86 protein-coding genes and 2 pseudogenes are annotated in these 100,023 nt (G+C 65.1%); 44 read left to right on the forward strand and 44 right to left on the reverse strand.

Annotated features, from left to right (window positions below):
* A partial coding sequence (locus A39O_RS0107870) for an IS3 family transposase (RefSeq protein ID WP_020504134.1) occupies positions 1-202 on the reverse strand: 202 nt, incomplete at its 3' end.
* A 638-nt stretch (positions 203-840) separates the two neighbouring features.
* On the opposite strand from A39O_RS0107870, the gene A39O_RS0107875 reads away from it, so the two are divergent.
* Both A39O_RS0107875 and A39O_RS0107880 read left to right on the forward strand, forming a co-directional pair.
* Positions 841-1,305 carry a hypothetical protein gene (locus A39O_RS0107875; RefSeq protein ID WP_020504135.1) on the forward strand — a complete coding sequence of 155 codons (465 nt, stop codon included), beginning with the start codon at positions 841-843 and terminating at the stop codon, positions 1,303-1,305.
* A 246-nt stretch (positions 1,306-1,551) separates the two neighbouring features.
* Entirely contained in the window at positions 1,552-2,388 is an 837-nt protein-coding gene (locus A39O_RS0107880; RefSeq protein ID WP_157639840.1) for a hypothetical protein, read from the forward strand.
* A gap of 418 nt (positions 2,389-2,806) precedes the next feature.
* On the opposite strand, the gene dnaB is transcribed toward A39O_RS0107880, so the two are convergent.
* The 5 genes from dnaB to rpsF all read right to left on the reverse strand — a co-directional run bounded on the left by dnaB (position 2,807) and on the right by rpsF (position 8,367).
* The gene (dnaB, locus tag A39O_RS0107885; protein ID WP_020504136.1) at positions 2,807-5,914 is read right to left on the reverse strand and encodes a replicative DNA helicase; all 3,108 of its coding nucleotides are present in this window, start codon (positions 5,912-5,914) and stop codon (positions 2,807-2,809) included.
* A gap of 285 nt (positions 5,915-6,199) precedes the next feature.
* The gene (gene rplI, locus A39O_RS0107890; protein ID WP_020504137.1) at positions 6,200-6,649 is read right to left on the reverse strand and encodes a 50S ribosomal protein L9; all 450 of its coding nucleotides are present in this window, start codon (positions 6,647-6,649) and stop codon (positions 6,200-6,202) included.
* 60 nt (positions 6,650-6,709) lie between these two features.
* Positions 6,710-7,621: a YybS family protein gene (locus tag A39O_RS0107895; RefSeq protein WP_020504138.1), complete on the reverse strand. Its 912-nt coding sequence runs from the start codon at positions 7,619-7,621 to the stop codon at positions 6,710-6,712.
* Between the two features lie 109 nt (positions 7,622-7,730).
* Entirely contained in the window at positions 7,731-7,964 is a 234-nt protein-coding gene (gene rpsR / locus A39O_RS0107900; protein WP_020504139.1) for a 30S ribosomal protein S18, read from the reverse strand.
* Positions 7,965-7,995: 31 nt separating this feature from the next.
* Positions 7,996-8,367 carry a 30S ribosomal protein S6 gene (gene rpsF / locus A39O_RS0107905; protein ID WP_020504140.1) on the reverse strand — a complete coding sequence of 124 codons (372 nt, stop codon included), beginning with the start codon at positions 8,365-8,367 and terminating at the stop codon, positions 7,996-7,998.
* Positions 8,368-8,555: 188 nt separating this feature from the next.
* On the opposite strand from rpsF, the gene A39O_RS0107910 reads away from it, so the two are divergent.
* Positions 8,556-9,518 carry a BatD family protein gene (locus tag A39O_RS0107910; RefSeq protein ID WP_026199236.1) on the forward strand — a complete coding sequence of 321 codons (963 nt, stop codon included), beginning with the start codon at positions 8,556-8,558 and terminating at the stop codon, positions 9,516-9,518.
* 4 nt (positions 9,519-9,522) lie between these two features.
* Here the strand turns inward: A39O_RS0107910 and A39O_RS0107915 are convergent, their stop codons facing one another.
* The 3 genes from A39O_RS0107915 to A39O_RS0107925 all read right to left on the reverse strand — a co-directional run bounded on the left by A39O_RS0107915 (position 9,523) and on the right by A39O_RS0107925 (position 12,048).
* Positions 9,523-10,095 (reverse strand): hypothetical protein, encoded by a 573-nt coding sequence (locus tag A39O_RS0107915; RefSeq protein WP_157639842.1) that lies wholly within the window; start codon positions 10,093-10,095, stop codon positions 9,523-9,525.
* 13 nt (positions 10,096-10,108) lie between these two features.
* Positions 10,109-11,470 (reverse strand): TrpB-like pyridoxal phosphate-dependent enzyme, encoded by a 1,362-nt coding sequence (locus tag A39O_RS0107920; protein ID WP_020504142.1) that lies wholly within the window; start codon positions 11,468-11,470, stop codon positions 10,109-10,111.
* A 215-nt stretch (positions 11,471-11,685) separates the two neighbouring features.
* Positions 11,686-12,048 (reverse strand): thrombospondin type 3 repeat-containing protein, encoded by a 363-nt coding sequence (locus tag A39O_RS0107925; RefSeq protein WP_026199237.1) that lies wholly within the window; start codon positions 12,046-12,048, stop codon positions 11,686-11,688.
* Positions 12,049-12,095: 47 nt separating this feature from the next.
* Here A39O_RS0107925 and A39O_RS32570 point away from each other — a divergent pair.
* The 5 genes and pseudogenes from A39O_RS32570 to A39O_RS36375 form a co-directional block, all read left to right on the forward strand.
* Positions 12,096-12,515, forward strand: a pseudogene (locus A39O_RS32570) (Rpn family recombination-promoting nuclease/putative transposase); the annotation flags it as partial.
* Positions 12,516-12,853: 338 nt separating this feature from the next.
* Positions 12,854-14,089 carry a hypothetical protein gene (locus tag A39O_RS0107935; RefSeq protein WP_020504144.1) on the forward strand — a complete coding sequence of 412 codons (1,236 nt, stop codon included), beginning with the start codon at positions 12,854-12,856 and terminating at the stop codon, positions 14,087-14,089.
* A complete protein-coding gene (locus tag A39O_RS0107940; protein WP_020504145.1) occupies positions 14,086-15,018 on the forward strand; it encodes a DUF6384 family protein in 933 nt (310 codons plus the stop codon). The genes A39O_RS0107935 and A39O_RS0107940 overlap by 4 nt, the downstream gene beginning before the upstream one ends.
* Before the next feature lie 159 nt (positions 15,019-15,177).
* Positions 15,178-16,653: a cell envelope integrity protein TolA gene (locus A39O_RS0107945; protein ID WP_020504146.1), complete on the forward strand. Its 1,476-nt coding sequence runs from the start codon at positions 15,178-15,180 to the stop codon at positions 16,651-16,653.
* A gap of 223 nt (positions 16,654-16,876) precedes the next feature.
* Positions 16,877-19,876, forward strand: coding sequence for a caspase family protein (locus A39O_RS36375; protein ID WP_157639844.1), 3,000 nt, complete (start codon positions 16,877-16,879; stop codon positions 19,874-19,876).
* 83 nt (positions 19,877-19,959) lie between these two features.
* On the opposite strand, the gene A39O_RS0107955 is transcribed toward A39O_RS36375, so the two are convergent.
* Positions 19,960-20,424 carry a cyanophycin metabolism-associated DUF1854 family protein gene (locus tag A39O_RS0107955; protein ID WP_020504148.1) on the reverse strand — a complete coding sequence of 155 codons (465 nt, stop codon included), beginning with the start codon at positions 20,422-20,424 and terminating at the stop codon, positions 19,960-19,962.
* 40 nt (positions 20,425-20,464) lie between these two features.
* Positions 20,465-22,753: a cyanophycin metabolism-associated ABC transporter gene (locus A39O_RS0107960; protein ID WP_020504149.1), complete on the reverse strand. Its 2,289-nt coding sequence runs from the start codon at positions 22,751-22,753 to the stop codon at positions 20,465-20,467.
* 430 nt (positions 22,754-23,183) lie between these two features.
* Here A39O_RS0107960 and A39O_RS0107965 point away from each other — a divergent pair, with 430 nt between their 5' ends.
* The gene (locus A39O_RS0107965; RefSeq protein ID WP_245561825.1) at positions 23,184-25,487 is read left to right on the forward strand and encodes a glutamate ligase domain-containing protein; all 2,304 of its coding nucleotides are present in this window, start codon (positions 23,184-23,186) and stop codon (positions 25,485-25,487) included.
* Between the two features lie 67 nt (positions 25,488-25,554).
* On the forward strand, positions 25,555-27,735 hold the full coding sequence (gene cphA, locus A39O_RS32580) for a cyanophycin synthetase (RefSeq protein WP_020504151.1): 2,181 nt from the start codon (positions 25,555-25,557) through the stop codon (positions 27,733-27,735).
* A 22-nt stretch (positions 27,736-27,757) separates the two neighbouring features.
* Here the strand turns inward: cphA and A39O_RS0107975 are convergent, their stop codons facing one another.
* From A39O_RS0107975 to A39O_RS0107985, 3 genes are read right to left on the reverse strand one after another with little or no spacing between them, the layout of a single operon-like run.
* A complete protein-coding gene (locus A39O_RS0107975; RefSeq protein WP_026199239.1) occupies positions 27,758-28,408 on the reverse strand; it encodes a thiol:disulfide interchange protein DsbA/DsbL in 651 nt (216 codons plus the stop codon).
* A 34-nt stretch (positions 28,409-28,442) separates the two neighbouring features.
* On the reverse strand, positions 28,443-28,958 hold the full coding sequence (locus tag A39O_RS0107980; RefSeq protein WP_020504153.1) for a disulfide bond formation protein B: 516 nt from the start codon (positions 28,956-28,958) through the stop codon (positions 28,443-28,445).
* Positions 28,959-28,976: 18 nt separating this feature from the next.
* Positions 28,977-29,522, reverse strand: a complete 546-nt coding sequence (locus tag A39O_RS0107985) for a Uma2 family endonuclease (RefSeq protein ID WP_020504154.1) — start codon at positions 29,520-29,522, stop codon at positions 28,977-28,979.
* Positions 29,523-29,775: 253 nt separating this feature from the next.
* Between A39O_RS0107985 and A39O_RS0107990 the strand changes: the two genes are divergently transcribed.
* From A39O_RS0107990 to A39O_RS0108035, 10 genes are all read left to right on the forward strand, one after another.
* Positions 29,776-31,215, forward strand: a complete 1,440-nt coding sequence (locus tag A39O_RS0107990) for an MATE family efflux transporter (RefSeq protein ID WP_020504155.1) — start codon at positions 29,776-29,778, stop codon at positions 31,213-31,215.
* 302 nt (positions 31,216-31,517) lie between these two features.
* Positions 31,518-32,012 (forward strand): bidirectional hydrogenase complex protein HoxE, encoded by a 495-nt coding sequence (gene hoxE / locus A39O_RS0107995; RefSeq protein ID WP_020504156.1) that lies wholly within the window; start codon positions 31,518-31,520, stop codon positions 32,010-32,012.
* Positions 32,009-33,616 carry a NuoF family protein gene (locus A39O_RS0108000; RefSeq protein ID WP_020504157.1) on the forward strand — a complete coding sequence of 536 codons (1,608 nt, stop codon included), beginning with the start codon at positions 32,009-32,011 and terminating at the stop codon, positions 33,614-33,616. The genes hoxE and A39O_RS0108000 overlap by 4 nt, the downstream gene beginning before the upstream one ends.
* On the forward strand, positions 33,616-33,753 hold the full coding sequence (locus tag A39O_RS40600; protein WP_020504158.1) for a hypothetical protein: 138 nt from the start codon (positions 33,616-33,618) through the stop codon (positions 33,751-33,753). The genes A39O_RS0108000 and A39O_RS40600 overlap by 1 nt, the downstream gene beginning before the upstream one ends.
* Before the next feature lie 91 nt (positions 33,754-33,844).
* On the forward strand, positions 33,845-34,576 hold the full coding sequence (gene hoxU / locus A39O_RS0108010; protein WP_020504159.1) for a bidirectional hydrogenase complex protein HoxU: 732 nt from the start codon (positions 33,845-33,847) through the stop codon (positions 34,574-34,576).
* Entirely contained in the window at positions 34,573-35,121 is a 549-nt protein-coding gene (locus A39O_RS0108015; RefSeq protein WP_020504160.1) for an NADH-quinone oxidoreductase subunit B family protein, read from the forward strand. Before hoxU ends, A39O_RS0108015 begins: the two co-directional genes overlap by 4 nt.
* 20 nt (positions 35,122-35,141) lie before the next feature.
* A complete protein-coding gene (locus A39O_RS0108020; RefSeq protein ID WP_020504161.1) occupies positions 35,142-35,435 on the forward strand; it encodes a hypothetical protein in 294 nt (97 codons plus the stop codon).
* Between the two features lie 54 nt (positions 35,436-35,489).
* A complete protein-coding gene (locus A39O_RS0108025) occupies positions 35,490-36,917 on the forward strand; it encodes a Ni/Fe hydrogenase subunit alpha (RefSeq protein WP_020504162.1) in 1,428 nt (475 codons plus the stop codon).
* A 205-nt stretch (positions 36,918-37,122) separates the two neighbouring features.
* The gene (locus A39O_RS0108030) at positions 37,123-37,578 is read left to right on the forward strand and encodes a hydrogenase maturation protease (protein WP_020504163.1); all 456 of its coding nucleotides are present in this window, start codon (positions 37,123-37,125) and stop codon (positions 37,576-37,578) included.
* Positions 37,579-37,844: 266 nt separating this feature from the next.
* On the forward strand, positions 37,845-38,726 hold the full coding sequence (locus A39O_RS0108035; protein WP_026199240.1) for a phosphoribulokinase: 882 nt from the start codon (positions 37,845-37,847) through the stop codon (positions 38,724-38,726).
* 133 nt (positions 38,727-38,859) lie between these two features.
* On the opposite strand, the gene A39O_RS0108040 is transcribed toward A39O_RS0108035, so the two are convergent.
* Both A39O_RS0108040 and parE read right to left on the reverse strand, forming a co-directional pair.
* Entirely contained in the window at positions 38,860-39,978 is a 1,119-nt protein-coding gene (locus A39O_RS0108040; RefSeq protein WP_020504165.1) for an FIST signal transduction protein, read from the reverse strand.
* 57 nt (positions 39,979-40,035) lie between these two features.
* On the reverse strand, positions 40,036-41,922 hold the full coding sequence (parE, locus tag A39O_RS0108045) for a DNA topoisomerase IV subunit B (RefSeq protein WP_020504166.1): 1,887 nt from the start codon (positions 41,920-41,922) through the stop codon (positions 40,036-40,038).
* A gap of 150 nt (positions 41,923-42,072) precedes the next feature.
* Between parE and A39O_RS0108050 the strand changes: the two genes are divergently transcribed.
* Both A39O_RS0108050 and ispA read left to right on the forward strand, forming a co-directional pair.
* Complete coding sequence (locus A39O_RS0108050; RefSeq protein WP_020504167.1) at positions 42,073-42,339, forward strand: exodeoxyribonuclease VII small subunit; 267 nt, start codon at positions 42,073-42,075, stop codon at positions 42,337-42,339.
* Complete coding sequence (gene ispA / locus A39O_RS0108055; protein WP_020504168.1) at positions 42,332-43,225, forward strand: (2E,6E)-farnesyl diphosphate synthase; 894 nt, start codon at positions 42,332-42,334, stop codon at positions 43,223-43,225. The genes A39O_RS0108050 and ispA overlap by 8 nt, the downstream gene beginning before the upstream one ends.
* 421 nt (positions 43,226-43,646) lie before the next feature.
* On the opposite strand, the gene A39O_RS0108060 is transcribed toward ispA, so the two are convergent.
* Positions 43,647-45,191 carry an ATP-binding protein gene (locus A39O_RS0108060; RefSeq protein ID WP_020504169.1) on the reverse strand — a complete coding sequence of 515 codons (1,545 nt, stop codon included), beginning with the start codon at positions 45,189-45,191 and terminating at the stop codon, positions 43,647-43,649.
* 314 nt (positions 45,192-45,505) lie between these two features.
* Here A39O_RS0108060 and A39O_RS0108065 point away from each other — a divergent pair, with 314 nt between their 5' ends.
* Together A39O_RS0108065 and A39O_RS0108070 are read left to right on the forward strand one after the other, a co-directional pair.
* Positions 45,506-46,717: a D-alanyl-D-alanine carboxypeptidase/D-alanyl-D-alanine-endopeptidase gene (locus tag A39O_RS0108065; RefSeq protein WP_020504170.1), complete on the forward strand. Its 1,212-nt coding sequence runs from the start codon at positions 45,506-45,508 to the stop codon at positions 46,715-46,717.
* Between the two features lie 487 nt (positions 46,718-47,204).
* Positions 47,205-48,116: a trypsin-like peptidase domain-containing protein gene (locus A39O_RS0108070; protein WP_245561827.1), complete on the forward strand. Its 912-nt coding sequence runs from the start codon at positions 47,205-47,207 to the stop codon at positions 48,114-48,116.
* Positions 48,117-48,198: 82 nt separating this feature from the next.
* On the opposite strand, the gene A39O_RS0108075 is transcribed toward A39O_RS0108070, so the two are convergent.
* The 4 genes from A39O_RS0108075 to hemB form a co-directional block, all read right to left on the reverse strand.
* On the reverse strand, positions 48,199-48,912 hold the full coding sequence (locus tag A39O_RS0108075) for a hypothetical protein (protein WP_020504172.1): 714 nt from the start codon (positions 48,910-48,912) through the stop codon (positions 48,199-48,201).
* A 9-nt stretch (positions 48,913-48,921) separates the two neighbouring features.
* A complete protein-coding gene (locus A39O_RS0108080; RefSeq protein WP_020504173.1) occupies positions 48,922-49,794 on the reverse strand; it encodes an NAD(P)-dependent oxidoreductase in 873 nt (290 codons plus the stop codon).
* A gap of 129 nt (positions 49,795-49,923) precedes the next feature.
* Entirely contained in the window at positions 49,924-50,769 is an 846-nt protein-coding gene (gene aroE, locus A39O_RS0108085) for a shikimate dehydrogenase (protein WP_020504174.1), read from the reverse strand.
* 13 nt (positions 50,770-50,782) lie between these two features.
* A complete protein-coding gene (gene hemB / locus A39O_RS0108090) occupies positions 50,783-51,796 on the reverse strand; it encodes a porphobilinogen synthase (RefSeq protein ID WP_020504175.1) in 1,014 nt (337 codons plus the stop codon).
* Positions 51,797-52,048: 252 nt separating this feature from the next.
* On the opposite strand from hemB, the gene A39O_RS0108095 reads away from it, so the two are divergent.
* The gene (locus A39O_RS0108095; protein ID WP_020504176.1) at positions 52,049-52,438 is read left to right on the forward strand and encodes a thioredoxin family protein; all 390 of its coding nucleotides are present in this window, start codon (positions 52,049-52,051) and stop codon (positions 52,436-52,438) included.
* Between the two features lie 50 nt (positions 52,439-52,488).
* Positions 52,489-53,046, forward strand: a complete 558-nt coding sequence (locus tag A39O_RS32585) for a cyclic nucleotide-binding domain-containing protein (RefSeq protein WP_020504177.1) — start codon at positions 52,489-52,491, stop codon at positions 53,044-53,046.
* A gap of 204 nt (positions 53,047-53,250) precedes the next feature.
* Here the strand turns inward: A39O_RS32585 and A39O_RS0108105 are convergent, their stop codons facing one another.
* The 3 genes from A39O_RS0108105 to cls form a co-directional block, all read right to left on the reverse strand.
* Entirely contained in the window at positions 53,251-54,066 is an 816-nt protein-coding gene (locus A39O_RS0108105) for a TerC family protein (RefSeq protein ID WP_020504178.1), read from the reverse strand.
* A 161-nt stretch (positions 54,067-54,227) separates the two neighbouring features.
* On the reverse strand, positions 54,228-54,422 hold the full coding sequence (locus tag A39O_RS42625) for a PH domain-containing protein (RefSeq protein WP_245561829.1): 195 nt from the start codon (positions 54,420-54,422) through the stop codon (positions 54,228-54,230).
* A gap of 35 nt (positions 54,423-54,457) precedes the next feature.
* Entirely contained in the window at positions 54,458-55,912 is a 1,455-nt protein-coding gene (gene cls / locus A39O_RS0108115; protein ID WP_245561831.1) for a cardiolipin synthase, read from the reverse strand.
* Between the two features lie 59 nt (positions 55,913-55,971).
* Here cls and A39O_RS32595 point away from each other — a divergent pair, with 59 nt between their 5' ends.
* The 6 genes from A39O_RS32595 to A39O_RS32600 all read left to right on the forward strand — a co-directional run bounded on the left by A39O_RS32595 (position 55,972) and on the right by A39O_RS32600 (position 62,909).
* The gene (locus A39O_RS32595) at positions 55,972-56,772 is read left to right on the forward strand and encodes a DedA family protein (RefSeq protein WP_020504181.1); all 801 of its coding nucleotides are present in this window, start codon (positions 55,972-55,974) and stop codon (positions 56,770-56,772) included.
* A gap of 296 nt (positions 56,773-57,068) precedes the next feature.
* Positions 57,069-58,352 (forward strand): FAD-dependent oxidoreductase, encoded by a 1,284-nt coding sequence (locus A39O_RS0108125; protein WP_020504182.1) that lies wholly within the window; start codon positions 57,069-57,071, stop codon positions 58,350-58,352.
* 3 nt (positions 58,353-58,355) lie between these two features.
* Entirely contained in the window at positions 58,356-60,641 is a 2,286-nt protein-coding gene (locus tag A39O_RS0108130; RefSeq protein WP_020504183.1) for a hydrogenase iron-sulfur subunit, read from the forward strand.
* Positions 60,642-60,691: 50 nt separating this feature from the next.
* The gene (locus A39O_RS0108135; RefSeq protein ID WP_020504184.1) at positions 60,692-61,330 is read left to right on the forward strand and encodes a 4Fe-4S dicluster domain-containing protein; all 639 of its coding nucleotides are present in this window, start codon (positions 60,692-60,694) and stop codon (positions 61,328-61,330) included.
* Positions 61,331-61,345: 15 nt separating this feature from the next.
* Positions 61,346-62,245, forward strand: coding sequence for a CoB--CoM heterodisulfide reductase iron-sulfur subunit B family protein (locus tag A39O_RS0108140; protein ID WP_020504185.1), 900 nt, complete (start codon positions 61,346-61,348; stop codon positions 62,243-62,245).
* A 163-nt stretch (positions 62,246-62,408) separates the two neighbouring features.
* Positions 62,409-62,909 carry a DUF29 domain-containing protein gene (locus tag A39O_RS32600; protein ID WP_020504186.1) on the forward strand — a complete coding sequence of 167 codons (501 nt, stop codon included), beginning with the start codon at positions 62,409-62,411 and terminating at the stop codon, positions 62,907-62,909.
* Here the strand turns inward: A39O_RS32600 and A39O_RS0108150 are convergent, their stop codons facing one another.
* Both A39O_RS0108150 and A39O_RS0108155 read right to left on the reverse strand, forming a co-directional pair.
* Positions 62,910-63,860, reverse strand: coding sequence for a 2OG-Fe(II) oxygenase (locus A39O_RS0108150; RefSeq protein WP_020504187.1), 951 nt, complete (start codon positions 63,858-63,860; stop codon positions 62,910-62,912). It lies immediately after the preceding gene.
* 96 nt (positions 63,861-63,956) lie between these two features.
* On the reverse strand, positions 63,957-64,163 hold the full coding sequence (locus A39O_RS0108155) for a hypothetical protein (protein WP_020504188.1): 207 nt from the start codon (positions 64,161-64,163) through the stop codon (positions 63,957-63,959).
* A gap of 229 nt (positions 64,164-64,392) precedes the next feature.
* Here A39O_RS0108155 and A39O_RS0108160 point away from each other — a divergent pair, with 229 nt between their 5' ends.
* The 3 genes and pseudogenes from A39O_RS0108160 to A39O_RS0108165 all read left to right on the forward strand — a co-directional run bounded on the left by A39O_RS0108160 (position 64,393) and on the right by A39O_RS0108165 (position 68,139).
* Positions 64,393-64,587: a hypothetical protein gene (locus A39O_RS0108160; protein ID WP_020504189.1), complete on the forward strand. Its 195-nt coding sequence runs from the start codon at positions 64,393-64,395 to the stop codon at positions 64,585-64,587.
* Positions 64,588-64,693: 106 nt separating this feature from the next.
* Positions 64,694-64,783, forward strand: a pseudogene (locus A39O_RS43495) (uroporphyrinogen decarboxylase family protein); the annotation flags it as partial.
* 20 nt (positions 64,784-64,803) lie between these two features.
* Complete coding sequence (locus tag A39O_RS0108165) at positions 64,804-68,139, forward strand: EAL domain-containing protein (RefSeq protein ID WP_020504190.1); 3,336 nt, start codon at positions 64,804-64,806, stop codon at positions 68,137-68,139.
* Positions 68,140-68,193: 54 nt separating this feature from the next.
* Here A39O_RS0108165 and A39O_RS0108170 read toward each other — a convergent pair whose 3' ends face one another.
* Positions 68,194-69,429, reverse strand: coding sequence for an AMP-binding protein (locus tag A39O_RS0108170; protein WP_040527483.1), 1,236 nt, complete (start codon positions 69,427-69,429; stop codon positions 68,194-68,196).
* A 272-nt stretch (positions 69,430-69,701) separates the two neighbouring features.
* The gene (locus A39O_RS0108175; protein WP_040527485.1) at positions 69,702-70,241 is read right to left on the reverse strand and encodes a hypothetical protein; all 540 of its coding nucleotides are present in this window, start codon (positions 70,239-70,241) and stop codon (positions 69,702-69,704) included.
* Positions 70,242-70,680: 439 nt separating this feature from the next.
* Here A39O_RS0108175 and A39O_RS32605 point away from each other — a divergent pair, with 439 nt between their 5' ends.
* Positions 70,681-71,568, forward strand: a complete 888-nt coding sequence (locus tag A39O_RS32605; protein WP_020504193.1) for an SIR2 family protein — start codon at positions 70,681-70,683, stop codon at positions 71,566-71,568.
* Between the two features lie 85 nt (positions 71,569-71,653).
* Positions 71,654-72,082 carry a bacteriohemerythrin gene (locus A39O_RS0108185; protein WP_020504194.1) on the forward strand — a complete coding sequence of 143 codons (429 nt, stop codon included), beginning with the start codon at positions 71,654-71,656 and terminating at the stop codon, positions 72,080-72,082.
* Positions 72,083-72,103: 21 nt separating this feature from the next.
* On the opposite strand, the gene draG is transcribed toward A39O_RS0108185, so the two are convergent.
* The 15 genes from draG to A39O_RS0108260 all read right to left on the reverse strand — a co-directional run bounded on the left by draG (position 72,104) and on the right by A39O_RS0108260 (position 88,231).
* The gene (gene draG / locus A39O_RS0108190) at positions 72,104-73,045 is read right to left on the reverse strand and encodes an ADP-ribosyl-[dinitrogen reductase] hydrolase (RefSeq protein WP_020504195.1); all 942 of its coding nucleotides are present in this window, start codon (positions 73,043-73,045) and stop codon (positions 72,104-72,106) included.
* 61 nt (positions 73,046-73,106) lie between these two features.
* On the reverse strand, positions 73,107-73,457 hold the full coding sequence (locus tag A39O_RS0108195) for a 2Fe-2S iron-sulfur cluster-binding protein (RefSeq protein WP_020504196.1): 351 nt from the start codon (positions 73,455-73,457) through the stop codon (positions 73,107-73,109).
* 45 nt (positions 73,458-73,502) lie between these two features.
* On the reverse strand, positions 73,503-73,787 hold the full coding sequence (locus A39O_RS0108200) for a 2Fe-2S iron-sulfur cluster-binding protein (RefSeq protein ID WP_020504197.1): 285 nt from the start codon (positions 73,785-73,787) through the stop codon (positions 73,503-73,505).
* Positions 73,788-73,877: 90 nt separating this feature from the next.
* On the reverse strand, positions 73,878-75,167 hold the full coding sequence (locus A39O_RS0108205; protein ID WP_026199242.1) for an FprA family A-type flavoprotein: 1,290 nt from the start codon (positions 75,165-75,167) through the stop codon (positions 73,878-73,880).
* 5 nt (positions 75,168-75,172) lie between these two features.
* Positions 75,173-75,670, reverse strand: a complete 498-nt coding sequence (locus A39O_RS0108210; RefSeq protein WP_020504199.1) for an ArsC/Spx/MgsR family protein — start codon at positions 75,668-75,670, stop codon at positions 75,173-75,175.
* Between the two features lie 17 nt (positions 75,671-75,687).
* Entirely contained in the window at positions 75,688-75,966 is a 279-nt protein-coding gene (locus tag A39O_RS0108215) for a 4Fe-4S dicluster domain-containing protein (RefSeq protein WP_020504200.1), read from the reverse strand.
* Positions 75,967-75,990: 24 nt separating this feature from the next.
* The gene (gene nifB, locus A39O_RS0108220; protein WP_020504201.1) at positions 75,991-77,499 is read right to left on the reverse strand and encodes a nitrogenase cofactor biosynthesis protein NifB; all 1,509 of its coding nucleotides are present in this window, start codon (positions 77,497-77,499) and stop codon (positions 75,991-75,993) included.
* 374 nt (positions 77,500-77,873) lie between these two features.
* Positions 77,874-78,947 carry a DUF2333 family protein gene (locus A39O_RS0108225; RefSeq protein ID WP_020504202.1) on the reverse strand — a complete coding sequence of 358 codons (1,074 nt, stop codon included), beginning with the start codon at positions 78,945-78,947 and terminating at the stop codon, positions 77,874-77,876.
* 94 nt (positions 78,948-79,041) lie between these two features.
* Complete coding sequence (locus A39O_RS36380; protein WP_020504203.1) at positions 79,042-80,268, reverse strand: hypothetical protein; 1,227 nt, start codon at positions 80,266-80,268, stop codon at positions 79,042-79,044.
* Positions 80,258-81,574: a homoserine dehydrogenase gene (locus A39O_RS0108235; RefSeq protein ID WP_020504204.1), complete on the reverse strand. Its 1,317-nt coding sequence runs from the start codon at positions 81,572-81,574 to the stop codon at positions 80,258-80,260. The genes A39O_RS36380 and A39O_RS0108235 overlap by 11 nt, the downstream gene beginning before the upstream one ends.
* Before the next feature lie 35 nt (positions 81,575-81,609).
* A complete protein-coding gene (alaC, locus tag A39O_RS0108240; protein WP_020504205.1) occupies positions 81,610-82,848 on the reverse strand; it encodes an alanine transaminase in 1,239 nt (412 codons plus the stop codon).
* Between the two features lie 74 nt (positions 82,849-82,922).
* On the reverse strand, positions 82,923-85,223 hold the full coding sequence (topA, locus tag A39O_RS0108245) for a type I DNA topoisomerase (RefSeq protein WP_020504206.1): 2,301 nt from the start codon (positions 85,221-85,223) through the stop codon (positions 82,923-82,925).
* A 1-nt stretch (position 85,224) separates the two neighbouring features.
* Entirely contained in the window at positions 85,225-85,701 is a 477-nt protein-coding gene (locus A39O_RS0108250; protein WP_020504207.1) for a DUF494 family protein, read from the reverse strand.
* A gap of 196 nt (positions 85,702-85,897) precedes the next feature.
* The gene (gene dprA / locus A39O_RS0108255) at positions 85,898-87,019 is read right to left on the reverse strand and encodes a DNA-processing protein DprA (RefSeq protein ID WP_020504208.1); all 1,122 of its coding nucleotides are present in this window, start codon (positions 87,017-87,019) and stop codon (positions 85,898-85,900) included.
* Between the two features lie 6 nt (positions 87,020-87,025).
* Positions 87,026-88,231 (reverse strand): LysM peptidoglycan-binding domain-containing protein, encoded by a 1,206-nt coding sequence (locus A39O_RS0108260; RefSeq protein WP_020504209.1) that lies wholly within the window; start codon positions 88,229-88,231, stop codon positions 87,026-87,028.
* A 248-nt stretch (positions 88,232-88,479) separates the two neighbouring features.
* On the opposite strand from A39O_RS0108260, the gene def reads away from it, so the two are divergent.
* The 7 genes from def to A39O_RS32620 are packed head-to-tail and all read left to right on the forward strand — an operon-like array spanning position 88,480 to position 96,129.
* A complete protein-coding gene (gene def, locus A39O_RS0108265) occupies positions 88,480-89,013 on the forward strand; it encodes a peptide deformylase (RefSeq protein WP_020504210.1) in 534 nt (177 codons plus the stop codon).
* Positions 89,014-89,967, forward strand: a complete 954-nt coding sequence (gene fmt, locus A39O_RS0108270) for a methionyl-tRNA formyltransferase (RefSeq protein WP_020504211.1) — start codon at positions 89,014-89,016, stop codon at positions 89,965-89,967.
* Complete coding sequence (gene rsmB, locus A39O_RS32615; RefSeq protein WP_245561834.1) at positions 89,933-91,579, forward strand: 16S rRNA (cytosine(967)-C(5))-methyltransferase RsmB; 1,647 nt, start codon at positions 89,933-89,935, stop codon at positions 91,577-91,579. Before fmt ends, rsmB begins: the two co-directional genes overlap by 35 nt.
* Positions 91,576-92,181: a DUF4390 domain-containing protein gene (locus A39O_RS0108280; protein WP_020504213.1), complete on the forward strand. Its 606-nt coding sequence runs from the start codon at positions 91,576-91,578 to the stop codon at positions 92,179-92,181. Before rsmB ends, A39O_RS0108280 begins: the two co-directional genes overlap by 4 nt.
* A gap of 33 nt (positions 92,182-92,214) precedes the next feature.
* The gene (locus A39O_RS0108285; protein ID WP_020504214.1) at positions 92,215-94,410 is read left to right on the forward strand and encodes a sensor histidine kinase; all 2,196 of its coding nucleotides are present in this window, start codon (positions 92,215-92,217) and stop codon (positions 94,408-94,410) included.
* Positions 94,411-94,434: 24 nt separating this feature from the next.
* The gene (locus A39O_RS0108290; protein ID WP_020504215.1) at positions 94,435-95,802 is read left to right on the forward strand and encodes a sigma-54-dependent transcriptional regulator; all 1,368 of its coding nucleotides are present in this window, start codon (positions 94,435-94,437) and stop codon (positions 95,800-95,802) included.
* Positions 95,803-95,805: 3 nt separating this feature from the next.
* Positions 95,806-96,129 carry a tetratricopeptide repeat protein gene (locus A39O_RS32620; RefSeq protein ID WP_020504216.1) on the forward strand — a complete coding sequence of 108 codons (324 nt, stop codon included), beginning with the start codon at positions 95,806-95,808 and terminating at the stop codon, positions 96,127-96,129.
* A gap of 365 nt (positions 96,130-96,494) precedes the next feature.
* On the opposite strand, the gene A39O_RS0108300 is transcribed toward A39O_RS32620, so the two are convergent.
* A complete protein-coding gene (locus tag A39O_RS0108300) occupies positions 96,495-96,983 on the reverse strand; it encodes a response regulator (RefSeq protein ID WP_040527466.1) in 489 nt (162 codons plus the stop codon).
* Between the last annotated feature and the right edge of the window lie 3,040 nt (positions 96,984-100,023).

A 100,023-nucleotide genomic window follows, 5' to 3' on the forward strand; every position in this document is an offset into this window, starting at 1 on the left:
CGTCCACTTTCTGACGTCCACGCTTGGTTTCAAACAGCGTCCCGGCCTGCTCCAGGATCTCCTTTTTCCACTGCCCCACCTGGACCGGATGGACTCCATGCTCCTGTCCGATCTCGTTCGTCGTTTTGACCCCGCGGATCGCCTCCAGGCCGACTTTGGCCTTGAAGGATGCCGTGTACGTCTTGCGCTTCGCTTCGCCCATTATGATATGCCCCTTTTGGTTCGACGCGAGCTTAAATTACTGTCCGGTTTTCAGGGTCCACTATAATGCGTAATTTTCATTTTGTGTTCGGCCTTGGGGATTTCACCAACCTCGGTGGAGACGCGGGTTAAAATTGATGCTCTTCAAAACTTTAAACCGCGCCAACTCCATCAATCGTCGAGTCTGCCGGGGCCGAGCCAATCCAAAAACATCGCATACCGCGCTGGGCGCGGTTTAGTGCGCACCACCACGACTCCGCGCAGTCGTCGGGGGGTCGATCCGGAGCCTCGGGTTCGGCGCGCCGGTCGTTGGCCCAAGCGCCACTTGCACCTCGACTCCCTTCCAGCGCTGGCTGCCAAATCGTACCGTCGGTCCGGTGTTCGCTCCTCCGCGCAACCTGCCGCAGGCTATTGGCCGTTAGGCGCTGTGGGTCCTCACAATGATAGGTGCAGTCCGCTCATTGCTTGTCCGTATTCGCGCTTACAGAGTGGTCGGTCGATACGCGCACAGTCCTGCCGGTGTCCGTTGCGTACGATTGCCGCACGGACTCGACCGGCCGACAGGCGGAATCGAGGGGCTGCGCAAGGGTCAAGACCAGGATCCGCGCGATACGTAACGTTGCACGTACCGACGGTGGAATGTGCACGACGGACATTTCGAAAGATCACCAGTTTACGGAAACCCGCCGCCCGGTCCATCAGCAGATTCACTCCGAGTTCCGCTTTCGCAAGCAAACGCGCATCGTGAGCTGCGCACTGCCGGGGGATACGATCAAGCATATGTCGGAGATCGTGAAAAACCCACAATTACGCGCAGCCTTGGGCGCCGGCGGAGGGCGCTGGGATACCATCCTGCTGAGTGCCGGCGGCAATGACCTCATCGACACGACCGATGAGATCCTGCTGCCAAAGGCGCGGCGTACCGCGAATCCTCAAAGTCCGCGGGACTACTGCGACGGTCTACGGCTCGACAACCTGATCAAAGAGATTCAGGACGGCTACCGCCGAATCGCCGACGCCCGCGATGCCCCGGGGGCCACGGCCCGTGGCGTTCCCATGCTGACCCATACCTATGACATAGAACCGATTCTGGACGGGTTATAGCCATTTGGAACTGCTGCCGCCGCTGCCGGTCCCTTGCCGACTGCCCCCACCTTGACTAAGCTTATGTTTATAAATTGCCGCTGCGAGCGGAGTGTCTGTCGCATCAGGGTGCCTCTCCAAATGATGATTCATTGCCTCGCTGCCCGGCCCGTTCTCTGGTTATCCGCCCTACTCGCCGTCGCCTGTGCCGGGCCTGCCGGCGCCGAGGACAATACGGTCGCGTTTTACCAAGAGCAGGGTTTCGTCGTGATCGGCGAGACCGCGGTTGAAACGACTGACGGCTACGATATTGTTCTGTTCGAGGGCTGCGAGACCGATAAGGAGATTCCCCTCGCCAACGGTCAGACCTTCGTCTGCGAGGACAACGGTTGGATTCCGGGGGAATTCTGGGCGGAGGCGGTCATCCTTAAGCACCCGACCACCGACGAGATCAAGGTCGTCATCGCCAACCACACTTTCAAAGGAACGTTGCGAGGAGAGGCTGACCCGGCATCGCTCGTCGCGGCGTTGCCCGCCGCAACCCCCCCGGTCGCTCAGCCTACGCAACCGCACGCCGAACCAATGCCCGTTGCGTCGCCGCCCGTCCCCACACCTGGCGCGCAGTTCCCCGTAGTTGCTGACTTGAGGCCAGTGCCGGCGGCAGTTCCCCCGCCCGGTCCAAAACCATTGCCGCCGGCCTTCTCCACCCCGGCACCGTCGCCGGATGTCGGCTCGCCGTCGCCCCCGCCATTGGCGGCAACATTGATCGCATCGGTCGTCGGGACCTGGCAAACCAGCCTAATGTTGGGTGGCGCGCGGGTCGAGGGCATCGCGATCCTCGACGCCAGCGGGAACTTCAACCGGTTCGAGCGCTGGGACTTTGGTTTGACTGTGCAGGTGTGGGGCACCTACACCGTCTCGCCCATCTCGCCGACCCTATTCCAACTGAGCCAGAAGCCGACTGGATGGGAACCCAAGGAATGGTGTGTCCGTGGCAGCCTGTGCACGGAACTGAAGTATCCCGCCGCCGCGACCCAGTTCACCTTCCTCGACGCCGACACCCTCCGCGACGAGCAGACGAAGGCGATCTACCAGAGGCAGTAACGCAATGAACGTCCGTCATCAGTTGGGCGCATTGTTGTCGCTGGCTTGGGTCGGAAACCCGGCCGGCGCGCTCTCCGCGGCGCCGTTCGGGTGAAGTCCGAAACTCCATACACGCACAACACACCGGAGGCCGAGGCGTCAGCCGGACGCGGGCGCCGCCCGCTAAAGCGTCGGCCTCCGGTTTGAGTCGCCCCCGTCACCGGAGGTCGAGCCCGCGTGGTACGAAGATCTTCGTAAATCGGCTTCTCGTAGCGTCCTCGATTCGACCCGATCACGGATTCCTGGAACGACAATCAGGGCAGTGGCGGCCAAGGCTGAAGCCTTGGACTCCTACGCGCGGCCGTGCGAAGCCGCGGCGCGTCCGGCTGCGGCGAGTTGGACACGATGGCCGGACTCTGGACGTGGCTACGCAAACGGCTCAGTGCATCTCCTCGCCGTAATAGTTGTCGGTGTAGTTCTCGAACTTGGTGTACTTGCCCAGGAACGCGAGCCGCAGGGTGCCGATGGGGCCGTTGCGCTGCTTGCCGATGATGATCTCGGCGACGCCTTTGTCTTTGCTCTCGACGTTGTAGACCTCGTCGCGGTAGATGAAGACGATCAGGTCGGCGTCCTGCTCGATGGCGCCAGAGTTGTGACTGACGATACCGTCCGCGAGCCAGCTTTCCGGCCCCGGCACCGTCAAGTCGTAGACGTCTTCCTCACCGGCGGGTTCGATTGCCGACACCTGATCCCAAACCAGATCGCTCGGCCCTTGCTCGATCACCCCATGGTTGGATAGCGGTTCGACTGCGGCGCTCGCGCGATCCACCAAGGGCATCCCCGGTTCCGGCAGACACCGCGCCAACGCCAGCCGATCACCCGCGGCCAACTGGCCAACGGTCGTCCACCCGCCGTCGGCGAACAGGCGATGCTCGGCCGTGGCGCGAATACAGCGACCGCCGGCTAGCCGCACCCGCTGCACGGAGCGCCGACCGACCGCCCAGATACGGTCCGATAACGCCCGCACCAGCTTGCCTTGCGCGTCGACCGCAATGACCTCGGCGGTGCTGCCCACCAGATCCTGGATCGGCACCCGCCGTCCGTCCGCCAGGACGACCAGGGTGTCGCCGGTCACGCACTCGCGCAAATCCGACATCACCGGCCGCTTATTGGGCCGCTGCTCCAGACTGCGGTTGAGCTGCGAGAGCGCCACTACCGGCACCGACAGCTCCTTGGCCAGCGCTTTGAGCGAGCGGGAGATGGCTGAGATTTCGGTGGTGCGGTTCTCGTTGGAGCCCGGCGCCTGCATGAGCTGGAGATAGTCGATCACCACCAGCCCCAGCCCGCCTTGCTCACGCTTGAGCCGCCGGGCGCGGGCGCGCAACTCGGTGGGCGACAGGGCCGGGGTGTCGTCGATAAAGAGCGAGGCGCCGGCGAGGATGTTGACCGCGGAGGTGAGGCGCGGCCACTCGTCGTCCTCCAGCTTGCCGGTGCGCACCCGGTGCGAGTCGATCCGCCCCAGCGACGCCATCATGCGCATGGCGAGCGCATCCCCCGGCATTTCCATGCTGAACACCGCGACCGGATAGCGGCCCTGGATGGCGGCGTGCTCCGCCAGGTTCATCGCGAAGCTGGTGTTGTGGACGCAGATGTCGTTGGCGATGAAGTTGTGTGTGTCGGGGATGGTCAGGTCATAGACCTGGCGCAAGCCGATCGGCTCGATGGCGACGATCTCGTCCCAGTAGAGGTCGCTCGCGGCCAGATCCTGGAGCCGCCGATCGCCCAAGGCCCCGGCGAGTTGCGCCAGGCGCGTGCGGGACAGGGCACGGCGGCCAACATGAATGTTGCTCGCGCCGTCAATCCCCGCGCGTTCGGCGAGACAGCGCCAGGGTTCGTCACCCTTGGCGGCGGCGATGGCATCCCAGAAAGCCGGCGGGATCAGGTCGCGATTGGTCTGCTCGCGCCGACCCTCCAACGCCTGGCGAACGCGTTCCAGCGCGGTCTCCTTGGAGAAGATGCCGATTTCAGCCAGGAAGGTCTTGATGGACTTGGAGTCGGTGATGTCCAACTGCCAACAGCGTGCCGGCCCACTGGGACCCTTGACTTGCCGCAGCCGCCGCTTGGCGATGATTCCGAAGCGCAACAGCAGGTGCTGAACCTGGCGGCCGAGCCGGTCGCTGACCGTGGCATAGCCGAGTTGCGACTGGCCGGTGGCGAGCACCGTCGCCCAACCGTCGGTAGCGAACAACCGATTGAGGAACAGCGCCACCTGATCCTTGGGCAGACGAAAAACCCCCTCCGGGACGAACTTGCCATGGGCGTCCCGGCCCCGCAACCCCAGCCCGTCGAGCCAGCGGGTGAGCGCATTGGGGGCGTTCTTCGCGGCGCTGTCGCGCCCCTGCGGCACCCAGGCCGTGACCGCGTCCACAAAATCGGCCTGGATGCGCGGGTCCGCGTTGGTCAGCTTGGGCGAGGCGGCGGTCAGACTGCCGTCGCCCAGCAGATAGCCGAGGAGACGAACCTCGCAGTCGCGCATGGGTGTATCGCCGAAGACCGGCAGACACCGGGGTACGGCGACGGCCTCTCCAGGGGCCAGTTCCATTAGCGGACGCCATCCGGTGGCGGTTAGATAGGGGTGACTGGCGGTGGTCTCGATCTCACGGCCCAGACGGGTGGTGACCCGAAACACCGGCTTCATGCCGTCATCGACGTACGCGCAGGGTTCGGTCTGATGCAGACGCCAGTCATCGCCCAGGGTCAGCAGACCCACCTGGCGACGCCGCACGACTGTCTCGATGGTTTGCAGGCTGCCGTCCGCCAACAGCACCTCGGTGCCGGCCTCCACACATTTGCCCATTGACGGCCGCCCCGCCACGATGATCAGGTCCGAGGGCTGGAGCCCGGAGGTCATCATGTCGAAGTCGGTGAAGCCTGTGGAGAGTCCGGTGATGGGCTCGTCGCGCCGGTAGAGGTCGTCGATGCGTTCGACCGCGCGGGTCAGCAGGGTCTTGATCGGCTGGAAGCCGACGCCGCCGCGGCTCTCCTGTTCGGCGATTTCGAACACCCGCCGCTCCGCCGCGTCCAGCAGTTCGGAGGCCTCCCGGCCGCCGGGGTTGTAACCGCTGTCGGCAATGTCGGTGCCCGCGGAGATCATCTGGCGCAGGACCGAGGTCTCGCGCACGATCTTGGCATAGGCCTTGATGTTGGCCGCGCTGGGCGTCTCGTTGACCAGGGTGCCGAGGTAGGAGAGGCCGCCGGCCGGCTCCAGTTGCCCGGTGCGCTCCAGGGTCTCGGCCAGGGTGACCACGTCGAATGGCTGATCCGCCTCCGCCAGCTTCGCAATCGCGCGAAACACCAGACGATGCTCGCGCCGATAGAGGTCGCGCTCCACCACCATGTCGGCGATCCGGTCCCAGGTGCTGTTGTCCAGCATGAGGCCGCCGAGCAGCGACTGTTCGGCATGGATGTTGTGAGGCGGAGTCCGCAGACTGTCGGTTGCGGAGTCGGGATATGGGACCAGGAGTTCCTGGTCGGTCGGTTCGAGCATAGTCCCCCCGGCACGCGCGCCGGGAACGCACCGGCGCGATGCCGGTCGTCGCGCGGCGACCTGATGAATGGCAAAGCCCGCCCCGGTGCCGCGCGTCAGCCGCTCGGCACTGCATCAAGCAGGGGTGGGATGGTTCGGCAGGGATCTTGGCCCTGACCGCGGGCGCGGGCAAGAGGGCGATCGATCATCCGGCAGTTGCGCACGCCGGACACCCGGCTCGGCAGCAGCCGGGTCGGGTGTTTGGACGATGCTCGGCCGACACCCGCCACCGGGCGGGCGCCACGGTCAAGCCTCGGGGACGATGTCCACCGTGATGGTCGCGTCCACGTCGGTATAGAGGTGCAGCGTCACCTCGAACTCACCGATGGCGCGGAACGGACCACCCGGCAGGCGCACCTCCGCCTTGGCGACCTGGACACCGGCGGCGGTCAGGGCCGCGGCGATATCGCCGGTGCCGACGGAGCCGAACAAGCGACCCTGATCACCGGCCTTGCGGGCGATGGTCACACGGGTCCCCGCAAGCGAGGCCTGGCGCGTCTGCGCACTCGCCAGATTATCGGCCGCGGCGCGCTCCAACTCGGCGCGGCGCGCCTCGAAGGCTTCCAGGTTCTTGGCCGTGGCGGTCACCGCGAAACCACCGGGCACCAGGTAATTGCGGCCATATCCGGGGCGGACCTTGACTTTGTCGCCAAGTGCGCCGAGCCGACCGACATTCTTCAGCAGGATGACTTCCACTTCTCTTTTCCTCAGTCTCTTGGGGGACCGCCCCGGATGCGGCCGCCGCGCGCGCCGCCCTCAGCCGGGGCTGGGGGGGCGCCGTCCGCGACGGGCACGCAGATCGGCCCAGATATCCACCAGGCCCAGACACGCCACTAAGATTTCGGCGTGGGGCATGAACACGACCAACAGCACGTAGAGACCCACCAACCAGCCGCGATGCAGGCCATAGGCCGCTTGCAGGGTGTGAATCACCGCCAGTCCCTGTAACAACCACAGGGGGGACAGCACGATCAACAAATCCGCGACCAGGCCGGGGCCCCGCGTGAAACCGATCAGGGCCACCAGCACGACACCAATGGCACCAAAGGCCGGATGCAGACGCAAGGTCCGGAATTCCGCTCCAAAGCCGCCGGGATTATAGAGCAGGGCCTGCCACCAGCGCCCGATGAACAGACCCAGGAGGACCTGGATCATCAGGCCGGCGGCAAAGGTCCCGGTCATCCAGCGCGCCAGTTGGGCGAACAGCGCCTGCGCACTCGCCGCATCGACGAGGCCGTCCCTGACCACGGCCTGGCTCAGCGGCTCCAGAAAACCAGCCCAGTACGCCTCCGGGTTGGCCGTCAGCGCGTAAAACAGCAGGACCAGAACCACCCCGACCAGACCCGCCATCTGAATCGCGAACGCCGGCGAACGGGAGAACCGCAAGGCGATCCCGAGCGCCCAGACGGGCAACCACAGCACCATGACGACGACCAGGGCCGGCCAGGGCGATCCGAAAACGAAGACGCACGCAAGCGTGCAGACAACGGCGGCCAGGGCCCCGACCAGAGCTCCGGCCCTGGCCCCGCCGCGCAGGGTGACCAAAGCCATGGATGCGCTGCTGAACAATCCGATCAGCGGAAAAAAAAGCGCGAACAGACCGGTCGCGCCAGTGACCAGGGCCGCCTGGAGCGGCCCCCGCATGATCAGTGCCGCCAGGGCTTTCATGGATCGCAACCGCGGTCTGAAGCGGGCTCTGCACCGGCAGCCGCACGGCGACCGCCGGCCACGCGCTCACCCACACGGCGCGCCGCGCGGGTGCCGCAGCGAAGCCCCATCAGTGCCCGTCGGTATAGGGCAGCAGCGCCAGGAAGCGGGCGCGCTTGACGGCTTGGGCCAGTTGCCGCTGGTACTTGGCCGAGGTCCCGGTGATGCGGCTCGGCACGATCTTGCCGGACTCGCTCACGTAGGCCTTGAGCAGGTTGAGGTCTTTGTAGTCGATCTCGGCGATACCCTCGGCGGTAAACCGGCAGTAACGCTTGCGACGAAAGAAACGGGAGCTGTTTTCCATGATAGGTTGTCCTCAGGTGTGGTTGCTGCGCCTAATCGTTGTCTGCATCGCCGCCGCCCAGCGGCTCCGGGCGCTCGCGCTCTTCGCCGGTCTTCACCAACGCGGACGGCTCGGTGACCGCAGCGTCACGCCGGATGATCAGGTTACGCAGCACCGCATCGTTGAAACGGAAGGCGCTCTCCAGCTCGTCGATCGCCTCCTGGTCGCACTCCACATTCATCAGGATGTAATGCGCCTTGTGCACCTTGTTGATCGGGTAGGCAAGCGGGCGCCGCCCCCAGTCCTCGAACCGGTGCACTAAACCGCCGCGCTTCTCCAGATTGCCGCGGTAGCGCTCGACCATGGCCGCCACCTGTTCGCTCTGGCTCGGGTGAACCAGAAACACCACTTCATAATGTCGCATCAACTGCTCCTCACGGATTGACAGCCTCCCGCCCGAAGTCTTGGAATAGTGTGGCGGTGAGGCAAGGAGTTTCCCGGATCGCGGGAAACCGCGCATTATACGGAGAAGCAGCGCCGCGTCAAAGCCTTCGCGCGGTCTTTGGCGAACATCCGGGAATCCCCTCCAACCTTCGGCGAACGATCGTAACCATGACGCTCCTACCTGACGCCCCCTCGCCTGCCCATCCGCGCCGCCTGACCATTGCGCCGCCGGGACTGCCGTTGGGCCTGCTGTTGGCAGCATTCGCGGCCGGCGCACCGGCGGCGGATGCGGTTCAGGCCCAGTTGTCGGCGCGGGAACTGGCCTTTGGACAGCCGGTGGAACTGACCCTGACGGCACAGGGCGAGGCCCCCGCGGGGCCGGACCTCGCGGTCCTGGAGCAGGACTTTCGCATTCTGGATCAACGCGTCGAACGGCGACTCGCGATCAACAACGGTCACCGCAGCGCTCAGTTGCGGCTCACCCTCCTGCTGCTACCGCTGCGGGACGGAGCCCTGCAGGTGCCGGCGATCACGATGGGTGACCTGCACACCGCGCCCCTGACGCTGACGGTGCGGCCGGACACCGGCCAACCCACCGAGCCGCGCGCCTTCGCACCCCCGCCGTTCGCGCCGCCGCTGCCGTCCGCGCTGCCCGGCCCGCCGCCGACCCCGCGGATCGATCCCTGGAATACCCCCTGGACGGACCGGACACCCCCGTCCGCGCCCAAGGCCGCGCCGGGCGGTTCCAACACCTGGTTCTGGGTCAGCCTGGGTCTCGCGACCGTGCTGGCCGCGGTCCTCTTCACCCGGCGCGGTCCGCCGATCGCCCGGCCGCCGGCGGCCGCCCCGTCACCACCCGCGCCCATCGATCCTGTCGACCAGGCCCGTGAGCACATTCACGCCGCCTACCAGGCCGGCGATGCCGTCGCCGCCCGGTCGGCGCTGCTGAAATGGGCCGCCTTGCGCTGGCCCGAGGCCCCGCCCGGCAACCTGGCCCAACTCGCCCAGCGCTGCCCGCCGCCCCTGCGCACCTCGATCAACCGTCTGGAGATGGCCTTCTTCAGCCCTGCGCCGATTGCCTGGGCACAAGAACCGGTGGCCGCGGGGCTGGATGCGCTGGAGCGGTTGTGAGGGTTCACGGAATCACCAGGGTCGCCCCCGGCGTGAGCGGGTCGGGGTCGGACCGCAGGTCCAGACCATCGCCGCGCCGGGCCTGGGCCTCTCCTTCCCTGCTCAAGCGGCATCGCTGTTCATCCACGACGACGCGCCACTCGGCCGCGCGGCTGTGTTGCTCCTGCGCGTGCGTGAGACGCTCCTCCAGGGCGGCCTGGGCCTCACGCAACAGGCCGATCTGCGCGTTCAACCGGGCGATCTCCTGCAGGTTTTCGGCCAGCCGCCGTTCCGCCTCCATGCGCGCCTGATCGGCCGTCCGGCGCGCCGCGGCCGACTCCTTGAGCTTACCCTCCATGCCGTGGATGTGCTCCGTGAGTCGCTCGACCTGGGTCGAAAGATCGTCCTCGACGGCCACGGCCGGTACGGCGACCGGCAGCTCCGCCGCCGATACACCGACCGCAACCAGGGCCGCTTGAATGCCCAGTAGCAGCAGCGCCGGCACGGCCCGACACAACGCCCGGCGCAGACCCCGGCGCACCGGGAAACCGCCCGGCGACGCCGGGACCCGACACCCGTTCGGTTGGAGTCCGGTCACGCGCGGCCGCGCCTCAACCAACCGACGGCAGGCCCGCCAGCGCCATGGCGACCTCGGACTCGGCATAGACCAGGTCTTTGAGCTTGCCGCCCAGATAGTCCGTGTAAGCCTGCATATCGAAGTGACCATGTCCGCACAGATTGAACAGGATGGTCTTGGCTTCACCCGACTCACGACACTTCTCAGCCTCGTGGATGGCCGCGCGCACCGCGTGGTTGGCCTCGGGCGCGGGAATAATGCCCTCCGCCTTGGCGAACTGGAGCCCCGCGGCGAAGCACTCCAACTGATTATAGGAACGCGGGGCGATGTAGCCCAGCTTCGCCAGATGGCTGATCTGGGGCGCCATGCCGTGGTAGCGCAGCCCGCCCGCGTGAAAGCCCGGCGGCACGAAGCTGGAACCGAGCGTAAACATTTTGCATAAGGGGGTCAGGTGGGCGGTGTCGCCGTAATCGTAGGCGAACAATCCCTTGGTGAGGGTCGGACAGGCCGAGGGTTCGACCGCGATGAACTCGATATTGCCGCCCTCGCGCAGTTGCTTGCCCAGGAAGGGAAAGGCCAGACCGGCGAAGTTACTGCCGCCGCCGGTGCAGCCGATGACCAGGTCCGGGTAGTCGCCCGCCATCGCCAACTGCTGCATCGACTCGATCCCGGTGACGGTCTGATGCAAGAGGACGTGGTTCAGCACGCTGCCCAGGGCATATTTGGTATCGTCGCGCTGGGCGGCGACCTCGACCGCCTCGCTGATGGCGATCCCCAGACTGCCGGTGCTGTCCGGATGCTCGGCCAGGATGGCGCGGCCCGACGCGGTGGTCTCGGAGGGGCTCGCGATGCACTGAGCGCCGAACGCTTCCATGAAAGCGCGCCGATAGGGCTTCTGCTGGAAACTGACCTTGACCATGAAGACCACGATCTCCAGCCCGAAGAAGGAGCCGGCGAGCGCCAGCGAAGAACCCCACTGACCGGCACCGGTCTCGGTGGCGATCCGCTTGACGCCCTCGATCTTGTTGTAAAAAGCTTGCGGAATCGCGGTGTTGGGCTTATGGCTGCCGGCCGGGCTCACGCCCTCGTACTTGTAGTAGATCTTGGCCGGGGTCTTGAGTGCCTGTTCGAGGCGGCGGGCGCGAAACAACGGCGAGGGACGCCACTGCCGATAGACCGCGCGCACCGGCTCGGGAATCTCGATCTCACGCTCGGTGCTCATCTCCTGCTCGATCACCGCCCGCGGAAAGATCACCGCCAACTCATCCGCGGTGATCGGCTGCTGGGTCCCGGGGTGCAGGACCGGGTCCAACGGGACCGGCAGGTCCGCGTTGATGTTATACCAGTGCTTGGGCAGGTGTTCTTCGTCGAGCAGGTACTTGACCGTGTCGCTCATAATACTTTCGCAGGCCTCATCAGTGGGAGCATGACGCCGGGGACGGGTGTCCCCGGCTCGTCTTGCTAAGTGTGCCAGTTTCCGGCGCGCGCTTGTACCTGTGTGTGCGCGCGTGACCGCGTGTCCGCCGCTCCGGTGGCCGTAAATGAGGGCGGAGCGCCGTAGGTTGGGGTGACGAAGGAACCCCAACGGCCAACACGACCAGGCTGCACCGATCACTTGAGGATCGACCGCCAACCGGCGCGGCTGGGCAGGCACTCCCAACAGAACGGCCGATAGTCCGGATCGCAGGCGTTGCCGATGCCGTCTTGGTCCGCGTCGGCTTGATCGCGATTGGCCGCGAGCGGGCAATTATCCGCGTCGTCGGCGACCGCATCCCCGTCGTCGTCGGTGTCGGCCGTGTTGCCAATGCCATCTCGGTCGGTGTCCACGGATTCCGTGGCGTCCAGCGGGGAGGCGTCGTTCGCATCGGGGACGCTGTCGTTATCGTCGTCGGGGTCGCAGGCGTCGCCGAGTGTATCGGTGTCGTGGTTGGCTTGGTCGGGGTTGGTGACTTGCGGGCAGTTGTCGGTAACCATCGTCGATGTCAAAGCACGCGACGCGCAGGGCCGGTTCTTTCAGGCTTGAACGGTGGCTCAAGTTCTTCACCGAGGGCGAGGGCCTCGACGCCGACGCCCTGCCCGAGTGGATGCAGACCGAGGAGATGCAACAAGCCATGAGTACCTTGAAGGGTTTCTCCGAGAAGGAGCGCGAGTACCACGCCTACCAGGCGCGCCAGAACTACCTGCGCCAGCAGTCCAGTATCCAGCGCCGTCTCGAAGCGTTGGAGGCCGCGGCGATCCGCGCGCAAGCGATGCAGGAGCAGGCGCAGGCGCAGGCTGCGGAAGAGCAAGCGCGGGCCGCGGAAGAACAGGCGCGGGCTGGGGAAGAACAGGCGCGGGCGAGAGAAACAGCCGCGTTGCAACGTGAAGCCGCCGCCCAGGCGGAAGTCGAGCGGCTCAGACGTCTACTGAAGGGTGCGCCGGGCGCCGACGACGGAGGATAGACGCGGCAGGTTTTGTCTCGCCGGGTACCAGCCGCTCATCCTGCCCCGCCGCCTACCAACGCCCGGACAACGGCACATCCCCGCTCGCACCTCGGTGGAGACACGGTTTGAAATTTTTCTTTCTTAAAGCTGCAAACCGCGCCGGCTCCAGCAATCGTCGAGGCTGCCAAGGCCGATGTCATCCAAAAACATCGCATACCGCACTGGGCACGGTTTAGAAAGCAACAGTTCGGCGCTACATTGGGGCAGCGAGAATGCCGAACCCCGATCGGCATCATGCGCGCCGAATCCCTAACGACCGGAAGACCAGCCCCGTAACCCCTGTCCCAGGAGGCATCATGAGCACCACCGAGACCGCGACCGCCGCCGCGACCGCCAACGCCGCCGCCGTCGCTGCCACCGCGACCCCCATGCAATACCTGGATAAGGCCATGAATGGCCTGCACGACCTGGGACTGGTCCCTACCGACGGCGGCAAGCAGGTGGAGCCCATCATCGCGCTGCTGAACCAGATCTCGGTGTTGGACGAGGGACGGATCACCGCCATCGCCCGCACCCTGAATCAGGCGTCGCTCTTCAACGACGTGGTGCGCAAACAGGTCGAGGCGATGGAGATCGGCAGCCGCTACGAGGAGATCACCAATGCGTTCAACAGCATTCGTGACGATGCCAAGTCGATGGTCGATCAGATCGAGGACGGCAAGCTGGATACCTTCGAGCGGATGGGCAATGTCTGGATGAAGGTCACGCGCGGCGATATCGCCACCCGCTTCGATAAGATCAAGGGCACCTACCTCGAGGTCACCGCCTCGACCAACGATCAAATCCAGCGCGAGCAAAAAATTCTTAATGCTTACATGGATTTCCGCGGTGCACTCAAGCAGTCCGAGGTGCTGGCCCTGGAAGTGTTGAAGACCGCCCAGGGCAAACTGGACGCGGCCAAGGCGGAACTCGCCGCGGCGATGCAGGCGGTGGAAGCCAACACCTCCCAGGAACCGGCCGACCGTGCCCGCCTGGAGATGGCGCGTGACGAGAAGGTGCGTGCCCTGCAACTGGAGGAGAAGCGTTACCAGATCGCCAAGGACCTGTCCGACAACCTGACGATCTCCTACAACACCTCCGAGGTGGTCATGGCGCGCCTGCTCCAGACCACCAACGCCAAGGAGCGGGTCTACTCCCAGGCGGTCAGCTTCTTCAGCACCAACGAGGTGGTCCTGACCGCGCTCAGCGCCTCCTTCACCGGGATGTTCGGCCTGCACGAGGGCACGCAGACGGTCGAGGCGATGAAAGAGGGGGTGAGCAAATCGCTGGAAGTCCTGGCCGACATCGGCGGCAAGGTCCAGGAGGCGGCGGTGCGGGCCGGCTACGGACCGACGGTCCGCGCCGACGCGGTCAAGAAGCTGGTGGACTCCGTGGTCAACTGGCAAACCCGCTCGCATGAGATCATCGAGGACATGCGTAAGCAAAGCACCCAGAACGCCAATGAAATTCGCGACGCGGTCGAGGACGGCAAGCGCAAGCTGGCGCGCCTGGCCGAGCAGGGCCAGGGTCTGGTGAGTCAGGCCGCCCGATGAACGCGGCGGCGGCGGTCAAGACAGCGGCCCCCGCACCGGCGACCGGCGGCCAGCAGCCGCTGGACGAGGTGATGCTCGCCATGGACGTGGTCGACACGCTGCGGCGACGCGAGCGTATCGTCAAGAACGAATTGGACGACCTGGGCCGGGAGGAGGATCTGAAGGAGCGCCTGCGCAAGATCTACGCGGCTCAGGGCATCGAAGTCCCGGACCATGTGATCGAGCAGGGCGTGGCGGCGCTCAAGGAGGAGCGCTTCACCTACAAGCCGCCGCCCCACTCCATCGGCACCCGGCTGGCGCGGATCTATATCAATCGCGGGCGCTGGGGCAAGTGGATCGGCGGTTTGATCGGGGCCGCAGTGCTGGTCGCCGTCATCAACCATGTCGTCTTCGTCGCTCCCAACGCCGCCTTACCGGCTGATTTGGCCCGCGTCCATACCGAGGCGCTCGCCCTGGCCCAGACCGATCAGGCACGCCAGACGCTGGAGCGCTATTACAACGCCGGCCAGGCGGCGCTGCGCGACCAGGACAAGGACGGTGCCAAGCTCGCGATTGCAGAGTTGGAGGCCGCGCGCATCGCCTTGGGTCAGGAATACCGGCTGCGGATCATCAACCGGGCCGACGAGCAAAGCGGCGTTTGGCGCATTCCGGATCTGAACACCAAGGCCCGCAACTACTACATCATCGTGGAAGCGGTGGACCCCGCGGGACGGGTGCTGACGGTGCCGGTCGAGAACGAGGAGACTAAGCGGATTGAGCGCGTGAAGGTCTGGGGGCTGCGGGTCGACCAGGGCACCTTCGAATCCGTCGCCCGCGACAAGCGCGATGACGGCATCATCGAGCGCGACCGGTTCGGCTACAAGGCACGCGGCACCCTGGTACCCGAGTACGAGATGAAGACCACCGGCGGCGCGATCACGACGTGGTAAAGCATTCGGACGTGATAACCGGACGTAGGGGCGGGTTTCAAACCCGCCCCTACACCAAGGGTCTGTCTGGATATCCGGTCGGAAGGCTATAGGGCGATTGGGCGATGATCATCGTTCCGGCACAGCGACCATCCGGAATGATCCACAGAGGACAAGCACATGGTTTCCGGTAGACAGACTCTGGCCACGATCGATCAGGCATTGACGCAGGCGCAGACCAAGGTCGCCGCGGTCGAGGCGCAGATCGCGTCGGTCAATCAGCGGCTCGACGCGCAGCGCCAGGCTCAGACCCAGGACTACAGGGAACTGGCGCGGGTCCGGCTGGGCCAACTTGCCGACGCGTCCATGGTGAAACACCTGGATCAGGCCGAGCAGCAGATCATGGCGCTGCTCGCCCGGCGTGAGGCCGCGGTCGCGCAACTCGAGCAGCAGAGCCGGGAAGCCGCCGCCGCCCGCCAGGCCCTGGAAGCCGAGCGCGCGGCCCAGGCCGGTCAGGTGGACAGCGCCGCCGAGGTGCTGGACGCGGCCGAGGCGCGGACTCAGGCCCGGCTGGAAACCGACCCGGCCTATCAGGCGCAGCGCGAGCACGCCCGCGAGGCCGAGCGCATGGCCATGCACGCCGCTGAGAAAGCGCAACGCAGCGCGGATGAACGCGAGCAAAAGGGCGCCTCCTACCGGGCCGATCCGCTCTTCATGTACCTGTGGGAACGCAAGTTCGGCCTCCCCGACTACCGCAAGCGCGGCCTGATCGCGCTGCTCGACGGCAAAGTTGCCCACCTCATCGGTTACGCGGACGCCCGCGCCAACTACGCCCGCCTGAACGAGATCCCGGAGCGGCTGCACGACCATGCGGCAGGCCTCAAGGCCCAGGCCGAAGCCGCGTTCGCGGCGCTCAAAACATTGGACGAGGCCGCGCGGGCGGCCGACGGCATCCCCGCGCTCGCGGCCCAACTCGCTGCCGAGCAGGCCGCACTCGAGGCCGTCGACCAGCACATCGCGCAGTTCCAGACGGACCAGCAGGCGGTCGTCGTGCGCAAGGCGCTCTTCGCCGCCGGTGAAGACGAGTACACCAAACAGGCCGTCAGCCTCCTGGCGGCCGAGGTGCAGCGCGATGATCTCATGGAGTTGCGGCGCGAGGCCCTGGCCACCCCGCTGCCGGACGACGATCTGATCGTCGCCCGCCTGCTGCAGCGCGACGACGAACGGCGCCGGGACGAGGCCTCCCTCCAAGGCTTGCGCGAGGCACTGGGACAGCATCAACAACGCCTGAGCGAGGTCGAATCCTTACGCACCGATTTCAAAAGCAACCGTTACGACCGCCCCGGCTCCACCTTCAGCGACGACGCGATGATTACGATGATGCTGGGACAGTTCATCAACGGCGTGCTCGATCGCCGGAACCTCTGGCGCATCCTCCAGGAGCAGCAGCGCTACCGGCCGCAGCAGGCGGACCCCGACTTCGGTTCCGGCGGCTTCGGCCGCGGGACCGTCTGGGGCGGCGGCACCGGCAGCCTGGATGACATCGTCGGCCGGATCAGCCGCGGCAGCAGGGGCGGTGGCGGGAGCTGGGGCGGCGGCAGCAGTGGCGGAGGCAGTGGCGGAGGCGGCGGCTTCCGCACCGGCGGCGGCTTCTGACACCGAACGATAGCGGCGGCTGATCCTGATCATCCTGCGCGGGGTCTTTCTGGAAGGTGCCGGGTTCGATCTGTTGCGCCACCAGATGTAGCCGCTGGCCTTGATCGCCGCTGCCACCATCGGTGCGGCGGCCTGGCTGTTTCGGCATCGAATGTGATGACCGGCTGGCGCCTGTTGCCGTCGCGTGAGTGGTTTGGGTCAGGACAACAATGAGGAATTGGAGATGAATCGATTCGGCATTGCCGTCGCTATCCTGATCTTGACCGGGTTGTCCGACCAGGTGCTCGCGGCAGCGGACGCCCCGGCCGATGAGCCGATCCTGGAGGTGGACGCGGGCGGCCATCGGGCTTTTATCATGGGTCTGTTGGTGACAGCCGACGGGCGCGAGTTGGTCTCGGCCTCCTGGGACGGGACCATCCGCATCTGGGACCTCGCGAACCGCCGTGAGGTGCGGCGTATCCTCGGCGAAATCAGCCCCGGCTATGGGGAGGTCAACGCCATCGCCCTGAGCCCGGACGGACGCTGGCTGGCCGTCGGCGGCAATTTCGCGCGTGACCCGCAGGCCATGGGCGCGCTCCGGATCTACGACTTCGCCAGTGGCCGACTGGCCCAGGTACTGAGATCCCACACCGACGAGGTCAGCGATCTCGACTTCTCGCCGGACGGCCGCCGGCTGGTTTCCGCCTCCATTGACCGGACCCTGAAAGTCTGGGACCTGGGAAGCGATGTTCGTCTGGAGCGGACACTCACGGGCCACACCGCGGACGTCTATGCGGCCCGCTTCCTGCCCGACGGGCGCATCGTCTCCGCGGGCTACGATAACCAGATCCTGCTGTGGGACGGCGACCGGGTCGTGGCCCGTTATCGCCACGACGAACAGCTCAAGAGGCTCGCGGTGGCCCCCGGCTACATTGCCGCTGTTCCTGATTCCGGCAACAAACTCCTGGTTTTCGACGACGACCTCAAGCTCCAGCACACGCTCAAGAACCCCGGTGGACTCGACGCCTTGGCCGTCTCGCGCGACGGCCGCTGGCTGGCGGTCGGCGCGGCGGACCACCCGATGACCTGCTCCCTCTACAACGCCCAACAGGGGTTCAAGCGACAGACCGACTTCACCAAACACGACAATGTCGTCACGGCCATCGCCTTCCTCCCCGACGGGACCCTGGCCTCCGGCGGCGGCAACAATAAGGACATCTATTTTTGGGACCAACAGGGACGGGAACTGGGCCACACGGCGGGCCAGGGCCGAGCGGTGTGGGCCGTGGGTCTGGACGACACGGGGCTGCGGTGGGGGCATCGGCTGGAGTCGGATATCTACAACAACACTAACCCGCTCGATCAACGACTGGACCTCGACACCTGGGTCCGCGAATCGGTGAGTGCAGATAAGGCGACCAAGAAGGCGACCAAGAAGGCGAAAGGCACCGGGGCTGGGGCGGCGGGTGGTCGACCGACCCGGATCGCAACCCAATGGTCCGGCGACGGACACCGATGGGCCCTCAAGCACGTACCAGGCGGCAACTATGGTAACCAGGACGCGACCCTGATCCTGAGTCGCGACGGCAAGGAATCCGCCCGCATCACCCGCGGCCGCGACGACGGCTACGGGCATCTGAGCTATGGCTTCACGGCGGACGGCACCATCGTCTCGTCGGGGCAAGGCGGCTACCTGATCGCCTACGCCCGCGACGGCAAGGAACTGGCCCGCTTCATCGGTCACGATGGGGAAACCTGGTCACTCGCCACCCGCGATCACTGGCTCCTATCGGGCGGCGACGACCAGACCCTGAAGCTCTGGAACCTGGACGTACTCAAGACCGGCTCCAAGGAGATCCAGCCCGCCCTGTCCGTCTTCCCCGCCGCCGATGGCGAATGGGTCGCCTGGACACCCAAGGGCTATTACCGGGCCTCGGCCAACGGCGACCGCTATGTGGGTTTCCATGTGAATCACGGCCCAGTCCAGGCCGCAGAGTATTTCCCCGCCGCGCGCTTTCGCGACAGCCTCAACCGCCCGGACATCCTGCAACTCGCCTGGGAAACCGGCAGCGAGACCGACGCGATCACCCGCGCCAGCCAGACCCGCCGCACCGAATCGGTCGCCACCACGCAACTCCTGCCCCCGCGCATTGTGCTCAGCGACCCCGTCGGCGGTCGCATCGAGAGCGCGGCCGAGTCAGTCAAGATCGCCTTCTGCGTCGAGTCCCAGACCAGCGAGCCCATCGGCGGCATCGAAGTCCTGCTCAACGGCCGCCCGCTCGCCGCGGCCCGCGGCCTGGGGCGCACCGCCGAGACGCCCGCGCCGACGGCGGCACCCGGTGATACCGCCCTGCGCCAGTGCCGACAGCAGGACATCGCCTTGGCCCCGGACCTGCCCGAGCAGACCATCACCGTCCTCGCCCGCAACCGCTATGCCAGCGCCAACCCCGCGGTGGTCGAGGTGCGCCGCCAGTCCGTTGCTCCGGCGAACAACAGCTTCAAGCCCGACCTCTATGTCCTCGCCGTCGGGGTCAGCCACTACGCCCGCAAAGACCTCGACCTCGGGCTGGCGGCCGACGATGCCCAGTCCTTGGCCGGCGCATTCGAGGGCCAGAAGGCACTGTTCAACCGGGTGCAGGTGCGCCGTCTGAGTGATGCCGATGCCAGCAAGGATGCCGTGCTCGACGGCCTGGAATGGATCGATAAAGAGTCCACCCAACGCGACCTGGCAGTGATCTTTCTGGCCGGGCATGGGGTCAACGACGACCAGGGCCAGTATTTCTTTCTACCCCACGATGCCGACCCCGAACACCTGCGTCGCTCGGCGGTGCGCTGGGAGGAGATCAAGGATGTCGTGACCCACCTGCCCGGCAAAGTCCTGCTGCTGGCCGATACCTGCCACTCCGGTAACATCATGGGCGGCCAGCGCCGGGCGGCCGGGGCGGATCTCACCGCCGCCATCCAATCCATCACCAGCGCCGGCACCGGTCAGGTGATCATGACCGCCGCCACCGGCTCCAGCGCCAGCCTGGAGGACCCCGCCTGGGGCCACGGCGCCTTCACCAAGGCCCTGCTCGACGGGATTGCCGGCCAGGCGGACTTCAATCACGACGGCAATGTCAGCGTCAAGGAACTTGATCTCTACGTGACCCAGCGCGTGAAGGAACTGACCGACGGGCGCCAGAAGCCCACCACCATCCTGCCGGAGTCTCTCCCGGACTTTGCGCTGTCGGTGCCCCGATGACCGCTGCCGTTCAGCCCCCGTCAGGGTGTGCTTGACAACGGCGATGTCCACGGAACCGCCTGCGCCCGGCAACTTGTTCAGAATCAAAGATACCGATCGACCGCCCGCCGCCCGTAAGCGTCCAGGTCGCGGGTGTCGGCAACCAGATAGCGGATGCCTTGGGAATCGAGCAGCAGGGCGCTGTAGGGACCGAGCCGCCGGACATCGTCCTCGGTCTTGAGAACGAAGCTGGTCCGACCGCGGTCGGTCTCGACTTCCCATTGGGCAGGCTCGAGGTAACTGGAAACCTGAATCACCCGCCGAATCTGCGGCACGAACTCACGGCGCGCCAGTTCGTCCTCCAGGGCCGTGCGAACCGCGTCCGGCAGGGCGGTAAGATCCTCGATACAACGCAACTCCCGCCCCTGCGCATCGCAGATGATCACCCAATGGTGAGGGTCCGTGATCGGAAACGCCCGCACGGGCACCGCATCGGCATGTTCGCCGCCCGTCTCGTCGCGATAGACAAGCCGCCCCCAGGAGTCGATCCGCAACTGAAATTCAGGCATCTGATTTCATACTTCATACTTCATAATTCATACTTCCGATTCACAGCGTCATATGCTGCTTCGCCTGCTCCAACTGCGCATGATAGAGCCTGGCATAGGTGCCCTTCTGGTCCAGCAGGGCCTTGTGGGTTCCGACCTCGCTGATCCGCCCGTGTTCCAGGACGACCAGCCGGTCCGCACGGCGCAGGGTGCTCAGGCGGTGCGCAATGGCGATGGTGGTGCGGCCCTGGGTAAGGTTGTCGATCGCCCCCTGAATCTCGCGCTCGGTCTCGGTGTCCACCGAGGAGGTCGCCTCGTCGAGGATCAGGATTTGCGGGTTGGTTAGCAGCGCGCGGGCAATGCTGATGCGCTGGCGCTCACCGCCGGAGAGCGACTGGCCGCGCTCCCCCACCAGTGAATCGTAACCGTCGGGCAGGCGCAGGATGAACTCATGCGCGCTGGCGGCGCGGGCGGCGGCGATGACCTCGGTGCGGGTGGCCCGCGGGCGGCCGTAGGCAATGTTCTCGGCGATGGTGCCGAAAAACAGGAAGGGCTCCTGCAGGACGATGCCGATGTTGCGCCGGTAGGCCTCGACCGGGAAGGAACGGATGTCATGACCATCCACCAGAATCCGGCCCTGGGCCACGTCGAAGAAGCGGCAAATGAGGTTGACGAGCGTGGTCTTGCCGGCGCCCGTGTGGCCCACCAGCCCCACCATCTCGCCGGGATCAATCGTCAGGTTGAGGTCGTGCAGGACGCGCCGCGGCCCGTAGTTGAACGAGACCCCCTGGAACTCGATCGCGCCGCGTACCCGCCCCGGCAGCACCGGCTGGTTCGGTTCCGGGACGCTCGGCACCCGGTCGAGGATTTCAAACACCCGATGGGTGGAAGCGGCCGCCCGTTGAACGGCGCCCACCAACCGGGACAGCGCTTCCAGTCGGGCATAGAAGCGCCCGATGTAGGCGACGAAAGCGGTCAGCACGCCCACCGTCACGGTGTCCTGGCCGGCCTGCCAGACCCCGAAGATCCAGACCACCAGCAGACCCAGATCCGTCAGCAGCGTCACTGTCGGCCCGAAGAAGGACCAGACGGTGTTGACCCTGGTGTTGGCGGTCACCACTCCCTCGTTGGCCTGACCGAACCGTTCGATCTCGCGCTGCTCCTGGGTGAAGGCCTTGACCACCCGAATGCCGGGGATGGTGTCCGCCAGCACGCTGATCATGTCCGCCCAGGCGCGGCTGCCGCGCTCGAATCCATGGCGCAGCCGGGCGCGCACCCGCTGCACCAGCCAGGCGATGAGCGGAAAGGGTGCGAGCGTGACCAATGCCAGCAGGGGATCGATGGAGATCAGGATCACCGCGACCATGAGGATGCTCAGCAGGTCGTTGACCAGATCAAGCAGACTCACCGAGAGGAAATTGCAGATCCGATCGGTGTCGCTGCCGATGCGCGCCATCAGATCGCCGGTACGCTTGCCGCCGAAAAACTCCAGTGAGAGCGCTTGCAGGTGGGTGTAGGTCTGACCACGCAGGTCGGCCGCGATCCGCTCGCTGACCACGGACATGACGAAGGTCCGTCCCCATCCCAACAGCCAGGCGAGCAGGGCCGCACCGCCGAGGCCGGCCAGATACAGGGTGGCCAGGTGGTAGTCGAGCGGGGCGCCGGTGCTTTGATGCGGGATCAGCACCTCGTCCAGCAAGGGCATGGTGAGATAGGGCGGCACCAGGCTCGCCGCGGTACCGCCCAGCATCAGCGCGAATCCCAGCAAGATCAGCCGGGCGCGCGGACGGGCGAAGCGCACCAGACGCCACAGTGAACGCCCGGGCGGTGGCAACGGCGGAGCGGAACAGAAGGCGCACTCGGTCTGCGCGGGCGCAATGACGGCACCGCAGCTCGGACAGATGGTCCCCTGCTCGACGCCCGCGTCGGGCAGGTCGCCATGGTGTCGGCCGATGGCGGCAGTACAGCGCGCGGCGAACTGTTGTGCCGCCGCATGGCGAGCGGCCGTATAGCGCCATGAACTGATCCGTTCTCCGGTCCCCAGGATCTCGAGAATGCCGGCACCGCCGCGATGACCGGCGCGCACGCGCGCCAGGTCGGCGAGCGACCAGGCATCCCAGGGCGTACCGGGCGCGGCCGCCGAATCCAGGGCCAACAGGCGACGATCGGTCAGGCAGACCAGGCCGGCGACATAGTGGAGTTGCTGATCCAGGTCCGGCTCGAACCAACCGAGCGGACGTTCGTCGGGTCCCAGTTGACCCGCGAGTTCGGCCGCGCGCGGGTGGCGGGGGTCGTCCGGGGTGGCCGGCGCCGGGGCGCCAGGTTCAAGGTGAGACGTTGCGTTGGCCACGAGACTGCATAGTGATCAGGCGAGCGGATGGTCGTCAACCGACCGGTTGGCGCCAATGGTCGCACTTGCATCGGGACTTGACCAGAACGCGCCGGGTTTTTCATACCCTACGTGTTCTGTTCGCGCTCCGATCGCCTGACGCTCGATCGGTTGTCGAATGCATGACGCGCGTCCGGCCCCGTGGATCTCGACATTCAGCGACGCCCGTCATAGTATCCGCATCCGTCCTCCCTACTCCCGCCTCGAGCCCGTGCACGCTCGTCGCTGTTGCGGACCATGGAGGGTTGAGCGCGGGTCTCGCGGCGGGCGCGAAATCAGCGACGTTTTTTGATGCCCTGGAACCGCAAGGCGTTGACCGATGCCCGGTCGGCGACCCGATGCGCGACCGGAAGCCCTCGCCCGTACGATCAAGTCAGTTTCGGATCAAACCGTGGAAATCCGCAGAGTGCGCGCGTTGCTCGGCCCCAACCTCTGGGCCGACGTACCGATGGCCGAGATCTGGTGCGACCTGTCCGATCATTCGCCCGACGACCTCGCGGCGGCCAGTCAGCGTCTGCGCGCGCGGCTGACCGATCTGTTGCCTGGCCTGGACCTCCCCCGCCGACCATCCGCGGATCAGGGACACCTCAAGCACGAGCAATGGCTGGCGCGGGCGCTGCTGGCGACCATCCTCGAACTGGCCGCCCGCATCAGCGAGCGGCCCGGTGAGCGGCCGGGATTCAGCCAGATTCGCCGGACGTCGGAGCGCGGGCTCTATCGGCTGGCCTTTGAGCTTCGAGACGGACTGCCGCCGCAGGAATGCGCCGCGGTCGCCGTCGGGCTCGCCCGGTCGGTACTCACCGATACCCTCTACGACCTCCCGGCCAGCCTGGATCGATTACGCACACTGGCCCAGGAAGCACGGCCGTCGGCGACCTGCGCGGCCTTGATGAACGCGGCGCAGTCACGCGGCATTCCCGCCCGTCGGCTCGCTCACAACCTACTCCAGTTCGGCCATGGGGCGCGGCAGCGGCGGCTCCAAGGCGGCACGATCCAGCGGGACGCCGCCGCCGTGCAACCGACGGCAACCGAGCGCGATCTGCTGCGAACCCTGCTCGCTTGCGTCGGCGTCACCGGCACGGAGGAACCCGTCGTCGGCCAGCACTACCGGATGCTTGTCGCCGGCCGCCGCGTCTTGGCCGCGCTCGCCTGGCAGCCGGGCCGCGACGACAACGGCGGGGGCCCCACGGTCACCGATGTCAGCAATTTGATCCATCCGGAAGTCTGCGCCCGGGCGGTGGACTGCGCGCGCGTCCTTGGCCTTGAGCGCGCGGAAGTCCGGCTGGTCGCCGCCGACCTCACCCAGCCGCTGGCAGGCCAAGGTGGTCAGGTCAGCGAGGTGATCGCGAACCCGCCGCTGGATCTTTACCTGGAAGCGGTGCACACGCGCCCCATCGCCGAGGTCTTACTCGATACGCTTTACCGCCCTGGGGAGAACGGTCGCATTCCGATCGTCGCCGTCTCCGGCACCAACGGCAAGACCACGGTCACCCGACTGGTCGCCCATGGTCTGAGCGTCTCCGGACGCTTCGTCGGCATGACCTGCACCGACGGCATCTATCTTGCCGATCGGCGCATCGACACGGACGACTGCAGCGGTCCCCAGAGCGCCCGGCTGGTGCTCCTGAATCCCGAGGTGGATGCGGCGGTGCTGGAGACCGCGCGCGGCGGCATCCTGCGCGAGGGCCTGGGCTTCGACCTCTGCGACGTGGCCGTGGTCACCAATATCGGCGAAGGTGATCACCTGGGACTCAGCTCGATCGATACGGTCGAGGACTTGGCCGAGGTCAAGCAGACGGTGGTTCGCGGCGTCGCCCCCTGGGGCACGGCCGTGCTCAACGCGGCCGATCCGCTGGTGGTCCGCATGGCGGATCACTGCAAAGGCAAGATCCTGTTCTTCGCCCGCGACGGCGCGCATCCCGTGCTCCTCCACCACCGCCGTCACGGCGGGCGGGTTGCCTGCATCCAGGGATCGGACCTGGTCCTCGCCGAGGGCGAAGCGGAGCGGCTGGTGCTCCCGCTCGATCGCATCCCGCTGACCCACGGCGGCCGCATCGGATTCCAGGTGGAGAATGCGCTGTCCGGCGCTGCCGCCCTGTGGGCGCTGGGACTGCCCATGGAGGCACTCTGTGCCGCGCTGGAGACCTTCGGCACCGACCTGGACAAGAGTCCGGGTCGTTTCAATGTGCTGACCATCAACGGCGCCACCGCGGTGTTCGACTATGGTCACAACCCCTCGGCCCTGCTGGCGATGATCGATGCCCTGAAAGTCTTTCCCCACCGGCGGCGCATCGCCGTCTATTCCGCGGCGGGCGATCGGCGCGACGCCGATCTGATCCGGCAGGGCCAACTCCTGGGCCAGGCCTTCGACCGGGTCATCCTCTACGAAGACCAGTACGTCCGCGGACGCCTGCCGGGTGAAATCATGTCGCTGTTTCGCAAGGGACTGGCCGCCGGCGACCGGGTCCAGGAAGTCGACACGATCCAGGGCTGGCAGGACGCGGTCGAAGCGGCACTCTGGCTTGCCCAACCCGGCGATCTGTTGCTGGTGCAGGCCGACTCGATCGATGAAACCGTCGCCTATGTCCGCACCCGTCTGGCCGAGGACCTGAGCCGCCGTGACCCCCTGTTGCATCAGCAAGGATTCGCCGGCGCCGCGGGCACGGAGAACCCGGCCGTGCTGGTGCCGGCGTAGGGTCCGCTGCGCGGACCGACGACCTCACCACCATCCACTCACCGCCAGTCCCCCGCCATTTCACAAAATGCTCGAAATCCGCCGCCTCTGGGTCCTGCGTGGACCGAACATCTGGGCTCAGTTCCCGGTCATCGAGCTGGAACTGGACCTGGGCGAGATCAAGGACACCTCCTCCGAGGAGATTCCCGGATTCAACGACCGCATCAAGTCCTGGCTGCCGTCGATGATCGAACACCGGTGCAGCGTGGGCGAGCGCGGTGGCTTCTTCCAGCGGCTGGACCGGGGCACCTACATGGCCCACTGCCTGGAACATGTGACCCTGGAACTCCAGACGCTGGCCGGCACCCCGGTGGGTTTCGGCCGGGCCCGCGAGACGCAGGAGGACGGAGTCTATAAGGTCGCCATCCGGTATCAGGAGGAAGCACTGGGCCGCGCCGCGGTAGAGAGCGCGCGCGACCTGCTGCTCGCCGCCATCCATGATCTGCCGTTCCCCGTGGCTGAGACCCACGAACGGTTGCTCACCCTATGCCGGGAAGTCCGCCTGGGGCCGAGCACCGCCGCCATCGCCGCGGCCGCCCGCGCACGCGGCATCCCGGTCCGCCGGCTCGGCACCGAGAACCTGCTGCAACTCGGCTGGGGCGCCCGGCAGCGGCGCGTCTGGACCGCCGAGACCGACCGCACCAGCGCCATCGCCGAGTCGATTGCCCAGGATAAGGATCTGACGCGGATGCTGTTGGACTGCGCCGGAGTCCCGGTCCCGGCCGGCCGCACGGTGGCGGACGCCGACGCCGCCTGGGCCTTCGCCGAGGAACTGGGCGCACCGGTCGTGGTCAAGCCCCGTTACGGCAACCACGGCCGCGGTGTGACCGCCAATCTGAGTACACGTGCGCAGGTCGCGCAGGCCTTCGCCGCCGCCCGCGAGGAAGGCTCCACCATTCTGTGCGAACGCTTCATCCCCGGCGCCGATCACCGCCTGCTGGTGATCGGCGAGCGTCTGGTGGCGGCCGCCCGCCGTGAGCCGGCGCAGGTGACCGGCGACGGCCGTTCCAGCATTCGGGCACTGGTGGACGCGGTCAACCAGGACCCACGCCGCGGCGCCGGTCACGCGACCATGCTCAGCCGCATCGAACTGGATGGAATCGCACTGACCGTGCTGGCCGAACAGGGCCTGACACCCGACTCGGTACCGGCCGCCGGGCAGCGCATCCTGCTGCGCCGCAACGCCAATCTCAGCACCGGCGGGACCGCCGTCGATGTGACCGATCAGGTCCACCCGGAGGTCGCGGCCCGCGCCGTGGAAGCCGCCCAAGTGGTCGGACTCGACATCGCCGGGATCGACTGCCTTGCCGAAGACATCAGCCGCCCCCTGGAGGACCAGGGCGGCGCCTTCATCGAGGTCAACGCCGGACCGGGACTGCGCATGCATCTGGAGCCCTCGGCCGGGTCACCGCGCCCGGTCGGCGAGGCCATCCTCGACGCGCTCTTCCCGCCCGGCGCAGACGGCCGGATCCCCGTGGTCGCCGTCACCGGCGTAGAGGGCAAGACCACCACCACCCGGCTCATTGCCCACCTCCTGGACGGCACCGGCGTGCTGGTAGCTGCGGCCGCCGCCGACGGCCTGCACATCGGCGCGCGCTGCATCGACCCGCGCGACGCCACCGGGCCGCGCAGCGCCCGCGCCGCGCTCCAACATCCACGCGTCGAAGCGGCGGTGCTGGCGACCGCGCGCACCGGCATCCTGCAGGAGGGCTTGGGCTTCGACCGCTGCCAGGTCGGCGTGGTGACCACGATCGGTGCGGACGCGCCCTTGGGGCCGCGCGGCATCGCGACACTGGAGGACCTGGTCCGGGTCAAACGCTGCGTGGTGGAAGCGGTCCTACCCGCGGGCAGCGCGGTACTCGATGCCGAAGATCCCCTGGTCGCTGAAATGGCCGAGCGTTGCCGGGGCGCCGTTCTGTGGTTTTCCCGCGACCCGGCGCATCCGCTGATCGCCGCCCAGCGCGCGACGGGCGGCCGGGCGGTGGTGGAACGGACGGGGATGATCCGGTTGCTCGAGGGTGCGGCTGAAACGCCGCTGCTGGAGCTGATGCTGGTTCCCATGACCGGGGACGGATGCGACGATCGCGGGGTGCGCAACCTGCTGGCCGCTACCGCCGCGGCCTGGGCGCTCGGACTGTCGGCGGATCAAATCCGCGCTGGTCTGACCAGCTTCCGACTTCCTCCAAGGCATTGTTCTAACGCAAGCTGATCGCTTTTTCAGTTCAACCGCCCTAGCCCGCGGCGCCGGCCCGCACCTTGGCGATCAATCCGTCGGCGATGCCGAACAAGTCTTCATACCCCTTGGCCGCGGCGCCCATCACCACATAGCGCCCGCCGACCACGATCATCGGCACCGCATCGACCTTATAGCGCTCGGCCAGCGCATTGGCGCGGATGAACCGCGTCTCGACGGTGAAACCCGCGAAGGCGGCCTTGAATTGCTCCGCATCCATACCCTGATCGGCGACCCAGTCGACGATCGCCTGCTCGGTGAACAGGTTGCGGCGCTCCTTGCTGATCGCATCGAACACTGACTGGTCCAGGCGCGCCAGATCTCCGGTCTGGTCCAGCGCGAAATAGAGCCGAGCGACGTTCGCCCAAGCCGCGCGGCCGAAGGTCACGGGTACCCGCTCGAACGTCACATCGGCCGGCAAACCCGCGGCCCAGGTCTTGATCAGCGGATTGAGCTGACCGCAATGCGGACAGCCGTAGGAGAAAAACTCCAGCACCTCGATCCGGCCGGGGTCCTTGACCGGTTGCGGCGGCATCAGGGCGCGCCAGTCACGGCCTTCGATGAGCTCGGCAGCGCGCGCCGGGGGGATCAGGGCAGCACCGAGCACACCGAGCAGGATGCGCTGAAAACGGCGGCGGGTGATGGACATCATCAGTCTCCTCGAGTTCGATCGTCGATTGAAATCATAGTACCGGCGGGGCCGGCGGGCGCACGCCGCGGCGCAGCGCCCACCAGGCCGCGGCCAGGGTCAGCACAAAGCACAGCAGCGCCCAGTTGGCGAGCGACAGCCCCAGAATCAGCAGTTCCTTCTCCTCGCAGAACCCGGTCGCGAGGAACAGCGCCGGAACTTGCTGGCCAAGCCATTCCACCAGCCGTTCGATCAGCCCCGGTTGGCCGCCGATGCAGGAGATCGAATCCGGCGGCTGTTCCTGCAGCCAGCTCTGGTAGGCCGCGCTCGCGGCGCCGGCCGCCGCCGCGAGGGCGATCAGCCCCCCCGCGAGGCGCTGGACCAGGCCGTGGGTCAGCGCGGCCAGGAGTCCCAACCCGGCGACCAGCATGAAGAGCAGCCGCTGGAAGATACACAGGTGACAGGGGTCGAGGGCCAGCCAGGCGGTCAAGACCAGGCTCGCCAGCACCACCGCCGCGGCGGCGGCGGCCGTTGCGAGCCAGACGGCGCGGGGCGGGACGGTTGTTCTCATGCAGGCTCCGATGCGGACTCAGTCGCCGAGGATGTAAGCCAAGTCCAGTTCGATCTCATCGAACGGCGGGATGCGCGCCCGGATCGGCTCGGCGAGCGTGGCGACGATCCGGTAATGATCGCCGTCGAGTTGGTAGGCGATCAGGGTCCGGTCCTCGGGCCAGATCAGCCAATAAAAGGGCACGCGGCGGCGCTGCAAGAGCAGAAACAGCGTGAATGTGTCCTTGCGCTCGTGACCGGGCGAGACGATTTCGCACACCCAATCCGGCGTCAGATCGATGACGCCTTGCGGGCGCTGCGGCATCCGCTCCTTGCGCCAACCGGCCAGATCGTGGCAGGGGCACTGATGCAAGTCGTAAGCGACGCTGACCTCGGTGATGATCCACCAGCCGCCGGGGCCGGACTTGCGGCTGAACGGGCTGAGTTCTTCGCGTGCATTGCCTTGCACCACACCGTGCTCGGCGCGCGCCATAGGCCGACGAACGATCTCACCGTTGATCAGTTCGACCCGCTCCTCGGGGCTGACCAGCAGGTCCGCAATGGTATTGAGTTTGTGCGCTTCCATCCGCTGCGTCCTCCGGTTCGATGGGCGAATACCGCCATGCTAGGTCGCCGCGATCGGGTTGTCGAGCCAACCGCTGGGCCTTGATTATACCCGTCGTTGTTGGCTTTTCGTTTCTCGTTTTTCGTAACCCAATGTTTGATAGTTCTTCACTGAAAACGAAAAACCGAAAACTCAAGACCGTTCCGGATATCACGCGCCGGTTGACTCCACCGACCGCGTCAGGCAGGGTCGCGGCTTTGCCGTCGCCGATTCCATGCACTCCAGCCTCCCCGATCGCCCGCTGCTGCCTCGTGCCCTGCCCGCCCTGCGCTTGGATCACGCGGGCCGACGACGGGTGGATCTGGGTGCGGTGGTGGCGCTGGCGGCGCCACTGTTCCTGAACAGCGGCATTCAGGCGGTGCTGAATCTGACCGACACCTGGTTCCTCGGCCGCATTTCCGCCGCGGCGACCGCGGCGGTCGGCGGGGTCTTCTGGTTCACCATCGTGATCCTGCTGCTGGTGGGCGGGGCGGCCATGGCGGTGCAGACCTTGGTCGCCCAGGCCTATGGCGCGGGAGACCGCACACGGGCTGCTTCAGCGGTCTGGGGCGGGCTCTGGGTGGTACTGCTGATGAGCCCGCTGTTCGTGGCCGCGGGGCTGGCGGGAGGCTGGTTTCTCGCGCCGGCGCGGCTCCCGCCAGAGATCGAAGCCCTGGCACTGGACTACTGGTTCCCGCGTGTCGCCGGATCGGTCGCCGGCGTGGCACTCTGGTGTCTCACCAGCTTCTATAACGGCATCGGCCGCACCGAGGTCACGCTGGCCCTGATGACCGTCGTGGGCGTGGCGAACGTCGTCTTGAATCAGCTTCTGGGGTTCGGCTTCGAGCTCGGCGTGGCGGGGATCGCTTGGGCCACGACGGCCGCGCAGGCGCTCGGTTTCCTGTTGGGACTGTGGATTTTTCTGCGTCCCAGGACGCGCCGGGAGTTCGCCAGTCACCGCCACTGGCGGCCGCGATCCGACACCATGGTTCGGGCCTTGGCCCTGGGTCTGCCGATGGGCCTGCTGCCGGCCGCGGACCTGATCGGCACCGGACTCTTTCAGCTCATGCAGGTGGACCTGAGCACGGTCGCCGGGGCGGCCACCCAGGTCACCATGATGATGACCTCCATTGCCTACATGCCGGCGATCGGCATCGCCAGCGCGGGCACCACCTTGGTCGGCCAGTCCATCGGGGCGGGCGACCGGGACTGGGCACGGCGGGTGGGCAACACGGCCATCGCGCTCACCGTCGCCTATATGGGCCTGGTAAGCCTGGTTCTTGCCGCGGCTGGGCCCTGGTCGATGCCGCTCTTCGTCAATCCGGCCGACCCGCATGCCCGGGCCGTGGTGGAGACCGCCGCGCTGTTGATCTGGCTCGGCGCCGCCTATCAGATCTTCGACGGGCTCAATCTGGGCTGCGGGTTTGCGCTGCGCGGGGCCGGGGATGTGCGGCTGCCGGCGCTCATGACCCTCCTCCTGTCCTGGCTGGGCTTTCTGCCGCTGGCGCACATGCTGACCTTCGCCCCCGGCGAGGGCTGGGTGGACTGGCTGCCGCAGTTCGGATTCGGCGCCTTGGGGGGCTGGGCCGCCCTGCTCGTCTACGTGGCCGCCCTGGGGACCATGATGGCGTTGCGCTGGCGCTCGGGCGCCTGGCAGCGGATCGCCCTCGATTAGCTGTAGGGGCGGGTTTCAAACCCGCCTCTACGTCCGGCTATCACTTCGACGGATCTGGATCCACGAGCGCCCCTCAGGGCGCCGCGGAGCGTCGAAGAGTGCATGTTAATACGATAATATTCAAATATATTGTATCGAAAAACCAAAAACTTACTATGGACCAAACGGCGTTCCCGCGTTAGTCTTTACCCTGCCGCGCGTGTCGTAACTCCGCAATGAGTCCCGGACCTGTCGCCGGGTATCGGGAGCACGATCCGCACGGCCACACCCACCCCTTACGACGGCCCCGATTAGGAGGGGACATGAGCTTGCTGCAAACCAGGCCCGCCCTACCCAGCGACGACAAGCGCTGGAAGTTGGTCAATGCCGCGATGCGTCGCAACGGCTATGCCGGGCACGCCTTGATCGAGACCCTGCACAGCGTGCAGGAGTCCTTCGGTTATCTGGACGAGCCCGCGATGCGTTTCGTCGCCGGGTCGCTTGACCTGCCCCTGTCCAAAGTCTACGGGGTGGCGACCTTCTACCACCTCTTCATGCTCAAGCCCAAAGGCCGCCACGCCTGCGTGGTGTGCACCGGCACCGCCTGTTACATCAAAGGGGCGGGGGCGCTGGTGGATGCGGTCGAAGCGCGCTTCGGCGTCAGACCGGGCGAGACCACCGAGGACGATCGGCTCTCAGTGCTCGCCGCCCGCTGCGTCGGGGCCTGCAGCCTGGCTCCGGCCGTGGTCGTCAATGGCGACCTCGCCGGCAAACAGACCGCGGACCGTCTGGTGGCCAAACTGGAGGAGCTCGCATGAATCTGGACGATCTGGCCGAGAAGGCCGAGGAATACCGCGCCCGCGACGCCGGTATCACCCACGAGGTCCGCGTCTGTGTGGCCGCGGCCTGCCAGTCCGGCGGCTCACTGCCGGTGTTGGAGGCGCTCAAGGCGGAGTGCAGCGACGGCGGGACCTGTAAGGTCAAAGGGGTCGGCTGCATGGGCCTGTGCTCGGCCGGCCCCATGGTGGCCATCGCGCCCAAGGGCGGGACCATCCCGGATTCGATCCTGTACCGGGAGGTCAAGCCACACGACGCGGTGGAGGTGCTGGCCAGCGTCGGCGGTACCCCGGTGGAGCGGCTGCACACCCCCACCGATCAGCCCTTCTTCGCCCGTCAGCAACGGATCGTGCGCGAGAATTCCGGGCTCATCGACCCGGAGAGCTTCACCGGTTATGTCGCCGCGGGCGGCTATGCCGGCCTGATCAAAGCGCTGAGCGAGATGACACCGGGCGACGTGCTGCGCGAAATGACGACCAGCGGCCTGCGCGGCCGCGGCGGCGGCGGCTATCCGACCGGCCTCAAATGGTCCACGGTCGCCAAGATGCCGGCCGACCAGAAGTATGTCATCTGCAACGGGGATGAGGGTGATCCGGGCGCTTTCATGGACCGTGCGGTCCTGGAGTCCGACCCGCACCGGGTGCTGGAGGGCATGGCCATCGCGGCTTATGCCATCGGCGCCACCAAGGGTTACGTCTATGTCCGCGCCGAGTACCCGCTGGCCGTCGAGCGGATGGAACTCGCCATCCGCAAGGCCAAGCGGTCCGGCTTCCTGGGGAGCAAGATTGCCGAGACGCAGTTCAGCTTCGAGGTCGAAATCCGCCTGGGCGCCGGGGCCTTCGTGTGCGGCGAGGAGACGGCCCTGATGGCGAGTATCGAGGGCCTGCGCGGCCAGCCCCGCCCGCGCCCCCCCTACCCCGCCGAGGCCGGACTCTGGGGCTATCCAACCCTCATCAACAACGTGGAAACCTTCGCCAACATCGCCCCGATCATCACGCACGGGGGCGAATGGTTCGCCGGGATCGGGACCGAGAAATCCAAGGGCACCAAAGTCTTCGCGCTCGCCGGATCGATCAGGAACATCGGCCTGATCGAAGTCCCGATGGGCATGTCGCTGCGTGAGATCATCGAAGAGATCGGCGGCGGCTGTCCCGGCGGCAAGGCGTTCAAGGCGGTGCAGACCGGCGGCCCCTCGGGCGGCTGTATTCCCGCCCAGCACCTGGACATCGCGGTCGATTACGACAGCCTGAAAACCTTGGGCACCATGATGGGCTCCGGCGGCATGATCGTCATGGACGAAACCTGCGACATGGTGGACGTGGCACGCTATTTCATGGAGTTCTGCATGAGCGAGTCTTGCGGCAAGTGCATCCCCTGCCGCACCGGGACCTGGCAGATGCACGAACTGCTCGATCGCATCACCAAGTCCAAGGGCACCCACAAAGACCTGGCCCTGCTGGAAGAACTCTGTGACGTCGTCCAGGCCACCAGCCTGTGCGGACTGGGGCAGTCGGCACCCAACCCGGTGCTGTCGACCTTGCGGTATTTCCGTGAAGAGTATGAGGCGAAGTTGACAGCCGAATGATGCATTCTCAACCTGATTCGGACTTCTACGCCTGGGCGACGGAAAGCGCGGCCCGACTGCGCGACGGACGGGTGTCCGAGGCGGAATGCCCGTTCGGCATAGAGCAACTGCTCAACATGGAATTTTGGGCAGAGTGAGTCATTTGGAATCCGTCATTCCCGGTCGTACCGATTGGCACCTGAACGCCCAGCAACCGACTAAAGAGACACGACGACACCCGGAGCACCCATGCCCCCACCCGCCCCACAACCCAATGTCCGCGTCGTTACACTCACGATCGACGGTAAGGATTTCTCGGCCCGCGCCGATGAGACCGTCATCGAGCTGTGCCGGGAGAACAAGATCCCGATCCCCAGTCTCTGCTACATGGATGGCCTGAGCATCTGGGGCGCCTGCCGCCTGTGCCTGGTGGAGGTCGTCGGTCAGGGTCGGCTGGTCGCCGCCTGCTCCACCCGCGTGGCGGAGGGGATGAACATCCTGACCAACACCGAGCGGCTGCAGCGCTACCGCCGCACCATCGTGGAATTGCTCTTTGCAGAGCGCAACCATGTCTGTTCGGTATGCGTTTCCAACGGTCACTGCGAACTCCAGTGGCTGGCGCAGAAATGCGGCGTCGACCATGTGCGCGTGCCTTACCGCCAGGTGCGCAACGAGGTGGACTCCTCACACGAAATGTTTCGCCTGGACCACAATCGCTGCATCCTTTGCACACGCTGCGTGCGGGTATGTGACGAGATCGAAGGCGCGCATACCTGGGACGTCATGGGCCGCGGCAGCGACTGTCGGGTCATTACCGACCTGGCCCGCCCCTGGGGTGAGAGCGAGACCTGCACCGGCTGCGGCAAATGCGTCCAGGTCTGCCCGACCGGTGCCCTGGTGAAGCAGGGAACCTCGGCCGGCGAGATGGTTAAAGACCAACATTTCCTGCCCATCCTTGCCCGCCGGAGGCACGCCCAATGACGACCCCTGCAACCCCGCGGATCACCGTCGCAACCGCCTGGCTGGACGGTTGCTCCGGCTGCCATATGTCGTTCCTGGACATGGACGAGCGGCTGGTGGACTTGGCTCAGAAGATCGACATCGTCTACAGCCCGTTGGTGGACGCCAAAGAACTGCCGGAGCAGGTGGATGTCGGTATTCTTGAAGGATCGATCTCGTCCGAGTCGGATTTGCATCATGCGAAGGAGTTCCGCAAACACTGCAAACTCCTGATCAGCCTCGGCGACTGTGCCGTCAACGGCAATGTCCCGGCCATGCGCAACCCCTTCAAGCTGGCGGATGTCATGGATCGGGCCTACCGCGAGAATGTCGACCTCCAGCCGCAACTGCCGACCGTGGGCGTGCCGGTGCTGTTTCAGCAGGTACGCCCGATCCACGGCTGCGTGAAAGTCGACGTGTTCGTTCCCGGCTGTCCGCCCCACGCCGACGCCATCTTTTATGTACTGAACGAGCTGATTGAGGGACGCACGCCCGACCCCAGTCGGGTCACCCGCTTCGGCGCCTGATTGCAGAGGAACCAAGACCGATGGCCGCTAACGAACCCAATAGCGAAGACGGACTCCTCGTCGTCTTGCTTGACCGGATGCGCACGCAGCGCCTGCCGCGCATCCTGGGCATTAAGACCAAGGTCGACGCGGGCGGCGCCCTCGATCAGTCCGACATCGACTTCCTGAACGAGATCTTCGACGACGCGAACAACAATAAGGCGATCTGGGACCGCCATCCGGAACTCCATGACATCGCCGCGCAGATGGTCTCGCTCTACCGCGAGATCACCGCGCGCGCCCTGGCCAATGAGGGCGGGGCTTCACCCGCGTGACCCGTAGCGCACCCGGCGCGCCCTCCCAACCGATTTTCCAAGGGGACTGAACCCATGAGCCGCACCATCACCATCGAACCGGTCACTCGCATCGAGGGTCATGCCCGCATCACACTCCAGCTCGGTGACCAGGGCGAGGTTGAGGATGCCCGGTTTCACCTCACCCAGTTCCGCGGCTTCGAGAAGTTCTGCGAGGGTCGCCCCTACCGCGAGATGCCGGCGCTGACCGCCCGGACCTGCGGCATCTGTCCGGTCAGCCATGTGCTTGCCTCCAACAAGGCGTGCGATCACCTGCTCTCGGTCACCATCCCGCCCACGGCCGAGAAGCTGCGGCGGATCATGAACCTCGCCCAGATCACCCAGTCCCACGCCCTGTCCTTCTTCCATCTGTCCTCGCCCGACCTGCTGCTGGGCTGGGACTCGGACCCGGCCACCCGCAATATCTTCGGGGTCATGCGTCAGGACCCGGCCCTGGCCAAAGACGGGATTCGGCTGCGGCAGATCGGCCAGATGATCATCGAGATCCTGGCCGGCAAGAAGATCCATCCCACCTGGGTGGTTCCGGGCGGGGTCGCCGAAGCCCTGACCCAGGAGAAGCGCGAAGCCATCCTCAAGCTCCTGCCCGAGGGGCTGGAAATCGCCAAGCGCACCTATGGCTTCTTCAAGACACTGGTCCCCAAATTCAAGGACGAGACCAGCCACTTCGGCACCCGGCCCACGATGTTCATGAGCCTGGTCACGCCCAAGGGCAATCTCGAGCACTATGACGGCTTCCTGCGCATCAAGGACGCGCAGGGGCGGATCGTGGAGGACATGGTGCCGACGGTGGACTACCAGCGTCTGGTGGGCGAGGCGGTGGAAGACTTCAGCTACATGAAGTTCCCCTACTACAAGCCCATGGGCTATCCCAAGGGCGTCTATCGGGTCGGCCCCCTGGCGCGACTCAACAACGCGGAAGCCTGTGGAACACCCTATGCCGACGTGGCCCTGGCCGAGTTCCATATGCTGCAGGAATACGGTCCCATCACCAGCAGCTTCCACTACCACTACGCGCGGCTGGTCGAGATCATCTTCGCCATCGAGATGATGGAGCGGCTGCTCAAGGACCCGGACATCCTGGATCATCGCGTCCGCGCCCGAGCCCGCAGCAACCGCGACGAGGGCATCGGTGTGTCCGAGGCGCCGCGCGGCACGCTGATGCACCACTACCGCATCGACGATGACGGACTCATCACCTGGGTCAACCTGATCATTGCCACCGGACATAACAACCTGGCCATGAATCAGGCCATCCGTCAGGTCGCGGACGCCTATGTCGACGGCAATCACCTCCAGGAAGGCATGCTGAACCGGGTCGAGGCCGTCATCCGCTGCTACGACCCCTGCCTGTCCTGCGCCTCACACGCGTTCGGGCAAATGCCGCTGGTGATCGAACTCAAGGACGCCGCGGGTCAGGTGGTTGATCGGTTGACGCGGGGCTAGTCCCGCGTTCCATTGGACGTTATCGCCTTTGAACCTGATATCCGGACGAGCCCGTGGTGTAGGGGCGGGTTTCAAACCCGCCCCTACGTCCGGTTATCACGTCCGACGGCGATAAAGGCATCCTAAACCGTCATTCCGGCAGGATGCCGGAAGCACGTCGCCACGGAGGGTTCCTCGCGGCCGGCACGGACTTGCAGGAAGAACCATGACCCAGCACAAGACCCTCATCATCGGCTACGGCAGCCCCATCCGCGGCGACGACGCCATCGGCCCGCTGGCGGCGGACGCCCTGGCGGCCGGCCCCCTGCCCGCGGGAGTCAACGTCATCTCCCGCCATATCCTCACCGCCGAGTTGGTGGAAGACATCGTCGCCGCCGACCGGGTGATCTTTCTCGACGCCACGGTCGAGGGCGAGCCTGGTGAGGTACGCGTGCGCAGCCTTGCGCCGGACGCATCGGCCATGTCGACCATGGCCCACTTCCTGGATCCGCGGGAACTCCTCGCCTGGAGTCAGGCGCTCTACCAGCATGAACCCGAGGCTTACCTGGTCTCCGCCGCCGGCGCCTTCTTCGAGTATTCAAACTACACCCTGACGCCCGCCGCAGCCGCCGCCCTGGAACCGATGATCGAGCGGGTACGCGAGTTGATTGCGGCGAATTAGGTAACGCGTCGGAAATAAATGAAATAACGAATAAAATCGTTGTCGTTGTCGTTGTCGTAATCGCAGAAGCAATTCCAATGCGGGCATGCGCAGCCCGATGCCGATCGGTTTTCGATTCGATTACGACAACGACAACGACCGAGACCCCGAAGCCTTGCCCTATGGGCCGCGACTCCGCCTCCCGCTCGGCACCGGGGTGACACCCAAAGCCGGTCTCGGCACCTCAAACCAAGCCTGGAAAAAACGAGAGTATCGAGGAGAGCCCCATGTCCCGAAACCACCCCATTGTTGCAGTGACCGGTTCGTCAGGGGCCGGTACCAGCACCGTCAAGAAGGCGGTCGAGAAGATTTTCCACCGGGTTGGCGCGCGTGCAGCCTTCGTGGAAGGCGACAGCTTTCATCGGTACGACCGGAAGCAGATGAAGGAGGAGTTGGCAAAGACCAAGCTCGAGGGCACGAATCTGAGTCATTTCGGCCCGGAGGGCAATCTGTTCGACAAGCAGTTCGAACTCTTCCGCAACTACGGCCGCACCGGCACGGGTGAGCGCCGACATTACATCCACGACGAGGAGCAGGCGGTCAAATTCGGTCAGGAACCCGGTACCTTCACCCCCTGGGAGCCGATCCCCGAGGGCTCGGACCTGCTGTTCTACGAAGGGCTACACGGCGGGGTGGTGGCCGGCGACATCGACATGGCGAAGGAGGTCGATCTGCTGATCGGCGTCTGCCCTACCATCAATCTGGAATGGGTGCAGAAAATCCAGCGCGATACCAAAGAGCGCGGTTATAGCCAGGAGGACGTGATGTTCAACATTTACCGGCGCATGCACGACTACATGCACTACATCCTGCCGCAGTTCTCCTGCACCCATATCAACTTCCAGCGCATCCCCCTGACCGACACCTCCAACCCCTTCTGCGTCGCCAATATCCCGACGCTCGACCAGAGCATGGTGATGATCCACTTCCTGGAGCCCAAGCCCAGCGTGGAATACAAGCTGCAACTGCGGGGCCTGATTGAAGGCACCATGATCACCGGCTTCAATACCCTGGTGGTTCCAGGGGGCAAGATGATCTACGCGATGGAGTTGATCCTCACCGAACTCATCATGGGCCTGATGAAGAAGCGCGGGCACTCAGGGAGCTGACAGTCGCTTAGCCTTCGTACCTGATATCCGGACAGACTCTCGTGTAGGGGCGGGTTTAAAACCCGCCCCTACGTCCGGCTATCACGTCCGACGGCTACTGGTCGGGCGCAGGCCCGACCAGCAAGCGGTGCGCTCAGGTAAAGAGCGTCAAGACCCCGGTGTAGCCGTAGAGGCGATCCTGGGAGATCTCACCGCTGGCGTAGAAGCCGACCAACGGAAAGTCTCCCAGCGTATCGCGGATCTGCTTCAATTCGGCCGAGTCGGGTCCGAACAGATTGGCGCCGCGCCCAAGACATGAGCAATAGACCCCGCCGCGCGGCGGGGCCCGCAGCCGCCCCTTGAGTGAACGCAACATCCGATCCAGGTCCTCGCGGGCCGTGGCCGTATCACGTCGGCAGAACATCAGTTCCCGGCCCTGTTCGACCGCATCGCCCACGGCCACCAGGCCCTCGTTGGGGTCGATGCCGACCAGATTGCGGACCAGATAGTCTCCGGTGTCCGAACCCTGAATGGGCAGCCCGACAAAGATTTGCCCGCCGATCCGCATCAGGTCGCGCGACAACTCCTCGCCGATATCCTCCTTGAGCACGTCCAGGGCCGGCCGACCGTCCAGCGTGATCAGAATGTTGCGTTGAGCGGCCGTGATGGTGCGGTGCGGACCGATGGGTGAGCAACCCTGACTGAGACGGGTGATCAGCCCGACCTCTTCGGCGAACAGTACCCCGGAGATGCCGTCCTGATGCAAGCCGTTGGCGATCGTGTAGGTGGTGCCGCGTGAACTGGCGAACCCGCCCACCAGAAAGCCGGCGCAGGTGCGCTGCGCAAGTTGTTTGATCAAGTCCTCGGTATCCCCGTTCGCGGGGTCGGCGTGGACCAGGGCGAGCAGCGGTCGATGGGCCGCGATCCACCCGGCGCTGTGCGCATCGAACGCATCCAGGTCCTTGACCACACTCGGGAAGACGTGGAAGCCGTCAGACGGAAACTCACCCAGCATCAGCGCCGCGGCCGGCTCCTCGTAGTATTCGACCCCGGTCGCGCAGATGCCGATGCCCACCGCCCCCACCCATGCCTGCACCCCGGTGGCGGTGCGCACATGGGCCAGCAAGTCGCCGAGCTCATCCGCCAGCGAATCCGTCACATAGAGAAAACCCAGATTGGCGCCAGTCGGGATCGGGCCGAGCCGGTCCAGACAGTCGTCCGCGATCACACGCCAGTCGGCGCCCTCAGCGTGGGCAAATCGAAATGGATGCATACTTTGTGCCCTCGGTCACTTTCGCTTCAGCCCGGACAGAACAATTCAGCCACATCTTTAGACCTCCGCCAAGTCACCTTTCTCCTGAAGCCAGGCGCGACGATCGGCGGCGCGCTTCTTGGCCAGCAGCATGTCGAGGAGTGCGCTGCTCTGATCTTCCGTCTCGATGGTGAGCTGCACCAGCCGGCGGGTGTCCGGATGGATGGTCGTTTCCCGCAACTGCGCTGGGTTCATCTCACCCAATCCTTTGAAGCGCTGCACGTTGACCTTCCCCTTGAGATGCTCCGCCGCGATACGGTCAAGGATACCCTTCTTCTCGCCGTCGTCCAGTGCGTAGTAGACCTGCTTGCCGACATCGATCCGATACAGCGGCGGCATCGCCACGTACACATGCCCTTCGCTCACCAGACGGCGGAAGTGTTTGAGAAACAAGGCGCACAACAAGGTCGCGATATGGGCACCGTCCGAGTCGGCATCCGCCAGGATACAGACCTTGCCGAAGCGCAGCCGCGCCAGATCATCGCTGCCCGGGTCCACGCCGATGGCCACGGCGATATCGTGGACCTCCTGGGAGCCCAGGACCTCGGCGGGATCGACCTCCCAGGTGTTCAGAATCTTACCGCGCAGCGGCAGGATCGCCTGGAACTCCCGATCGCGCGCCTGTTTGGCCGAACCACCGGCCGAATCACCCTCCACCAGAAAGAGTTCGCTGCGATCCGGATCGGTGGAGGTGCAGTCCGCCAGCTTGCCGGGCAGCGCCGGACCCTGCGTGATCTTCTTGCGGGTCACGGTGCGCCCGGCGCGCAGCCGCGCCTGTGCCGCGTTGATGGCCAGTTCAGCGATGCGTTCGCCTTCCGCCGTGTGCTGGTTGAGCCACAGACTGAAAGCGTCCTTGACCACCCCGGAAACAAAGGCGGCACACTCCCGCGAGGATAGCCGCTCCTTGGTCTGACCGGAGAACTGCGGATCGATGAGCTTCACCGACAGAATGTAGACCAACCGGTTCCACACATCCTCCGGAGCCAGCTTGACCCCGCGCGGCAGCAGGTTGCGGAACTCGCAGAACTCCCGTACCGCCTCGGTGAGCCCGCTGCGCAGCCCGTTCACATGGGTGCCGCCCTGCACCGTCGGGATCAGATTCACGTAGCTCTCGGCCACCGGCTCCCCACCCTCGGGCACCCAGGCCAGGGCCCAGCTCGCGGCCTCACTGGTGCCCTCCAGATCGCCGACGAAGGGGGTGGCGGGCACCGTCTCGCAGTCGCCCAGGGTCTGGAGCAAGTAGTCCTGGAGCCCGTCCTGGTAACACCAGGCATGTTCCTCGCCGGCCGCCTCATCGCGCCAGCGCACGGTCAGGCCGGGGCACAGCACCGCCTTGGCCTGCAGCAAATGGATCAGCGGCTTGGGCGCGAACTTCGGGGTATCGAAATACTTGAGGTCCGGCCAGAAGCGCAGCCGGGTGCCGTTGCGCCCGCGCGGGACAGTGCCGAGTTGCACAAGCTCGCTCGCCTTGTCGCCATGAGCGAACGCCATGTGGTACTCGTGCCCGGCGCGGCGCACCCAGACCTCCAAACGATTGGAGAGCGCGTTGACCACCGACACGCCGACCCCGTGCAAACCGCCGGAGAATTTATAGCTGCCGCCGCCAAACTTGCCGCCGGCGTGGAGCTTGGTCAGGATCACCTCCACCCCCGGCAGCCCCTGCTCCGGGTGGATATCGACCGGCATGCCGCGGCCGTCGTCGCTGACCTCCAGTGAGCCGTCGGCGTACAGCACCACCTCGATGGTCCGGGCGTGGCCGGCCAGAGCCTCATCGACACTGTTGTCGATGACCTCCTGGGCCAGATGGTTAGGGCGGGTCGTGTCGGTGTACATCCCGGGGCGCTTGCGCACCGGGTCGAGGCCGCTCAAGACCTCGATTGCTGAAGCGTCGTAATTGCCTGTCATGGGCGGATCGGTTGTCCCTCTGGTTTGCCCTGGGTGATATGGGCGTGCTAACGGGCGTGATAACGGGATGATAACGGAGACGCGGCGTTCGCCGGTTTGACCGTCAAACTGCGGTACGCTACCGTAGCTCTAAACCCTGATGCAAACCCAATGAAGAAAGCCGCTGCCACCTCCCCGCCCCCCTTCGAGCAATCCCTGAGCGAACTGGAGGCCATCGTCGACGCCCTGGAGAAGGGCGAGATGACCCTGGAGGAGTCCTTGGGCGCCTTTGAGCGCGGCGTCACCCTGACCCGCGCCTGCCGCCAGGCCCTGGAGGCCGCTGAGCAGCGGGTCCGCATCCTCACCGACGGCCGGCCCGACGCCGAGCCCGAACCCTTCAGTACTCCATCGAAGACACCCGGCACCCCACATGAGTGAATCAGAACTGGACTCCTTTCGGGCACGCTGCGTCGCGCGTGTCCAGGCGACGCTCGACCAGCTCCTGCCCGCCCCGCAGATCGAGCCCACGCGCCTGCACGAGGCCATGCGCTACAGCGTCATGAACGGCGGCAAACGCATCCGCCCCCTGCTGTGCTACGCCGCCGGCGAGGCCTTGGGCGTCGCCCCGGCGCTACTCGACCGGCCCGCCGCGGCGGTGGAACTGATCCACGCCTATTCGCTCATCCATGACGACCTGCCGGCCATGGACGACGATGAACTGCGCCGGGGCCGCCCGACCTGCCATAAGGCCTTCGACGAGGCAACCGCCATCCTCGCCGGCGATGCGCTCCAGACGCTCGCCTTTCAAACCCTGGCCGAAGCAACTGACCTCAGTGCCGCGGCGCGGGTCAGCATGGTCGCCGCCCTCGCCCAGGCGAGCGGCTCGCGCGGCATGGCCGGCGGCCAGGCCCTGGATTTGGCGGCCGAGGGCAAGCACCTCGACCGCGTGATGCTGGAGCACATCCACATCCACAAGACCGGCGCCCTGATCCGCTCCGCCGTGCGCCTCGCCATCCTCGCCGAGGGTCCGCTGGACGTCGAACACGCCGAACGCCTGGACCGCTATGCCAAGTGCGTCGGTCTGGCCTTCCAGATTCAGGATGACGTGCTCGACGTGATCGCCGAAACCGCCGTCACCGGCAAGACCCGCGGGCGCGATCAGGAACTCGACAAATCCACCTACCCCTCGGTCGTCGGCCTGAGCGAGGCCAAGGAAATGGCCAACAACCTGTTGACCGACGCGCTCACCGCCGTCTCTGTATTCCCAAGCCGCGCCGACCCGCTGCGCTGGGTGGTCGAGTCGCTGCTGCGGCGGACGGCCTGAGCAGCGGGGCACGACTGTTATCTCGTCGGGCAGGGGAAGTGTCCCCCGTGGGAGCGGCGTCCCGCCGCGATGGGTGCCGCGGTGACCTCGAACGGTAGGGCTATGCGCCCGGCCCCATCGCGGCGGGACGCCGCTCCCACAGGGTCGCTGCGCGACTTTCACGGTAAAGCCTCGACCTCCAGTGCGTAAGGTTCGGGCACTGGCCGAAACGATGATCAAGGCCGCCGCGACGAGCCAAGCGTCAAGAGTGAAGCCAATGACCTGTATGAACCAGAAGCGCACAGCCTTTAGGCGGCATCCAACCGTTTCGGACGGGGCGAATGCCCCTTCCCGCCGCGGTACTCAGGCTAAGTCTAGCGACAGCGACGGCGCGATGGAAGAAAGCCGATTGGTCACAGGTGTCCGGACTTCACCGAAGGCCCTACAGCGTCTCGACCTCAAACCCGACCACCCCGCGCTGCTCGCGGCTGAATTCGATGCCGATCAAATGGATCGGCTGGCCCGCGGCCCGGTATTTGTCCGCGTAGCCTCGTTCCTTTAGCTGTTGCAAAGCCCGCCCCGCCGGCTCCAACTCCACCACCTTGAACTCGAACAGCCAAATCCGGCCGTTGAATTTCAGGGTCAGATCGACCCGGCCCTGGCGGCTGGCGTCCTCTGTCGTCAAGTCCAGGCCGAGCGCGGCCAGATGACTGTAGAAGACGCTGGCGTAGTAGCCCTCGTAACGCGCGATGGGATTGCCGGTATGCCATTGATACGGAATGGCGGCGAACAGGCTGTCGACATGGGCGCGCAGACCGGCGAAATCCGCCGCTGCCAGCAGATCGTAGAGCCGGCTCGCCAACTCGCTGGCCTGCCCCGGATGGCCGATCAGCGCCTTGACCAGGCTGTCGTTCAGCGCGCTCTCGACCTCCAGATTGGGATAGCCGAGGGTGTATTCCCGTCGGGCGCCAAGCTGCCGCGTGCCGGTGAAAGTGAGATAGCCGGTCTGCCACAGCAGCGCCTCGGTGGCCAGATGATCCACGTCGAAGGCTGACAGCAGGGCTTCGTCGGCACGCAGGCGCGCGAGACTCGGGGTGAAAAAGCCGCGTTGCATGAGTAGGTCCACCAGAAAGGTCGGGGTGCCGGTCTCGAACCACCAAGTGCGAAACTCGCGTTTCTGGAACAGCAGCAAGAGATCGAAGGGGTTGTAGACCGCCTCCCCGGTCCAGTTGTAGCCGTTGTACCAGCGGCGAATCGCGTCCCGGTCCAGACCGGGAAGTTCGGGCGCGAAGACAGTCTCCACATCGGTCTCGGTATAGCCGCAAAGTGCCGAATAGGCGGTATCGACGGTGATATCGTTCAGATTATTCAACCCTGAGAAAATGCTCACCTTGCTGAACTTGCTCACCCCGGTGATGAACACAAAACGGACATGGGCGTCATTGTCCTTGATGACCGAATAGAGATCACGCAACCCGTCGCGGGTGGCGCGCGCGGTGTCGGGTTCGGTGAGATTGTCTAGAATCGGTTTATCGTACTCATCAACCAGGATCACCACCCGCCGGCCGGTCGCGGCATGGGCCTGCTGGATCAACCGGGAAAACCGCCCGGACAGACTCGGCGCCTCGACCGTCAGGCCGAGCCGCAGGGCATTGTCGTCGAGCGTCTCGAGGATCTTGTCGTCCAACGCCGCCCGGCTGTGCACGAGACCGCCGCCGAAGCTGAGCCGGATGACTGGATAACGGGTCGTCCAATCCCAGTGCGGATGGATCAGCAGTCCCCGAAACAGCGCCTCGTTGCCGGCAAAGAGATCTCCCAGGGTGTCGATCAACAGCGACTTGCCGAAGCGGCGCGGACGCGACAGGAAGTAGTGCGTGCCCTCGTCGGTCAACTGCCGGATGAAACCGGTCTTATCCACGTAATAATGGTCATCCGCGCGGATTTTGGCGAAGGTCTGGATGCCGATCGGCAGTCTGCGGCGGTGCATGGCGGGCCTCGGAAGCGGGGACGCACGTCGTCCGCGTTCAGGTTGAACACAATCGTTGTCGTTTTGGATTCTAAACCGCGCCCAACGCGGTATGCGATGTTCTTGGATTGGCTCGGCCCCGGCAGACTCGGCAATTGATGGAGTTGGCGCGGTTTAAAGTGTTGAAGAGCATCAATTTTAAACCGCGTCTCCACCAAGGTTGGTTAAATCCTCAAGGCCGAACACACAATGAAAATTACGCATTTCGCGCCGGACGCGGTTTAGGCTATCCTAACCGGCTTGCATCCTCCAACGGTGACCGGACGAAGAGACCCATGAGCCCAGCCCAGCACGCCCTGCCCCCTTTGCGTTCCTTGCTGTTCAGCGGCCTGCTGGCCCTGTGCGCCCTGCCTTGGGGCAACCCCGCCCGCGCCGACGCCGTGAGTCAGGTGCAGGGGATGCCCAAGGCGGGGCTGCTGGTGCAGGAGGCCGGCAAGGCGGCCGTTTCCCACAACCCGGATCTGCCGCTGATGCCGGCCTCGACCATGAAGGTGCTGACCGCGCTGGCGGCGATCGATACCTGGGGACGCGATTATCACTTCGAGACCGACTTCTACCAGGACGGCCAGGGCCGGCTCTGGGTGAAAGGACGCGCCGATCCCTATCTGGTCTCGGAAGAACTGGACCTGATCGCCCAGGGGCTCAAGTCCGCCGGCGTGAAGCGCGTGACCGGCATCGGGCTGGACGACAGCTATTTCGACAAGGATGTCGAGATCGCCGGCCGGTCGGCCTCGAACAATCCCTACGATGCGCCGGTGACGGCCCTGGCCGCCAACTTCAATACGGTCAATCTGATCCGCAGCGGCGCAACCGTGTCCAGCGCCGAACCCCAGACCCCGCTGACCGACACCGCCCGCCGCTTCGGCAAGATGGGCGGAGCCGGCACCCAGCGGGTGAATCTCAAACAGCGGCCGACGGCGGTCGGTTATTTCGGTGAATTGTTGGTGGCTAAGCTTCAGGCGGCGGGGATCCAGGTCTCCGGCGGGCAGGAGATCGCATCCATGCCGGGTGGTTCCAAGCTGGTCTATCGGCACAAGAACACCCGCACCCTGGCGGCCATGCTGACGCCGACGCTGAAATACTCGAATAATTTTGTCGCCAATGCGCTCTTCCTGCGCCTGGCGGACCCGCAGGGCAAGGGACGGGTAAGTATCGCCGCCGCCCAGCGCGCCATGACCGAGTTTGCCCGCCGCAAGTTCAAATGGGCCGATTTCAAGATCGAGGATGGTGCCGGACTGTCGCGCGGCAACCGGCTCTCGGCCCGCCAACTGGTGGACGTGATGAATGCCTTCGCACCCAACCGCGATCTGATGCCGGTGCAGGAGGGCAATAACGAGGTGCGCGCCAAGACCGGCACCCTCACCGGTGTCAGCGCCTATGCGGGCTATGTCCGACGCGACGGCACCTGGACGCCCTTTGCCCTGCTGATCAATCAACCCGTGGATGCCGGTCTGCGGCGGCGCGTGGCAAGCGCCCTGGTCCGCTGACCGGGTGCGCGGCCGGCAGGCCGACGTCCCCAAGCCCTAAACCGCGTCTAGCAGCCTGTCGGACTTAGCCCCTGGGATAAGGGCATGCGTCAACACAAAGGCTTTTTGTTGCCCCACAATCTAACGTAAGGTGATTTCCGCGAAAAATCCAACCCGTAGGAGCCCGCTTGCGGGCGACGGGTGGGGGCACAATGACGCGATTCCGGCAGGNCACGNCGCCCGCAAGCGGGCTCCTACGGAGCTTGATTCTTGATGGCGTCTTATTCGGAATTCGCCTAAAGTCCGACAGGCTGCTAGCGCGAAATGCGTGATTTTCATGTTGTGTTCGGCTTTGGAGATTTAACCAACTTCGGTGGAGACGCGGTTTAAGGTTTATATTTTTCGGACTTTAAACCGCGCCAGCTCCAGCAATCGTCGCGTCTGCCGAGGCCGATCCGATCCAAAAACATCGCATACCGCGCAGGGCGCGGTTTAACAGGATGTCATCTTGCGTGAACCCGACGTTGTGCCGCGCCTGTCGCGACCGCGAAAGCTCCATCGACCGACCGACGCCATCCGGTCAGCCGGCCGGCTCTTGGTCTGCCTTGCGCTGACCGGAACACTCGTCGGCTGTGCGCAGACACTAAGCGCGCTCAGCGGTCGGGCCGCGGCCCCGTCGTCGCGCGAGGCTTTCCTGTTCCGCAAGCCCGGTGCCGCCTATCCATCACTGGCGCCGCTGATGCGGCGCGTCACCCCGGCCGTGGTAAATATCGCGGTGGATGCGGTGGTGCGGATCGAGGAGAACCCGCTGCTGAGCGATCCGGATTTCCGCCGCTTCATGGAGCGCTTCGGCATGGAGGTGCCCGAGGAGGGCGACACCGAGCGGCGCCAGAGCGTGGGGTCCGGGTTGATCGTGGACAGCGAACGCGGCTATGTGCTGACCAATAAACACCTGCTGGAAGGGGCCACCGCCATCGAGGTGACGCTCAAGGACCGGCGCAGCTACCGGGCCCGCCTGCTGGGCTCCGATGAAGGCACCGACCTGGCGGTGCTGCAGATCCCCGCGGTCGGCATCGCACCCCTCGCGTTCGGCGATTCTAAAACGCTGGAAGTCGGCGATTTCGTGATCGCTGTCGGCAACCCGTTCGGCCTGGGCCAGACGGTCACCTCGGGGATCGTCAGCGCGGTGGGGCGCAGCGGCGTGGGCGACGCCCGGCTGGGCGAACTGGTCCAGACCGATGCCTCCATCAACCCCGGCAATTCCGGCGGACCGCTGATCAATCTGGCCGGCGAGGTGGTCGGCATCAATACCGCCCTGATGGGTCCCACCGGCGGGAATGTCGGTATCGGCTTTGCGGTACCGAGTAACCGCGCCCGCGCCGCCCTGGCGCGGGTGCTGGCGCGGCGCCGCGGCGGTTAGGGTTGTTAGCGCCTGCGCACCTTGGTGTAGGGGCGGGTTTTAAACCCGCCTCTACATCCGACTATCACGTTCGATAGCGATATTAACGGTAATCCGCCGCCTTCACCTGCTCGGCAGGGATGAAACGCGGGGTGAAGTCACTCGCTGTGCCGTCGGTGACCGCACGTCCGCCGCGGTAGTCACGCAGACGCCGGGACACGATCCCGCGCTGTCCATCGCCTCGCACTACCTCGTCGGCGACCAAACCAAAGGCCTGCTCGCGCGCGTCCCAGGCGAGCGTCAGGCGCACATAGATCAAGCCGTCCGCATTGCTGATCCAACTCACCGTCAGTTCGCGGTCCGCGATGTCGATCTCGAAGGGGACGGCATCCGGATCACGGTTGATGGTTCCCATGCACTGGACGCAGGGCAGAATGTCCTCGGCCAGAACCTCGCGACGGTAGACGCCCGCGTCCGTCAGGCTGAAGATCGCCAATGCGCGGCTGCCCGATGGCCGCAGTGGATCATCGCCGAAGGCCTCGCGCCGGTGTACGAGGATCACCACATCCTCCAAAGCGTCGTCGGTCAGAAGCCCGCCATAGGAGGCCACAGGCGCCCATAAATGGGAGATCCAACGGCCCGGGTCGATGGGTTCGATCGGCTCCGTTCGCGGCGTCTGCTCCGCGGCCGGGAGCGGTGCCAACCAGCAACCGAGCGCCAGCAGCAACCCTGACCAGCCGACGCGCGCCGGTTGGCGGATACGGTGCGGCCTGGCCCCATCCCGGACCGGCACGACTGGACCGCGGACCTGATCCACCCGACCGGCTCACCCGCGACTCAGGGCCTCGTAGATGGCCGAATAGTCCTGGTCACCAAGACCAAGGTCCTGGGCACGGATGCAGGCGGTCTCGATGGCGTCGGACAGGGCGGTATCCAGCCCAAGCGGCGCGGCCGCCTGCCGGAACAGACGGACGTCCTTCAACAGGTGTTTGAGCGGGAAATTGGCGGCCCCGTAGTCATGACTCAGGTACTTGTCGAGCTTCTTGTCGAAGGTCTGGGCATAGAGCGCGCTGCCGCGCAGCAGGGTCATGAACTGATCGACGTCGATCCCCTGGGCGCGCACCAGACCCAGGCTCAGCGCGAAGGTGGCGGTGAGCCCGGCAATCAACTGGTTCAGCGCCAACTTGAGCGCCGCTGCCTGACCGACGGCGCCGATCCGTTGCGGCTGCGCCCCCAGCCGCTCCAGCACCGGGCGGCACTGCGCGAACAGTGTCTCATCGCCGCCGACCATGATGATCAGCCGACCGTCCCGGACTTCACTCAGGCTGCCTAGGACCGGGGCCTCCAGGTAGCGGCAACCCAGGGCATCCAGCCGGGCGGCAAGTGCGCGACTCTCCTCCGGGCCGATGGTGCCCATCTGCACGATGAGCCGCCCGTGCAACGCCGCGGCGGCGGGCGGGGCGAGCAGGGTCGCCTCGATGGCGGCGGCATCGCTGAGCACCAGCAGCACTAAATCCGCGGCGCCGATGGCCGTCGCGGCATCCTTCGCCACCGCCAGCCCGGCGGCGGCCGCGGCCTGCGACCGCTCGGCACCGCGATTCCAGCCGGTGACCGCGACCCCCTGCGCCTGCAGGCGCAAGGCGATCTCGGTACCCATCAAACCCAAGCCGAGTACGGCGGTCTTTGGCAGCAACTCCATACGTTTTGATCCTAAACCGCGCCCGGCGCGGTATGCGATGTTGTTGGATGGGATCGGCTCCGGCAGACTCGACGATTGCTGGAGCTGGCGCGGTTTACAGTTTCAAAAACCCTCCGAGCGTTGCAAAGCTCAGCCGGACCTCAGCAGGTCGATTACCGCGGCTGTTTCCGGCCGTATCCCCCGCCACAGGAAAAACGACTCGGCGGCTTGTTCCACCAGCATCCCAAGCCCATCGATGGCCCGCGCCGCCCCCTGGGCCAGACCCCAGCGGCAGAAGGGCGTCGGGGTATCCGCATAGACCATGTCATAGGTCCAGGCGCCGGGCGCCAGCACCGACGGCGCGATGGACGGCACCGCGCCGGTCAGTCCGGTCGAGGTGGCGTTGATGATCAGATCGAAGCCCACCGGGCCACGGTCCGCGACGCCGAGGTCCGCGAGACCACAAGCACGCACCATGGCGCCGCCGGACTCGAGGTCAGCGACCGCGGCAACCAGCGCGGCGGCCTTGTCCAGGGTGCGGTTGGCGATCACCAGTTCCGCCAGTCCGCTCTCCAGCAGCGGGCGCAGCACGCCCCGGGCCGCACCGCCGGCCCCGAGCAGCAGGACCCGCCGCCCGGCGAAGTCGAAGCCGTGATTGCCGGTCAGGTCCCTGACCAGCCCAACGCCATCGGTGTTGTCGCCGCGCAGCCCCCGACCCGGCAGGCGGATCAGCGTGTTGACGGCCCCCGCGGTCGCGGCCCGCGGGCTGTGCTCATCGACCAGCCGCCAGGCCGGTTCCTTGAACGGCACCGTCACGTTCAGTCCCTGCCCACCATCGCCGAAGAAACACCTGACGGTGTCGGCGAACGCGTCCGGCGCACTCAAGATCCGGGTGTACTCCAAATCCTGTCCGGTCTGCCGGGCGAAGGCCGCATGGATCAGCGGCGACTTGCTGTGGGCGATCGGATAACCGATCACGGCATAGCGGTCTGTCATGGTGCGGTTGAACTCACTCGGCCAGCCAGCGCGCTACGTCTTTGGCGTAGTAGCTCAGGATCCCGTCGGCCCCGGCGCGCTTGATGCCGAGCAGAGCCTCGAGTACCACCGCGCGCTCATCGAGCCAGCCGTTCTGACTCGCCGCCTTGAGCATCGCGTACTCGCCGCTGACCTGATAGACGAAGGTGGGGACGCCGAACTGATCCTTGACCCGCCGCACGATGTCGAGATACGGCATCCCCGGCTTGATCATGACCATGTCGGCGCCTTCCTCCAGGTCCAGCGCCACCTCATGCAGGGCTTCGTTGGTGTTGGCCGGATCCATCTGATAGGTGTACTTGTTGCCGCCGCCCAGATTCGCCGCGGACCCGACCGCGTCGCGGAACGGACCATAGAAACTGGAGGCATACTTGGCCGAATAGGCGAGAATTCGGGTGTGGATGTAGCCCTCCGCCTCTAGGGCGGTACGCACGGCGCCGATCCGCCCGTCCATCATGTCGGACGGTGCCACGACATCGGCCCCGGCTTCCGCGTGTGAGACCGCCTGACGGACCAGCACGTCCACGGTCGGATCATTGACCACGTAGCCCTGTTCGTCGATCAGCCCGTCCTGGCCGTGGGTGGTGAAGGGGTCCAGGGCCACATCGGTGATGACCCCCAACTCCGGCACCGCGTCCTTCACGGCACGCACCGCGCGCTGGGCCAGGCCGTCCGGGTTGAAGGCCTCGCGGGCATCCTCGGACTTGGCCGACGCCGGCGTCACCGGAAACAGCGCCATGGCGGGAACCCCCAGTGCGGCAATGGCGCGCGCTTCGGCCACCAGCAGGTCGATGCTCAGCCGGGTCACCCCCGGCATGGACGCCACCGGCTCCCGGACGCCCGTGCCTTCGAGCACAAACACCGGGTAGATCAGGTCATTGGGAGTCAGCGTGGTCTCGCACATCAGGCGCCGCGAAAATGCATCGCGGCGCATACGGCGCATGCGGGTCAGGGGGTAGCCGGCACGCGGCGTGTCGAGTAGGGACATGATCAGCAATCTCCAAATGGTGAGCGAACGGCCCCCGCCGCTCGGGGCAACTACCATAGCCTAGACGCAGCCTGGGTCCAAGCAGGTTCGTCGTCCCCGTCCGCGATGGCAACCGACATCCGCGCTCGATCGCGGCAGTGCGCCGACTGGGCCGCGCGGGTCGAAACCCATCCGCAATGGGAGAGAACGACCACCGCCCCCCGGTGGTGCTGATACAATCGGCTGTTGGTTGGTTATAGTCCGAGAACACGCATGTTGCTTCAATCAGATACCAGTCCCCCGATCTTCGACACCGACCTGACCCGGTTTCAGTCCGCGGTCATCGAGGCCTCCCGGCAGCACCCGATCCTGGTCGATTTCTGGGCTGATTGGTGCACACCCTGCCATGCCCTGTCGCCCCACCTGGAGCGCGTCGTCAAGGAACTGGACGGCGCCATCCGGCTAGCTAAACTGGAGGTAGACGAGGGCGAAAATATGCGCCTTGCCGGCCGCTATTCACTGCGCGGCTTCCCGACCGTGATCTTGTTCGAGAACGGCGAGGAACGCGGACGTTTCAGCGGGGCGCGCTCCACCCATCAGATCCGGGACTGGCTGCGCGAACACCTGACGGCCCCGGCGGACAGCAATGGTCACCCGCGCTGAACGCCGGCCGCGCGGCGCCTGCGTAGCGCCGGTCTGACCAGGAGACACCGATGCCGAGCAACGCCGCGACGTCCGGTTCGAACCAAGCAGTCCCGAATGTGCCGGATGAACTGGCCCTGCTGCGCGACATGCCCATCTTCGGCGCCGTCCCTGACCGGGCACTGGACTACCTGAATACGCGGGCCGAGCGGGTGATCACGCCGGCCGGACACTGGTTCTTCCGTCAGGGAGATCGCGGCGAGACCATGTACGTGCTGCGCTCGGGCCGCGTGGAGGTCCACCGCGCACTTGGGGAACGGGCGGAGGTCATCGGCCGACTCGGACCTGGCGATTGCTTTGGCGAGATGGCCTTGATCGACCTCTACCCGCGCAGCGCCGGCGTGCGTGCGGCCGAGGACTGTCTCGCGCTGGGGATCGGCAACGCCCTGCTCTATCAGCTCTACGCGGCCGATCCTGAATCATTCACCCTGATCATGATGAATCTGGCGCGGGAACTGAGTCGCCGCCTGCGCCAGACCGAAGCCCTGCTGTTCCGCCATCGCGGCCCCGCCGGGCACGCGGATCGCCATCATGTCGCCGCGGCGTCCTGCGAGACTCCCTACGTCTGAGTGTAGCCTTCGTGCCTGATATCCAGACAGACCCTTGGTGTAGGGGCGGGTTTGAAACCCGCCCCTACGTCCGGTTATCACGTCCGAATGTTATGACTCTCGCGTTTCGATTCATGATCTAAGGACCGCGAAACGACGCGGCGCGAGCGCGCCCCCGCTGGTATCGTCAACGCGATTACGACAACGACAACGACCGGCAGCCCCTCAGTTCACGCCCTCATCCGCGGCCGCATGCGGCTCCCCGCGCAGGTGCACCGGATCCAGCGCCGCCGCGCGCCGCTTGCGCACCTGGATGTTGAGCATCTCCACCGCCACCGAGAAGGCCATCGCGAAATAGATGTAACCCTTGGGGATGTGCTGCCCCACGCCCTCGGCGATCAGCACCACACCCACCAGGATCAGGAAGCTCAAGGCCAGCATCTTGATACTGGGATGGGCCTCCACGAAATCGCCGATGGTCTTGGCGGCCATCATCATGACCCCGACTGCAATGATGATGGCGATCACCATGACCGGCACATGCTGCGCCATCCCCACCGCGGTGATCACCGAGTCCAGCGAGAACACGATGTCGATGATGGCGATCTGGGCAAGCACCATCCAGTAACGGGAGGGGGCGTGCACCTCGGAGGTGTGCTCATCCCCCTCGAGACTGTCGAAAATCTCATCGGCACTCTTCCACAACAGAAACAGGCCGCCGAAGACGAGGATCAGGTCACGTCCGGAGACGGCCAGGGCATCACGCAGGTGCACGTCCTGTAGCGTCGCGGCAAACTCCGGCATGATGGTGAACATGGGCTCGGTGAGGCGCATCATCCACGCGAGGGACAGCAGCAGCGCAATGCGGGTGATCATCGCCAGGGCCAGCCCCTGGATGCGTGCCCGGTTGCGCTGTACCGCCGGCAGGCGACCCACCAGGATCGACAGGAAGATGATGTTGTCGATCCCCAGAACGATCTCGAGCGCGGTCAGGACGACCAACGAAATCCAGGCCTCGGGGCTCGCGATCCATTCGAACATGCGGTATGCCTCTGTGTGCCCGACTCAAGCGATGCAGCGGAGCATCGAGCGGATCAGGGGTTGCTGAATGCGCACCCGGGCGATTGCCGGAATTGACTGAAATCGCCTGACGTCGGCGCCGTGGTCGAGACCAGGGTCGCCCGGCGGCTGGAGCCGCTGGATCAGGCGCCCCGGCCCTGCACCAGCGAGCGGATCCGTTCGGGGTTCGGCAGACCGCGCATCGCCAATTCGGGTTGATCGCCGGTGGTGAAAATCGTCAGATCACCGATGTCGAGCATGCGCTGCATCAGGCTCTGGTTGACTTGCAGAGTCCGTAACGGCAGCGCGGCCCGAACCGGGGCGGATACTAGCAGCAAGCGTCGACAGGGTGAAGTGCCGCGCGCCTCGGCAGCTATAATATCGGGTCCAGCAACCGCGCCGCGCGCACCGCCCAACGGAAGGCCCACCCCCGTTGCGTGAGGTCGGCCGCGCCGGCGCGACGCGCCCGCCGGAAGTCTTCCTCCAGCATCTCGTGCACCGCGGCGGCCAGGCCCCGATCCACCACGATCGCGGTGATCTCGAAGTTGAGCCGCAGCGAACGGTTGTCGAGATTGGCGCTGCCGATGCTGGATACCGCGTCGTCGACCAGCACGACTTTCTGATGCGTGAAACCATCCTGGTATCGATAGATTTGAATACCGGTGCGGTCCGCCGCCGCGAGGAACGCGTAGGACGCCAGGTAGACCAGCAGGTGATCCGGTTTCTCGGGAAGCAGGACACGCACATCCACACCGCGCAGGGCCGCCAGTTGCAGGGCCGCAAAGACCGCGGCATCGGGTACGAAATAGGGGCTGGCGATCCACACGCGGCGCCGCGCCCCGACAACCGCCTGGTGGAAGAACATCGAGCACCGATCGAGGTCGTCCGCCGGTCCGGTGGGATAGACCAGCACCGCCTGTGCGGCGACCGCCTCGCCGGGGCGGTCCGGCGGCGGCGCCAGTCCCCACATCAACTCGGGGCTGGTTCCGGTGGCCCAGTACCAATCGGCCGCGAAGACCAGTTGCAGCGCCTGGGCGGCGGGCCCCTGCAAACCCAGGTGGGTATCGCGCCAGTGGCCCAGCGGGCCGCGGCCCAGATACTCATCGCCCACGTTGTGACCGCCCACAAAGGCGGTGTGACCGTCCACCACCACGATCTTGCGATGATTGCGGAAATTGAGCTGGAAGCGGTTGCGCCGACCATGGGTGCTGTGGAAGGCCGACACCGCGACCCCGGCAGCACGCAGCGGGGCAAGGTAGGCTCGGGGCAGCCCATGGCTGCCGATCTCATCGTAGAGCAGGTAGACCCGTACCCCGGCGGCGGCCTTGCGCATCAGCAGTGCTTGCAGCCGACGGCCCAGATCATCATCCTTGACGATGAAGAACTGCACCAGACAGCAGCGTGCGGCCGACTCGATCGCGGCGAAGATGGCGGCGAAGGTGGCGTCCCCGTCGACCAACAGCGTCGGTACATTGCCGCTGGTGAAGGGGGTACCGCCGAGTTGCGCGAGCACGTCCAACTCCGCGGCGCGTTCGGCAGGGAGTTCGGCCCGCACCGACGCCAGTGTCCGCAACAAACCGGCGACCCGCTGATCCGCCCCGGCCAGGGTCAGGGCCCGCAACGGGTCCAGGTAGCCCTGAAAGCGGTCGCGGCCGAAGATCCAGTACAGCGGCAGGGCCAGATAGGGGAAGGTCACCAGGGACACCGCCCAGGCGATGGCGCCCTGCGGCGTGCGCACCCCGGCCACCGCATGGATCGCGGACAAGATCCCCAGCGTATGGATCAGGAGCAGCGCACTGCCGGCAGCCAGGATAACATCGTGTTCCAACAAGAGACGCCTCGCCTGCCGCACTGCGCAGGCGGCATTGACCATCGGTGACCCGAATTATGCACAACCACAGCCCGACGATCCGCTTGGTCTTTCACCTGACCCTGACCTGGCTCTTCCTGGTCGGGTGCGCGAGCGGTGCCGCGGCAACCGCCGCACCGGCTTCCATCCCGCTGGTCACTGGACCTGCGGACACTGTCTCGGCAGTGACGGCGCCGGCCGAGCCGCTCGCCCGCCGCGTGACGCAGGAGATCAAACACGAGATCGCCGAGGTCCAGCCCTGGCTCGACCGCTACGGCTACGGCGCAGTCGCCTTGGCCGTGGGTCTGGAGGGGGTCGGCATCCCGACGCCTGGCCAAACCCTGCTGATGGCCGCCGCCGCCGACGCGGCGACCACCCACAAATTGCAGATCGGCTGGCTGCTGGCGGCGGCTTTCCTGGCGGCCACGGTCGGCAACACCCTCGGCTACCTGATCGGACGCTGGGGCGGGCGCGCCTTGCTGCGCCGGCTGCGCGTGAGCGACCGGCATCTGGAACGGGTGGAGGCGGGTTTCGCCCGCTGGGGCGGCTGGCTGATCGTCCTGGCCCGGTTCTTCGACGGACCACGCCAGTTGAACGGCATCGCCGCGGGTATTCTGGAAATGCCCTGGCCGCGCTTCGCGCTGTTCAACGCACTGGGCGCCGCCCTGTGGACGGGCACCTGGGCCCTCGGAATTTACTATCTGGACGAAAACCTGCACGGCATCCTCGTGGTCATCCGTCAGCTCAATCCGTGGGTGCTTGGGGCAACCCTGGTCGTCACGGCCGGCCTGATCATCCTGTTCTGGCGCTGGTATCGCGGCTTGGCAACAAAAACCTGAGGCGATATAGCCGTCGGACGTGAGAACCGGACGTCGGGGCGGGTTTCAAACCCGCCCCTACATCAAGGGTCTGTCCGGATATCAGGTCGGAAGGTGATAACACCGCTCTATCAAACCATCGAAAATTGCGATGGAGTTAATTGGTCCCCGCCCTAGCCGCCGTGCGGTTGCGCAGGTATCTTAGCGACTTCCGATATTCGGACCCGGCAAGGTCCGATACACCCCCGAACGACCGCCCGCACCACGCGCCGCTACCGTCGTTCCCCTGCCCTGTCCGCGAAGACGGAGGAAGTTCCATGACGGCAGTTGTCGCAACCAACGAGACCATCCTGGTGGTCGGCGGTGGCATCAGCGGGATGACCGCTGCGCTCGAAGCCGCCGAGACCGGGAAACGCGTCGTCTTGGTCGAGAAACGTCCCTACCTGGGCGGCCGTGTCTCCCAGCTCTACAAGTATTTCCCCAAGCTCTGTTTTCCAACCTGCGGGCTGGAAATCAATCAACGCCGCGCCAAGCAGAACCCCAACCTGACCATCCTGACCATGGCCGAGGTCACCGGACTCACGGGCGCGAAGGGCAACTACACGGCGACCGTCAAACTCTCCCCCCGTTATGTCAACGCCAACTGCACCGCCTGCGGTGACTGCGCCAAGGCGGTCACGGCGGAGTTCGACGACGAGTACAACTACGGACTCGGCAAGCGCAAGGGCGCCTACCTGCCCTACCGCATGGCGCACCCGGCGCGCTATGTCCTGGATCCGGCCATCATCGGCACACCGGACGCCGAGCGGGCCAAGGCCGCCTGCCGCTACGACGCCATCGATCTCGAGATGCAGGAAGAAACCATCGACTTCCCCTGCGGCGCGGTGATCTGGGCGACCGGCTGGAAGCCCTACGACGCGGCCAAGATCCAGCCCTACGGCTACGACCGCTTCGCCAATGTCATCACCAGCGTCGAGTTCGAGCGCATGGCCGACCCCACCGGCCCCACGGGCGGCAAGCTCGTGCGCCCCTCCGACGGCAAGGAGGCGAAGAAAGTCGCCTTCATCCAGTGCGCCGGCTCGCGCGACCGCAACCACCTGCTGCACTGCTCGCGGATCTGCTGCATGGCGAGCTTCAAGCAGTGCACTTACGTGATCGACGCCTTTGGCGCGGACGCGCAGATCAACGTCTATTACATCGACCTGCGCGCCATCGACCGCTTCGAGGACTTCTATCAAAAAGTCCGCGCCAACCAGAACATCAGGTTCATCAAGTCTAAACCGGCCTCCATCACCCAGGACAAAGACGGCAGTCCGGTCGTCCATGGCGTGGACACCGAGGGCTACCAGCGGTTCGCCGAACCCCATGACCTGGTCGTGCTCGCCATCGGCATGGAGCCCTCCGTGGACCCGGCCAGTTTCCCGGTGCCCATCGTCCTCAACCGCGAGGGCTTCATCGAGACCGATAGCGCCAATGGCGGAGTCTTCGCCGCCGGCGGTGCCGCCGATGCGCTCGATGTCAACCGGGCGGTCCAACATGCCACCGGGGCGGCGCTGCGCGCCATCCAGGTCGTCAACAGCGTTGCCCGAGCGGAGGTTTAAGCCATGGCAGCCGAGAAAAAACTAGCCGGTTACATCTGCACCGGGTGCGGCATCGGCGAGCGGTTGGATGCCAAACAGCTCCAGGCCGTGGCGACCCGCGAGGGCAAACTGCCGAGCGTCAAACAACACCCGATGCTGTGCGGCGCCGAGGGCGTCAAGCTGATTCAGGACGACATCGATGCGGGCAACGCCACTCACATCATGATCGCCGCCTGTTCGCGGCGCTCCAAGGTCGAGGCCTTCAGCTTTCCGACCGTCGCCATGTCACGCGCGAATTTGCGCGAGGGCGTGATCTGGGCGCGTCCCGAAGGCGATGAGCACCAGGAGACCACCCAGGAGATGGCGGACGACTACATCCGCATGGCGGCGGCCGAGATCAAGTTCATGACCGTACCGGAGTCGTCCGGCGAGCAGGAGTTGAACAAGACCCTGCTGGTGGTGGGCGGCGGCATGACCGGCATGACCGCGGCGGTCGAGGCGGCCAAGGCCGGCTACCCGGTGCATCTGGTGTGTGACGAACCGGTGCTGGGCGGGGTCTGGAAGGATCTCTACAAGCGCGTCCCCTTCCGCGCCGCGGCCTTCGATGTGCCCGGCGGCAACGATGTCGACCTGCCCCAACCCGAGGACCCGGGCCTGGATGACCTGATCGAACAGGTCATGGCCAACGGGCGCATCACGGTGCACCTGAACGCGAAGATCACCAAAACGTCCGGCGCGCCGGGGCGTTTTTCAGCCGACCTCAGCATGGAGTCGGGCCGCACCCTGACCGAGAACTTCGGCGCCATCGTTCAGGCCACCGACTACAAGCCCTACGATGCCAATCAACTCCCCGAGTTCGCCTACGGCACGACGCCGGACGTGCTGACCAATTTCGAGTTCGAACGGCTCGCCAAGCAGGCCAATGGCGCCGTCATCAAACGCCCGTCGGACGGCCGCGCGGTCAAGTCCGTCGCCTTCATCCAGTGCGCTGGCCAGCGTTCGAGCAACGCCGGCCATCTGCCCTACTGCTCCGGCTTCTGCTGCACCGAGTCCATCAAACAGGCGATGTATTTCAAGGCGCAGAACCCGGGCTGCGACGCCACCATCCTGTTCGACGACCTGCGCACCCCAGGTGCCGCCGGTGAAGACTTCTATCGGTCCGGTCAGCAGGCCATGGTCACCTTCACCAAGGGCCAGGCGTCCGCGGTCGTCGCCGCGGGCGGCGACCTGCGGGTCAAGTTCAAAGACCTGATCCTCAACGAAGACACCGAGATGGTCTGCGATCTGGTGGTACTCGCCACCGGCCAGGTGCCCAACACCGGCCCCGACCCCTATGCCCAGCTTGCGGTCGACGAGGCCCCGACCGAGGAAGAAAAGGCCGCTGCCCGCGCCGCGCTGGCGGTCGCCCCACCCTCGATCCTTAATCTCGACTACCGCCAGGGCACGGACCTGCCGCACCTGAAGCACGGCTTCGTCGACAGCCATTTCATCTGCTTCCCCTACGAGACCCGCCGCACCGGCATCTATGCCGCCGGTCCGGTGCGCCGCCCGATGGACCTGAAACAGGCGATGGACGACGCGGTCGGCGCCACCATGAAGGCGATTCAGTCACTGGAGAACGCCGCGCGCGGCTCCGCCGCTCACCCGCGGGTTGGCGATCTCTCCTACCCCCGCTTCCGCAAGGAAGGCTGTACCCAGTGCAAGCGCTGCACCGTGGAATGCCCGTTCGGCGCCATCAACGAGGACGAGCAGCGTTACCCGCAGTTCAATGAGTCGCGCTGCCGCCGCTGCGGCACCTGCATGGGCGCCTGTCCGGTGCGTGTCATCTCCTTCGACAACTACTCGGTGGACACCGTCGGCCAGCAGCTCAAGGCCGTGGATGTCCCGGACGAGTTCTCCGAAAAGCCGCGCATCCTGTGTCTGGCCTGTGAAAACGACGCTTACCCCGCGCTGGACATGGCCGCGCAATCGGGTGAACACATCACCCCCTTCGCGCGCGTCATCCCGGTGCGTTGTCTGGGGTCGGTCAGCCTCTCGTGGGTCACGGATGCGCTCAACTCCGGCTATGACGGCATTGTGCTCATGGGCTGCCGCCGTGATGACGACTATCAGTGTCATTTCGTGCGCGGTTCCGCGATGGCGGCCGAGCGACTCTCCAAGGTCGGCGACACCCTCACCCAGTTGAACCTGGAAACCGAGCGGGTGGCGGTCCATGAGGTTGCCATCACCGACCTGAAACGCGCCCCGGCGATCCTCAACGAGATGGCCGAAACCATCACGCGGATCGGCATGAGCCCATTCAAATTTTAGTAAAAATTTGAATTATTTCAGGTTTAGAACAAATTTGCGGAGAGCGTCTCATGGGCGAACTGAATACGGCGATGATCGAGCGGTATCGCAACAGCTTCTTAAAGGAGGTTGAAGCGAATGTCGAGGAGGGTGAATGGGTCAAGATGTGTATGCAGTGCGGCGTGTGCTCCGGCTCCTGCCCGCTCGGCAAGTTCTGGGAGCATCCGCCCCAGGAGATCTTTATGATGATTCGCGCCGGCAAGCGCGAGGCGGTGTTGCAGTCCGAATCGGTGTGGATGTGCACCTCCTGCTACAACTGCATCGTGCGCTGCCCGCGGGAATTGCCGATCACCCACATCATGCACGGTCTGGCGCACTATGCGAAGCGTCTGGGTCTGGTGCCCAAGACCAACCCCACGGCCAAGTTTGCCCAGATGTTCTGGGACAATCTGATGGTCAAAGGGCGCATCAATGAGTTGAAGCTCGGCCTCGCGCTCTATTTCATGAACGGCTTCGGCGATGGCATCAAGGTCGCGCTCAAGAACCAGAAGCTCGGCATGGCGATGATGAAGACCGGGCGGATGAACCCCAAGGAAGCCTTTGGCGGCCATGCCGTCAAGGACTTGGCCGGCTTCCACAAGGTGCTGAAAAAAGCGCAGGAACTGGAAGATGCCCGCATTGCCCAAAACGGCCCGCCCGCGGGCGCCTGAGTAGAGGACCCATCCATGGCCAAGCGCGAATATTCCTTCTACCCCGGGTGCTCCTCCCAGAAGGGCGCCTCCTCATCCAACTATCTGATCTCGGTTCAGACCATGTGCGAGGAGCTGGAGGTCCAGCTCAACGAGATCCCCGACTGGAACTGCTGTGCCGCCTCCATCGGCTATGCCGGCGGCGGCGAACTGCCGCGGCTCACACTCTCGGCACGCAACATCGCGCTCAGCGAGCAGCATCACCCCGGTCAGGACATCGTCGCCACCTGCGCCGCCTGCTGGCTGTCCACCCGCGAGGCCGCCGAACGGCTGCACGAGGACCAGTCGCTGCTGGCCGAATGCAACACGGCACTGGCCGAAGCCGGTCTCAAGCTGCGCAATGAAACACCGATCAAGCACATGGCCGAGGTGCTGATCGAAGACTTGGGTTATGACGCACTCAAGGCGCGGGTCAAGAAGCCGCTGGAAGGCATCAAGATCGCTGGCTATGTCGGCTGTCAGACCAACCGCCCATTCGGCATCGCCGGCGAGTCCTACGAGAACCCCAAATACCTGGACAAGCTGGTCGAGACGCTCGGCGGCGACTCCATTCCGGACTATGAAAAGAAGGTCCAATGCTGCGGCGGAGCACTGGCCTTCTCGGAACCGGAGAAGTCCCAGGAGATGGTCAAGGGCATCATTGAGGCGGCTTACGACCACGGCGCCGACCTGATCGTGACGCCTTGTCCGGTGTGCCAGATGAACGTCGAGGTCTACCAGGATCAGATCAACCAGACCTACGGCACCAAGTTCCAGATGCCGGTGGTCTATTACTCAACCCTGATGGCGGTGGCCTATGGGCGCTCGGCCAAGGATGCGGCGCTGAACGGGCAGATCATCCCGGCCAAGGCGCTGGATGCGCTGGCGGCGAAGTAGCCGCAAGCCGACTCTTCCGAGAGTTGGCCTTGATCGTAATCCCGGCCAACGGCGTGCGTAGTCAGGGCTTCCAGCCCTGACCGTGTCAGGCCAGGATGGCCTGACGACGCACCCGGCGAGCCCAAGTGGCCGGAATCTTGATCGAGGCCCGAGAGTTGATGCCATGACTGAACTCAGCAACCTGTACCACACCGATTACTCGGCCTGGGCGCAGCGTAACGCCGAATTACTGCGCAGCGGCAACTATGACGCGCTCGATACGGCGCACCTCTTGGAAGAGCTCGATGACATGGGTAAGAGCGAGCAGCGCGAATTGGAGAACCGCCTGACAATTCTGCTGGCCCACCTGCTGAAGTGGGACTATCAACTGCCGCAGCTGGCGGATAAGTGGCGCGAGTTCGACGGCCGGAGTTGGCGCTCCACCATCATCGAACAGCGCGACCGGATCGCCAAGCGCCTGAAAAAGACCCCAGGCTTGCGGGCGATCCTGGTGGAGATCATCGCTGAAGCCTATGCGGATGCCGTCGCGCTGGCCAGCAAAGAAAGCCAGTTGCCCAGTACGACCTTTCCCGCGGTCTGTCCGTATGGCGAGTCGGAAATTCTCGACGAGGACTATTATCCGGTGGGCCATGATCGCCGGGCCAGCCACAGCGATCACCCGTGATCATGGCCCACGTGAACCGGGAAAAGCGATCTCCCAAAAGGCCGCAAGCGACGCGCGGTCAGTCGATCGCAGCGATGCCAAAGCGACGTTCAACCGCTGCCAGTGCGCCAGATCAAAGTCATCAACATACAGTTGTGCAGCCCACTGGGCTAGGGCAATGGCGGCCGCGGCGGCTGAGTCGATGCCCGGCGCTTCCGCAGGAAAGGCGGCAGCCTGGTAGCCGTCGCGGATGACCCCCTCCGGCAAACCCCACCGCTGCAGGGCGGTTGCGACGACCAGTGCCCGGTAGGTGTGCTCTTCCGGGAGGGACTGCTCCGCCTCGACGCGGATCGGGTCCAGCAGGCTCGGGAGTTCGCCGAATTGCATGTGCGCGAACAGCGCTTTCACCGCATCGCCCAGCGCCGGGCTGTTGCCGACATGCCAGAAGTTGAAGACCAGCGTACGCCTGGGCTTGGCCGTTTCAGTCACCGAGTGGTAGGAACCCGGATGCATGATGAAGCCCAAGGCGCTGTTGAACCGCGGGGCCGCAGACGCACAGACACGGGTACCGGCCGCGTCATCATGCACCTGCAGGACACCGCCATCCTCCGCCTGCCAACCCCTGTTCCATTGCGCCACCAGTCGGACCGCCTCGAAGCCCACCAGCGGCCGGTCGCTATGGACCCCGATCCGCTGGCCCGGCGCCATGGTCTGCGCGGTAACCGCGACCCGTGCGGTAAGCGGCAGCCCGGTCAGGATGCGCATACGCTCGACCACCGCGGCGAGCAAGCTCGGGTCGATCCGCTCGGTCAGGTCGCAATTGCGGACCTCGTAGAATGAGCCGCCATGCGCACGCCAAGGCAGATCTTGATCGAAGAGCCCCTCCAGACAAGCACAGACCGCGGGCGAAAATGCCGGCTCCACGGTGAAAAAGGGATAGGGGTGCCGATGGTGGACAGGGTTGGCGAGCAAGGAGGTCCCTCCGCGGTAGGGTGAGAATCGACAGGAACACTCGTCGTGAACGGTTCCCTATATCGCCCGGGATAGCGCAGAGCGCGATGCCGGACCCTACCTAAGACGCTGAAGTCTCCGCAACTCGATGATGCCCTCGGGTGTGATCTCGTAATGCCCCTCACGCAGAACCACATACAAATCCCACACGAGGATCCGCAGTGACTCACGCAGGGCGGATGGCCATGTGGCCGTCTCACTGACTGTGGTATCTCCGCCGTCCATCAGTTTCAGCAGGATCGCAGATTGAATATTTTCCAACATTGAACACCTCGTTTACTTGCTCTCTCTATTCCGCTGCAAGTGACCACTAACGAACGCAACAGGGTGAACATGATCGCGACCCTCCTGACGCTTGTCCGAACCGGAGCCCGCGGACTCTACAGACACGCAGATAGCCGTTTGTTGTACTGTCTGAAACTGATGCTACATGGTATTTATATGATAATGCAAGTATCATCTAACACTCATCAAACACCTTAACCAACGACCCATGGAAAACCGTACCGCCCGCCTTACGATCCTGATCGATCCCGTCAAGAAGCGGATCTTCGAGGAAATCTGCGCGCAACAAGACGTTACCCCCTCGCAGGTCGTTCGCAAACTGATCCGGCAGTACATCATCGAACACGCAGGGACGCGCGAGTTGCCGGACTGGCTGGCAGCGCCGGTCGTCAAGGCCGAATGAAGGTGTCTCTGTGAAGCGGGGTGGACCAACCAGATCATCGCGCGTGCAGCCCACCCGCCCAAGCGCTTGATCGAATCGAAACCCTGTGACAGCCTAGAAGATCTCCATGTCCACACTGAAGAACGATACGCTATTGCGCGCACTGCTCCGCCAGCCGACGGAGTACACGCCGGTTTGGATGATGCGTCCGACAGGCTAACCAGACTCGACCAATCCATGAACTTCGACGACGCGATCGACCTGCACGACCCTCAGCACTTGGACGCCCTCTCCGAGGAGCAACTGAACCAACTGCCCTGCGGAGCGATCCGGGTCGATACCGACGGGATCATTCTCTTCTACAGTCGGTCGCAGGCCGAGATCACGAATCGCGAACCGGAGGCGGTGATCGGGCGAAACTTCTTCTCGGACGTGGCGCCCTGCACCATCGTTCCTGAATTCTACGGACGGTTCCGCCGGGGAGTTTTGACCGGCAACCTGAACACCACCTTCGAGTTCGTATTCGATTTCGAGATGCGACCGGTGCAGGTGCGCATTGCGATGCGCGCTTCCAACCGTCCGGGCGAATTCTGGATCGTCGTCGAGCCGCTACGCCGCTTGCCCCCGCGCAACGAACAGGCGGCCTATGACCTGATCTCCGGCAAGTTTTGCGAAACCATGGCCGGTCTGTCCGCGGCCTCGTTCGATTTTTCCCAGTGCGATGCGGAACCGATTGCGACCTGCGGCCTGATTCAGCCGTTCGGCTGCCTGCTGGTGCTCGACCCCAAGACGTTGCAGATCGATGCCTGCAGCGCCAACACGGGCATGTATCTCGGGCTGGACCCAGAGCAATTGCTCGGCGCGCCGGTGAGTCTGGCCCTGACGACAGGCGCTGCCGATCTGCACGCGTGTCTGGGGGCGGGCGCGGACGCCGCCGCCTTTCGTCCGTCTTTTTTCCGCGTAGCGGCACCCATGGGCAAACTGCCGCTCGAGGTGCGACTGCATCGCTGGCGCAATCGGCTGTTGTTGGAGGTCGAGCCCTGCGGCGAAATGGCGATGGATGAGCGTCTGCGCGGTTTCGATGTCGAGGCCTTTCAGCAGCGGTTGCACGCTTGCGCCGATGCGGTCGAGGTCTGCGGCGCGGCCGTCGCGGCGCTACGCCATCTGAGCGGCTTCGAGCGCGTGGTCGCCTACCGGTTCGAAGCCGAGGACGACGGGGTCGTGATCGCCGAGAGTCTGCTGCCCGATGCCTGGCCTTCGATCCTGGGGCTGCGCTACCCGGCGACCGACATCCCGCGCCAGGCGCGTGCGCTCTATCGCGAAACGCCGCTGCGCTACGCCCCCAGCCGCGATCACTCCGATGTCCCGCTGTTGAGCCGAACACTGGCCCCCGACACCATCGATATCGGCATCGCCCATCTGCGCGCCCAGTCGCCGACTCACCGCAACTATCTGAAACGCTTTGCGGTCAATGGCTCCATGTCGCTGTCTCTTATGTTCGAAGAGCGACTCTGGGGACTGCTGATCTTTCATCATCGCGCCCCGCATCCGGTGACCGCCGATGCGCGCCGCCGGCTGATCGAACTGGGCGGCTGGCTCTCGACCCGGCTGGCCCTGGTCGAGGAACGCGAACACAATCACGCCAGCGAACTGGGCATGGCAGAGGTCAACCGGATCGTCGGCGAGATCGACATCGAGCAGCCCTTTCCCGAGAGTTTCATCGGCAAAGAGCAACTGCTGCGCGACCTGATCGGCGCCGACGCCGTGCAGATCTACCATCATGGCCAACCACTGTTCATCGGGCACGACCTTGGTTTGTCGGCGGACGCGACCGCGGCGTTGCTCGTTTTTCTGCAAACCCGTCCCGGACCCGTCTGGAGCACCGATTGTCTCTCCGGCGAGTTCGAGCCGGCCGCGATCTATCCGCACCGGCTGGCCGGTGTCATGGTCATCTTCGTCGACGAACGGCGCGAGGACATCCTGGTGTTCGGGCGCCGGAGCACCAACTACGCCGTGAACTGGGGCGCCGATCCGGCCTCGCTGCCGTTTTCCGGCGGGGATAGCGACCGTCCTTTCGGTTGGCCGAACCGAGTCTTCACGGTCTGGCAAGAAGAACGGACCCATCACGCGCGGCCCTGGTCGAAGGTCGCGCTGGCCACCGGGCTGGCGCTGAAAAATCTGATCCAGCAAGTGATCGTCGCCAATGCGGCGCATTTCAAACGGCTGGCCCAGTCGCTGGCGCGTCAAGGCGACCAATTGCGTCAGTCACGCGAGGAGATGCGCCATCGCGCCCTGCATGACGCCCTGACCGGACTCCCGAATCGGGAACGCTTCCGCGAGGCACTGGCCGAGGCGATCGAGTCGAGTCGGCACGATGGCCGCACCTTCTCGGTCGCGCTTCTGGATATCGACCATTTCAAGACCATCAACGACACCCTTGGCCATGACAAGGGCGATATCCTGCTGTGCGCACTGGCCGAGCGGATCAGCGCGGTCTTGCCTGGCGATGGGCTGGCCGCCCGACTCGGCGGCGACGAATTCGTGCTGCTGCTGCCGCAACAGCCGGACGATGATCCCTTCACGCAAGCGGTCCGGGTGGTCAGATCACTGCGCCAGCCGATCACCGTCGAGGGCGACAGTTTCTCCATCACCTGTTCGCTCGGTCTGGCCATCGGCGGCGCCGACTCCGACCCCGGCGAACTGCTCAAGCAAGCCGATCTGGCGCTCTACCGGGCCAAGGACGAAGGCCGCAACTGTGCGCGTCCATTCGATCAGAACCTGGAAACACAGGCACTGAAACGGCTGGAAATCGACCGCGCCATCCTCGGCCGGTCGCCCATGGACGCGATCGAAATCCTGCTCCAGCCGCAGCTGCCGATCGCCGCCCTGAGCCGGCAACGACGTTTCGAAGTGCTGGCACGGTGGCGCACCGCGGCCGGCGATCTCATCATGCCGGGCGATTTCATCCCGGCGGCCGAGCGCAACGGGTTGATCCGCCCGGTGACGGCCGCCGTGCTGCGCCAATCCATCCGGCTGTTGCGCGAACTGCTCGAACAAGATAGCGAAGGCGCACTGCTCGCCATCAATGTCTCGGCCGCCGACCTGGAGGCCCGTTCTTTTTCAGGACGGTTGCTGGCGGACCTGCACGCGGCGGACGTACCGCCGGATCTGCTCGAAATCGAGATCACCGAATCCCTGCTGCTGCGTATGACACCGAGCGTGAAGGCCTCGCTGCAGATCCTGGATCAGGGAGGGATCAAATTGTCGCTGGACGATTTTGGAACCGGCTTCAGTTCTATGGCCTATCTGCGTGAACTGCCGATCAGCAGCCTCAAGATCGACCGTGAGTTCATTCGCGGCGTCGAGACGCCGCGCGACCGCAATCTGGTCGCCGGCATGATCGCGATGGCGCATTCCATCGGTAAAGAGGTGGTGGCCGAGGGCATCGAAACGCAACGGCAACTGACTTTGCTCACCGAGCTCGGCTGTGATTGGGGGCAAGGGTATCTCTGGTCACGTCCTGTGCCGCCGGAACAGGCGCTTGCGACCGCGTGGTTAGCGATCAAGCCTTGATCATCATCCCGGCCAGGTCGTTGGCTGCCGGGTCGTTGGTCCGCACAGCGGACCCTACTGCAAATCCCAATCCGTCGACTTACCGAGCCTCGTCCGCGGCAACTGCGCACCGACGGTGATGGTTCGGGGCCGCTCCGCGGGCGCTAAGCGTTCGGCGAGCCAGGCGTGAAGCCGCTCGGGCAGGTGCTGCGGATCGGCACACCCAGCACCTGGAACGACGAATGCTTTCAGCCGTCCGCCCTGCTCGGCACTGGCCAGACGCACGAGTGCGTCAGCAACCTCCGGATGCTCGCGGATACAACGCTCGACACGCCGCGGAAACACATTGATCCCGCCGACCTGCACCGCGCCGTCGCGCCGTCCCAGAACATGGAAGCGGTCGTCATCGACCCACTGGACCTGATCCGGCAACTCGGTCAGCACCGCCTCGCCAACCGCGGACAGGCGGGCGATGCGTGTGTTTGAGCTGCTATCGCGCAACCACTGCGGCAACAGCCGGAAAGGCGCATCCGGCGCCGTCCGCTCACCGATGCCGGCCGTCTCCGAGGCACCATAGACCTCGATGATCGCGGCGAACCCCGACTCGCCGAGCCGCCGCCAGACCGGTTCGGGGCAAGGTGCCGTGGATGAAACGGCAACGATATCCGCAGCGACCGAGACCGGACCGCGTGTCGCCAAGTCAAAAAAAGTCGGATGGCCGATCAGCAGGTCCCCCGGCTGGGCCTGTCGCAACACGCTGCCCGGCAGCGCGTCACGCAAGTCGATCACCGGGATGCCCAGGGTGGCCGGCAGCATCACGGAAAACAGGAAGCCGTAGATGTGGTGACTGGGTACGGCGCAAAGGAGACGTCGCCGGTCGTGCAACCGGTCGGCAAAGAAAGCAATCTCCTGCTCCAGAAAAGCCATCCGATGAGTACAGATCTTCGGCCGGCCGGTGGACCCCGAGGTCTGGAAGCTGATCGCCTCATCCCAGCGCGCCCGACTGCGCAGGATCGTTTCCACCCAATGATCCAATCGAGCGTCCGCCATCAGGGCATCATCGAGCCCGGTCTCGTGCAGGTGAAACTGGACCACGACGGCCGTCGCCAGATCCAAGAACTCCAGCGAGTCGAGACCCAGCGCCCCGAGATCCGAATGCAAGCCGGCGCCCCCCTGCCCGCCCCGCCCCTGGCACGCATCCGGCGCGCGCCGCACCCCGAGCAGGCCGGGCCGCAACCGTGACACCTCCGCCGTGATCAGGTCCGACAGCAGACGCGAGACCGGAGCAGGTGCCCACCAGGGTTTCGACATCATGACCTCATACGCGCCTGGCCACATCGAGCAACGGCCCTAGAAAGAACATCAAGCCACCCCGGAAGATGACAGTCCCTCGTGGGAGCGGCGTCCCGCCGCGATGCGGTGTCGCGGTGACCGCGAACGCTGCGGCTGCGCGCCCGGCCCCGTCGCGGCGGGACGCCGCTCCCACGCAGTCGCTACGCGACTTGCGGACAGGCAGTCGTTGGCCGGAACGACGATCAAGGCCGCGCGAGCTGGCATAGGATGTGATACGGATCGCCTTCGACTCAGGTTTCGTGATGTTGCGCCGAGCGTTCCTCGGGAATAATCCGCGCCTCGGGGTTGGGGAACCGCTCGACCACCCAGGCCGGCAATTTTGCCTGGTTGGCGTGATAGAGTGCGTCGGATTCCACGATAACCAGCACCAGCACCGTGACCATCACCGGCAGGATGCCGGTTCCGACGACCAGGGCGATCACCGCCTCCTTCATCATTCCGCCATAGGTATGCGCCGCCCAGCCGAGCACCAGGAACACAAGCAGCATCAGCAGCATGAAGAGAAAGATGCGACTGCGGCGCGCGCACACCTGCCAGTGACACATCACATACCAGGGGTCGCTGGCCTTGGACCGATTGGCCCGCCATAGAATGTAACCCAACAGGCTGAATGAAATGGCGGGGATGATCGCCATCACCCAGGGGAACGACCCCGCCAGACCTCCGGCGCCAACGGTGATCAGAATGTGGTTGCCGATCAGGTTGGTCAGAAAGATCTCGTGAGGCACGTTGGCTCGTTTGATCTGGTCGTTGCTGACGTCAAAGCGCATGATGTGGAACAGGGTCTGCAAAAGGGCTCGGAAGCCGGGAGTCGGATAGGCGGATGGCTTCGCCCGATCAACGCCGCGATGCCTGCCGCCGGCTCGCCACGCGTGGGCCTGATACATCCTACGCGGTTCAAGCGCAGGATGCTTGCGGACCTGGACCTGGTTCTCGCCTGTAATAAAAGCGACAAGGCACGTCAAGTAACCTGCGAGACACCTCAGCCCATGGCGTGACCCATCTGTCTTAAATCCTCTCACAGCGACACGCAGGCACGCAGAAGAAGCAACTCGCAGCGGCGCCTTACCTCTCTGAGATCAAGACCAAGAGCGGGTCAGCCAGACGCCGGGCAGCGGCGCGATCAAGACATAGCACGTCGTTCGACATTACTGGCACCGGTCTTGCGTGATTTCACAATCCACAATAGCAAAAAACAGGAAATCCCCGGTGAATCCTCAACTGCATACACTGGCGCAAGGCATCCGTAGCGGTGACATTGTCCCTTATCTCGGCCCCGGCGCCTTGACCGGCGCGACCGACACGGCCACCGGCCAACCGATGCCTGCGGACAGCGACAGCCTGATCCTCGCGATGAACAATGGCAAACCCATGTCGGAAAAGCTCATGTGGGAGTTTCCGCGGGCCGCCATGAACGTCGAGTTGAAACGCGGGCGGGGCGCCATCACCCGCTTCCTGAACGCGACCTATGCGGAACGCACCTGGACCCGCGCCCCGCTCCACGCCTGGCTCGCCTCCCTGTTGCCGCGCTATGTCATCGACACCAACCGCGACACCCAACTCCAGACCTCCTACGCCGGAGTACCCCACACCCTGGTGCGCGGGATCAGCCGCGTTGCCGGGACCGATTACCGCTTCCGCATCGACCACTACGACGGCGCCGCCTATCGTGAAATCGCGCAGGAGGCGGTCGATCCCACGCTGCCGGTGCTGTTCAAACCCATGGGCAGCCCGCTGCCGGATGCCGTCTTTATCGCCTCGGACGCCGACTACGTGGACTATCTCACTGAACTGATGGGCGGCTTTGCCATCCCGTCATTCGTCAAGTCGTACCGGCAGGGCCGGCAGTATGTTTTCTTGGGGTTGCGTCTGTTACGGGATACCGAACGGATGGTGATGTCGGATATCATCTACGGCGCAGGCGCGCCGGCCGGTTGGGCCTTGATCCCGGAGCCCTCGGAGAAAGAACAGCGGTTCTGCGACCGACAGGGGATTGAGATCATTGCGGCGGATATCCCCGATCTGCTGGCGGCGGCGCAGTCCGGGGCGCGCGCGGCAGCGGGCGACGCCGACACCCGCCCGCAGATCGGCTCCTGAGACACCAAGACGAATCCAGTTGCCACCAGTCGGGCGCGCGTCGCGCGGCCCGCGGGGCAGTCAACACGGCGCACCCGGAGATGCCATGCCCCTGATTCTCGATTTCGAGTCCCGCTTCCTGCTTGGCATTCCCGCGATGGACCATGTGCATCGTGAGCTGGTGGAACTGCTCAACCGCATGGCCGATGCGGGCAACGCCACCTTCGCCTATCTCTATCCCGATCTCGTCAACCACACGCACGCCCACTTCGCCAATGAAGAGGTGCTGATGCGTCAGAGCGGCTTCCCGGCCATGCAAGAGCACATGGACGAACATGCACGGCTACGCGGCGAATTGGATGCGTTCGGTCAGGCACTCGACGGGAGGCGCATCGACGCGACCAGGGCCTTTGTGGCTCAGCAACTCCCCGCCTGGTTCGCGCGCCATACCACCACCATGGACAGCGCACTCGCCGCGCATCTGAAGGGAACCGCACGGATCAAGAAACCACCACCCCAAGAAATCGTTCGCTAGTCAGCGAAACATGTCCACTTGTCATTTCATCATGCAATGCGGCGACATCCGCAGCAAGGCCCGCGCCTGATCGCGGCAGGCGATTGCCGCCTTAGGCTCCAAGGCCGTCAGCCAGCGTCGGGGAATGGCGTCGTATCCATAGAGCGCACCGGCGATCATCCCCAGGATCGCGCCCGTGGTATCGGCATCGCCGCCGCGATTCACCACATCGATCAGCGCGCCCTCAAAGGTGTCGGTGGCAAACAGTGCCTGAAATACGGCCCGCAGGGTCTCGACCAGAAAACCACCGGGGTTTTCCATGCGCCGCCGGTCGTAGCGATAGAGGGGTTGCTCCGCCACCAGCGCCTCGGCCAAACCCTTGAGATGGCCCATATCGCCCCCGAGTAAGGCGGCCTGCACCATACGGATGACGGTGAGCGTCCCGGTGTCGCCCACGGCACTATGGTGCGTCGTATGGGACTGAATACGATTGGCTTGAGCGACCAGACTGCTTTCGGCACCCAGCGTGCACAGCGCGATTGGCAATGACCGCATACAGGCGCCGTTGCCCGCATCGTAGTCGTTCTCCGGCATCTGTGTCGCACCGGTCAGACGGTACTGGGAGATGCCGCGGCGCACCGTATGACCGATGTCCACCGGCTTGCCGCGCATCCACTCGCTGAAAGCGGCCGCCACGGCCCCTGCCTCCACCCGCCCCTCGGCCAGGATCGCGGTCCCTAAGGCCAGGCTCATCTCGGTATCGTCGGTCACCTGGCCCTTACGCAGCCGTAACCAGCCGCCGCCGCGAATATCCTGATGAATACCGAACTGCTCATGGATCTCGCGCGGCGTCAGAAACTCGACCGTGGCGCCCAAGGCGTCCCCCACGGCCATCCCCACGTAGGCCCCGACCGCCCGCGCTTGCAGCGCGTCGGCCGAACACTCGGACCCGGACAGATCAGCTGTCAGTTCCAAAACAAACATCGGCTCTGCTCGACTGGTTGAACGGGTCGACGGAATGGGTCGACGACCGGGGCAGACCTGCTCAGTATTGCACCAGGAGGTCCTCGTCACGCACGATCATCTGGCAGGCCAGGCGCCATTCGGATGGGATGTCGTCCACTGCCATCTGGTCGATGTCTTCCTTGCTGATCTTCCCGAGCTGGCGCAGCACCACCTTTTCCTTCTCGGTCAGCAGACCGCCCATGCGCTGGTTCTTGTTGTCCACACTCGTGACGCGCACCACACAGTTCCCGCATTCGCCATCCTGGCAATCATGATGAACTGGGACCTTATGCTCCTTGGCCAGCTTGAGCAGGGTCTCGGTGTGGCTTCCGGCCACGGCATAGACCGTCTTATCCTTATAGTCAGGGTTTGAAAACGTAACGAGTGCCATAATTCTACTCCGGCAACGGGTGTGTATTGATGGGAATACCGGCGATCAGGCCGGCTTGACCTTGCAATCACCCAGGATCTGGGCCTGACACGCGAGCCGGTCATGCCGGTTCGCCATGTTCTCGCGCAGCACCTTCTCTTCCAGCACCGAGGGCTCGGTCAGATTGTTCCAGCCCTCGATCACATGCGTCATGCAGGTGCCGCAGTCGCCCTCCCGACAGCCGTAGATGATCCCGGCCCCGATCTTTTCGGAGATCTCAATGATCCGGGTCCCGGCCGGGACATTGACTGTCTGGTTGATATCTTCAAAGGTGATTTTGGCTTTTGCCATGGTTTCAGACTCCTGGTTGATTGATGGAAATGGAAGAATCGTGCCGCAATGCCAAAGCGGTCGGCTGGCCGCTCGTCGTCGGGCGCTTGCTCACCCCAACTCCGAGAAATCAATGACTCGACCCTGCTCGCCACCCACCAGGGCAGCCGCGAGCTTGCGGCCGAACACCCGACATTCGACAAGTTCCTCATCGGTGGGGATGAGCTTGAGACGCAGCCCGGCCACCGGGACGCGCATCTTCAAACCGCGCATCCGGTCCTCGATCATGCGGACGGCTTCGCCGCTCCAGCCGTAGGAACCGAAGGCGGCACCGAGCTTGCCCTTGAGGTTGACCACCGCGAGTGACGAGAGGAGATCCCATACCGGCTTGACCGCGTCGCCGTTGATGGTGGGTGAACCGAACGCCAGGGCGTCGGCTTCCTCGATCAGGTCCACGAAAGGTTCAGTCTCACCGCCCTCCAAGTCATAGAGCGAAACCCGTACTCCGGCCTCTTCCTCGGCCCCGGCCCGGATCGCCTCCGCCATGCGGGCCGTGCTGCCGTACGCACTCATGTAAAAGACCACTAACGAACGCTCGTCGTTATCGATCTGATCCACCAGACTGGAGGTCGAGAGTTCCCGATAATGCGTCACATAGCGCCGCGGCCGATCGCGCAGAATCGGTCCATGCGTCGGCGCGATCATCTTCAGGCGCAGCGGCTCGATCAGTTTCAGCGCGTCCATCACATGCGACTTGAAGGGCCGCATGATATGGGCATAGTAATAATCGAAAGAAAAGCGGAAATCCCCGACCCGATCGTTGTAGAGGCGGCTGTCACAATAGTGGCAACCAAACACATCGCCGGAGAAAAGCACCCCGTCCTCAACCAGATAGGTGCATTGCGTATCAGGCCAGTGTAGGAAAGGGGTATGCAGAAACCGCAAGGTCCGGTTGCCGAGCGATACCTCGTCGCCGGTGCCAACCGTCTCATACTCGAAAGGGCGATCCGCATCCTTCGGTTTGAGGACGGCCTTGAGCATCGACGTGGCACGCGTGGAGATATACAGTCGCGCCTGCGGCGCCCGGCGCATCAACTCCGGCAGCGCACCGCTGTGGTCTGGTTCCAGGTGATTGAGAACAATGACCCGGATCTCGCTATAGTCGGCAACCGACTCCAGCCGGCGAAAAAACTCATCGGAAAACTCGAGTTTCACCGTATCCACCACCGCCACACCGGCATCACCCCGAATCAGGAAGGCGTTATAGGTGGTGCCATTCGCGGTGCGCAGGATGATATCGAAGGTGCGCAGGGACGCGTCGAGGGCGCCGATCCAATGCACACCAGGGGCGATCTCCACTGCGCCCGGATTCCCGGTCGCATCCCGGCATTCCTTACCCATGGCACTCACCCGGCAACCCCGAGCGCCACCGGCCGGACGGTCAGACCCGGTATCGGGCAGACCGGCAGCGAACAATCCGCCAGTTGACTGAGACGCGAGCAGGATTGAAGGTCGACCCCCTCGTCCAACACCACACCCAGAGCGTCCAGAAAAGGACCAGGCGCGAATCCGCAGGAGCGCAGTTCCCCGGCTTCGATCAGCGGCCGCCGGATCAGCAGCGGATCCGCCACCATCAGCGCGAGCGCGCCCGCCTCGCTGAGGTCCGCCGGCCGCACCTCCCCGCTCAGTACCCGCGGCGCAGTCGGGTTGAACCAGTCGCAGACCGCCAAGTCACCAAAGAAGGGCCTCAGACGTTCGGGCACCCAATGCTCAGTCAGCAGATTACGAACCTCCAGACAGTGTCCGATCTCCACTAACAGTGCCTTCTGTCGCGCGTTCGAGACACAACCGGGCTTCTCGTAGAAGACCAGTTCCGCCGGTGTCGGAAGGGTTTGGGTGGCCATGGATATCAACCTGGGGTTCAACGCGCCTGGATCTCGGCTCTGGCCGCGGCCAGGCGCTCTGGAGGGATGCCGGTCAGTGACCCTGGCGGGTTCAAGGGCACCCCGAGCGAATCCAGAATGACGCCCTCGATCGGGCAGATGCTCGCGCACTGCGGATCGGGATGCTCCCCTGCGCATTCCGTACATAAGACAGAATCGATCAGGAAATGCGGCTTGGCCTCATAGATGGCCTGACTCGGACACAGCGGCGCACAAGCCCAGCAATTCACACAGCCTTCGACGATCTGGTATGCCATCAGTCAGTCTCCTCGAACATGGCGTCAGGCGCGCATGCGCAGCGGCGCCGGCGTCGCGCGTTCCAAGCTCCCGCTCGCCGCCAGTTCGCGATACACCGCCGCGACGGCGTCTTCGATCGGCTCCATCGCGTGCTCACCGTTGGGCTGAATCCCCGCTGCCTCGAGCGCACCCCAGGGCTCATAGCCGATCTTCGAGCAGAGCACCGCCGCGCAACCGGAGAGCGCCTGGATCGTCTTCGCCAAGGCCGTCTCCGCATCCCCGCAGGTCTCACCGCCGGAACAATAGAGGTCCACCTTACGGTGACCGATGAAGCGCACGTCCTGGTCGTTGGCCTCGTAGATCAGGAACTCGGCGGCGTGGCCGAAATGCTGGTTGATCACGCCGCCCCCTTTGGTCGCCACCGCGATCAGAGCAGGCGGAGTCTCCCGACGCCGGGCCTTGAGGGCGGTAATCGAGATGAAGGTCTCACCGCTCTTCTTGCGTTGAGCCTCCCGATTGGCTTCAATCGCCGCGTGAACCTGGCGGCGTTCCTCCATGGCCCGGCCATAATCAATGTCCATGGTCTCGATCTTCTCGAGCGTAAATTCGTGACCGCGATCCTCACCGAGCATGCCCACCGCGTCCGCCCGGCACTGGCGGCAGTGACGCATCATATTCATGTCACCGGCACAGGCGTCCTGCAGGGTCTGAAGCTCATCATGGGTCGGACCACGCTGGCCCATGACGCCGAAGAAAGTCCCATGCTCGGGCTCGGCGATCAACGGCATCACGTTGTGCAGGAAAGCGCCCTTGGACTTGACGACGCGGCTCACCTCCTTGAGGTGCTCGTCGTTGACGCCGGGGATCAGGACCGAGTTGACCTTCACCAACACCCCGCGCGCGACCAGCATCTCCAGCCCCTTCTGCTGCTGCTCGATCAGGATCGCCACCCCTTTGCGCCCCTTGATCCGCCGCCCCTGCCAGAAGATCCAGGGATAAATCTTGGCGCCCACGTCGGGGTCTACGCAGTTGATCGTGATGGTCACATGATCGATGTTGTGGGTGCAGAGTGCATCGACACAGTCCGGCAGCGCGAGCCCATTGGTCGAGACACAGAGCTTGATATCAGGGGCTTTTTCCGTCAGTTGCCGGAAGGTTTCGAGCGTCCGTTCGGGGTTGGCCAGTGGATCGCCCGGTCCGGCAATGCCGAGCACCGTCATCTGCGGGATATGCGCCGCAACGGCAATCACCTTCTTCACCGCCTGATCAGGGGTCAGCACCTCTGAAACAACGCCCGGACGCGACTCATTAGCACAGTCGTACTTACGGTTGCAGTAGTGACATTGGATATTGCAGGCTGGAGCAACCGCCACATGCATCCGCGCATAATGGTGGTGCGCCTCCTCCGAATAACAGGGGTGGTTGTGAACCTTGGCCCGGATATGCTCCGGCAGGTGCGCGAGTGCATCGCCGCTGCTGCCGCAGCCGCTCGCAGAACAGCCGCCGGCAACGGCCGACGCGGATCCACTGTGGTCCGAGACCTTCAGCTCCATTCTGTGCCTCCAGAAATCGCGGGCGCCCCGGCCCGCTGGGTTCAAACTGACTCTGGGGAACACTTAGCAATGCTTGTGCCAGATCTTGCTCCGACTCCAGCACGTTGTTTTTCAGTGACTCTTGGCAGTGCCCGAGGGTCGCTTGTCGTCAAACCGACAGAGCGCGGATGGGGGGGTTGTTGGGATAGGAACAGGGCTCAGGCCATGCCTTGGCCCAGTTTTCGGAAAAAATATCACTCACGGAGAAACGGAGTTGCTCATGCCCGAAGTGAATCGCTTCTCCGATTACGATTACGACAACGACAACGACATAAGGTGCGCGAATCGGTCACGGGCACCGGCCACCCCCTGGCGGCCGGTGCGGACAGTGCCGGTTAGCCCCGTTGCAGCAGGGCCCGCAGATCGCCGATTGCGGCATTGGCACGCGAGATATAGGAGGCCATCACCAGCGAGTGATTGCCCATCGGTCCGAAACCGGTGCCATTGAGGATGAGCGGACTCCAGATCGTATTCTGGGTGTTCCGCAATTCCCGGTTGATCTGCTTGAGCGAGACCAGGGCATTCTTGTCCGTGAGCACCGATTTGAAATCGATCTCCAGAGCGTGCAGCGTTTGCAGCAACGCCCAGGTGTAGCCGCGCGCCTCAAAGAAGACATTGTCGATCTCCGTCCAAGGAGTCTTCGTCTGTTTCTCTTCGGAAACCGGTTTGGCCTGGCTCGCACTGGGGTCACCCGCCAGGTCGGTGTTGAGACGGTTTTGCCCGACCGCATACGACAGACGCTGCGCCAGACTGCCCAACCGCTTCTCGACCACTTCGAGGTAGGCCGTCAAATTGTCCGCGCGCGCGAAAAACTGGCCATCCAGATCTTTGTTGTCGGTGAGCCGGCCAAAATAGCGATACAGGGCAGCGATACCCTTACGATACTCCGACTCGGACGACGGCAGAATCCAGGAGTCCGAGTTGTAATTGAACTGGGGCTGCGCCACGGCCAGATCTTTATCTTCAATCGACTGCGACTGAGCACGGCTGAAATCGTTGCGCAAGGCATCCGACAGGTCCCGCAACTCGGTCAATGCGCCGAATTCCCAGTTGGGGATATTATCCAGCAAGATACCAGGCGGGGTGATATCGTTGGTCAGGTAACCCCCGGGCTTGTCGAGCAGCGTCTCGGCGATCCGGATGGCGGCCACCACCGTGGCGGTCCCGTCGACCAGCTTGGCCGGGTCGTTGTTCGTCAGCAGCAGCGCCTCCTCGCGCACGTCGAAGGGGCCGGGTGAGCGCGACCAGATCATCCCGAGAACGAAGATGACCAGCACATAGGTGACCAGAAAGAGACCGACGGTCCACCAAAGACCTTTTTCTTTCCAGACCCGGGGATCGTAGAGGGTGACGACCTTGGTGACCTTTGAGGCCAGGTCCAGTCGTTTCGCGGATTCTGAATCAACCATTGTGTATTCCTAAAAATTGAAGAGTGTGCTTGAGATATCCCCAAATCCGGCAGGAGATTGGGGTGAATCGACCTGTTCCAAGACGCCGCCGAATCTAGCGCGGCGCGTGCTGTGCCGGGGGTCGTGATCGGCGATCCGGGTCCGACCGCCGGACGATCCAGTCGCCCAGTGTCCCGCGGCGGCGCCAGAAACAGCGCTGATCAGCCCGGCTCAGGGTAAAACGATCGCCGCTCCCGTCGTCGATCGTAAGATGGCGCAGCCGTTTGGCCGCCAACTCGGACCATAGGGTCGCGACCAGAGCGTCCAAGGCATCGAGCCCACGGCGCCAGGCGTCCACGTCACCCGCCGGCACCGCCTGCCACAGGGAGTCCCAGAACACCAGAACGGTTCCGGTCGCGTCGCGCCACGCGGCGCAATCCAAGGCGTCCAGCCCCCGCCGGGCCCCGCCGCCCGCCAGCGCCAGACCAACCGCCAGCGGATGATCGGCAATGGTCAACGCGGGCCCCCCGGACACTGCCGACAGGACGCCCCCACCCCAGGTCCAGACGCCGCTGATCACCGGCCGGCCAGCCGTCTCACGCGCCTGATTGACCGGATGCCCGTAGAACAGCATCTGCGCCTCGTTCTGCCACCGGTTCCAGGCGCGGGCGTCGGGGCCGCTCGGCAGGCAGGCGTCCAGGTCGCGTCCAACGACATCATACAGGGGACAAGTCCGCAGGTTCGGGGGTTCGACAACCCGCAGATACCAACGATCCGGCCGGGCGGCGATCAGATAGAGGCCATCGCCGGCGAAATGCGCATTAAAGGCGGCAACCAGTGCATCCGCCTCATCCGCCCGCGGTGCCAACGCCGGTCCGGCGAACAACAGCAGCCGATCCCGGTCCGGACGCAGGTGCACCGGGTCGGCGTGAAACCAACAGCCGTCGCGCGCCCATGCGGGAGCGTCGGCGAGCAGACACAGGGCGGCAGACGGCAGATCGCGGTGCAGCCCGGTGACCGCCGGCGCCTGGTGCAGCGCGCCCGCCGCAGCCGGGGACTGACCATTCCCGGCGCCGGCGTGCGGCATCCCGCCGACCTGACGGACCCCTGCCGTGGACGACGCGGCGACGGTCAAACCGAAGGCGGCAGCCAGGGTCTCCAGGGGGTCGGCGGCTGGCGTCGCCGCGCGGTCGGCGCGGGCCAGCACGCGGTCCAGGGCCGGAGTGCGGATTGTGCGGTCAAGCGTCCCCGGCGGCGCGGCAAAGAGCGCGGGGCAAATGAGACGGAACTCACCCGGCAACAGACCGCCGACCAGCGCGGACACGGGGCGGTCAGCCGGCAAGGGTCTCCACCCGAATCCGCATCACCGACCCCTGCACCGACGCCAAGGCCTCGATACGGGCGATGGCCTGGTTCATCTGGCCCTCGCGCACGCGCTGGGTGAGCATGACCAGCGGCACATGGGTCTCACCCTCGCCGGGGGCCTTTTGCTGGATCGCCTCGATGCTGATGCCCTGCTCGCCCAGGATACTGGCAATGCGGGCCATGACCCCGGGCTCATCCAGCGCCGTGAGCCGCAGGTAATAGGCGGTCTCCACCTGATCCATGGTGAGAATCGGGGTATCGGCCAGTTCATCCGGCTGGAACGCGAGGTGCGGCACCCGATTGTTGGGGTCGGTGGTGAACGCACGCACCACGTCCACCACGTCAGCCACCACGGAGGAGGCCGTCGGCAAGGAGCCTGCACCGGCCCCATAGTAGAGTGTCGGGCCGACCGCATCGCCCTTCACCAGCACGGCATTCATCACGCCGTCCACGTTGGCGATCAGCCGCCGATGGGGAATGAGTGTGGGATGGACCCGTAGTTCGATCCCGTCCGCGTTGCGCCTGGCGATCCCGAGATGCTTGATCCGATACCCCAACTCCCCGGCATAGGCAACGTCCTGAGACTCGATGCGCGAAATACCTTCCGTGTAACAGCGCTCGAACTGGAGCGGGATACCGAATGCCAGCGAAGCCAGGATGGTGAGCTTGTGGGCGGCGTCGATACCTTCGACATCGAAGGTCGGGTCGGCCTCGGCGTAGCCGCGCGCCTGCGCCTCGGCCAGGCAGTCCGCGAAACTGCGGCCCTTGTCGCGCATCTCGGTCAGGATGAAGTTGCCGGTCCCGTTGATGATGCCGGCCACCCATTCGATATGATTGGCCGCCAGTCCTTCGCGCACCGCCTTGATGATGGGGATGCCGCCCGCCACCGCCGCCTCGAAACCCACCATCACACCACGCTCACGCGCGGCCGCGAAGATCGTGTTGCCATGGCGGGCGATCAACGCCTTGTTGGCCGTCACCACGTGCTTGCCGTTGGCGATGGCCCGCATCACCAGTTCAAGCGCCGGGGAGTAACCGCCGATCAACTCGATGATGATCTGAATCTCGGGGTCGTCCACCACCGCGAAGGCATCGTCGCCGATCCGGCCGATCTGATCGAGCCCGCTGATCCCCTCGCGCTTGTACTCGCGGGCCGCGGCATGGGCGATCTCGATATCGCGACCGGCGCGGCGGGCGATCTCCCGGGCATTGCGGGTCAGTACGGTGACCGTGCCGCCGCCGACGGTGCCTAAGCCCAACAGACCGATCTTGACCGGTTCCATACATGCTCCTCTACGTTCAGTTGGTGGACGATCGCCTAAGCTCCAGCCCCGGCACGCGACTCGCGCCGGAACATCTCCTTGATGCCGCGAATCGCCTGACGGGTGCGATGCTCGTTTTCGATCAGACCGAAACGCACATGGTCATCGCCGTACTCGCCGAAACCGATTCCCGGCGAGATGGCGACCCGCGCCTCCGCGATCAGACGCTTGGAAAACTCCAGCGACAGCGAAGCGCCGTCCGGAATCTCGGCGCGCAACTGCTCCCGAATGAAATCAGGAATACGCGCCCAAACGAACATCGTGGCCTGGGGCGACGGCACCTCCCAGCCGGCCTCGTGCAGCCCCTTGCACAGGACGTCACGACGCGTCTGATACATGCCGGCGATCTCGCGCACACAATCTTGCGGACCCTCGAGCGCCGCGATGGCGGCCACCTGGATCGGGGTGAAGGTGCCGTAATCCAGATAGGACTTGATGCGCGCCAAGGCCGCGACCAGGTGCTTGTTACCGCACATGAAACCGACCCGCCAGCCGGGCATGTTATAGCTCTTGGACATGGAGAAGAACTCGACGGCGATGTCCTTGGCGCCTGGAATCTGGAGAATCGACGGGGCCTTGTAGCCGTCGAACACGATGTCCGCGTAGGCCAGGTCATGCACCACCCAGATGCCGTACTCCCCGGCGATGTCGATCACCCGCTGAAAGAACTCCAGGTCCACGCACTGCGTGGTCGGGTTACCGGGAAAGTTCAGCACCAGCATCTTCGGCTTTGGCCAGGAGTCCTGGATCGACCGCCGCAACTCCTCGAAAAAATCCACGTCCGGAGTCAGGCGCACATGACGCACATCGGCCCCGGCGATGATGAACCCGTAGGGATGGATCGGATAGGCTGGATTAGGCACCAGCACGGTATCGCCAGCCCCCATGGTCGCCAGCGCCAGGTGGGCCAGACCCTCCTTGGAACCGATGGTCACGATCGCCTCGGCATCCGGGTCCAGGTGCACGTCGTAGCGGTCGCGGTACCAGTTGCAGATCGCCCGGCGCAACCGCGGGATGCCGCGCGACACCGAGTAGCGATGCGTATCCTTGCGCGCCGCCGCCTCGATCAGCTTGTCGACGATGTGCTGCGGCGTCGGCTGATCCGGGTTGCCCATCCCGAAGTCGATGATATCCTCGCCACGCGCTCGTGCCTCGGCCTTCAACTCGTTGACGATATTGAAGACATAGGGCGGCAAGCGCTTGATGCGGCGAAAATCGGGCTCGGGCAGGACCACGGCACTCTCGGAGTTGGAATAAAGCCCTAGAGTTTAACGTGGCGCTCCGGAGATTGAAACCGCGAGGACTAGCGCTACGCGTCCGCAGCCGTGTCCGCCGCCTCCGCCGGCTCGCTGAAACCACACTCTTTCTGCGGGCAGACCCGCTCGGCCCCTTTGCGCTGAGTCGTCTTGAGCGTCATGACCGGCCAGCCGCACTTGGGGCAAGGCTCGGCGATGGGTTCATTCCACACCGCGTAGTCGCACTTCGGGTAGGTGGAACAGGAGTAGAAGAACTTGCCGCGCCGCGATTTTTTCTTCTGCAGCGTGCCCTTACCGCACTTTGGGCAGGCCACGCCGGTGTCTTCCGGACGCTCCAGCGGCTCGATGTGCTTGCACTTTGGATAGCCGCTGCACCCGATAAACTTGCCGTAGCGGCCGTTCTTGACCTCCAGGACCGAACCGCAATCCGGGCAAACGCGGCCCTCGATGACCTCTTTCGGTTCCGGCTCGGCCCCGTCGGCGTTGAGATCGCGGGTGTAGTCACAGTCCGGATAATTGGTGCAGCCGATGAAACGCCCGTTACGCCCGAGCCGGATCGAGAGCGGACCGCCGCACTTGGGGCACAACTCATCGATGCGCTCCTGGGTCACGTCGCTGCGCTTGACGTGTTCCTGCGTATGGTCGATCCGCTCTTTGAAGGGCCGCCAGAAATTCTCGAGCAGCGGTACCCATTCCTCTTCACCGCGGGACACCGCATCCAGTTCATCCTCGAGCCGCGCCGTAAAATCGTAATCGACATAGGTCTTGAAGTGTTCGGTGAGAAACTTGTTCACCACGCGCCCGACATCGGTCGGCTTGAAGCGCTTGGCGTCCAACACCGCGTATTCGCGATCCTGCAAGGTGGAGATGATCGAGGCATAGGTGGACGGCCGGCCGATCCCGTACTCCTCCAGCGCCTTGATCAGGGTTGCTTCACTGAAGCGCGGCGGCGGTTCGGTGAAATGCTGCTCGGACCGAATACCCAGCAAATCGACCAAATCCCCCACTTCCATGGGCGGCAGCATGCTGTCCTCGTCATCATCGCCGGTGCTGGTGTCGTCCCGACCCTCCAGATAGACCCGCATGAATCCCGGCTCGGCCACGGTCGAGCCGGTGGCGCGAAAGGTGTTGCCGGTCCCGGCACTCAAATTCACCGACACCTGATTGATCAGGGCATGCGCCATCTGACAGGCAAGCGTGCGCTTCCACACCAACTCATAGAGCCGGAACTGCTCCGGACTCAGAAAGGCTTTGATCTCCTTGGGCTCACGCAGGATCGACGTAGGGCGGATCGCCTCATGCGCCTCCTGGGCGTTCTTCGCCTTGGTCTTGTACAGTCGCGGTTGCTCGGGCAGGTGATTCGCCCCGTAGCGCTCGCTGACATAGAGACGGATCTCCGCCACGGCCTCCTGGGCCAGATTCACCGAGTCGGTCCGCATATAAGAGATGAGACCGACGGCGCCGCCGCCGACATCCACACCCTCATAGAGTTGCTGGGCGACGCGCATGGTGCGCTGCGCGGTAAAGCCGAGCTTGCGCGCCGCCTCTTGCTGCAGCGTGGACGTAATGAAGGGCGGGGCCGGGTTGCGCTTGCGCTGCTTGCGCTCGACCTGTTCGACCCGCAGCTTCCCGGCGGCGGCCGCTTCCAGGGCACCTTGGACCACGGCCGCCCGGTCGCCGTCAGTGATGGTGAACTGCTCCACCTTGGCGCCGCCGAATTCGATCAGGCGCGCCATGAAGGGCCGCGCCGCGCGGTCACAATCGGCCTCGATCGACCAGTATTCCTGCCGGACGAAAGCCTCGATCTCGATCTCGCGCTCGCAGATCAGCCGCAGGGCCGGACTCTGCACGCGCCCGGCCGAAAGCCCGCGTCTGACCTTCTTCCACAGCAGCGGCGACAGATTGAAGCCAACCAGATAATCGAGGGCGCGGCGCGCCTGCTGGGCGTTGACCAAGTCGTAGGCCAGCTCCCGCGGATTGGCCACCGCCTCCTGGACCGCGCGCTTGGTGATTTCGTTGAAGACCACGCGATGCACCGGCTTCTTGCCGATCTGACGGCGCGCCTTGAGCAACTCGTAAAGATGCCAGGAGATCGCCTCCCCCTCGCGGTCCGGGTCAGTCGCAAGATAGAGCGCATCGGCATCCTTGAGCTTCTTGGCGATTGCCTGGACGTGCTTTTCGTTGCGCTCGATGATCTGGTACTTCATTTCGAACCCATGTTCCGGGTCGACCGCCCCCTCCTTCGGGATCAAATCGCGCACATGACCGTAAGACGCGATGACATCGAAGTCCGGGCCCAGGTACTTCTGAATGGTCTTGGCCTTGGCAGGCGATTCGACGATGACGAGATTCATACTAATGCAGATACTCGGGTGCTTCGTTGTAAACCAGGTCTTCCATCCGGGTGAAGGCGGCCTCACGGCCCGGACGGTTCAACAGCACCAGGAGTACGACCCACTTGATCTCATCCACCGAGACTTGGGGGTGATCGATGGCCAGGGCGCGTTCGATCACCAACTCACGGCTGGCCGGATCGAGGATGCCGCTTTGCTCCAGAAACAGCAGGAAGCCACGCCCTTCCACGTCCAGCTTGGCGCACTCATCGTCCGCGTAGACACGCATGGACCCCGCCGCGTGGCCATGATAGGACGGGGTCTGCGCACCCTCGGCCAATTCGTCGAGCCAGCAGAGCGCCTTGGCGATCTCGCCCGCGCTGAAGCCGGCCTGGCTCAGTTCGTCTTCCAACTCACCCTGGTCCACCGGGGGCTGCCCCTCACCATCCATGTAGTTCTCGAAAAGATAGATCAGGACATCAACCATGCTGTCGTACATCAACCAACCTCAGTGAACGGCGCCAGCCCGCGGGCTGACTGGAACGTGCTCCTTTCGGCGCGGTCGGCTTGCAGCACCGATGCAGATCGACTGGTCACGCCGGGAGGGTCCGCTGACGGCCCGCGGTCCCACCGCGCAACCGCCCGGCAACCCGCGGGCCAGGCCCGCGGACAGGGCGGTGAACGCCGCTGCGGAGTCATTCCCGGACGCGGCAATAACAGCCTCCGGCACCGGATGATACATGACCCTCTAACTCCAACACCAATAACATGGACGACACCGCCTCCGCGGGCAGCCCGGTTTCGCGGATCAGCACGTCCGGGGCGACCGGGTCAAAGCCCAGTGCGGCCAGCAAACGCTGGTAATCCGGGTCCAGGCCGCTGCCCGCGGCGTCACCCCCGACGTCAGCAGCGTCGATGCGCCTATCGATCACGCCATCCGCCATGGCCCGACGCAACAGCGGGCTCAACTCGGCCAGCACCTCTGCCGGGTCTTCGACCAGATGCGCGCCGTCGCGGATCAGCGCATGGCAACCGCGCGCCAGCGAATTGCGAATCGAGCCCGGCACCGCGAACACCTCGCGACCCTGCTCTCCGGCTTGACGGGCGGTGATGAGCGAGCCGCTGCGCAACGCCGCCTCGGTGACCAGGACGCCCAACGACAACCCGGAGATGATGCGGTTGCGCCGCGGGAAGTTGCTGGCCCGCGGCCCTTCGCCGGGGGCGAACTCGCTCACCAGCGCCCCCTGCTCAGCGATCTGCCTGGCCAGATCGCGGTGGCAGGCCGGATAGACCTGGTCGGGACCCGTGCCCAGCACCGCGATCGTCTTGCCGTTCTTCAGCGCACCCGCATGGGCGGCGCCGTCGATCCCGGTCGCCAGGCCGCTGGTGATGACCAGCCCACCGGCTGCCAGGCGGCTGGCGAAGTCGCGGGTGATCTCCCGTCCGGTCGGGGTCGGATTGCGACTGCCGACGATCGCCACCTGGGGCTCGGCCAGCAAGTGCGGATCCCCGCGGACATAGAGAAGGATCGGGGGATCCGGGATCTCGGCCAGCAAGGGTGGATACCGCGGATCGTCGCGGGCCAGGATGTAGGCATCCGGCTGCGCCGCCCAGGCCAGGACCGCGCCGAGCCAGTCGCGGTTCGGCTGCTTGATCGCCGTGACCGCGTCAGGTCGCAGCCCCAGTTCGGCCAAAGCGCCGGCCCTGGCCGCCACCACCGCATCCGGACTGCCGAAGTGGGCGATGAGCCGGGCGCAGGTCCGCGGCCCGACCCCAGGGGCCGCCGTCAGCGTCAGCCACGCGTCGAGGGAGGTCAAACGGGCTCAGGCCGGCGGCGGGGCGATCTTGTCGTTGATGCGCATCGGCCGCGTGGCGTCCAGGATGATGGCGAAGCTCACCCGCTCGAAGGTACGAAAGACCATGAGGACACCGGAACGCTCGAAGGGATGGATGAAGGTGCTGCGCGTCCGCCGCATATCGGTGGTAGGCGGAAGCGGCGTGTTGGCATCCGGCTCGTTGGCACGCCAGCGGCGGGTCGTCCAGTCATTGCCGAACCAGAAGGCGCCGGACAAGGGCGTCTCCTCCTTCCAATTCCAGTTGTAGCCACCCCGACGAACCAGGTCCTGCTCCTTGTTACCACCTTGATAAATCTCGAAGATATGACCGGACTCCAACTTCTCGCGAGTGCCGAGATTGATGACCACCACATCATACTGACCCACTTGGCTCACCCCGTTCAACACGCTCAGAATCTGACCACGCAGCCCGGCGGGGCCTGGCCGTGGATAAAAATTGGAGAGGGTCTCTTCCAGCGCCGCGGGGATGACGCGATCACCAATGGCGACCTCACGCTCGGCGCGCAATACCCGCAATTTAGCGGGATCGCCGACCCGTTCGAGCGCCGCATTGGCGACGAAGGTCGCCTCGTAGCCCAGCACCTCGTTGGTCTTGGGGTCGCGCAAGGCATCACCGGGACGCAGAATCTGAAAACGGTCCGGCGCGGCGCGGTCGATCCGCCGCACATAGACGGTGTCGCCGATGCCGGCCACGATACCCTCGTCCGGGAAGCCGACGACATAGGGCGCGCGCTTGACCTGATCCGACTCCGCCACGTAAGGCTGCGTCAGGAAAGGGCCGATGTACGCGATCGGGATGGTGGGAACCGCATCTTTCAGCGAGCTGACCCGCACCCGCGGGTGGAGCTTGACCACCCGCATGCCGCCCTGGTAGCCGGCGTCCGACGCGCCGCTGCGATCGACGCTGATCCGCGGCCGGCCATCGACCATCGTGAGGCGCAGCACATCGCCCGGGTAGATCAGGTCGGGGTTGCCGACGTCGCTATTGGAGCGCCAGACGTCGCGCCAGCGCCAGGGGTCCCGCAGGAAGCGGCCGGCGATACTCCATAAGGTGTCGCCGGTTTTCACCTGGTAGGTATTAGGGGCATCCGGCAGCAGTTCAACCGCCTGCGCCGCGGTCACGCCGACCAGGAGCGCGGCTGCGAACAGCAGCACCAGCCCCCGACGGGCCAAGGCCGCGCCCGCGTGAAACCGAGCACGGACGCGGGGGCTAACGCGAGCCGGACCAACGACAGTGGGAAAGTGAGCGGGCATGGATCCTCCGGCGGGGTCGATTCCAGATTCACCCGACCCCATTAGGCGTGTAGTATGCATCGGATAGTAGCGCATGGTACCGCGGCGCTTCCAGCAACCAAGCGGGCAACTTCACCCCCGCGGATGGCCCATGCGCCCGCGGAACCAGCTTCGACCTCAGTTCAGGTATGGCACAGCTCGATATCCTCACCTTTCCAGACACCCGACTGCGCACCCAGGCCGCGCCGGTGGCGCAGGTCGATGCGCGGGTCCAGCGGATCGTCGCCGATATGTTCGAGACCATGTACGAGGCCCCCGGCATCGGACTGGCCGCGATTCAGGTCAACATCCCGTTGCAGATCGTTGTCATCGACTGCTCGGAAGAGCACGACCAACCCGTGTGTCTCATCAACCCGCAGATCCTGGAACTCCGCGGGATCGAGCAGATGGAGGAGGGCTGTCTGTCGGTCCCCGGGTTCTATGAGCCGGTCACGCGCGCCGAGGCCGTGCGGGTCAGTGCGCTGGACCGCACCGGCACACCCTTTACACTCGACACCGACGGGCTCCTGGCCGTCTGCATCCAGCATGAGATCGATCACCTGCATGGGAAACTTTTTGTCGACCATATCTCGGCCCTGAGGCGGCAGCGCATCCGCCGCAAACTCGAGAAGGGCCAGCGCCAGAACAAACCCGCGGAACAACCGCGGCGGCGGGTCATCTGATTGCGTATCCTATTCGCCGGAACACCCGAGTTCGCTGTACCCTGCCTGCAGGTCCTGATCGCGGGCGGCCATGATATCGCCGCGGTTTACACCCAGCCCGACCGGCCGGCCGGCCGCGGGCGCACGCTGCAGCAGAGCCCGGTCAAGCTGCTCGCCCTCAAGCACCGCATCGCCGTGCGCCAACCCGAATCGCTCAAGCGCGACCGGGCGGCAGTCGCGGCCCTGCGCGATCTCGGTGCCGACCTGATGGTGGTCGTCGCCTACGGTCTGTTATTGCCGCGCGGCGTGCTCGCCGCCCCGCGTCTGGGCTGCATCAACGTCCATGCCTCGCTGCTGCCCCGCTGGCGGGGTGCGGCCCCCATCCAGCGTGCCGTGCTGGCGGGAGACAGCGCGAGCGGCGTCTGCATCATGCAGACGGAGGCCGGACTGGATACCGGTCCGGTCTACCACCGACTGAGCATCCCGCTGGCGCCCCGCGAGACCGGCGGCAGCCTGCACGACCGGCTCGCCGCCCTGGGCGCCCAGGCGCTGAACGAGGCCCTGCCCGGCATCGCCGACGGCTCCCGCCAGGCACAGCCGCAGGACCCGGCGTCGGCAACCTATGCCCATAAGCTCACCAAGGAGGAAGCCGAGATCGACTGGACTCAGCCGGCCGCCGCCATCGAACGTCTGGTGCGCGCCTTCGACCCCTGGCCGGTGGCCCAAACCCGGTGTCACGGGGAACCCTTGCGCATCTGGTCGGCCGAGCGCGTCGCACCCGCGGACACCGCGGACACCGCGGGGAGCGCCGCCGACGCACCCGGCACCGTGGTCGCCACCGACCGCACGGGGATTGCCGTCGCGACCGGCGACGGCATCCTGAAGATCACCCGGCTGCAGCCGCCCGGCAAGCGCCCCATGGACGCCGCCGATTTCCTCAATGCCCGCACGATGGATGGCGTACACCTTGGCTGAGCGGCGTTCCGGCCCCCCCTCCGACCGCGGACTCGACCGTTCGCCCGACCGTCGCCCCGAGGAGCCCGAGGCGGCAGGTGGTGCGCCGCGCGCTGCCGACGCCAACCCCTGGCCGCAACGCCTCCCGGACCGTGACCGCCCCCCACAGCGCGGCGGCGCGCAGCGGGCCGGACCACCCCATCGGGAGTCCGATCGCGGACACCCCAGGGACGACGCCAGGCGCGGCGAGCGCTCAATCTGGGGCCAACCCGCTGGGCCCCGCGGCACCACGCGCACCAATGACGGTGCCGACGCACGCGCCGCCGCCGCGATCGCACTGCATCGGGTCCGCGACCGCGGACAGTCCCTGACGCGCGTTCTCACCCAAGCCACCCTGCCCCACCCGCCGGCCGACCGCGCACTCACCCAGGAGTTGATCTACGGCGCGCTGCGCTGCCTGCCGCGCCTGGAGGCCCTGGTGGGGATGTTGCTGCATCACCCGGTCAAGCCGAGCGACCGCGACCTGGAGGCCGTGATCCTGATCGGGCTCTACCAGCTCACGGTGCTGGACACGCCGCCCCATGCCGCGGTCGCCGCCACCGTCGAGGCCGTCCGGCTGATCGGCAAGCCGGAGAAGACCGCGCTGGTCAACGCCCTGCTGCGGCGCTTCCTGCGTGAACGCGAGGCACTGCTGGCGGCGGCGGATGCGCTGCCGGGCGCCCGCTGGCTGTTCCCCGACTGGCTGCTCACCGCGCTGCGTCACGACTGGCCGGACGCTTGGGAGGCCATCGTCACCGCCAGCAACGCCCGCCCGCCCATGAGCCTGCGCGTCAACCGCACCCGCGTCGACCGGCGGACCTACGCGGGTCTGCTCGCCGCGGCCGGAATCACCGCGCGACCGATCCCCGCCACCGAATCCGGACTGATCCTGGACCGGCCGGTGCCGGCCCAGACGCTGCCCGGTTTCGCTGCCGGCCTGGTCTCGGTCCAGGACGGCGGCGCCCAGCTCGCCGCCCAGATCCTCGATGCGCCACCCGGCAGCCGCGTGCTCGACGCCTGCGCCGCGCCGGGCGGCAAGACGGCCAACCTGCTGGAGCGCGCCGGCAATGCCCTGGACCTGGTCGCCATCGACAGCGAGACCAGCCGCCTGGACAGCGTGCGTGAGACCCTGACCCGACTCGGGCTCACCGCCACGGTCGCACGCGCCGACGCCGCCGCACCCCACGGCGACTGGATGACGCCGCCCTTCGACCGCATCCTGCTCGATGTGCCCTGTTCGGCCACCGGGGTGATCCGGCGGCATCCGGACATCAAGTGGTTGCGCCGCGCCGCGGACATCCCCGAACTCTGTGCGTTGCAGGCACGCATCCTGGACGCGATGTGGCCCCTGCTGCGACCGGGCGGGCGGTTGCTCTATGTCACCTGCTCCCTGCTCGCCGCCGAAAACCAGGACCAGATTGCCGCCTTTCTCGGTCGTTGGCCGGAGGCCCGCGAATGTCCGCTGGTGCCCGAGCCGGCGGCCGACCAGGCGGCCGCGTGGGGCCGGACCCGCACCCACGGGCGCCAGTTACTACCCAGCCCCGGCGGCAGCGACGGTTTCTACTTCGCGTTGATCGAGAAGACCGCCCCATGAGACTGGTGGGCGCGGGTCGATGTCGCCGGCCGCGGTGGCGCGCCCCGCTCAACCAACCGGGACGCTGGTGGTGGCCGCTCCTGGCGCTGCTGCTGGTCGGCAGCGTACTGGCCCAGGAATTCCGTGTCACCCAGGTGCACACCCGCCTGGTCGACGGCACCTACACCCTCGACGCCACACTCGCCTTCGATTTCTCGGCGGAGGCGCTGGAGGCGCTGGCCAACGGGGTCCCACTGACCATTCTGGTGCACCTCCAAGTCCGGCGCAGCAATGCCTGGATTTGGGAGAACAGCGTCACCGACCAACAGGTACGTTACGCCATCCGCCACAAGCCGCTCTCCGAAACCTACGAGGTTTACCGGCTGCCGGGCACCTCGGGACGCACCTTCGTCACCCGGGAAGCCGCCATGACCGCGCTGGGCGAAATCCAAGACCTGCAATTGGTCGAACAACGGCGGCTGACCGCCGGGGAAAACTACGCCGTCGAGATCAAAGTGTCGCTGGACATCGAAGAACTGCCCCTGCCGCTGCGGCCGATGGCCTACCTGCGCCCGGCCTGGAAACTCGCCAGCGGCTGGACCAAATGGCCGCTGACGCCTTAGCGCTGCAGCCTTCACAAGCCTGATGCATCGGCAATGAATCTGCGCATCCTCGGTATGGCCCCAGTCGCGGCCCTGGTCGTCGGCTTGTTTGTCGCCCTGGTGCTGATGCGCGATGCGATCGAGAACTCCGAGGCACTGAGCCGTGCCTTCGTGCCACTGCTGTTCGCGGTCCTGGCCGGGCTGTTGGTCCTGGCCGTGTTGGTGGCGGTGAACGTGATCAAGCTGGTGCGCCGCTACCGGCGCCAGGCGGCCGGCTCGCGTCTGACCTTGCGTATCGTCACCCTGTTCGCCTTGATCTCGCTCCTGCCGGTCGGCGTGGTCTACTACTTCTCACTGGGCTTTCTGCTGCGTGGAATCGACAGTTGGTTCGACGTGGAACTCGGCCGTGCCATGCAGGATGCCCTGTCGTTGAATCAGGCCTCGCTGGATCTGAATCAGCGGGTGCTCGGCAAGTATGTCGAGGCGCTGCTCTCCGGCATCCAGGATCGCTCATCCACCGCCATCGCACTGGCCCTGAACAGCATGCGCCGTCACGCCGGAGCCGAGGAGTTGACCGTGTTCGCGGCCGGTGGTCAGGTCCTGGGCACCGCCAATCAGGACCCGGCCAAGCTGGTTCCCAGCTTCGGCGATCGGGCGATCCAGCAGGAGGTCCGGGCCGGCAACAACTATGTGGGACTGGAGACCGGGCCAAGTGACGATCTGGTGATCCGGGTGCTGGTGCAGGATCCGAGCGGCCGGCCGATGTACATGCAGGCCATCTTCCCCACCTCGAGCCGGATTTCGGAACTCTCCGAGGGTCTGGAGACCGCCTATAACCGCTACACGGAACTCGCCTATCTGCGCAGTTCACTCAAGTTCAGTTTTTCGCTGACCCTGTCGCTGGTGCTCCTGTTCGGGCTGATGGCCGCGCTGATCGCCGCCTTCCACACCGCCCGCCGCCTGGTGGCGCCGGTGGCGGATATCGCCCGCGGCACCCGCGCCATCGCCGCGGGCGACTATGAGCAACAACTGCCGCTGCCCAAACACGACGACGAGTTGGCCTTTCTGGTCGCCTCCTTCAACACCATGACGCGGCGGATCGCCCAGGCGCGCGATGCCGCGGCACGCAGTCAACAAGCCGTCGAAACCCAGCGCAACTATCTGGAGACGGTGCTCGGCCGGCTGTCGTCCGGGGTGGTCACCTTCGACGACGCCCAACATCTGCGCACCGCCAACCAGGCCGCCCGGCAAATTTTGAACCTGGAGGTCCGCACCGGCGCGGAGCGGACCCTGAGCGACCTCGAACAGGAACAACCCTGGCTCGCCCCCTGGACCGAGGCGGTACGCGTTCACCTGGAATCAGGCCAGGACTGGCGCGAGGAACTTAGTCTGGCCCGCAGCGAAGGGCGCCAGACGCTGATGTGCCGGGGCAGCACCCTGCCGCTGCCGGGCAGCGCGGGACGCGGGCATGTCGTCGTCTTCGATGATATCAGCACGCTGATCAGCGCCCAGCGCAATGCCGCCTGGGGCGAGGTCGCGCGGCGCCTGGCGCACGAGATCAAGAATCCGCTCACCCCCATCCAGCTCTCCGCCGAACGGCTGCGCCACAAGTTGCTGGCCAAGGCGCAGCCCGCCGATGCCCAGATCATCGACCGCTCCACCAGCACCATCATCGCGCAGGTCGAGGCCATGAAGGCCATGGTCAACGACTTCTCGGACTATGCCCGTTCCCCCAAGTCGGAGCAGCAGCCGCTGGTGCTCGACCGATTGGTCCAGGAAGTCATGGACCTCTACCGCAGCGCGGGGTCCGGGGCCCTGACGCTGAACCTCGGCGCCCCCGGCGTCATGGTCCGTGGTGATGCGCTGCGCCTGCGCCAGGTGATCCACAATCTGATCAAGAATGCGCAGGAGGCTTTGGAGGGGCGACCCGACCCGCGGATCGACATCAGCACCTGCCGGTACGACCCGCAAGCGGCCGCCCAACCCGGCAGTTGCAATGGCGCGTCCGGCGGTGACCAGGTGCTGATTCAGGTCGCGGACAACGGCCCCGGCTTTGAGGCCGAGATCAAGGATCGCGCCTTCGAGCCCTATGTCACCAGCAAGTCGAAGGGCACCGGACTGGGATTGGCCATCGTCAAGAAGATAATCGAGGAGCACGGCGGTATGATCATCGCCGAGAACACCGGCAGCGGCGCGATCCTTCGGGTCCGGCTGCCGGTCTGGCAAGCGAGTCCGCACGCGGCGGCATAAGGAACGAGGCGAGTAGACAGACCCATGAGCGCTAACCATATCTTGGTCGTCGATGACGAACCCGACATCCGGCGTCTGGTCCAGGAAATCCTGGAGGACGAAGGTTACCGGGTCAGCGGCGCGGAGAGCGGTAACGCTGCGCGCCTGGCCCTGCGTGAACGCCGGCCCGATCTGATCCTGCTCGACATCTGGATGCCCGATCTGGACGGCATCAGTCTGCTCAAAGAGTGGTCCCAGGACGAGGGCCTGCCCTGTCCGGTGATCATGATGTCCGGTCACGGCACCGTCGAGACCGCGGTCGAGGCGACCCGGCTCGGCGCCTACGATTTCCTGGAGAAGCCACTGTCCATGGCCAAACTCCTGCTCACGGTGGAGCGCGCCCTGGAGGCCGAGAAGCTGCAGCAGGAAAACATCGGGCTCAAGCGCCGTACCCCCCAGGTGCAGGAACCCGTGGGCCGCAGCGCGGCGATGCAGCGCCTGCGCGAACAAGTCAAACGCATCGCCGCCCATGACACCTGGGTCATGATCACCGGCGAATCCGGCAGCGGCCGCGAGACCTTCGCCCGTTACCTCCATTCACAGAGCGCCCGCCGGGATCGCCCCTTCGTGGACCTCAGCGTCTCGGCCCTGGCCGGCGGCAACGCCGCGCGCGAACTGTTCGGCAGTGAGCAAGGCGGCCTGACTCACTACGGCAACCTGGAGAAGGCAGCCGGCGGCACCCTGCTCATCGACGAGGTCGCGGACATGGACCTGGATGCCCAGTCACTCCTGCTGGGTGCGCTCGACAGCGGATCCTTCCTGCGCGTCGGCGGTGCCGAACCGGTGGCGATCGATGTCCGGATCGTTGCCGTCACCCAGCGCAACCTGGAAGACGAGGTCCGGGCCGCCCGCTTTCGCGAGGATCTGTTCTATCACCTGAACGTGGTCCCGCTGAACATCCCGGCCCTGCGCGACCACGCCGAAGATGTCTCGGACCTGCTGAACTTCTATCTCGACTACTTTGCCACCCACGAGAAGCTGCCCTACCGCCGCTTCAGCGTCGGCGCCCAGAACTTCCTGCGCAACTATCTATGGCCGGGCAATGTGCGGGAGCTCAAGAATCTGGTGCAGCGCCTCCTGATCCTCGGTGCCGGCGATGAGATCAGCCAGAAGGAGGTTGAAAGCGCACTCGGTGCCCCGGCACCGGCGCAGGCGCAGTCACTCGAAGGCTTGGTGTCCTTCGACCAACCCTTGCGTCAGGCCCGCGAGCAATTCGAGAAAGCCTACCTGGACTACCAACTCGAAAAGCACGTCGGCAACGTCAGCAAGATGGCCAAGGAGGCCGGTATGGAGCGGACTCACCTGTACCGCAAGCTGCGGTCGCTGGGAGTGGAGATCAAAGAGCGGCGGTAACCCATGTCCATCATCGACAACTTCGAAGCCATGCTCGCCCGCGGTCAGGACTCGGCCCTGTTGCGCTATGGGCTGGGCAACGCCTACCTGAAGGCGCAGCAACCCGACCGGGCCGCCGAGCACCTGGCCTTGGCCGTCCGTCAGGACCCGGACTACTCCGCGGCCTGGAAGCTCTACGGCCAGGCGCTCGCCGCGCTCGGACAGCACCCTCAGGCCATCGACGCTTTCGATCAGGGCATTGCCACCGCGGAACGCAAGGGGGACATCCAGGCCGCCAAGGAAATGCGGGTCTTTCGCAAGCGGGTGGAGCAACTGCCGCGCGACTGATCGACAACGACAACGCCGCTGTTCGATGGTTATAGCCTTCGTACCTGATATCCAGACAGACCCTTAGGTGTAGGGGCGGGTTTGAAACCCGCCCCTAGCAGCCTGTCGGACTTTAGGCGATTTCCGAATAAGACGCTATCAAGAATCAAGCTCCGTAGGAGCCCGCTTGCGGGCGACGTGACCTNCCGGAATCGCGTCATTGTGCCCCACCCGTCGCCCGCAAGCGGGCTCCTACGGGTTGGATTTTTCGCGGAAATCACATTACGTTAGATTGTGGAGCAACAAAAAGCCTTTTTGTTGACTCATGCCCTTATCCTAGGGGCTAAGTCCGACAGGCTGCTAGGTCCGGTTATCACGTCCGAATGCTATAACCTGAGTGCGAAGTCCGCCGTGCGCGCCTTCTCGACCGCCTCGCGTCCATCCTCGGCGATCTCGACCGTGAGTGCGGTTTCCCGCAGCAGTTCCAAGGCGACCTCGCGGTTGATCGGTTCGTCCTCGACGAGCAGTACCCGTGCACCCGCGTGACATCGCCGCAGGGCAGCCTCGGCATCGTCCGCGTTGGGCGGCGCGTCGGAGGGACTGGGAGTCACCCCAAGACCACGATCCAGACGCACCGTAAACCAGAACAGGCTGCCGCGTCCCGGCGCGCTCTGCGCACCGGCCTCACCCCCCATCAGGCGGGCGAGCTGCGCGGTCAGCGACTGGATTTCCCGCTCGGCGCGCCGTTGTTCGGTGATCTCCTGCATCGCACCGATCATCCGAACGGCACGCCCGGATGTGTCACGCATCAGATAACCCCGATCGATCACCTGCACATAACGATCGCGTCGATGGGTGGCGTTGACCGCCGGCATCGTGGCGAGGGTGGCCAGCGTGGTCAGACGGACGCCAGGAAGCGACAAGACTGGATGGGTTCATACGGCAATACTCGTCTGGACCGACCATAGACAATTCAGGATAGCCGTGTCCGATGCCGACATCGTCGGCGTGTTAGCCGGTCGGCACCGCAATTCAGCGGCCCTGGTCCAGCTACAACCTCAACCGAACGCTTAAGCCGAAATCACGTACTTATAACAATGTGTGGACGGGATCACACTTTAGTCAGTCCATGAAAGTCTTGATGTGAAGCAATGCGACCCGCTTCACGTCCACTGCCTGGCGCCTCCCTTATAGTTCAGTCAACGGCGGGCACAGAATTCGCCGATCGCGACGCAACAAGAGCGTTGCCGGCAGCAGTCGGCACATTGTCGTTCAGTCAACTCCTCAGAGGGGACTTTCATGAAAGCCCGTCAGCCGATCTCCACCTCCAATACACCTTCACAGCGCGTAGCCCAGCACACACGGCTTTTTCATGCCATGAAACTGCTGATGCTCGCTGGGGTAGTGGTTGGTACCAATGGCGTCATCATTGGTACTGCCGGGGCCGCGGTAGACACCTGCGGGGCGCCGCCCAACACTTTAGCGACCGGGGCCGCGACGTTCTTGTGGCAGAACTGTGCGACCGGAGCCTGGACGCTATCGGTGACCGGCGGGCGCAGTGCAACCGATTTGACCTATATCGGTACAGTGACGGGGACGCAGGCCGCCGACTCCGTCGTCGGATCGTCGATTGAGGGCACGGATCAGTTGGATAACAGCGATCCGTCGACCATCCAATTCAATTTGCTTACCAAAGGCACGGCCAAAGATGTCTTCACGTTCAAGTTCCCGTCCGCGGCGCAGGTGTGCGTGAATGTGACGACGCCGACCGGCAACCTGCTGGTCGGACCGAGTCGGACACCAGTCATCTCCCCCGTGAATCTGCAGACCATGGGACCTTGCAGTCTCCCCTATCTGGAAGACGCGGATACCACCGACAGTGTGGACACCGAAGTTGATTCCGACCTGGGCGAGCGGCCGTTCCCCCGGATCACCACCGGCCCGATTCGGGTCACCGGCACTGCCGAGCAATTCTCAAAATATGACGTGATCGAGGCGAAGTCGTCCCGCTTCAGTTGGATGGCAACAGTCCAGGCGATCAATCCGGATACCGCGGCCTTGCGTATCCATTCACCGTTCGGCTACCAGGGCTATGGNGATNCAAACCCCTGCGCCTTCGGCAGCGGCATGCCCTTCAACGGCACCGGCCCTGCCACCACNGGCTGTGAGGTCTATGCCGGTCACTGGCTCTATGCCCCCGGCAGTNCGTTGCTGAGCGCCATNACCGCCACCACGACCTCCGTCCAGGTCTCCGACCCGAGTCGGTTCACCGCCGGCCGCTATATCGTCATCTATGACGGTGGTGCGGGCGCCTTCCTCAATGCGGAACATGCGCGCGTCACCGCGGTGAACACCGCGACCAAGACCTTGACCCTGAGCAATCGCGGCATGAAATCGACCGCCCGATCGCATCCGGCGGGCGCGATCCTCGCCGAGCATGTCATCGGCAATGGCGACGCCGGCGAGCCCGAGATCTGGGTCTACAACCACAGCACCACCTGTCCGCTGGACGCCAGCGGCAAACGCATGAACCAGGTCATGGCCGAATGGCTGGCCGCCAACTACAACAAGGATCAAAACGGCAAGGCGACAACCGCCAAGATCGCCGGCGTGATGTTCGACACGGACTTCCATTTCATTATGGACGCCTGGAACAAGAAGCCGGATGTCAACAATGACCTGGTGCTGGACGAGGGCATCTCCCCCACCGGCGTGAACCTCTGGGGTCAGGGGCTGGATGACTTCTATACCATCTTGCGCGAGCGTATACCGAACGCGCTGATCGTCGGTGGAATGACCGAGTCCCGCGGCTTCACCTCATTGAACGGCAACGATATGGAAGCCTGGCCACAGCGCAACATCGGCGATACGGCGCCGGATTACCGGGAGCTCGACGGCCGGTTGTCACAGTACAGCATGTTGATGCACCACGGCAATATCGGGCCCCGCTATTCACAAACCATCAACCGGGTGTCGACGCTGCGTTACACGTATTACAATAAGCGCGGCACCAGCAATGCGCCGTTCCGCTTCAGCCTGGGGCTGACCTTACTCGACGACGGCTACTACGCGCAGGAGAATAATACCGGCGTGGGTGATCCCTGGTGGGACGAATATGCTGTCGACGTGGTGCCCGGCTCGCCGACCTTCGGCCGCGCCATCGCCTCGAACCCGGCGAACGAGGCACAGGTGCGCCAGCACAAGGGCTGGATGGGATTCCCGCTGGGGCCGCGTTCTCGCATCTATGACCAGGCGGTTTTTGCCCCCGAGCGGAATCTGCTGACAAACGGCAATTTCGACACGAACCTGACCGGCTGGAGCGGCACCAATGTCTCGGTGACGATGGATACGGCTGCCCAAAACCGCATGGACGGCACGGGTGCACTCCACATCAGCCCGCAGCAGGTCTACGCGAAGGCGGAAAGCGGCGCAGCCGCCAAGGGCCCGACGCTGAGCCTCCAGAGCGGAGTTCAGTACACGCTGGCCTACGCCGTGAAGTCCAGCGCCATCCGCACGATCCAGGTCGCGGTGGGCGATGAAACCGAACAGATGACAATCCCCGCGCAGTGGAGCCGGCAGGTGTTTACGTTCACCGCCCCGCGCACCGGCAATTTCCAGGTGAAGTTCAACGTGGGCCGCGAGAGCACCGATGTGTGGGTTGACTCGGTGTACCTGTTCGCCGGCAATGCCGATGTGTTCCGGCGCGACTTCGACAACGCGGTGGTGGTGGTCAATGCGACACCGACCGCACGGACGGTCGATCTTGGCGGCACCTTCCAGCGCATCCGCGGCACCGGACAGGATCCCGTCAATGACGGCGCCGCCGTCACGCAAGTCACCTTGCCGGCCTACGATGCCATCGTGCTGGTTCGGCCCTAGGAATCGCTGTTGAACTGATCCGAGGCGAATGCTGCC

Origin of the sequence: Lamprocystis purpurea DSM 4197 (assembly GCF_000379525.1) — a bacterium.
Lineage (GTDB): Bacteria > Pseudomonadota > Gammaproteobacteria > Chromatiales > Chromatiaceae > Thiodictyon > Thiodictyon purpureum.

What these genes read in the sequence shown, in the direction of transcription:
- A39O_RS0108065 (WP_020504170.1), top strand. Translation starts at nt 45,506, where the DNA reads ATGAGCCCAGCCCAGCACGCCCTGCCCCCTTTGCGTTCCTTGCTGTTC.
- A39O_RS0107935 (WP_020504144.1), top strand. Translation starts at nt 12,854, where the DNA reads ATGAGCACCACCGAGACCGCGACCGCCGCCGCGACCGCCAACGCCGCC.
- A39O_RS0107920 (WP_020504142.1), bottom strand. Translation starts at nt 11,470, where the DNA reads ATGAGCGACACGGTCAAGTACCTGCTCGACGAAGAACACCTGCCCAAG.
- A39O_RS0108175 (WP_040527485.1), bottom strand. Translation starts at nt 70,241, where the DNA reads ATGCGCTTTGACGTCAGCAACGACCAGATCAAACGAGCCAACGTGCCT.
- A39O_RS32620 (WP_020504216.1), top strand. Translation starts at nt 95,806, where the DNA reads ATGTCCATCATCGACAACTTCGAAGCCATGCTCGCCCGCGGTCAGGAC.
- A39O_RS40600 (WP_020504158.1), top strand. Translation starts at nt 33,616, where the DNA reads ATGCATTCTCAACCTGATTCGGACTTCTACGCCTGGGCGACGGAAAGC.
- A39O_RS0107925 (WP_026199237.1), bottom strand. Translation starts at nt 12,048, where the DNA reads ATGGTTACCGACAACTGCCCGCAAGTCACCAACCCCGACCAAGCCAAC.
- hemB (WP_020504175.1), bottom strand. Translation starts at nt 51,796, where the DNA reads ATGTCCCTACTCGACACGCCGCGTGCCGGCTACCCCCTGACCCGCATG.
- A39O_RS0108170 (WP_040527483.1), bottom strand. Translation starts at nt 69,429, where the DNA reads ATGTCGAAACCCTGGTGGGCACCTGCTCCGGTCTCGCGTCTGCTGTCG.
- nifB (WP_020504201.1), bottom strand. Translation starts at nt 77,499, where the DNA reads ATGGAGCTGAAGGTCTCGGACCACAGTGGATCCGCGTCGGCCGTTGCC.
- A39O_RS32600 (WP_020504186.1), top strand. Translation starts at nt 62,409, where the DNA reads ATGACTGAACTCAGCAACCTGTACCACACCGATTACTCGGCCTGGGCG.
- A39O_RS0108155 (WP_020504188.1), bottom strand. Translation starts at nt 64,163, where the DNA reads ATGTTGGAAAATATTCAATCTGCGATCCTGCTGAAACTGATGGACGGC.
- aroE (WP_020504174.1), bottom strand. Translation starts at nt 50,769, where the DNA reads ATGACAGACCGCTATGCCGTGATCGGTTATCCGATCGCCCACAGCAAG.
- A39O_RS0108105 (WP_020504178.1), bottom strand. Translation starts at nt 54,066, where the DNA reads ATGTTCGAATGGATCGCGAGCCCCGAGGCCTGGATTTCGTTGGTCGTC.
- A39O_RS0108060 (WP_020504169.1), bottom strand. Translation starts at nt 45,191, where the DNA reads ATGCACCGCCGCAGACTGCCGATCGGCATCCAGACCTTCGCCAAAATC.
- hoxE (WP_020504156.1), top strand. Translation starts at nt 31,518, where the DNA reads ATGAGCTTGCTGCAAACCAGGCCCGCCCTACCCAGCGACGACAAGCGC.
- A39O_RS32595 (WP_020504181.1), top strand. Translation starts at nt 55,972, where the DNA reads ATGCACAACCACAGCCCGACGATCCGCTTGGTCTTTCACCTGACCCTG.
- A39O_RS0107955 (WP_020504148.1), bottom strand. Translation starts at nt 20,424, where the DNA reads ATGCCTGAATTTCAGTTGCGGATCGACTCCTGGGGGCGGCTTGTCTAT.
- A39O_RS0107940 (WP_020504145.1), top strand. Translation starts at nt 14,086, where the DNA reads ATGAACGCGGCGGCGGCGGTCAAGACAGCGGCCCCCGCACCGGCGACC.
- A39O_RS0108080 (WP_020504173.1), bottom strand. Translation starts at nt 49,794, where the DNA reads ATGGAGTTGCTGCCAAAGACCGCCGTACTCGGCTTGGGTTTGATGGGT.
- A39O_RS0108165 (WP_020504190.1), top strand. Translation starts at nt 64,804, where the DNA reads ATGAACTTCGACGACGCGATCGACCTGCACGACCCTCAGCACTTGGAC.
- A39O_RS0107895 (WP_020504138.1), bottom strand. Translation starts at nt 7,621, where the DNA reads ATGAAAGCCCTGGCGGCACTGATCATGCGGGGGCCGCTCCAGGCGGCC.
- A39O_RS0108195 (WP_020504196.1), bottom strand. Translation starts at nt 73,457, where the DNA reads ATGGCACTCGTTACGTTTTCAAACCCTGACTATAAGGATAAGACGGTC.
- A39O_RS0108215 (WP_020504200.1), bottom strand. Translation starts at nt 75,966, where the DNA reads ATGGCATACCAGATCGTCGAAGGCTGTGTGAATTGCTGGGCTTGTGCG.
- A39O_RS0107980 (WP_020504153.1), bottom strand. Translation starts at nt 28,958, where the DNA reads ATGAGAACAACCGTCCCGCCCCGCGCCGTCTGGCTCGCAACGGCCGCC.
- def (WP_020504210.1), top strand. Translation starts at nt 88,480, where the DNA reads ATGGCACAGCTCGATATCCTCACCTTTCCAGACACCCGACTGCGCACC.
- A39O_RS0108135 (WP_020504184.1), top strand. Translation starts at nt 60,692, where the DNA reads ATGGGCGAACTGAATACGGCGATGATCGAGCGGTATCGCAACAGCTTC.
- A39O_RS0108050 (WP_020504167.1), top strand. Translation starts at nt 42,073, where the DNA reads ATGAAGAAAGCCGCTGCCACCTCCCCGCCCCCCTTCGAGCAATCCCTG.
- A39O_RS0108140 (WP_020504185.1), top strand. Translation starts at nt 61,346, where the DNA reads ATGGCCAAGCGCGAATATTCCTTCTACCCCGGGTGCTCCTCCCAGAAG.
- A39O_RS0108225 (WP_020504202.1), bottom strand. Translation starts at nt 78,947, where the DNA reads ATGGTTGATTCAGAATCCGCGAAACGACTGGACCTGGCCTCAAAGGTC.
- cphA (WP_020504151.1), top strand. Translation starts at nt 25,555, where the DNA reads ATGCTCGAAATCCGCCGCCTCTGGGTCCTGCGTGGACCGAACATCTGG.
- A39O_RS0108130 (WP_020504183.1), top strand. Translation starts at nt 58,356, where the DNA reads ATGGCAGCCGAGAAAAAACTAGCCGGTTACATCTGCACCGGGTGCGGC.
- A39O_RS0108025 (WP_020504162.1), top strand. Translation starts at nt 35,490, where the DNA reads ATGAGCCGCACCATCACCATCGAACCGGTCACTCGCATCGAGGGTCAT.
- parE (WP_020504166.1), bottom strand. Translation starts at nt 41,922, where the DNA reads ATGACAGGCAATTACGACGCTTCAGCAATCGAGGTCTTGAGCGGCCTC.
- A39O_RS0108030 (WP_020504163.1), top strand. Translation starts at nt 37,123, where the DNA reads ATGACCCAGCACAAGACCCTCATCATCGGCTACGGCAGCCCCATCCGC.
- A39O_RS0108040 (WP_020504165.1), bottom strand. Translation starts at nt 39,978, where the DNA reads ATGCATCCATTTCGATTTGCCCACGCTGAGGGCGCCGACTGGCGTGTG.
- A39O_RS0107990 (WP_020504155.1), top strand. Translation starts at nt 29,776, where the DNA reads ATGCACTCCAGCCTCCCCGATCGCCCGCTGCTGCCTCGTGCCCTGCCC.
- A39O_RS0108000 (WP_020504157.1), top strand. Translation starts at nt 32,009, where the DNA reads ATGAATCTGGACGATCTGGCCGAGAAGGCCGAGGAATACCGCGCCCGC.
- A39O_RS0108160 (WP_020504189.1), top strand. Translation starts at nt 64,393, where the DNA reads ATGGAAAACCGTACCGCCCGCCTTACGATCCTGATCGATCCCGTCAAG.
- topA (WP_020504206.1), bottom strand. Translation starts at nt 85,223, where the DNA reads ATGAATCTCGTCATCGTCGAATCGCCTGCCAAGGCCAAGACCATTCAG.
- rpsR (WP_020504139.1), bottom strand. Translation starts at nt 7,964, where the DNA reads ATGGAAAACAGCTCCCGTTTCTTTCGTCGCAAGCGTTACTGCCGGTTT.
- hoxU (WP_020504159.1), top strand. Translation starts at nt 33,845, where the DNA reads ATGCCCCCACCCGCCCCACAACCCAATGTCCGCGTCGTTACACTCACG.
- A39O_RS0108250 (WP_020504207.1), bottom strand. Translation starts at nt 85,701, where the DNA reads ATGTACGACAGCATGGTTGATGTCCTGATCTATCTTTTCGAGAACTAC.
- A39O_RS36375 (WP_157639844.1), top strand. Translation starts at nt 16,877, where the DNA reads ATGAATCGATTCGGCATTGCCGTCGCTATCCTGATCTTGACCGGGTTG.
- A39O_RS32585 (WP_020504177.1), top strand. Translation starts at nt 52,489, where the DNA reads ATGCCGAGCAACGCCGCGACGTCCGGTTCGAACCAAGCAGTCCCGAAT.
- A39O_RS0107875 (WP_020504135.1), top strand. Translation starts at nt 841, where the DNA reads ATGTGCACGACGGACATTTCGAAAGATCACCAGTTTACGGAAACCCGC.
- A39O_RS0108015 (WP_020504160.1), top strand. Translation starts at nt 34,573, where the DNA reads ATGACGACCCCTGCAACCCCGCGGATCACCGTCGCAACCGCCTGGCTG.
- A39O_RS0108125 (WP_020504182.1), top strand. Translation starts at nt 57,069, where the DNA reads ATGACGGCAGTTGTCGCAACCAACGAGACCATCCTGGTGGTCGGCGGT.
- A39O_RS0108290 (WP_020504215.1), top strand. Translation starts at nt 94,435, where the DNA reads ATGAGCGCTAACCATATCTTGGTCGTCGATGACGAACCCGACATCCGG.
- A39O_RS0107910 (WP_026199236.1), top strand. Translation starts at nt 8,556, where the DNA reads ATGACGCTCCTACCTGACGCCCCCTCGCCTGCCCATCCGCGCCGCCTG.
- A39O_RS0108095 (WP_020504176.1), top strand. Translation starts at nt 52,049, where the DNA reads ATGTTGCTTCAATCAGATACCAGTCCCCCGATCTTCGACACCGACCTG.
- A39O_RS0108185 (WP_020504194.1), top strand. Translation starts at nt 71,654, where the DNA reads ATGCCCCTGATTCTCGATTTCGAGTCCCGCTTCCTGCTTGGCATTCCC.
- A39O_RS0108200 (WP_020504197.1), bottom strand. Translation starts at nt 73,787, where the DNA reads ATGGCAAAAGCCAAAATCACCTTTGAAGATATCAACCAGACAGTCAAT.
- A39O_RS0107945 (WP_020504146.1), top strand. Translation starts at nt 15,178, where the DNA reads ATGGTTTCCGGTAGACAGACTCTGGCCACGATCGATCAGGCATTGACG.
- rpsF (WP_020504140.1), bottom strand. Translation starts at nt 8,367, where the DNA reads ATGCGACATTATGAAGTGGTGTTTCTGGTTCACCCGAGCCAGAGCGAA.
- ispA (WP_020504168.1), top strand. Translation starts at nt 42,332, where the DNA reads ATGAGTGAATCAGAACTGGACTCCTTTCGGGCACGCTGCGTCGCGCGT.
- A39O_RS0108235 (WP_020504204.1), bottom strand. Translation starts at nt 81,574, where the DNA reads ATGGAACCGGTCAAGATCGGTCTGTTGGGCTTAGGCACCGTCGGCGGC.
- A39O_RS0108210 (WP_020504199.1), bottom strand. Translation starts at nt 75,670, where the DNA reads ATGGCCACCCAAACCCTTCCGACACCGGCGGAACTGGTCTTCTACGAG.
- A39O_RS0108280 (WP_020504213.1), top strand. Translation starts at nt 91,576, where the DNA reads ATGAGACTGGTGGGCGCGGGTCGATGTCGCCGGCCGCGGTGGCGCGCC.
- A39O_RS0108300 (WP_040527466.1), bottom strand. Translation starts at nt 96,983, where the DNA reads ATGCCGGCGGTCAACGCCACCCATCGACGCGATCGTTATGTGCAGGTG.
- A39O_RS0107975 (WP_026199239.1), bottom strand. Translation starts at nt 28,408, where the DNA reads ATGTCCATCACCCGCCGCCGTTTTCAGCGCATCCTGCTCGGTGTGCTC.
- draG (WP_020504195.1), bottom strand. Translation starts at nt 73,045, where the DNA reads ATGTTTGTTTTGGAACTGACAGCTGATCTGTCCGGGTCCGAGTGTTCG.
- dnaB (WP_020504136.1), bottom strand. Translation starts at nt 5,914, where the DNA reads ATGCTCGAACCGACCGACCAGGAACTCCTGGTCCCATATCCCGACTCC.
- rsmB (WP_245561834.1), top strand. Translation starts at nt 89,933, where the DNA reads ATGCCCGCACGATGGATGGCGTACACCTTGGCTGAGCGGCGTTCCGGC.
- A39O_RS0107985 (WP_020504154.1), bottom strand. Translation starts at nt 29,522, where the DNA reads ATGGAAGCGCACAAACTCAATACCATTGCGGACCTGCTGGTCAGCCCC.
- A39O_RS0108035 (WP_026199240.1), top strand. Translation starts at nt 37,845, where the DNA reads ATGTCCCGAAACCACCCCATTGTTGCAGTGACCGGTTCGTCAGGGGCC.
- A39O_RS0108020 (WP_020504161.1), top strand. Translation starts at nt 35,142, where the DNA reads ATGGCCGCTAACGAACCCAATAGCGAAGACGGACTCCTCGTCGTCTTG.
- A39O_RS0108205 (WP_026199242.1), bottom strand. Translation starts at nt 75,167, where the DNA reads ATGGGTAAGGAATGCCGGGATGCGACCGGGAATCCGGGCGCAGTGGAG.
- A39O_RS0108285 (WP_020504214.1), top strand. Translation starts at nt 92,215, where the DNA reads ATGAATCTGCGCATCCTCGGTATGGCCCCAGTCGCGGCCCTGGTCGTC.